This window comes from Nocardia sp. NPDC003693 (assembly GCF_053981095.1).
The window spans coordinates 1-94084 of record NZ_JBSFNO010000032.1 but is presented as its reverse complement, the minus strand read 5'-3'; the positions used below and the strand labels follow the sequence as shown (position 1 = coordinate 94084).

At 70.2% G+C, this 94084-nt stretch carries 87 protein-coding genes; 39 read left to right on the top strand and 48 right to left on the bottom strand.

Annotation, left to right across the window (positions count from 1 at the left end; genetic code table 11):
• The 3 genes from ACWDOP_RS29035 to ACWDOP_RS29025 all read right to left on the bottom strand — a co-directional run.
• Positions 1-77: 2-amino-4-hydroxy-6-hydroxymethyldihydropteridine diphosphokinase (locus tag ACWDOP_RS29035; protein ID WP_456347573.1), on the bottom strand; the 77-nt coding region annotated here is incomplete at its 3' end.
• Between the two features lie 85 nt (positions 78-162).
• Positions 163-588: a DUF3040 domain-containing protein gene (locus ACWDOP_RS29030; protein WP_454206805.1), complete on the bottom strand. Its 426-nt coding sequence runs from the start codon at positions 586-588 to the stop codon at positions 163-165.
• A gap of 124 nt (positions 589-712) precedes the next feature.
• Positions 713-1162: an SAV_6107 family HEPN domain-containing protein gene (locus ACWDOP_RS29025; RefSeq protein ID WP_454206803.1), complete on the bottom strand. Its 450-nt coding sequence runs from the start codon at positions 1160-1162 to the stop codon at positions 713-715.
• 260 nt (positions 1163-1422) lie between these two features.
• Here ACWDOP_RS29025 and ACWDOP_RS29020 point away from each other — a divergent pair, with 260 nt between their 5' ends.
• From ACWDOP_RS29020 to ACWDOP_RS29000, 5 genes are all read left to right on the top strand, one after another.
• Complete coding sequence (locus ACWDOP_RS29020) at positions 1423-2034, top strand: GNAT family N-acetyltransferase (protein WP_354987296.1); 612 nt, start codon at positions 1423-1425, stop codon at positions 2032-2034.
• Positions 2031-3599 carry a phytoene desaturase family protein gene (locus ACWDOP_RS29015; RefSeq protein ID WP_456347567.1) on the top strand — a complete coding sequence of 523 codons (1569 nt, stop codon included), beginning with the start codon at positions 2031-2033 and terminating at the stop codon, positions 3597-3599. The genes ACWDOP_RS29020 and ACWDOP_RS29015 overlap by 4 nt, the downstream gene beginning before the upstream one ends.
• Before the next feature lie 487 nt (positions 3600-4086).
• Positions 4087-4887: a carotenoid biosynthesis protein gene (locus tag ACWDOP_RS29010; protein ID WP_456347572.1), complete on the top strand. Its 801-nt coding sequence runs from the start codon at positions 4087-4089 to the stop codon at positions 4885-4887.
• Positions 4888-4989: 102 nt separating this feature from the next.
• Entirely contained in the window at positions 4990-5679 is a 690-nt protein-coding gene (locus ACWDOP_RS29005) for a DUF3153 domain-containing protein (protein ID WP_454206821.1), read from the top strand.
• Positions 5679-6836, top strand: coding sequence for a glycosyltransferase family 2 protein (locus ACWDOP_RS29000; RefSeq protein ID WP_456347571.1), 1158 nt, complete (start codon positions 5679-5681; stop codon positions 6834-6836). Before ACWDOP_RS29005 ends, ACWDOP_RS29000 begins: the two co-directional genes overlap by 1 nt.
• 39 nt (positions 6837-6875) lie before the next feature.
• Here ACWDOP_RS29000 and ACWDOP_RS28995 read toward each other — a convergent pair whose 3' ends face one another.
• Complete coding sequence (locus ACWDOP_RS28995) at positions 6876-7733, bottom strand: hypothetical protein (protein ID WP_456347566.1); 858 nt, start codon at positions 7731-7733, stop codon at positions 6876-6878.
• Positions 7734-7840: 107 nt separating this feature from the next.
• On the bottom strand, positions 7841-8839 hold the full coding sequence (locus tag ACWDOP_RS28990; protein WP_456347565.1) for a methylenetetrahydrofolate reductase: 999 nt from the start codon (positions 8837-8839) through the stop codon (positions 7841-7843).
• Positions 8840-9415: 576 nt separating this feature from the next.
• Between ACWDOP_RS28990 and ACWDOP_RS28985 the strand changes: the two genes are divergently transcribed.
• The 4 genes from ACWDOP_RS28985 to ACWDOP_RS28970 all read left to right on the top strand — a co-directional run bounded on the left by ACWDOP_RS28985 (position 9416) and on the right by ACWDOP_RS28970 (position 15084).
• On the top strand, positions 9416-10555 hold the full coding sequence (locus tag ACWDOP_RS28985; RefSeq protein ID WP_456347564.1) for a polyprenyl synthetase family protein: 1140 nt from the start codon (positions 9416-9418) through the stop codon (positions 10553-10555).
• Between the two features lie 251 nt (positions 10556-10806).
• Entirely contained in the window at positions 10807-12420 is a 1614-nt protein-coding gene (gene crtI, locus ACWDOP_RS28980) for a phytoene desaturase family protein (protein ID WP_456347563.1), read from the top strand.
• Between the two features lie 151 nt (positions 12421-12571).
• On the top strand, positions 12572-14113 hold the full coding sequence (locus ACWDOP_RS28975) for an alpha-(1->6)-mannopyranosyltransferase A (protein ID WP_454206817.1): 1542 nt from the start codon (positions 12572-12574) through the stop codon (positions 14111-14113).
• On the top strand, positions 14110-15084 hold the full coding sequence (locus ACWDOP_RS28970) for a phytoene/squalene synthase family protein (protein WP_456347562.1): 975 nt from the start codon (positions 14110-14112) through the stop codon (positions 15082-15084). Before ACWDOP_RS28975 ends, ACWDOP_RS28970 begins: the two co-directional genes overlap by 4 nt.
• A 61-nt stretch (positions 15085-15145) precedes the next feature.
• On the opposite strand, the gene ACWDOP_RS28965 is transcribed toward ACWDOP_RS28970, so the two are convergent.
• On the bottom strand, positions 15146-15514 hold the full coding sequence (locus ACWDOP_RS28965; RefSeq protein WP_456347561.1) for an Rv2175c family DNA-binding protein: 369 nt from the start codon (positions 15512-15514) through the stop codon (positions 15146-15148).
• A gap of 104 nt (positions 15515-15618) precedes the next feature.
• On the opposite strand from ACWDOP_RS28965, the gene pknB reads away from it, so the two are divergent.
• The gene (gene pknB, locus ACWDOP_RS28960; protein ID WP_456347560.1) at positions 15619-17622 is read left to right on the top strand and encodes a Stk1 family PASTA domain-containing Ser/Thr kinase; all 2004 of its coding nucleotides are present in this window, start codon (positions 15619-15621) and stop codon (positions 17620-17622) included.
• A gap of 108 nt (positions 17623-17730) precedes the next feature.
• Here the strand turns inward: pknB and ACWDOP_RS28955 are convergent, their stop codons facing one another.
• A complete protein-coding gene (locus ACWDOP_RS28955; RefSeq protein WP_456347559.1) occupies positions 17731-19119 on the bottom strand; it encodes a class II 3-deoxy-7-phosphoheptulonate synthase in 1389 nt (462 codons plus the stop codon).
• 238 nt (positions 19120-19357) lie between these two features.
• Between ACWDOP_RS28955 and ACWDOP_RS28950 the strand changes: the two genes are divergently transcribed.
• The gene (locus ACWDOP_RS28950) at positions 19358-19855 is read left to right on the top strand and encodes a polyadenylate-specific 3'-exoribonuclease AS (protein ID WP_454206785.1); all 498 of its coding nucleotides are present in this window, start codon (positions 19358-19360) and stop codon (positions 19853-19855) included.
• Positions 19856-19978: 123 nt separating this feature from the next.
• Here the strand turns inward: ACWDOP_RS28950 and ACWDOP_RS28945 are convergent, their stop codons facing one another.
• The 10 genes from ACWDOP_RS28945 to ACWDOP_RS28900 form a co-directional block, all read right to left on the bottom strand.
• Positions 19979-20704, bottom strand: a complete 726-nt coding sequence (locus ACWDOP_RS28945; protein WP_456347558.1) for a lysophospholipid acyltransferase family protein — start codon at positions 20702-20704, stop codon at positions 19979-19981.
• Positions 20705-20852: 148 nt separating this feature from the next.
• Positions 20853-21854 (bottom strand): ROK family glucokinase, encoded by a 1002-nt coding sequence (locus ACWDOP_RS28940; RefSeq protein WP_454206782.1) that lies wholly within the window; start codon positions 21852-21854, stop codon positions 20853-20855.
• On the bottom strand, positions 21851-22789 hold the full coding sequence (locus ACWDOP_RS28935) for a hypothetical protein (RefSeq protein ID WP_456347557.1): 939 nt from the start codon (positions 22787-22789) through the stop codon (positions 21851-21853). Before ACWDOP_RS28935 ends, ACWDOP_RS28940 begins: the two co-directional genes overlap by 4 nt.
• The gene (locus tag ACWDOP_RS28930) at positions 22786-24177 is read right to left on the bottom strand and encodes an ArsA family ATPase (protein ID WP_456347570.1); all 1392 of its coding nucleotides are present in this window, start codon (positions 24175-24177) and stop codon (positions 22786-22788) included. Before ACWDOP_RS28930 ends, ACWDOP_RS28935 begins: the two co-directional genes overlap by 4 nt.
• A gap of 44 nt (positions 24178-24221) precedes the next feature.
• Positions 24222-24659, bottom strand: coding sequence for an SRPBCC family protein (locus tag ACWDOP_RS28925; protein WP_454206778.1), 438 nt, complete (start codon positions 24657-24659; stop codon positions 24222-24224).
• 65 nt (positions 24660-24724) lie between these two features.
• Complete coding sequence (locus tag ACWDOP_RS28920) at positions 24725-25111, bottom strand: polyketide cyclase / dehydrase and lipid transport (RefSeq protein WP_456347556.1); 387 nt, start codon at positions 25109-25111, stop codon at positions 24725-24727.
• Between the two features lie 15 nt (positions 25112-25126).
• A complete protein-coding gene (locus tag ACWDOP_RS28915) occupies positions 25127-26272 on the bottom strand; it encodes a glycosyltransferase family 4 protein (protein ID WP_454206774.1) in 1146 nt (381 codons plus the stop codon).
• A gap of 187 nt (positions 26273-26459) precedes the next feature.
• Positions 26460-27470 (bottom strand): peptidase MA family metallohydrolase, encoded by a 1011-nt coding sequence (locus ACWDOP_RS28910; protein ID WP_456347555.1) that lies wholly within the window; start codon positions 27468-27470, stop codon positions 26460-26462.
• Positions 27471-27495: 25 nt separating this feature from the next.
• Positions 27496-28569: an NlpC/P60 family protein gene (locus tag ACWDOP_RS28905; RefSeq protein WP_456347554.1), complete on the bottom strand. Its 1074-nt coding sequence runs from the start codon at positions 28567-28569 to the stop codon at positions 27496-27498.
• Between the two features lie 133 nt (positions 28570-28702).
• Positions 28703-29299, bottom strand: a complete 597-nt coding sequence (locus ACWDOP_RS28900) for a C40 family peptidase (protein WP_454206768.1) — start codon at positions 29297-29299, stop codon at positions 28703-28705.
• Between the two features lie 631 nt (positions 29300-29930).
• Here ACWDOP_RS28900 and ACWDOP_RS28895 point away from each other — a divergent pair.
• On the top strand, positions 29931-31721 hold the full coding sequence (locus tag ACWDOP_RS28895; RefSeq protein ID WP_456347553.1) for a DEDD exonuclease domain-containing protein: 1791 nt from the start codon (positions 29931-29933) through the stop codon (positions 31719-31721).
• A 112-nt stretch (positions 31722-31833) separates the two neighbouring features.
• Here the strand turns inward: ACWDOP_RS28895 and qcrB are convergent, their stop codons facing one another.
• The 4 genes from qcrB to ctaE form a co-directional block, all read right to left on the bottom strand.
• Positions 31834-33459, bottom strand: coding sequence for a cytochrome bc1 complex cytochrome b subunit (gene qcrB, locus ACWDOP_RS28890; RefSeq protein WP_456347552.1), 1626 nt, complete (start codon positions 33457-33459; stop codon positions 31834-31836).
• Entirely contained in the window at positions 33456-34586 is a 1131-nt protein-coding gene (gene qcrA / locus ACWDOP_RS28885; RefSeq protein ID WP_456347569.1) for a cytochrome bc1 complex Rieske iron-sulfur subunit, read from the bottom strand. The genes qcrB and qcrA overlap by 4 nt, the downstream gene beginning before the upstream one ends.
• A gap of 20 nt (positions 34587-34606) precedes the next feature.
• A complete protein-coding gene (gene qcrC, locus ACWDOP_RS28880; RefSeq protein WP_354991687.1) occupies positions 34607-35485 on the bottom strand; it encodes a cytochrome bc1 complex diheme cytochrome c subunit in 879 nt (292 codons plus the stop codon).
• 82 nt (positions 35486-35567) lie between these two features.
• Positions 35568-36182, bottom strand: coding sequence for an aa3-type cytochrome oxidase subunit III (ctaE, locus tag ACWDOP_RS28875; RefSeq protein ID WP_454206759.1), 615 nt, complete (start codon positions 36180-36182; stop codon positions 35568-35570).
• A 188-nt stretch (positions 36183-36370) separates the two neighbouring features.
• Here ctaE and ACWDOP_RS28870 point away from each other — a divergent pair, with 188 nt between their 5' ends.
• Complete coding sequence (locus ACWDOP_RS28870) at positions 36371-36859, top strand: hypothetical protein (protein WP_456347551.1); 489 nt, start codon at positions 36371-36373, stop codon at positions 36857-36859.
• 69 nt (positions 36860-36928) lie between these two features.
• The gene (gene trpD / locus ACWDOP_RS28865) at positions 36929-37984 is read left to right on the top strand and encodes an anthranilate phosphoribosyltransferase (protein ID WP_454206755.1); all 1056 of its coding nucleotides are present in this window, start codon (positions 36929-36931) and stop codon (positions 37982-37984) included.
• Positions 37985-38072: 88 nt separating this feature from the next.
• Here trpD and ACWDOP_RS28860 read toward each other — a convergent pair whose 3' ends face one another.
• Entirely contained in the window at positions 38073-38348 is a 276-nt protein-coding gene (locus tag ACWDOP_RS28860; protein ID WP_456347550.1) for an Lrp/AsnC family transcriptional regulator, read from the bottom strand.
• 230 nt (positions 38349-38578) lie between these two features.
• Here ACWDOP_RS28860 and ACWDOP_RS28855 point away from each other — a divergent pair, with 230 nt between their 5' ends.
• Positions 38579-39262 carry a YdcF family protein gene (locus ACWDOP_RS28855; protein ID WP_456347549.1) on the top strand — a complete coding sequence of 228 codons (684 nt, stop codon included), beginning with the start codon at positions 38579-38581 and terminating at the stop codon, positions 39260-39262.
• Positions 39263-39496: 234 nt separating this feature from the next.
• Here ACWDOP_RS28855 and ACWDOP_RS28850 read toward each other — a convergent pair whose 3' ends face one another.
• From ACWDOP_RS28850 to ACWDOP_RS28840, 3 genes are read right to left on the bottom strand one after another with little or no spacing between them, the layout of a single operon-like run.
• Complete coding sequence (locus ACWDOP_RS28850) at positions 39497-39949, bottom strand: MaoC family dehydratase (protein WP_456347548.1); 453 nt, start codon at positions 39947-39949, stop codon at positions 39497-39499.
• A 14-nt stretch (positions 39950-39963) separates the two neighbouring features.
• Positions 39964-40716 (bottom strand): 3-oxoacyl-ACP reductase FabG, encoded by a 753-nt coding sequence (gene fabG / locus ACWDOP_RS28845; protein WP_456347547.1) that lies wholly within the window; start codon positions 40714-40716, stop codon positions 39964-39966.
• 26 nt (positions 40717-40742) lie between these two features.
• Entirely contained in the window at positions 40743-41894 is a 1152-nt protein-coding gene (locus ACWDOP_RS28840) for an acyl-CoA dehydrogenase family protein (RefSeq protein WP_456347546.1), read from the bottom strand.
• A gap of 122 nt (positions 41895-42016) precedes the next feature.
• On the opposite strand from ACWDOP_RS28840, the gene ACWDOP_RS28835 reads away from it, so the two are divergent.
• The 5 genes from ACWDOP_RS28835 (at position 42017) to ACWDOP_RS28815 (ending at position 47439) form a co-directional block, all read left to right on the top strand.
• The gene (locus ACWDOP_RS28835; RefSeq protein WP_456347545.1) at positions 42017-42664 is read left to right on the top strand and encodes a TetR/AcrR family transcriptional regulator; all 648 of its coding nucleotides are present in this window, start codon (positions 42017-42019) and stop codon (positions 42662-42664) included.
• 22 nt (positions 42665-42686) lie between these two features.
• The gene (locus ACWDOP_RS28830; protein ID WP_456347544.1) at positions 42687-42881 is read left to right on the top strand and encodes a hypothetical protein; all 195 of its coding nucleotides are present in this window, start codon (positions 42687-42689) and stop codon (positions 42879-42881) included.
• Positions 42882-43431: 550 nt separating this feature from the next.
• Positions 43432-44835: a glutamate decarboxylase gene (locus ACWDOP_RS28825; protein ID WP_456347543.1), complete on the top strand. Its 1404-nt coding sequence runs from the start codon at positions 43432-43434 to the stop codon at positions 44833-44835.
• An 82-nt stretch (positions 44836-44917) separates the two neighbouring features.
• A complete protein-coding gene (locus tag ACWDOP_RS28820) occupies positions 44918-46486 on the top strand; it encodes a peroxidase family protein (protein WP_456347542.1) in 1569 nt (522 codons plus the stop codon).
• Positions 46483-47439 carry an acyl-CoA desaturase gene (locus ACWDOP_RS28815; RefSeq protein WP_456347541.1) on the top strand — a complete coding sequence of 319 codons (957 nt, stop codon included), beginning with the start codon at positions 46483-46485 and terminating at the stop codon, positions 47437-47439. Before ACWDOP_RS28820 ends, ACWDOP_RS28815 begins: the two co-directional genes overlap by 4 nt.
• Positions 47440-47757: 318 nt before the next feature.
• Here the strand turns inward: ACWDOP_RS28815 and ACWDOP_RS28810 are convergent, their stop codons facing one another.
• The 5 genes from ACWDOP_RS28810 to cysD all read right to left on the bottom strand — a co-directional run bounded on the left by ACWDOP_RS28810 (position 47758) and on the right by cysD (position 53770).
• Positions 47758-48894 carry a sulfotransferase family protein gene (locus tag ACWDOP_RS28810; protein WP_456347540.1) on the bottom strand — a complete coding sequence of 379 codons (1137 nt, stop codon included), beginning with the start codon at positions 48892-48894 and terminating at the stop codon, positions 47758-47760.
• A 72-nt stretch (positions 48895-48966) separates the two neighbouring features.
• On the bottom strand, positions 48967-49761 hold the full coding sequence (locus ACWDOP_RS28805; protein ID WP_456347539.1) for an SDR family oxidoreductase: 795 nt from the start codon (positions 49759-49761) through the stop codon (positions 48967-48969).
• Positions 49758-50960 carry a hypothetical protein gene (locus ACWDOP_RS28800; protein ID WP_456347538.1) on the bottom strand — a complete coding sequence of 401 codons (1203 nt, stop codon included), beginning with the start codon at positions 50958-50960 and terminating at the stop codon, positions 49758-49760. The genes ACWDOP_RS28805 and ACWDOP_RS28800 overlap by 4 nt, the downstream gene beginning before the upstream one ends.
• Before the next feature lie 6 nt (positions 50961-50966).
• On the bottom strand, positions 50967-52865 hold the full coding sequence (gene cysC, locus ACWDOP_RS28795) for an adenylyl-sulfate kinase (protein WP_456347537.1): 1899 nt from the start codon (positions 52863-52865) through the stop codon (positions 50967-50969).
• Complete coding sequence (gene cysD, locus ACWDOP_RS28790) at positions 52865-53770, bottom strand: sulfate adenylyltransferase subunit CysD (protein WP_456347536.1); 906 nt, start codon at positions 53768-53770, stop codon at positions 52865-52867. Before cysD ends, cysC begins: the two co-directional genes overlap by 1 nt.
• Before the next feature lie 208 nt (positions 53771-53978).
• Between cysD and ACWDOP_RS28785 the strand changes: the two genes are divergently transcribed.
• The 3 genes from ACWDOP_RS28785 (at position 53979) to ACWDOP_RS28775 (ending at position 56199) form a co-directional block, all read left to right on the top strand.
• A complete protein-coding gene (locus ACWDOP_RS28785) occupies positions 53979-54890 on the top strand; it encodes a helix-turn-helix domain-containing protein (protein ID WP_456347535.1) in 912 nt (303 codons plus the stop codon).
• 45 nt (positions 54891-54935) lie between these two features.
• On the top strand, positions 54936-55469 hold the full coding sequence (locus ACWDOP_RS28780) for an NUDIX domain-containing protein (RefSeq protein ID WP_456347534.1): 534 nt from the start codon (positions 54936-54938) through the stop codon (positions 55467-55469).
• Positions 55470-55677: 208 nt separating this feature from the next.
• On the top strand, positions 55678-56199 hold the full coding sequence (locus ACWDOP_RS28775) for a L,D-transpeptidase (RefSeq protein WP_454206718.1): 522 nt from the start codon (positions 55678-55680) through the stop codon (positions 56197-56199).
• 105 nt (positions 56200-56304) lie between these two features.
• On the opposite strand, the gene ACWDOP_RS28770 is transcribed toward ACWDOP_RS28775, so the two are convergent.
• On the bottom strand, positions 56305-57729 hold the full coding sequence (locus ACWDOP_RS28770) for a flavin monoamine oxidase family protein (RefSeq protein ID WP_456347533.1): 1425 nt from the start codon (positions 57727-57729) through the stop codon (positions 56305-56307).
• A gap of 152 nt (positions 57730-57881) precedes the next feature.
• Positions 57882-58628: an SDR family oxidoreductase gene (locus ACWDOP_RS28765; protein ID WP_456347532.1), complete on the bottom strand. Its 747-nt coding sequence runs from the start codon at positions 58626-58628 to the stop codon at positions 57882-57884.
• A gap of 87 nt (positions 58629-58715) precedes the next feature.
• On the opposite strand from ACWDOP_RS28765, the gene ACWDOP_RS28760 reads away from it, so the two are divergent.
• Positions 58716-59546, top strand: a complete 831-nt coding sequence (locus tag ACWDOP_RS28760; protein WP_456347531.1) for a helix-turn-helix transcriptional regulator — start codon at positions 58716-58718, stop codon at positions 59544-59546.
• 49 nt (positions 59547-59595) lie between these two features.
• Here ACWDOP_RS28760 and ACWDOP_RS28755 read toward each other — a convergent pair whose 3' ends face one another.
• Entirely contained in the window at positions 59596-60144 is a 549-nt protein-coding gene (locus ACWDOP_RS28755; RefSeq protein ID WP_456347530.1) for an NADAR family protein, read from the bottom strand.
• Between the two features lie 143 nt (positions 60145-60287).
• Here ACWDOP_RS28755 and ACWDOP_RS28750 point away from each other — a divergent pair, with 143 nt between their 5' ends.
• From ACWDOP_RS28750 to ACWDOP_RS28740, 3 genes are all read left to right on the top strand, one after another.
• Positions 60288-61853 (top strand): alkaline phosphatase D family protein, encoded by a 1566-nt coding sequence (locus tag ACWDOP_RS28750; protein ID WP_456347529.1) that lies wholly within the window; start codon positions 60288-60290, stop codon positions 61851-61853.
• 54 nt (positions 61854-61907) lie between these two features.
• The gene (locus ACWDOP_RS28745) at positions 61908-63167 is read left to right on the top strand and encodes an FAD-binding oxidoreductase (RefSeq protein WP_454206707.1); all 1260 of its coding nucleotides are present in this window, start codon (positions 61908-61910) and stop codon (positions 63165-63167) included.
• A gap of 122 nt (positions 63168-63289) precedes the next feature.
• The gene (locus ACWDOP_RS28740) at positions 63290-64069 is read left to right on the top strand and encodes an SDR family NAD(P)-dependent oxidoreductase (protein ID WP_454206706.1); all 780 of its coding nucleotides are present in this window, start codon (positions 63290-63292) and stop codon (positions 64067-64069) included.
• Positions 64070-64150: 81 nt separating this feature from the next.
• On the opposite strand, the gene ACWDOP_RS28735 is transcribed toward ACWDOP_RS28740, so the two are convergent.
• Together ACWDOP_RS28735 and ctaC are read right to left on the bottom strand one after the other, a co-directional pair.
• On the bottom strand, positions 64151-64567 hold the full coding sequence (locus ACWDOP_RS28735; RefSeq protein WP_456347528.1) for a cytochrome c oxidase subunit 4: 417 nt from the start codon (positions 64565-64567) through the stop codon (positions 64151-64153).
• Between the two features lie 13 nt (positions 64568-64580).
• Positions 64581-65567 (bottom strand): aa3-type cytochrome oxidase subunit II, encoded by a 987-nt coding sequence (ctaC, locus tag ACWDOP_RS28730; protein WP_454206811.1) that lies wholly within the window; start codon positions 65565-65567, stop codon positions 64581-64583.
• Positions 65568-66007: 440 nt separating this feature from the next.
• Here ctaC and asnB point away from each other — a divergent pair, with 440 nt between their 5' ends.
• Complete coding sequence (asnB, locus tag ACWDOP_RS28725; RefSeq protein WP_456347527.1) at positions 66008-68029, top strand: asparagine synthase (glutamine-hydrolyzing); 2022 nt, start codon at positions 66008-66010, stop codon at positions 68027-68029.
• 61 nt (positions 68030-68090) lie between these two features.
• Here the strand turns inward: asnB and ACWDOP_RS28720 are convergent, their stop codons facing one another.
• Positions 68091-68468, bottom strand: a complete 378-nt coding sequence (locus tag ACWDOP_RS28720) for an ankyrin repeat domain-containing protein (protein WP_454206810.1) — start codon at positions 68466-68468, stop codon at positions 68091-68093.
• A 143-nt stretch (positions 68469-68611) separates the two neighbouring features.
• Here ACWDOP_RS28720 and ACWDOP_RS28715 point away from each other — a divergent pair, with 143 nt between their 5' ends.
• The 4 genes from ACWDOP_RS28715 to ACWDOP_RS28700 all read left to right on the top strand — a co-directional run bounded on the left by ACWDOP_RS28715 (position 68612) and on the right by ACWDOP_RS28700 (position 75821).
• Positions 68612-69985, top strand: a complete 1374-nt coding sequence (locus tag ACWDOP_RS28715) for an FAD-dependent oxidoreductase (RefSeq protein WP_456347526.1) — start codon at positions 68612-68614, stop codon at positions 69983-69985.
• A gap of 356 nt (positions 69986-70341) precedes the next feature.
• A complete protein-coding gene (locus ACWDOP_RS28710; RefSeq protein ID WP_456347525.1) occupies positions 70342-72804 on the top strand; it encodes a hypothetical protein in 2463 nt (820 codons plus the stop codon).
• Between the two features lie 21 nt (positions 72805-72825).
• On the top strand, positions 72826-73269 hold the full coding sequence (locus ACWDOP_RS28705; RefSeq protein ID WP_456347524.1) for a hypothetical protein: 444 nt from the start codon (positions 72826-72828) through the stop codon (positions 73267-73269).
• Positions 73266-75821, top strand: coding sequence for an Hsp70 family protein (locus ACWDOP_RS28700; RefSeq protein WP_456347523.1), 2556 nt, complete (start codon positions 73266-73268; stop codon positions 75819-75821). The genes ACWDOP_RS28705 and ACWDOP_RS28700 overlap by 4 nt, the downstream gene beginning before the upstream one ends.
• Positions 75822-75825: 4 nt before the next feature.
• Here the strand turns inward: ACWDOP_RS28700 and ACWDOP_RS28695 are convergent, their stop codons facing one another.
• From ACWDOP_RS28695 to ACWDOP_RS28685, 3 genes are read right to left on the bottom strand one after another with little or no spacing between them, the layout of a single operon-like run.
• Positions 75826-76503, bottom strand: coding sequence for a methionine ABC transporter permease (locus tag ACWDOP_RS28695; RefSeq protein WP_354989292.1), 678 nt, complete (start codon positions 76501-76503; stop codon positions 75826-75828).
• Complete coding sequence (locus ACWDOP_RS28690) at positions 76500-77552, bottom strand: methionine ABC transporter ATP-binding protein (protein ID WP_456347522.1); 1053 nt, start codon at positions 77550-77552, stop codon at positions 76500-76502. The genes ACWDOP_RS28695 and ACWDOP_RS28690 overlap by 4 nt, the downstream gene beginning before the upstream one ends.
• Complete coding sequence (locus ACWDOP_RS28685) at positions 77549-78460, bottom strand: MetQ/NlpA family ABC transporter substrate-binding protein (RefSeq protein WP_456347521.1); 912 nt, start codon at positions 78458-78460, stop codon at positions 77549-77551. Before ACWDOP_RS28685 ends, ACWDOP_RS28690 begins: the two co-directional genes overlap by 4 nt.
• 100 nt (positions 78461-78560) lie before the next feature.
• On the opposite strand from ACWDOP_RS28685, the gene ACWDOP_RS28680 reads away from it, so the two are divergent.
• Positions 78561-79415: a MetQ/NlpA family ABC transporter substrate-binding protein gene (locus tag ACWDOP_RS28680; protein WP_456347520.1), complete on the top strand. Its 855-nt coding sequence runs from the start codon at positions 78561-78563 to the stop codon at positions 79413-79415.
• Between the two features lie 19 nt (positions 79416-79434).
• Here the strand turns inward: ACWDOP_RS28680 and ACWDOP_RS28675 are convergent, their stop codons facing one another.
• The 8 genes from ACWDOP_RS28675 to ACWDOP_RS28640 form a co-directional block, all read right to left on the bottom strand.
• Entirely contained in the window at positions 79435-80631 is a 1197-nt protein-coding gene (locus tag ACWDOP_RS28675; protein ID WP_456347519.1) for a saccharopine dehydrogenase family protein, read from the bottom strand.
• A 168-nt stretch (positions 80632-80799) separates the two neighbouring features.
• Positions 80800-81621 (bottom strand): PaaX family transcriptional regulator C-terminal domain-containing protein, encoded by an 822-nt coding sequence (locus ACWDOP_RS28670; RefSeq protein ID WP_456347568.1) that lies wholly within the window; start codon positions 81619-81621, stop codon positions 80800-80802.
• Between the two features lie 191 nt (positions 81622-81812).
• Positions 81813-82700: a hypothetical protein gene (locus ACWDOP_RS28665; RefSeq protein WP_456347518.1), complete on the bottom strand. Its 888-nt coding sequence runs from the start codon at positions 82698-82700 to the stop codon at positions 81813-81815.
• Positions 82701-82785: 85 nt separating this feature from the next.
• Positions 82786-83586: a bestrophin-like domain gene (locus ACWDOP_RS28660; RefSeq protein WP_456347517.1), complete on the bottom strand. Its 801-nt coding sequence runs from the start codon at positions 83584-83586 to the stop codon at positions 82786-82788.
• 281 nt (positions 83587-83867) lie between these two features.
• Positions 83868-84704: an ErmE/ErmH/ErmO/ErmR family 23S rRNA (adenine(2058)-N(6))-methyltransferase gene (erm, locus tag ACWDOP_RS28655; protein ID WP_456347516.1), complete on the bottom strand. Its 837-nt coding sequence runs from the start codon at positions 84702-84704 to the stop codon at positions 83868-83870.
• Positions 84705-84947: 243 nt separating this feature from the next.
• Complete coding sequence (locus ACWDOP_RS28650; protein WP_456347515.1) at positions 84948-85691, bottom strand: adenosylcobinamide-GDP ribazoletransferase; 744 nt, start codon at positions 85689-85691, stop codon at positions 84948-84950.
• 417 nt (positions 85692-86108) lie between these two features.
• Positions 86109-88079, bottom strand: coding sequence for a nicotinate-nucleotide--dimethylbenzimidazole phosphoribosyltransferase (cobT, locus tag ACWDOP_RS28645; RefSeq protein ID WP_456347514.1), 1971 nt, complete (start codon positions 88077-88079; stop codon positions 86109-86111).
• Between the two features lie 116 nt (positions 88080-88195).
• Complete coding sequence (locus ACWDOP_RS28640; RefSeq protein ID WP_456347513.1) at positions 88196-89161, bottom strand: helix-turn-helix domain-containing protein; 966 nt, start codon at positions 89159-89161, stop codon at positions 88196-88198.
• 86 nt (positions 89162-89247) lie between these two features.
• Here ACWDOP_RS28640 and ACWDOP_RS28635 point away from each other — a divergent pair, with 86 nt between their 5' ends.
• Together ACWDOP_RS28635 and ACWDOP_RS28630 are read left to right on the top strand one after the other, a co-directional pair.
• A complete protein-coding gene (locus ACWDOP_RS28635; RefSeq protein ID WP_454206677.1) occupies positions 89248-89370 on the top strand; it encodes a hypothetical protein in 123 nt (40 codons plus the stop codon).
• Positions 89367-89603: a hypothetical protein gene (locus ACWDOP_RS28630; protein WP_456347512.1), complete on the top strand. Its 237-nt coding sequence runs from the start codon at positions 89367-89369 to the stop codon at positions 89601-89603. Before ACWDOP_RS28635 ends, ACWDOP_RS28630 begins: the two co-directional genes overlap by 4 nt.
• Before the next feature lie 112 nt (positions 89604-89715).
• Here ACWDOP_RS28630 and ACWDOP_RS28625 read toward each other — a convergent pair whose 3' ends face one another.
• Positions 89716-90372, bottom strand: a complete 657-nt coding sequence (locus ACWDOP_RS28625) for a DUF3043 domain-containing protein (protein ID WP_456347511.1) — start codon at positions 90370-90372, stop codon at positions 89716-89718.
• A 219-nt stretch (positions 90373-90591) separates the two neighbouring features.
• Here ACWDOP_RS28625 and ACWDOP_RS28620 point away from each other — a divergent pair, with 219 nt between their 5' ends.
• The 4 genes from ACWDOP_RS28620 (at position 90592) to ACWDOP_RS28605 (ending at position 93970) form a co-directional block, all read left to right on the top strand.
• Positions 90592-90945, top strand: a complete 354-nt coding sequence (locus ACWDOP_RS28620; RefSeq protein WP_354991175.1) for a HesB/IscA family protein — start codon at positions 90592-90594, stop codon at positions 90943-90945.
• Between the two features lie 176 nt (positions 90946-91121).
• Positions 91122-92093 (top strand): carbohydrate kinase family protein, encoded by a 972-nt coding sequence (locus ACWDOP_RS28615; protein WP_456347510.1) that lies wholly within the window; start codon positions 91122-91124, stop codon positions 92091-92093.
• A gap of 124 nt (positions 92094-92217) precedes the next feature.
• On the top strand, positions 92218-93186 hold the full coding sequence (locus tag ACWDOP_RS28610; protein WP_456347509.1) for a homoserine O-acetyltransferase/O-succinyltransferase family protein: 969 nt from the start codon (positions 92218-92220) through the stop codon (positions 93184-93186).
• Between the two features lie 70 nt (positions 93187-93256).
• Positions 93257-93970 (top strand): MBL fold metallo-hydrolase, encoded by a 714-nt coding sequence (locus ACWDOP_RS28605; protein WP_454206668.1) that lies wholly within the window; start codon positions 93257-93259, stop codon positions 93968-93970.
• Positions 93971-94084 lie beyond the last annotated feature (114 nt).

Here is a 94084-nt window from a genome sequence, read left to right as displayed (position 1 = left end):
GGCTCGACCTCCGCCCACGGCGTCAACACGAAAGCGCGGTTGTGCGCCTGCGGATGCGGCAGGGTCAGGGTGCACACCTCTAATCGGTGTGGCGCCACGGCGTGTCGCGCTTGCTTCAGTTACAGCGAATCGGTCCGCTCCGATGACAACGGAGCGGGCCGCTCAGTTGTCCTGCTCGAACCGGCGACGGAACCGATCCTCCATTCGCGCCGAGAACCCGCCCTGCTTGCGCGGCCGGCCACGGCCGCCGCCGGGACCGGGTCCGGCGGCGGGATGCTGCTCGTCGCCGCGGGTGCCCTGGGAGTTCATCCCGGGGCCACCGATCAGCAACAGCACTCCCGCGCCGAACATGACAATGAAGCCGATCAAGCTGATGATCGGGAAGTCGCCCAGCTTCACGGGCGCGGCTATGCCTGCCACGAGTAAGAACAGACCGAGGACGAACAGAGCCGCCGATTGGAGTCTGCGTCGGCCGGTAGCGGAACGTAGGCGTCCACCCCGAACCGTCGAGGCGAACTTGGGGTCCTCAGCATAGAGCGCGCTCTCGATTTGTTCGAGCATGCGCTGCTCGTGCTCGGAGAGTGGCACGGTACCTCCCCCGGCACTAGGTGGTGGCGGTCGCCTCCGGGTAAGCGACAGATAGCCGGCGTTGGCGGCTGTCTGCCCCAATAATACGAGTTCGATCAGCGAGCTACCACCTACTCGCCGGAACTCAGGCCAGCATTCCCGGAACCCATCCCGTACCGGGACGCAAACGAGACGTAGAAGCGAGCAGATCTTCCACGTCGTGCAGGAATGCCCCTACCCGCGAAGCGAACTCATCGGCGCGCCGATCGTCCACCTCCCGCGGCAGACCGGCCTCGAGCGCCGCGCGCGTCTCGGACTGCCCGGTGAAGTAGTCGGCCCACATGACGAACTCCGGCGCGGCCTTCTGCATGAGCACCCAGGCATTGCGGGAACGGGCCCGGGGCGCGCGGTCGGCGCCCGTCAGCGCGAGCACCGCGCCGGCGCCGCGCAGGGCGGCCAGGTAGGCGGCGCGGAAACGCTCGGTCGGATCGTGCTCGCCCGCGGCCTGCATGAGCAGGCCGTCGGCTCGGCGCAGCAGCTCACCGGCGCGGCCGGGGTAGCCGGAATGGCTCTGACGTTCAGTTGTACCGGACATCGGGCACCTCCCCACTCGCATACCCCACGTTCCCGGGTACCTCTTCCGAAGCAGATGAGCCACCACGAAGATCGAACAGGCATTCGAAGGTTTCAATTGTGTCTGAATATAGAGACGCCCACCGACAAGTTCCGGAAATCGACCCCGCTCGCGGGGACGGAATCGCGGACGGCGCGATGTCGGCACTATCGTCGACCCCGTCGAGTCACTGTCCGCTTCGCCGAACCCCCACCCTCGTCAACGAGAGCCGCGCCTGCCCGATGACCGCCGTCACACCCAACACCACGCCCGCACCCGTCGTCGTCGATCTGTCGGCGGCGACCCTGCGAGCCCGGCTGCACGACGCCCTCGCGGTGTACGTCGCGGCGATGGACTACCCGCGCGGCACCGAGCATCAGCGCGCACCCATGTGGACCGAGCACACCACCCGGCCCGGCTGGCAGTCCGTGGCCGCGGTGCTGCCCGACGACGACGGGCGGCTCGACCTGCGCACCGCGCCCATCGTGGCCATCGCGTACGGCTATCACGGCGCGCCGCACCAGTGGTGGCATCAGCAGGTGTACAGCGGCATGCGCCGCACCGGCTGGCCCGAGCACGCGGCGCGGGAACTGCTCGCGGACTACTTCGAACTCACCGAACTGCACGTGCATCCGGCCGCGCAGGGGCGCGGCATCGGGGAGATCCTGCTCACCCGGCTGCTGCAGAACCGGCCCGAGCGCAGCGTGCTGCTGTCCACGCCCGAGGTGGACCACGAGGCCAACCGGGCCTGGAAGCTGTACCGGCGGCAGGGTTTCGGCGATGTGGTGCGGCGCTTCATCTTCGCCGGGGACACCCGGCAGTTCGCCGTGCTCGGGCGGCAGCTGCCGCTGTGAGCGTGGTGATCATCGGCTCGGGCCACAACGCACTGGTCGCGGCCTGCTACCTGGCACGCGACGGGCACGCGGTGGAAGTGCTCGAACGCGACACGGTGCTCGGCGGGGCGGTGTCGACGGTCGAGCGGTTCCCCGGACATCTGGTCGATCGCGGGTCGTCGGCGCACATCATGATCCGGCACACCGGGATCGTCGAGGAGCTCGAGCTCGACCGCTTCGGACTGCGGTACATCGATTGCGACCCCTGGGCTTTCGCGCCCGCGCCGCCCGGCTCGGATGCCCCGCCGCTGGTGTTCCACCGCGACGTCGAGGCCACCTGCGCGTCCATCGCGGCCGCCTGCGGTGCGCGCGACGCGGCCGCGTACCGGGAATTCGTGCGGGTGTGGGCGCCGCGCACCGCGAGCGTCATGCGCTCGTTCGGCGGCGCGCCCACCCCGGGGCGACTGTTGCGCTCGTTCTGGGGGCTCGACGCACAGGGCGGCGGCAGCGCGCTCTCGCGCGAGTTCCTGCAGAGCGGAGACGCCCTGCTGGACAGCCTTTTCGACGACGAGCGGCTGAAAGCGGCCCTGGCCTGGTGGGGCGCGCAGTCCGGGCCGCCCATGTCCGAACCCGGGTCCGCGCCCATGGTCGGGTTCGCCGCGCTGATGCACACCCTGCCGCCCGGGCGGGCGGTCGGCGGCTCCGGCGCGCTCAGCGCCGCGCTGGTGGCGCGGCTGCGCGCCGACGGCGGCGTGGTCTCCCCCGGCGACGCGGCGGTGGCGCTGACGCGCGCGGGGCGCGGCTGGGTAGTGCGCACCGCGAGCGGGCGAGAAGTCCACGCGGACACCGTGATCGCGGGCAGCCACATCCTCACCACGCTGAATCTGCTGGAGCAGGGTGGTTTCGACACCGCGACGCTCGAGAGTTGGCGGCGGCGCATCCGCGTCGGCCCCGGAATCGGCATGGTGGTGCGGGCCGCCACCTCGGCGCTGCCCAAGTACGCCGGGGCCGAGACGGCCGAATCCGCCCGCGGGCTCCAACTGCTCGCCACCGATCGCCGCCACCTGCGGGCCGCGCACGGCGCGGCCCTGGCCGGGGACCTGCCACCGCGCCCGGTGGTGCTGGCCATGAGTTTCAGCGCGCTCGATCCGAGCATCGCGCCCCCGGGGCAGCACCAGCTCTCGCTGTGGGCGCAATGGCACCCGTACGCGCTGGCCGACGGCAGCTCCTGGAGCACGCGCGCCGACCGCGAGGGCGACCGCATCATCGCCGAGGTGGACACCTACGCACCGGGTTTCGCCGACACCGTGCTCGACCGCCACGTCCAGACCCCCGCCGACCTCGAACGCGAGATGGGCCTGCTCGGCGGCAACGTCATGCACGTGGAGATGTCCCTGGACCAGATGTTCCTGTGGCGCCCCCTCCCCGAACTGTCCGGCCACCGCGTCCCCGGCGCCCCCGGCCTGTACCTGACCGGCGCCTCGACCCATCCCGGCGGCGGCGTCTCCGGCGCCAGCGGCCGCAGCGCCGCGGCCCTGGTCCACCGCGACCTGCGCCGCCCCCGCCTCCGGCTTCCCCGCCGATGACAGACTCCGCCCTACCCGGCTTCCCGACAACTCCACACCCGACGTGTGCCCTGGTCGGACGGCGCCCGGCTCGCTCCGCGACCAACCCCCCGAAGCGTCGGCTCGACGACGGCATCGGTACCGCCGATGACTCGAGACGTGCTCGCCGCCGACCGAGCACGCACCCGCCTGCCTCCCACGCGCCGGGTGCGGTGTCCGCATCACGCCGCCACGGCCGTGCCCAGCCCTGGTTCGGGCACCCGGGTCACGCTCGACAGCACCTCGGCCGCTCGCCGGAGCCTTGCCGCCGCGCTCGACACCAGGGTCGAATCTGTCCCACCGGGAACCGGATTCGATCCGGCATCGCACCCGGTGATCCACGACGTGGCACCGACGTTCGGCCGCACGAGGAAGACTTGCAGCTGATCAGCATGACCGGGCCGTTTACGACCGCGTCGGTTGGGCGCCGGAGCACGGCGTGTTGAGCCGGAGCGCCGAGCCGACAGGGGTGTTCGCGGCGGGGCGGGGGACGTGGGTGGCGGTCGCGCCGGCTGTGTTGCTGGTGCTCGTGCAGATCTCGTACCCGCTGGTGGACGGTGTCGCTAGGGACCGGGTCACGGTCGCGGTCGTGCTGTTGTCGGCGGGGACGGCGCTGGTGCACGCGGGGCTCACGCGGGGAGTGCGGTGGGCGGCGGGACTGCTGGTCATCGTGTCGGGGGCCGGGCTGCTCGCGGAGATCGCGGGGATCGCGACGGGGGTGCCGTTCGGGTGCTACGAGTACGCGAGTGGCCGGCTCGGGCCCGAGGTGGCGGGGGTGCCGCTGGTCGTGCCGCTGGCCTGGACCGGCGGGGTGTATCCGGTGTGGGTGGTGGCCGGACTGCTGAATCCGGCCGGGCGCGTGCGGATTCCCCTGACGGCGCTCGGCGCGGTGGGCTGGGACCTGTTCCTGGACCCGCAGATGGTCGCCGACGGGCAGTGGACGTGGTGTTCGACTTATCCGGGACTGCCGGGGCTCGGGGCGATTCCGGTCACGAACTACCTGGGCTGGTTCGCGGTCGGGCTGGTGATGGCCGGGCTGCTGCAGCTCTGGGATCGGACCGCGGCGGACAGCCGGGCCGCGCTCGTCGTCCCGGTCGCGGTGTTCGGGTGGACGTGGCTGGGATCGGCGCTGGCCCACGCGGTATTCCTGGGGTTGCCGGTGTCCGCCGCGTACGGACTCCTCGGTATGGCGACGCTGGGGATTCCACTGGTTCGGGGGCTGCTGGCCCGTCGAATCACACTGCGGCCCCTGGACCATGGCACGATGTGAGCCGTGCCGAGTCCGATCATCTCCACAGCAGACGACACGCTCGAATCCGACCTCGCGACGGGTGCGCGAGCCTCGGCCCGGCGGCGGCGATCACGCCGGTGGGTGCGAATATCGGCCGCCCTGCTGCTGGCCGCACTGGCCTTCGCGCTGACCGGCTGCCTGCGCGTACAGGCGTCCATGGGCGTCTCGTCCAACGACCGGGTCTCCGGGCGCATCGTGGCCGCGGCCGTTCCGCAGAACGACAAGGACAAGGGACCGCAGCTGGTCGCCCCCGACGCGCTCTCGGGCAAGGTCCGGGTCGACCCGTACAGCCAGGACGGCTACGTCGGCTCGCAGGTGTACTTCGACGATCTCACCTTCGGTGAGGTGTCCCAGCTCGGCGCGCTCTCGGATCAGACCCAGGGCATGTTCACGCTGCAGTTCACCCGGGTCGGCGATCTGGTCACCCTGACCGGCCGCGTCGACCTCAAGAGTCTGCCCCCGCACGGCTCGGACGTGCAGTTCACCGTGGCCTTCCCGGCCCGCGTCGCCACCACCAACGGCACCCGCGAGGGTGATTCCAAGGTGGTCTGGAAGCTCAGCGCCGGTGAGGTGAACCAGCTGCGCGCCGAGGTCGGCTACGCCGATCCCAACACCCGGTCCTTCGCGGGCTGGGCGGGCATCGTCGGCGGCATCACCCTGGCGGTGGCGGCCATGGTCGCGGTACTCGCGTACATGAACCGCAATCCCGATCCGCCGGCGTTCGTGCGCGCCATGCGCTGGGTGCGCCCCGACCACGAACACCGGGTGTGATCGTGTCCCGCACCGGCGAGTTCGCGGTGCGGGCCGGGACTGCCCTCGCCCTGTTCGGGGCGGCGACCACGCTGCTCAATCGAATCACCGTGCGGCAGTTGCGCACCGCTCCGGCGACCGTGGACGAGGTGGTCACGGTCTGCGTCCCGGCCCGGGACGAGGCGGACCGGCTGCCCGCGCTCATCGCGGATCTGCGCGCCCAGCGCGGCGTCGCGGATCTGGGCGTGCTCATCCTGGACGACGCCTCCACCGACGGCACCGAGGCCGCCGCGCTGGCGGCCATCGGCGACGACGAACGATTCACCGTGGTGCGCACCGACATCGCGCCACCGCCCGGCTGGACCGGCAAGAACGCCGCCTGCGCGCGCCTGGCCGAACTGGCCGGCCAGGACTTCGGCGTCCTGATCTTCCTGGACGCCGACGTGCGACTACACCCCGGCGCGCTGGCGGCCGCGGTGGCCGAATTGCGGCGCGGCCGTGCGGGTCTGGTGTGCGCCTGGCCCCGGCAGGACGCCGGATCCGCGCTCGAACGGCTGGTACAGCCGCTGCTGGCGTGGTCGTGGGCCTCGACACTGCCGCTGCCGCTGGGCAATCGGAGCCTGCGCCCGAGTACGGCCGTGGCCTGCGGTCAGTTCCTGGTCTTCGACGCCGCGACCTACGCGCGGGTGGGCGGGCACACCGCGGTGGCCGACCGGGTCACCGAGGATCTGGCGCTCGCGCGGGTCCTGCGCCGGGCCGGGGCGCGCACCGAACTGGTGCCGGGCGGCCGGCTGGCGCGGACCCGGATGTACCGGGGCGCGGGCGAACTCGACGCCGGATACACGCGCTGGCTGTGGTCGGCCTACGGCGGGCCCGCGGGCAGCGCCGGGGTCGGCGTCTACGCCGGACTCGCCTATTGCGCGCCGCCGCTGGCCGCGCTGCTGGGCCGGGGCCGGATACGCCGCGCCGGCCTGATCGGCTACGCGGCCGGGGTCACCGGCCGCCTGCTCGCCAGATCCACCGAGACCGGCGGGCCGCCGACCCGCGCGGATGCCCTTGCGGCGCTGGCACATCCGATCTCGGTGGCGGCCTATCTGGGCCTGTCCGCACGCTCACACCTCGCGCACTCGCGCGGGCGACTGTCCTGGAAGGGACGCGCCCTCGGCGACGCGCGCTGAGCCTCGGCGACGTCTACCGACCCGCCCCGCCGCCCGGGATTACGGCACCGGGGTCAGGCCCACCGTCGGGAAGAAGAAGCAGGAGTTCTCGCCGTTGCGGACCACGCCGAACATGGCGGCGAGCACCGTGCCCGAGCCGGTGTCCACCGGGACCGCCCGCACCCCGCCGCGCGGCAGCGCGCCCGCGAAGAACTGCGCGACCGCCTGCTCGACCATGGGGCGCAGTTCGAGCGGAACCTGTTCGGGGATCATGCCGTTGACGACCTGCGCGAGCGTGCCCATGGGCGCGAAACCGCTGCGCCCGGTGTCGAGGTTGAGCCACACCACCTGCATGCCGGAGGTGTCGGCGCCGTCCGCGTTCACGCCGTACGGCACGAAGGCGTACATGGTCTGGCCGGCCTTGACGGCCGAGAGATCCAGTCCCGGAACGGCTATGGCCTGTTCGGGCCACGGGCCGGGGATCGCGCCCGCGACGGCCGGGGCCAGGCCGAGGGTGGTCCCGGTCAGGCAGTAGGGGGCGGCGGTCGGGTACAGGAAGGGCTGAATCCCCAACTGCTGCAGGCCCTTCACGGTCTCGCCGTAGGCGGCGAGCCAGTCGGTGGGCGCGGCGGTCGCGGTCGCGCCCGCCAGCGCGGTCACGGCGTCGGCCGTGTCCTGCGGGTCGATCCCGCCCGCCATCGCGGCGGCGACGCCCTGGGCCAGGACAGCGGCGACTCCGTTCCCCGCAGCGGTGCCGGAGTCGGCCGTCGCGCCCTGGCCCAAGCTGATTGCCGGAGAGTTGCCTATCTCCGGGGCGGCGGGGGTCACGGGGTCCGCGCCCGCCGGACCGGCGGCGGTGAGCAGCGCACAGGCGCTCAACGCGCCTGCGACACGTACGAGGTGCGGCAACACGGCCATGGTGGCTCCTCAACGTCGCGGTCGAGGTCGCACGCTACTCCGTGGATCAGAACATTCCAGACATTTCGCCCGGCACGCCCGCGTCGGATTCGGTGCGCGCGAAACGATCAGGCGTGCACGGCCGCCGGAGCGACGGTGTACCCCAGGTTCGCCAGGACTTCGCCGGTGGCCTTGGCGAAGTTCAGGGTGATGAAGTGCAGGCAGGGCGCGCCCTCGTCGATGAGGCGCTGAGCCATCTCGGTGGCGATCTCGATACCGGCCGCCCGGACCGCCGCCTTGTTCTCCTCCGGACCGTCGCCGGCGGCCTTGCGCAACCGCTCCATGACCCCGGAGGGCAGCTCGCGCCCGCACAGTTCCACCGCGCGCTGCACGGTCCGCAGCGAGGTGATGGGCATGAGTTCGGGGATGATCGGCTTGGCACCCTCGACCGGATCGAGTGCGAGCGCGCGCTCGCGCAGGCGGAAGTAGTGCTCGGGGTCGAAGAACATCTGGGTGATCGAATACTCCGCGCCCGCACGGAGTTTGGCGATCAGGTGCGCGGTGTCGGTCTCCAGGTCCGTCGAGCGCGGATGCCCCTGCGGGAACGAGGCCACACCCACGTGGAAGTCGCCGAGCTCGCGCACCATGCGCACCAGTTCCTCGGCATACTGCACCCCCTCGGGATGTGCGATCCACTCCCCCAGCGGATCTCCCGGCGGATCCCCGCGCAGCACCAGCAGATTGCGGATACCCGAGTCCGCGTAGGCGCCGACGATCGAACGCAGTTCCGCGACACTGTGATCCACGGCCGTCAGGTGCGCCACCGTGAGCAGGGTGGTCTCGCGCGCCAGCTGACCCGTCACCCGGATCGTGCGATCGCGGGTGGACCCGCCCGCCCCGTAGGTCATGGACACGAAGGCCGGATGCAGGCGTTCGAACTCCCGGGCCGCCCGCCACAACCGGGCCTCGGCCGCGGCGTCCCGCGGCGGATTGAACTCCACCGAGAACGGCACCGACCCGTCCGGGCGCGGCCCGAGCTGTTGAACGATCGAGCGAGTTCCGGACACGAGCGGCGTGCGGGAAACTCGGCCAGGGGTCGAATATCCCCGTACATTGTCGAAACTCACGGCCCCAGTTTAAGGGGCGCCCACCTCCGCCACGCCCGAACCCGCCCCCGCCCACCGCCTCTACCGGCATTTTCCGCTCCGCGCCGGAAAATATCCGCCCCCGGACCGGCCCCCGACGGGCCGAACCTCCCCGCCGCCCACACCCGTGTGGAACCCGACACTTTCCTGGCGTATCCGGCCTGAGCACCCCTGAACCCCATGGCTCATCCACCCTCGGCGCTCGCGGCGGGGTGTCACGCACCCCTCGCGCCGGGCGCCCTCACCCCGGCGCCTCGAGGCGAGCCGCGCGGATCCGCGCGGACCCACCGATCTGATCCGCGGGGCTCGCGACCGGGAACGGAATCGGCGACACACGGACACGCCTTCCATCCATCCCGCCGGTTCGGTAGGACGGCGGGGCGAGGTCGGCGGTGCGGGCGGATGTGCTTCGGGAACCTGCCGCTCGGTACAGTCGGTGCCGAACCCCGCCCGCGGCCGGTCGGCTCGCGGGGTGGCTGTTCGGCGAACCTTTCCGTGTCACCGCGTGGGCGGGTCGCCGAGCGCCGTCGGCCGGGGCCGCGAACGCGTCGCGCGCGAGTGCGCGGCGCTCACCCCCAGGAGGATCCGCTGTCCGCCGGACCCGGTACCCCGACCCGTCAGCCGGTCGGCGCGGAATCGCTCGTCGCCGCCGTGCAGGAACGCCTGACCGCCTTCTTCGAGACCCGGCGCGAGATCGTCGAGCCGCTGGGCCCGGTCGTGGTGGAGGCGGTGCGGGTGCTCGAGCAGTTCGTGCTGCGCGGCGGTAAGCGCACCCGGCCCGCGTTCGCCTGGACCGGCTGGCTCGGCGCGGGCCGCGACCCCGAGGACCCCGAGGCCGACGCGGTGCTCACGGCCTGTGCCGCACTGGAACTGGTGCAGGCGGCTGCCCTCATCCACGACGACATCATCGACTCCTCGCGCACCCGGCGCGGATTCCCGACCGTGCACGTGGAATACGAGCAGCGCCACATCCGCGAACAGTGGATCGGCGACGCCCTGCACTACGGCGAATCCATCTCCATCCTCATCGGCGATCTCGCCCTGGCCTGGGCCGACGACATGACCCGCGAGGCCGGGCTGCCCCCGGCCGCCCTGGCCCGCTTCGGCCCGGTCTGGGCGGCCATGCGCACCGAGGTGCTCGGCGGGCAGATGCTCGACATCCACGGCGAGGCGGGCGGTGACGAGTCGGTCGAGGCCGCGCTGCGCATCAATCGCTACAAGACCGCCGCGTACACCATCGAGAGACCGCTGCACCTGGGCGCGGCCCTGGCCGACGCCGACCCCGAACTCGTCGCCGCCTACCGCGAATTCGGCACCGACATCGGCATCGCCTTCCAGCTCCGCGACGATCTGCTCGGCGTCTTCGGCGATCCGGCCGTCACCGGCAAGCCGTCCGGCGACGATCTGCGCGAGGGCAAGCGCACGGTGCTCATCGCCGAGGCGCTACGCCGCGCCGACGCGACCGACCCGGCCGCGGCGGCCCTGATCCGCGACAACCTCGGCACCGACGTCTCCGCCGAACTGGTCACCGAACTGCGTGCCGTGCTCACCGATCTCGGCGCGGTCGACGCGGTCGAACAGCGCATCGCCGACCTCACCGAACAGGCCCTGACCGCGTTGGACGCCAGCACCGCCACCGCCGACGCCAAGCGCAGACTCCGCGCCATGGCCCTGGCCGCGACGGCGCGCTCCTACTGACGACGGTCCGCCGCACGGGCATTCGCGCGCGGGCTCGGCGCGAAGAACGACCCGCCGGATGAGAGGGTTGCGGTCGGGAACGCCGTGCGCGAACCACCGAGCGACCGGGCACCGCCGGGCGCGAAGCCCCGGAACGAACCGACGGCGGGCCGATCGTTCACGGCCGTCCCACCCGCGCGGTGGCGGGTGATCCGGGAAGCAGGGCGGCGCGGCCACACGAAAATTGAAGCGGGGAAGCACAGGTTATGGGCATGAAAACGGTTGCGGGACCCAGCGATCGGGTCGTGGTGGTCGGCGCGGGGCTGTCCGGGCTGGCGGCGGCGCTGCATCTGCTGGGCACCGGGCGGGCGGTGACCGTGCTCGAGCGCGCCGACCATCCGGGCGGACGTGTCGGGCTGTACCGCGGCGCGGACTACGAGATCGACTCCGGCGCAACGATTCTGACCGTGCCCGGCCTCATCGACGAGGCGCTGGCCGCCGTCGGCGCGACCCGGGAGTCGGCGGGCCTGCGGATTCTCGAACTCGCCCCCGCGTACCGGGCGCGCTTCGCCGACGGCACCGAGGTCGGGGTGTACTCCGATCCCGAGCGGATGGTCGCCGAGATCACCCGCGTGCGCGACGCCGCCGCCGGGCGGCGCTACCGGCGGCTGCGCGACTGGCTCCGGCGCGTCTACGACGCCGAGTTCGAGCACTTCATGGACACCAACTTCGACTCGCCCCTGGACATGGTGCGCTACCCGGACAAGCGCCGGGCGCTGCTGGAACTGGTGCGGCTCGGCGGTTTCGGCCGGCTCGGCCCGCGCGTGCGCCGGCTCGTGGGCGACGACCTGCTGGCCCGGTTGTACAGCTTCCAGGCACTGTTCGCGGGCACCGCGCCCAACCAGGCGCTGGCGGTCTACGGCGCCATCCCGTACATGGACACCTGCCTCGGCGTGTACTACCCCGAGGGCGGTATGCGCGCCATCGCCGCCGCCCTGGCCCGCGCGTTCACCGACGCCGGCGGCGTGCTCGAACTGAACGCCGAGGTCACCGGGATCGACTACCGGGGCCGCCGGGCCACCGCGGTGCGCGTCGCGGACGGGCGCGTGATCGACTGCGACGCCGTCGTCGTCACCGCCGACATCGGCGGCCTCGAACGTTTCGGCCTGCGCCGCCGCCGGGGCCTGCGCGCCTCGCCCTCGGCGGTGGTCGCGCACGGCACCGTCCCGGCCCATGTCGCCGAGACCTGGCCGGTGCGGGCGCATCACACCATCGACTTCGGTCACGAATGGGATCGCACCTTCACCGAGATCGCCGCCCGCCCCGGCCGCGGATCGCTCATGAGCGATCCGTCCCTGCTGCTGACCCGGCCCGCGCTCACCGATCCGGGCCTGTACATCGACCGCCCGGGCACGCACATCGACGCCGCGGGCAGGCTCTCGGACACCGTGCGCCACGAACCGCTCTCGCTCCTGGCCCCCTGCCCCAATCTGGACGCGGCGCCGCTGGATTGGGACCGGCTCGGCCCGTTCTACCTGCGGGAGTTGCTCGGCGTGCTGGAAGGTCGCGGCTACCACGGCATTTCGGAGCACTTCCGGATCGACATCGTCGACACGCCGCGCACGTGGCGCGGTCGGGGCATGCTGGCGGGCACCCCGTTCGCCGCCGCGCACCTGTTCCGCCAGACCGGTCCGTTCCGCACCCGGAACCTGGTTCCGGGCCGTGACAACGTGGTTCTGGCGGGATCGGGCACCGTGCCGGGCGTCGGCGTGCCCACCGTTCTGCTGTCCGGAAAACTCGCCGCGACCCGAATCGCGGGTGATCTACGACATGCCGAAGGCCGAACCGCCCCCGCCGAGGCGGTAGCACCGCCGCGCACACACTAGACTCGTCGGCGACCTGAACCACCGCGGCTGGCGCCGCCGTCCTTTCCGGGGGGAACGACCACCGATGCCGACCCCCGATACGGACGCCGCCATCCCACCGCGCGGCACCGACACCGACCGGATCACCGGCGGCCCGGCATCGCACCACCGGATGCGTTCCTACGCCGACTTCGCGCGCAGCCCCGAGGGCAAGGCCGCGCTGCTCGGTTTCTTCGGCGCCCTGATGATCACGTTCGGCGGTTTCGGCGCGGGCAGCGTGCGCCGCAACGACCCGCTGCTCGAGGCCGCGCACCTGTCGTGGCTGCGTTTCGGGCACGGCTACGCGCTCTCGACGGTGTTCGTGTGGATCGGCGTGCTGGCCATGATCACCGCGTGGGTCCGGCTCGGGCGGGCCACGATCGGCAACGTCCCGAACGTGACGGTCACCCTCAACGAACTGCGCGCGATCGTCGGCATCTGGATCTTCCCGCTGCTGTTCGCGGTGCCCATGTTCAGCCGCGACGCCTACTCGTACCTGGCCCAGGGCGCGCTGCTGCGCGACGGGTTCAATCCGTACGAGGTCGGGCCGGTCGTGAATCCCGGTGTGCTGCTGGACAATGTGAGCCCGGTGTGGACCACCACCACCGCGCCCTACGGCCCGATCTTCCTGCTGCTCGCGCGCGCCATCACCTCGCTCACGGGCGAGAACGTGGTGGCCGGGACGATCGCGCTGCGCCTGGTCATGCTGCCGGGCCTGGCGCTGATGGTCTGGGCCGTACCGCATCTGACCAAACATCTGGGTGGCAAGCCCACCACCGCGCTGTGGCTGTCCGTGCTCAACCCGCTGGTCCTGATCCATCTGATGGGCGGGGTCCACAACGAGATGCTCATGGTCGGGCTGATGGCGGCCGGTATCGCGCTGGTGCTCGAACGGCATCACGTGGCGGGCATCGTGGTGGTCGCCATCGGCGTCGGGGTGAAGGCGACCGCGGGCGTGGCGCTGCCGTTCCTGGTGTGGATCTGGATGATTCACGAACGTGAGCGCCGTGCCGCGCAGGGCGAGGGCGAGCTGCCGCATCCGACGCTCATGTTCGCCAAGATCGCCGGGCTCGGGGTGGCGGTGTTCGCCGCGGTCTTCGCGGTCGCCTCGGCGCTGGCCGGGGTCGGCATCGGCTGGCTCACCGCGCTGTCCGGATCGAAGAAGATCATCAACTGGCTGTCGCTGCCGACCGTGATGGCGCACATGACCACCTGGGTGACCCCGTTCCGCCTGGAACCGGTGCTGGACGTGACCCGCGCGCTGTGCGCGGCCGCCCTGATCGTGGTGCTGGTGTGGACCTGGTGGCGGTTCCGCAACAGCGAGCGCGCGGCGGTGTTCGGCATTCTCATCGCCTTCGTGGCGATCGTGATCCTGTCCCCCGCGGCGCTGCCCTGGTACTACTCGTGGCCGCTGGCGCTGGCCGCCGGCTTCGCGCTCTCCACCACGACACTGCAGTGGCTGGTGGGGGTGTGTACCTGGCTCATGCTGGTGTTCCAGCCCGACGGATCCATCGGGCTATACAACTTCCCGCACGTGGCGCTGGCGACGTTCGCGGCCGTGGTGGCTGCCCTGTCGTTGCGCACGGTGGATCCGCTGCGGTTGAGCGCGCACACCCATCCGAAGGTGCCCGAGCGCGTGCAGGTGCACGCGGGCTCCCCACCCAGCCCGGCATGACCCCGGCGGGGCTGGATCGCGCCTACCGGGACTGCCGGCGCATCGCCGCCGCGCACGGCCGCACCTACTTCCTGGCAACCCGGCTGCTCGAACCCGAGCGAAGACCGGCCGTGCACGCGCTGTACGCCTTCGCGCGGCTCGTGGACGACATCGTCGACACCGCCGAAGACGGTGCGGTGGCGGCGAACTCGGACAGCGCACACGCCGACGCGGCGGCCGCGCACTTGGATCGCCTGGAATACGAACTGCGCGGGCGACTATCGCGCCCGGCGGAGCTCGGCACCCCGGACCACACCGATCCGGGCGGCCTCGAGGATCGGGTGCTGCTCGCGGTCTCGGACACCATCCGCCGGTATTCCATTGCCCCCGAACACTTCTGGGTGTTCCTGGACTCCATGCGCATGGACATCCCCGGCGGGCCGCACTACCGCGACAGCTACCCCACGATGGCCGCCCTGCGCGAGTACATGCGCGGTTCCGCCGCCGCCATCGGCCTGCAATTGCTGCCGGTCCTGGGCACCGTCGTTCCGGTCGAGGAGGCCGAACCCGCCGCCGCGGCGCTCGGGGAAGCCTTCCAGCTCACCAATTTCCTGCGCGATGTCGCCGAGGACCTGGATCGCGGCCGCGTCTACCTGCCCGCCGACGACCTGGCCGCCTTCGGCGTCGACCACGACCTGCTCACCGCGTGCCGCCGCACCGGCGAGACCGACCCGCGCGTGCGCCGCGCGGTGGCCCACCTGATCGCCGTCAACCGCGACATCTACCGCCGCGCGCTGCCCGGCATCGACCTGCTGCTCCCGCGCGTGCGCCCGGCGATCCGCACCGCCGCCACCCTCTACGGCGGCATCCTCGAGGAGATCGAGCGTCGCGACCACGAGATCTTCGGCGGCCGCGCGACGGTCCCCGCCCACCGCCGATTACGGGTGGCGGCAAGGGAATTCACCACCAAGACCCTGCAACCCGCCCGGTGACCAGGCCCGCCCCGGCGCGGGCCGGTGCGGACGTCGGCTACGGAGCGTTCCCGGCGTGCGCCTAGAACGGGTCGGCGGCGGCGCGGCGGATGACCTCGCGGGCCAGATCACCGTGCAGCGCGTCGATCGGACGGCCCGGCAGCGACTCGTCCACCGTGTACACCCACTCGAGGATCTCCTCGTCGGTGTACTTCGCGTCGTGCATGACCGTGATGAGGCCGGTCAGATGCTTGGCGATGTTGCCGTGCGCGTCGAAGAACTCCTCCGGGATCCCGAGCACGCCGTCGCGGCGCACCGCGATGATCTGGCGATCGCGCAGCAGCTGATGCACCCGGGTCACGACCAGGCCCATGCGGTCCGCGACGTCGGGCAGCGGAATCAGGGTCACCGAGGCGGGCAGGACATCATCGCTGAAAGGGATGGCACTCACCCGGACAACGGTAGTCTGTCGCCTCGCATCCGCCGCATCACACCCCGACCCGACTACCATCGGGTCCAGCCGCAGAGAGCGGCTGTTCGTCGGAAGGGTTGCAGTTGATCGGCCAGATGCTGGAAGGGCGCTACCGCATCGACGCGCCGATCGCGCGCGGCGGTATGTCCATGGTGTTCCGAGGGGTGGACACCCGGCTCGACCGTCCGGTCGCCATCAAGGTGATGGATCCCAAGTTCGCCGCCGATCCGCAGTTCCTCACCCGCTTCGAACTCGAGGCCCGCGCGGTCGCCAAACTCAAGCATCCGTCCCTGGTCGCGGTGTACGACCAGGGCCTGGACGGCGATCACCCCTTCCTGGTCATGGAACTGGTCGAGGGCGGCACCCTGCGCGAGCTGCTGCGCGAACGCGGGCCCATGCCCCCGCACGCGGTGCGCGCGGTCGCCGAGCCCGTGCTGGCGGCCATCGGCGTCGCGCACGCGGCCGGGCTCGTGCACCGGGACATCAAACCGGAGAACGTCCTCATCTCCGACTCCGGCGAGGTCAAGATCGCCGACTTCGGCCTGGTGCGCGCGGTGGCCGCCGCGAACATCACCTCCGACAGCGTGATTCTGGGCACGGCCGCGTACCTGTCCCCCGAGCAGGTCACCAGCGGCAGCGCCGATTCGCGCAGCGACGTGTACTCCGCGGGCGTGCTCATCTTCGAAATGCTCACCGGGCGTACCCCGTTCACCGGTGACACCTCCATCTCGGTGGCCCTGCAGCGCGTCGAGAAGGATGTACCCAGCCCGAGCCGTTTCATCGCGGGCGTGCCCGCCGAGTTCGACGAACTGGTCGCGCACGCGACCGCCCGCGAACCCGGGCACCGCTACGCCGACGCCGCCGAGATGGCGGGTGAGCTGCGGCGCATCGCGCACGAGCTGCGCCTGCCCGAGTACCGGGTGCCCGCGCCGCAGGACTCGGCCGAGCACCTCAGCGCCCGGTACAAGGCCGTGACGCCCGCACCGGCGGCCGCGCCGGCCCCCGGGCGCCGCCGGAACACCCCGCCCCCGCCCGGCGCGACCGACCTCACCACCCGGCTGCCCGCCGAAACCCCGCCGCCGCCGCAGCGGCACACCCGGGTCATGACCGCGGCCCGCGAGATCCCCCCGGACTTCGCGCAGCCGCCGGCTCCCGCGGGCGCGCCGCCCGGCCGCGGGGACTACCACTCCGAGCTCATCGAGAACGGCAGCAGATCCCGGCGCACGGTGATGGTGTGGCTGGGCGTGGTGATCACCCTGGCGCTGCTGTTGGGCATCGGCGGCTGGTGGCTGGGCATGGGCCGGTACGAGGCGGTGCCCTCGATCGCCGGCCTCGACACCCAGCGCGCGGTCGCCGCCGTCGAGGCCGCGGGCTTCGAGGCCGAGACCAAGCAGAAGGCCTCGGACATCATCCCGGTGGGCAACGTGGTCGGCACCGATCCGCCCGCCGGATCCAAGCTCACCAAGGGTTCGACGGTGGCCGTGCTGGTCTCGAGCGGCAAGCCCCGGGTTCCGGAGGTCGCGCCGGGCGCGGACGTGAACACCGTCAATCAGGCCATCAAGGATGCCGGGCTGACCCCGGTGGACGCGGGCGAGGTCGGTAGCGCGGCCGCGAAAGGCACGGTCGCCAAGGTGGATCCGGTGCCCGGGACCATACTGCCCGCGGGCGCGAACGTGAAGGTGTTCCGCAGCAAGGGTTCCCTGCCGGTGAAACTCCCGGATCTGAGCGGCAAGACCGAGACCGAGGCCCGCGAGACCCTGGAGAAGGCCGGGCTCACCGTCGGCGGCACCCGGAACGAATTCCACCCCAAGATCAAATCCGGTGAGGTGGTCGGCACCGATCCCGCCGCGGGCTCCACCGTCGAATCCGGCAGCGCCGTCACCCTGATCCTGAACGACGGCATCGAAGTGCCGAATGTGCTGGGCAGCACCGTCGCCGCCGCCCGCGCGAAACTGGAGGCCCTGGGCCTGCAGGTCACCGTCCGCCAGCTGGCGTCCAACGACAATTCCCTGGTCATCTCCCAGAGCACCGGCGTCGGCAACAACGTGGAATCCGGCGCGACCATCACCCTGGTCGCCATTCCCTAGCGGCGCAACCGCATTCGCTTCGAACAGCGGCGCGGCCCGATCCGAGGGGATCGGGCCGCGCGCGTATCGCCTTGTCGCCGAGCGCCGTCGCGCGCCCGGCCGCCGGGCTCAGCGCAGCATTTCCGCCACGAGGAACGCCAGTTCGAGGGACTGCTGGGTGTTCAGGCGCGGATCACAGGCGGTCTCGTAGCGATCCGACAGATCCAGATCCGAGATGTCCTGCGCGCCGCCGAGGCACTCGGTGACGTTCTCGCCGGTCAGCTCGATGTGCAGGCCGCCCGGGTGGGTGCCCAGTGCGTGATGCACCTCGAAGAAGCCCTGCACCTCGTCGACGATGCGGTCGAAGTGCCGGGTCTTGTAGCCGTTCGAGGTCTCGTGCGTGTTGCCGTGCATGGGATCGCACTGCCAGATGACCTGGTGCCCGGTGGCCTGCACCTTCTCGATGATCGCGGGCAGCACGTCGCGGACCTTGCCGTTGCCCATGCGCGCGACCAGGGTCAGGCGGCCGGGCTCGTTGTTCGGGTCCAGGCGCTCGACGTATTCCACGGCCTGCTCGGGCGTGGTGGTCGGGCCGATCTTGAGACCGATCGGGTTGGCGAGCAGTTCGGCGAAGGCGATGTGCGCGCCGTCCAGGGCGCGGGTGCGCTCGCCGATCCACAGGAAGTGCGCCGACAGGTCGTACAGCAGCGGCTCACCGGTGACCGGGTGCTCGCTCAGGCGCAGCATCGCCCGCTCGTAGTCCAGGACCAGGGCCTCGTGCGAGGCGTACAGGCGCGCGGTGGACAGGTTCGGATCGTTGACCCGGCACGCCTTCATGAACGCCAGCGCGCGGTCGATCTCGATGCCCATGGCCTCGTAGCGGGCCCCCGCCGGGGACTGCGCCACGAACTCGCGGTTCCAGTTGTGGACCTGGTGCAGGTCGGCCATGCCGGCCGAGGTCATGGCCCGCACCAGGTTCATGGCGGCCGAGGCGTTGGCGTAGGCGCGCACCAGCCGCGACGGATCGTGTTCGCGCAGCGCCGGATCGGCGACGAGCGAGTTGACCATGTCACCGCGGTAGGAGATGAGGCCGAGGGAGTCGGTGTTGGACGAGCGGGGCTTGGCGTACTGGCCCGCGATGCGGGCCACCTTCACCACCGGCAGGCTCGCGCCGTAGGTCAGCACCACGGCCATCTGCAGCAGCGTGCGGATGTTGCCTCGAATATGCGGTTCGGTGTTGTCCGCGAAGGTCTCCGCGCAGTCACCGCCCTGCATGAGGAACGCTTCCCCGCGCGCGACCTCGGCCAGACGGAGCTTGAGCTCCTCGACCTCGGCGGGCACGCAGATGGGCGGCACGCTCTCGAGTACGGTCCGCATCTTGGCGGCCTGATCCGGGTCCCAGCTCGGCTGCTGCAGCGCCTCGCGGGATAGCGCGTCGTCCAGACGCCGGCGCAGCGCCGCGGGCAGCGGAGGGAGTTCCGGCAGGCGATCGATCGGTACGTCGACGGTCCAGTTCACGTGTCAAGAATACGGACCGCGACAAACCGCGCGGACCTCACCCAGGGCTGAGAAAAACCACACCGTCGCGGGTCTGTTTCGATGAACCGGCGCGGCCGCGAACCGGTACCGTCCGCCCACCCGGAAGCGCGCCGGACCCGGAACCTAGGCTGATCCCGGATGATCTTCCCGGATCATCCTCATCCCGCGCCGGTGGGTTGTCGACAGCGGCCGCCGACCGAGGAGTGGACCGTCTCTTTTGCGCTATTTCTATGATTGCGAATTCATCGAGGACGGCACGACCATCGACCTGGTCTCCATTGGCGTGGTGTGCGAGGACGGCCGCGAATACTATGCCGTCTCCACCGAATTCGACGCCGAGAAAGCCGGGCCGTTCGTCCGGCGCTACGTGCTGCCGCAGCTGCCGCCGCCCGCCTCGCCGCTGTGGCGCAGCCGGGAAAAGATCCGCGAGGACCTGTACCGGTTCCTGGTGCCGCGCACGGGAGTAGAGCCCGAGCTGTGGGCGTGGGCGAGCGCGTACGACCACGTGGCGCTGTGCCAGCTGTGGGGGTCGATGGTGGACCTGCCCAACGCGCTGCCGCGGTACACGAACGAGCTGCGCCAGCACTGGGAGCAGCACGGCAAGCCCGCACTACCCCCGGTACCCAAGGACGCGCACGACGCGCTCGCGGACGCCCGGCACAATCTGGCCAAGTTCGAGGCCATAGAGGCGCACCGGCGCCTGCGGACCTCCTGATCCGAGCCCGGGGGCGCGCCGCCGGACGCCGCACCCGGACGCCGGGATCACCGACAGCGAAAGGCCCCGGGAGACTTGGTCTCCCGGGGCCTTTCGTCCGGTCCGATCACCCGAATGCGGTGATCAGCCCGCCATGGTCTGCGGAATGCGATCCACATCGGGGCGGCTGCCCGAGGGCACGCCGTCCTTCAGGCTCGCCGCGTACACGTCGACGTACTCCTGCTCGCCCATCTGCATGAGCTCGTACATGATCTCGTCGGTCACCGCGCGCTCGACGAAGCGGTTGCCGCCCATGCCCTCGTACCGCGAGAAGTCGATGGGCTTGCCGAACTTGACGGTCACCTTGCGGGGCCGCCAGCGGAACGGCCCGGGCGGGCAGACCTCGTCGGTGCCGATGAGCGCCACCGGGATCACCGGGACGCCGGTCTCGAGCGCGAGCCGGGCGACGCCGGTCTTGCCCTTGTACAGCCGGCCGTCCGGCGAGCGAGTGCCCTCGGGGTACAGGCCGACGAGCCGGCCCTCACCGAGCAGCTTGCGCGCGGTGTTCAGCGCGCTCTCCGCGGCACTCGCACCGGTGCGGTCGATCGGGTACTGACCCGTGCCGCTGAAGAAGAACTTCTGCAAACGGCCCTTGAAGCCGGGCGTGGTGAAATATTCGGCCTTGGCCAGATACGTGATGCGTCGCGGGCTCGCCAGCGGGGTGAAGAGCCAGTCCGTGAACGACAGATGATTTCCGGCCAGAATCGCGGCGCCGTCGGCGGGGATATTCTCCACACCCTCGACCTTGGGCCGGTTGATCAGCTGGATGAGCGGTCCCACCAAAACGAATTTCAGCAGCCAGTAGAACATTGCGTCCTTTCCCCTGTTTCGATACCCGGGACCGGCCTCGTTGCGGGCACCACATTCAAATCCCGACTCTACCGCTGAGACCTGGCGGTGACCAACCGCCCACCGCCGGACGGCTGTGATTCACATCGAATTCACCGGGCGTCACAAATCAGCGCAGCGGACCCGCGGGCACCGCGTCCCGGCCGACCTCGAGCGCCGCCCGCGCCAGCTCGGCCGCGCCGATCATGCCCGCCGCCTCGCCCAGTTGCGCGGTGCGAATGCGGGCCAGCGGACGATGCCGCGCCCCGGTGATGGCCACCGAGTAGTGCTCGCGCGCCGCGTCGAGGAACAGCGGCGCCGAGGTGCTCACGCCACCGGCCACCACGATCAGGTCCGGGTCGAAGATGTCGCTCACCCCGGCGAGTCCGAGCCCGAGCCAGCGCGCGAAATCGGCCATCACATCCAGGGCGACCGGATCGCCGTCCTGCGCCGCGCCCGCCACCCGCCTGCCGGTCAGCGAATCGGGATCGCGATCGGCCTCGCGGCTCAGCAGCGCCGAGCGCTGCGGATCGGTGGCCAGCAATTCCAGTGCGGTGTCCACCAGCGCCGTTCCGCTGCAATACCTTTCCCAGCAGCCGCGTTTACCGCAGGCACAGGCCCGGCCGTTGGGGACCACGGTCAGATGGCCGAGTTCGGGCGCGACACCGTAGCTGCCGCGATAGAGCTGCCCGCCCACCAGCAACGCAGCGCCGATACCGGTGCCGATGGCCACCAGCACCACGTTGCGCCCGCCGGCCGCCGCGCCGAAGCGGTACTCGGCCCACATGGCGGCGTTGGCGTCGTGTTCGAGGATGACCGGCAGCCCGAGCCGATCGGTGAGCCGCTGCGCCACCGGCGCGTCCTCCCACGGCAAATGCGGGGCGAACCGCACCGTCGCCCGGTCCTCGTCCACGAAGCCCGCGACCGCCAGCCCGACCGCGCCGATGGCGTGCCGGGCGCACAGCTCGCGCACCGCGCGGGCCAGGCCGTCCTCCAGGGCGCGCGCCGACTGCGGGGTCGGCGCGGTGACGGTGTCGAGAACCTCGCCCGAGCCGTCGACGACCGAAGCTCGAATATTGGTGCCGCCCACGTCGATTCCCACCGTCAGGGGCACCTGCGTCCGGCCCCTCATGCCTTGATGGTCACATCTATCGGGACGTATCCGGACCGCGCCCCCCGTCGGTCACGGCCGGTCTGCGCCGCACCGTGTCCGGCCGGACGCTGGTCCGCGCCACGACCCGGCTGCGCGTCACCGGGCCGGCGCGCCGTACCCGGCCCGCGACCGAGGGGATCCTCGGCGGCCCGGTCGGCGGACGAATCATGGCCGCCCACAGCGCCTTCGGTCGCGGCGTCGGCGCTCGCGTCCGGGCGGGCCCCGGCGGCCGGATCGCCGGACCGCGCGGCCGCGGCCCCGGACCAGCTCGCGGCGGGCGAATCATGGCCGCGGGCACGGCGTTCGGCGGCGACCGCCTGCGCCCCCGCGGCGAACTTGGCCAGCAGGCCGCCCAATCCGGCAACCGCGCTGCCGTGCGCGGCACCGCGGGCACCTCCGGCGTCGGCGCCCCGCGCACCGGGCGAACCGGCGGAATCACCCTCGCGACCGGTGGAATCGTCGGCCGCGGAGCCGGACTCGGCCGCGGGACCACCCGCCCCGGCGAGATCCTCCGGATCGGTCATCCCGAAACGCTGCTCCGGCGCGCTGCGGTGCCCGTACGAATCATGGAGCCACGCATGATATTCCGGCGAGTCCGGATCCAGATCCGGCGGAATCAACGGCTCCACCGGAACCCCCGCGAGCGCCTCGCGCAGCACGGTGACGATGGCGGTGCCGTGATCGGCGATGGCCGCCACCACGTCGTGATGCTCACCGCGCACCACCGCGGCCGCCGCGCACACCGGGCACCAGCTGCAACTCGACCACTGGATACGCCCGTCGGCCGCGGTCCGGCGCAGCACCGGTTCGACGCGTTCGAGCACGGCCTCGGCGAGCAGTCGCAATTCTTCGGCGAACTCGCTGAAATTATCGTCCGGGTGCCCGGCGCGCGGATGATCCTGGGAGGTCGTCATTTCGGCCAGACCTCGGGGTCCGGGCGGAAGCGGATCACCAGGTGATCGCCGTCGAGTTCGGCGGCCTCGACCGTGCACCGCCGCAATACCGGCGCCAGCCGCAGCCGGCGCCTGACCCCGTCCGCTCCCACGATCAAATCGTCCTCCACTCGTCCCAGCTGCAGGGTCGACGGATCGACCACGGGCAGATGCATACGCATCGCGAACACCGAGTCCAGACCCGTCCCCGATTCGTGCCGCACCTGCGGCCCGCCGGAGCCGGACAGCACACCGTCCGCATCTGAGCCAAGCATAGGGATACCGCCCCCGCCTACCCAGTCACCACTCGCATCGATCCCCTGCGAGAGCGCCGTCAATGCCGCCAGCCCCACCGGTTCGGTCCCCGCGTGCCGTACCACCCGCACCGGTATCCCGCCCATCCGCTTGCGCAAATCCTCGACAACGGCGAGTTGTTCCGCCTGTCGATCGGAATACCACCGCACGGCCGGATGATGCGCGGCCGGCGCGGGCGTGCCGAACCAGGCGGCCGCGCCACTGCGGCGCGTGGTCCAGGCCGCGACGGTCGCGGTGTCGTCGTCGGGGCCCAGCAGCGCCGGTTCCCCGGACACGAACGCGGCCGAATTCGACTGCGCGGCGGGCGGTTCGGCCTCGGTCAGATCGGGCAGCACCTTGTTGACCAGCACACCGGTCAATTCCAGGCCCAGCAGCGCGGCCGCGGACCGCACCCGGGTGGATTCGGCCACCGCGACCTGTTCGGGCGCGGTGACCAGGCGGGCGGTGGTGCGCGAGCGGTCCGCGAGCAGATCGCGGGCCGCGGTGACCAGGGTGACGATCTGCTCCACCGACACCGCGATCATCGCCTGCCGGAAATCCCCGCCCACCGAGGTCAGGGCGCGCGCGTGCGCGGGCCACACCCGATCCAGATAACCCAGCAGGGTGTCCGGCGCGGTGACGATGCGGAGCATGTCGGCCGAGGGCGGGCAGTCCAGCACGATGACGTCCCACCGGCCGATACCCGCGAAATCGGTGATCTCGAGCAGCGCCAGCAGTTCCTGGATGCCGGGCAGGCCGGTCAGCTCCGCGGGATCCAGCGCCGAGACGTCTATCCCGTGCTCGTTCTTCGCCCCCGAGAGCAGCAGCAGTACCGTGCGGAAGCGATCCTCCAGCAGCGCAAGGGAATCCACCTCGATGACATCGAGGCCCGGCTGCACCGCGGCCACGCCCGGCACGCCGCCCGGCTGATGCCGGAACCGGAAACCCAGGGCGTCGCCGAGCGAATGCGCCTGATCGAGCGAGGCCAGCAGCACCCGCTCCCCCGCGCGCGCGTGGGCGAGCGCGGTCGCGCACGCCAGCGTCGTCTTCCCCACCCCGCCCTTGCCGACGAACAGCTCCACGCGGGTGGAGCGCGACGGGCGTCCAGTCGTACTCGCGGTCAGCCTTCGACCCGTTTCTTGAGTTCGGTCAGCGCGGTATCGGTGATGACCTTCTCGGCCTTGCGTTTGAACATGCCGATCATCGGGATGTTCAGGTCCACCGTGAGCTCGTACACCACTTCGGTACTACCGTCGGGCAGCTCGAAGAGTTCGTAGGTGCCGTCCTGCGCCTTCTGCAGTTCCCCGCCGATCAGCGTCCAGCTGACCGCGCGGCCGTCGGGCCGCCAGGTATAGGACAGGGTGTAGGTGTCCTTCACGACGCCCGCGTCCAGCACGAAACGCGCGGTCCGCGCGCGCCCGCGCGGGTCCTTGTCGAGCACCTCGACCGAACGGGCCGCGGCGACCCATTCCGGATACGACTCCAGATCCGCGATGACGGCCATCACTCGTTCCGAGGGGGCGTCGATCACGATCGACCGTTGGGTGCGATCGGCCATGGGAGGCAACGCTTCCTTTCCAGCTGCGGCGGCGGAATCTTCGAGCGGAGAGATCCGGGCGGAGTTCAGCGCGCGGCGGGGGCGACGCCGGCCTTGCGGCCGGCCTCCAGACGAGCCTTGATCTCAAAGGACATCGTCTTCCCGGCGACCCGGCGGGCGCGGTTGGCGGCCATGAGATCGCGCGCGGACATCGACTCCACGCCCTTGGGCTCGGCGTGCATGAAGTAGTGCAGGATGACCCCGTCGAGCATGGGCTCGAGCCAGACCTCCATGGTCCCGGTGGCGCCGCCGGCGATGGTCCAGCGAATCCCCTTGTCGGCGCGATCCTCTCGCACCTGCAGTTGCAGATCCGGCCACCAGCGACGCCAACGGGCCTTATCTGCCAGGACTTCGCCCACGGCGGCGCCCGGCGCGGCGACGAAGGTCTGGTCGGCAACCTGGATACTGCTCACTCGGCTGAGCCTAGCTCAGATCGCCGGCACGTTCGTATCCAGCAGTTCCCGCAGCCGCACGCCCATGCGATCCCAGCGCCATTGCCGCTGCACCCAGGCCCGACCGGCCGCGCCCATGCGGGCCGCGGCGTCGCGATCGGACAGCACTGCCACGATCGCGTCGGTGATGGCCGCGGTCGAGCGACCGTCCACCACGTGGCCCGTCTCGCCCTCGCGCACCGTTTCGGGCGCACCACCGGAATCGCCCGCCACCACCGGCACCCCGCTGGCCGAGGCTTCCAGGAACACGATGCCCAGACCCTCGACGTCCAGGCCGAAACCGCGGGTGCGGCACGGCATCGCGAAGACATCGGCGATGGTGTGGTGCGCGGCGAGTTCGGCCGACGGCACCCGGCCGGTGAACACCACGTCGTCGGCGACGCCCGCGGACCTGGCCAGCTGGCGCAGCTTCTCCTCGTACGGCCCGCCGCCCGCGATGACGAGCACCGCGCCGTCGATCCGGTCACGAATGTCCTTCATCGCCACGATGAGCGCGTCCTGCCCCTTGCGCGGGACCAGGCGCGACAGGCACAGCACGGTGGGCCGATCGCCCAGCCCGTAGCGTTCGCGCAGGACGGCGCGGGCGGCCGGATCGGGCTTGAACACCTCCGAATCCACCGCCGGGGGCAGGTATTCCAGGGCCGCGTCGACCCCGAAGGCCGCGGAGAACCGGCGGCGGGTGTACTTGCTGACGTAGGTGATGACATCGGTGTCGTCGCCGATCGCGCGCAGCGCCTGGCGTGCGCCCGGCAGCATCGACCAGCCGACCTCGTGCCCGTGCGTGGAGGCCACGATGCGCTCGGCCCCGGCCCGGCGCAGGTGCGGCGACATGAGCGCGAGGGGCGCGGCCGCGCCGAACCACACCTGTTCGCACTGCTCGTCACGAATCAGCTTGGCGGCGCGGCGCATGACCAGCGGCGTCGGCAACATCAGGGTCGTGGGGTGGCGGACCACCTGGAACGGCTGCTCGGCGTCGAACCTCCGGTGGCTGTCGCCCTTCCAGCGGGGCGCGTACACCACCAGATCATCGGGCGGCAGCTGCATCGCGAGCGCATGGACATAGGACTGAATACCTCCCGGTCGCGGCGGGAAATCATTGGTAACCAGCAAGGTTCGCCCCATGTGCCCAACCTACTGCACCGGCGCCGACCGCGATCCCCGCCCCGAAACCTCGCACCCCGACACGGCATCCGCGCGCGGGCGGCCGGGCGTGCCACGCGCGCCGGACCGGCGCGTCGCATTCGACCGAACCGGTTGGAATGCCCGGTTCGAGCCCTGGGCCGTGGAAACGAGCAGGCCGGAAGGCTTCTCACGCGCCTTCGGTGCTGCGCGAGGTGATCCAGGCGCGCCAGCCACTCAGGAAATCGTCGTAGGAGGTGGCGATGACCGTGCGGAACACCGCGTCCACCGCGGCGCGATCCTGCGGCCCCCGCGCCAATTGCCGGTAGAGCCCGGTCAATCGGTCCTCGCCGTAGCGATCGGCGAGGAACGCGCACGCCGACCAAGCCTGTTCGTAGGCGAGGGCGGCCTGCCCGCTCGCGGGCTCGAACACCGCGTCGGCGGGCAGATCCCCGGGCAGCGCCGCGGTCCGCGCCCGCGCGGTCAGCGTCGGCGCGATCTCGGCGACGGTCGCGGCCGAACCGCGATGCGCGGAGTATTCGGCGAAACCCTCGAGCAGCCACTGCGGGGCGTCCTCGGCGGTCACCGCGCGGGCGGCCACGTGGGTGAGCTCGTGCCGCAGCACCGTGCGCAGACCGTCGGGGCCGAGCCGCCGGCCGGCCTCGGGTCCGAAGACCACGCGCTGCCCGGTCGGCTGCGCCCCGGGATGGAACACGTCGGAGATGGTCGCCGCCGCGACTTCGGCCGGAACGTCGCCGGTGGCATTGGTCAGCGCGGCGAATTCGGTTGCGCTGGCGGCCACGACCACCACCGGGGCCTGCGACCACTGCGGACCCCACAGCGCGGTCACCGCGAGGGTGGCGGCGGCGAGTTCACCGGCCAGCACCTCCACGTCGGCGCTGCGCGACGCGTGCCCGAGCACGATCCCGCTGCGGCCGTCGCCGGTGCCGACCGTCTCCGCGATGACCTTGCCGTACCCCTCCATCAACCGTTTGACCTGTGGCACTTGCGGATCCGAGGCGGTGACCTGACCGCTCTCGGGACCGGGCACCACCGCGCGCAACTTCGGCAGCACCGAATTGGGCAGCATGAGCAGCGCGCCGCAGGCCGCGGTCAGCCCGGTCACCATGACGAGGACGAGGCAGAACTCGAATCGCCGCTTGGCCGAGAACCAGCCGCGAACCTGTCGCAGTGCGCTCATTGCCACCTCGTGTTCGGGCGCGGCGTCAGTATCGGCGCGCGGAATGGAACGGTGTCGAACCCATCGGCGCCACCTGCACCGGCACTCCGAACGTGGAGGCGTGCAGCATCAAACCATTGCCCGCGTAGATCCCGACATGTGAGACCTCAGAGTAGAAGAACACCACATCGCCGGGCTGCAGGTCCTGCTCGGCCACGGGCGTGCCGAAGTTGGACTGCTGCTGGCTGGTGCGCGGCACGCTCTTGCCGACCTGCTTGAACGCCCACTGCACCAGGCCGGAGCAGTCGAATTGATCGGGACCGACCGCGCCCCACACGTACGGCGCGCCGACGCGGGTGAGCCCGGCGGCCAGCGCGCTGGTGCCGCTGCCGGGGACGAGCCCGCGCAGCAGGGTGTCGCGGTCGAAGCCGGGCGGGAACATCGATCCGGCGAGGGCGGACTTGTCGCCCGCGGAGAGCTGACCCCACGCGGCGATCACGCCGGCGATGGAGCCCTGCAGTTCCGAGCGTTTGCGTTCGAGATCGGTGCGCAGCGCGTCGGCGGCGGCGAAGGCCGCGCGCGCGGTGTCGGCGGCGCCGCGGGCCGCGGACTCGGCGGCGGCGGCCGCGTCGCTGACCTTCTTGTACTGGCTCAGTTGATTGTTCGTGCGCGCGGCGGCCAGGTCGATGATGGACATCTGGTCCAGCAGCTGCTGCGGGGAATCGCTGACCAGCAGCGAGGTGAGCTGATTGGTGCGGCCGCCGACCAGGGCGGCGGTCGCGGCCCGGTCGATCGCGGGCCGGAAGCGGTCGATCTCGGCGCGGGCCGCGTCGAGCGCCCCGGCCGCGTCGGCGGCGGCGGTGTCGGCGGCCGTGGCGGCGACGATCTTGTTGTCCAGATCGGTTTGCGCGTTGAGCGCGGCCTGGTTGAGTTGCTCGGATTCCCGGGACAGATCGATCAGGCGCTGGACGGCGTCACCGGCCGTGGCGGGTGCGGCGACCGGATCCGCGACCGCGGGTCCGGTTGCGGCACTGCCGATCACGAGGACACCCACCGTGAGGGCCCCACCCACCAGTTGTCTGGTGCGTTGCTTCCGCTGCTGCGCTGCCACCGTCGGCATGTCCCGTTCTCTTACCCCAAGCCGGAAAAGAAGGTCTCGATAAGATTACGAAACAGCGGCCGCATATGTCCAGCAGGCCACGAAACCATTACGGCCGCCGCTTCGTCCGCAGGTCACAGACCTGCGGTTGGTACTAGATCCGGCGGGCGCCGTCGAACGGCATGGACGAGATCGGGGCGACCTTGACCGGCTGACCGGAGGTCGAGGCGTGCACGACATTGCCGTCGCCCACGTAGATTCCGGTGTGGCCACCGCCGTAGAACGACACCACGTCGCCGGGCTCGAGCGCGTCGGCCGACACCGGGTAACCGGCGTTGAGCTGCTCATAGCTGGTGCGCGGCAGGTCGATTCCGGCCTGCGCGTACGACCACTTGACCAGACCGGAGCAGTCGAAGGCGTTCGGGCCGGTGGCGCCGTAGACGTACGGCGAGCCGATGCGGCTCATGGCGGCGTTGACGGCCTCCTGGCGCGGGCTCACCTGGGGAGCGGCCGGGGCGGCGGGCGCGGGGACCTCGACGCCGGGGATGGCCGGGATGGTCACCGGGAGGGACTCGGGCACACCGGGAATGCCGGCGGGCAGCTGAATCGCGTCCGGCACATCGAAGGTGCCGACGCCCGGGATCGTGACCGGCTGCGCCGAGGCGGGCGTAGCGGGCAGCAGCAGCGCGCTCAGCGTGGCAGCGCCGACGGCGCCGGCCGAGAGGGCCCGCTTGACGGTGTTGGTCGCCATGGTGAGGTACTTCCAATCTGCCCCGCGACGCCGCACCGGTTTGGTGGGTCGGACTCCGCGAGGTCTCAGGAAGATTACGAGCGCATAACGGTGCTTTGTAAAGCCGCGACCAACGCCGGGTGGCCCGGAATTGTTACGCGCCGTCATTTCGCTGCGACAAACGTCACAGCAATCACGAAACGATAACAGCGCCCGAATTGCCAGGAGCGTCCGAACCGCTACCCGCCGGTAATTTACCCGGGCCAACAACCCCCTCTTCCAGGCACGATTCCCTATAACAGCAGGTCGGGCACACCGCGAATAATCAGGCCCTGACCGGGGGATGTGCCGAGCGGGTGATCACGACCCGACTGGGACAGCACTCGGCGCCCGCCACCGGGGCGGCCACGCCACACCCGGCGGTATTCATATCATTACCGAATCAGTGTGACCCTCGTCACAAACTGGCATACTTCCGCAATTCGGGGATTGCATCTCGAGAATCTCGAGCAGATAAACGGGCATTTCTCGGATTCGCGCCGGGCGGCCGTTCGGGACCCGAACCGCCGCCGTGACCGGCCGGGAAGCCATCATCGCAGGTCCCGGCGATACCGCCCCCGGGTGTCGTACCCCCGCCCTACGATTTCGGCTCGTGCCCGAACAGTTGGCCTTCGACGAGCTCGAAACCCCGCTCTACGCGACCACTTTCGTGGTCGTGGATCTCGAAACCACCGGGACCAGCCCCGATGGCGACGCCATCACCGAGATCGGCGCGGTCAAGGTGCGCGGGGGCGAAGTGCTCGGCGAGTTCGCGACACTGGTGAATCCGGGCCGGGACATCACCCCGCAGATCGTGCAGATCACCGGAATCACCACCGCCATGGTCATCGACGCGCCCCGGATCGAGTCCGTGCTGCCCGGATTCCTGGAGTTCGCGCACGGCTGCGTCCTGGTGGCGCACAACGCCCGTTTCGACACCGGGTTCCTGCGCGCCGCCGCGGCGCGGATGCAGGTGCCCTGGCCGCCTTTTCAGGTGCTGTGCACGGTGCAGCTGGCGCGGCGGGTGCTGGGCCGGGACGAGGCGCCCTCGGTGAAGCTGTCGGTCCTCGCGCAGCTGCTCGGCGCGCAGACCCAGCCGACGCACCGCGCGCTCGACGACGCGCGCGCCACGGTGGACGTGCTGCACGCGCTCATCGGGCGAGTGGGCAATCAGGGCGTGCACAGCCTCACCGAGCTCCTGGACTACCTGCCCGAGGTGACGCGGCGCCAGCGCGCCAAACGGGTGATCGCGGCGGATCTTCCGGCCACCCCCGGGGTGTATCTGTTCCGGGGGCCGTCCGACGAAGTCCTCTATATAGGGACGGCCGTGAATCTGCGCCGGCGCGTGCGCAGCTACTTCACCGGGTCGGACACTCGCCCGCGCATGCGCGAGATGGTGCAGCTGGCCACCCGGGTCGATCACGTCGAGTGCGCGCACGCCCTGGAAGCCGGTGTGCGCGAACTGCGTCTGCTGCTGGCGCACGCCCCGCCCTACAACCGCCGCTCGAAGTTCCCGCAGCGCGCCTGGTGGCTCACCCTCACCGAGGAGCCGTTCCCGCGCTTCGCCGTCTCGCGCACCCCCACCCGGGATGCCCTGGGCCCCTTTCATTCCCGGACCGAGGCAACCGAGACAGGAATCACCCTCGCCGAGAATTCCGGCCTGCGCACGTGCACCACCCGCCTGCCCCGCACCGGACGGCACGACTGCCCGCCCGCGGTGGTCGGCGGCTGCCCCGCGGCCGCCGAGAACACACCCCTATATATAGAGGAGTACGCGCACGCTCCGGACCGTGTCCGCGCCCTGTTCGCCGGCCGTTCCCCCGAGGTCCTCGAGACGATCCGGGACAAGCTCGAAACCCTGTCCCGCGCAGAACATTTCGAGGCCGCGGCCCGCCTGCGCGATCGCACCCTCCCGGTAATCCGCGCCCTGCGCCGCACCCAGCGCCTCGCCGCCCTGGCCCGCATCCCTGAGTTGATCGCCGCCCACCCCGACGGCGCGGGCGGCTGGCACTTCGCGGTGATCCGCTACGGCCGCCTCGCCTCCGCCGGCAACGCCGCCCGCGGCATCTCCCCGATGCCGACGGTCGACCGCCTGGTGGCCGCCGCCGAGACGGTGATCCCCGAACCCCTGTCGCCCCTCCCCGCCACCGATCCGGATGCGCCCGAACCCCTCTCACCGCCGTATCCCCCACTACACGGCGCCCTCCCCGAGGAGACGGCCCTGCTGGTCCGCTGGCTCGAACAACCCGGCACCCGCATCGTCCGCACCACCCACGCCTACCACGAGCCCCGCCACGGCGCGGGCCCCTGGCTAGCCTGGGCCGCCCGAGCAGAGGCCGCGGCAGAGCTGGAACGCGAATCGATCAGCCCAGCACCACAGCCGGGCACACCCCGATCAGAATGATCGCGTAGGCAGGCGGCTCACTCACTCGAGCGCCACCGCCGGTCCGCACACCCCCGAAACGGGCAAGGCCCCGAGTCGAATTCGACTCGGGGCCTTGCCTTAGCGATGTATCTCAGTGGCCGTGCTTGTCCACCGAGCCGACGCCGTCCTGGTAGTTCTCCAGGGCCGCGAGCATGTCGTGCTCTTCCTTGTGGGCCAGAGCGGCGTTCTGCTCGATCTCGGCGATCGGGTCGGCCTTCATGAACGAGCCGGAGCCGGGCTTGCCGGCGGAACCCAGCTTGGACATCTTCTTGGGCACCGGGGCGCCCTGGTACTCCAGCGGGATCGGGTGGCCGTGCGAGTCCACCGGGCCCAGCGGCTGGTGGATCTCGATGTACTCACCGTGCGGCAGGCGCTTGATGACACCGGTCTCGACGCCGTGCTCGAGCACCGCGCGGTCGCTGCGCTGCAGGCCGATGCAGAAGCGGTAGGCCACGAAGTACGCGAGCGGCGGCAGCACCAGCAGACCGATGCGGAAGATCCACGTGGTCGCGTTCAGCGAGATGCTGAACTTCAGCGCGATGATGTCGTTGACGCAGGCCAGGGTCAGCACCAGGTAGAAGGCGATGGCCATGGCGCCGATGGCGGTACGAACCGGCACGTCGCGCGGACGCTGGAGCAGGTTGTGCCGGGCGTCGTCGCCGGTCAGCTTCTTCTCGATCCAGGGGTACAGGATCAGGACGGTGAAGACCAGGCCCATGACGAGCGCGACCCAGAACACGGCCGGAACCGTGTAGCGGCCCAGGTAGAGCTCCCACGGCGGCATGAGGCGCGCCATGCCGTCGGTCCACATCATGTAGAAGTCGGGCTGCGAACCCGCCGAGACCTGAGACGGGTTGTAGGGACCCAGGTTCCAGATCGGGTTGATCTGCAGCACGCCGCCCATGAGGGCGATGATGCCGAGGGTGAAGGCGAAGAACGCGCCCTGGTCCGCGGCGAACACCGGCACGATGCGGGCGCCGACGACGTTGGTCTCCTTGCGGCCCGGTCCGGGGAACTGGGTGTGCTTCTGGTACCAGACCAGGGCGACGTGCGCCGCGATCAGCGCCAGCAGGATGCCCGGGATGAGGAGCACGTGCAGCACGTACAGACGCGGGATGATCAGGTTGCCCGGGAAGTCGCCGCCGAACAGCAGCCAGTGCAGCCAGGTGCCGATGACCGGAACACCGATGGTGATGCCCGAGAACGCCGCGCGCAGACCGGTACCCGAGAGCAGGTCGTCGGGCAGCGAGTAGCCGAAGAAGCCCTCGAACATGGCCAGGATGAGCAGCAGCGAGCCGATCACCCAGTTGGCCTCACGCGGCTTGCGGAAAGCGCCGGTGAAGAAGATGCGGAACAGGTGGATGATGATCGACGCCGCGAACAGCAGCGCCGCCCAGTGGTGCACCTGGCGCACGAACAGACCGCCGCGCACCTCGAAGGAGATGTTCAGCGAGGTCTCGTAGGCCCGCGACATGGTGACGCCGCGCAGCGGCTCGTAGGCGCCGTCGTAGACGACCTCACTCATGGACGGGTCGAAGAACAGCGTCAGGTACACACCCGACAGCAGCAGGATGATGAAGCAGTAGAGCGCGATCTCACCCAGCAGGAAGGACCAGTGGGTCGGGAAGACCTTGTTGATCGACCGCTTCACGAACGCCGCGGCGTGATACCGCTCGTCGATTTCGTTGGCCTGTGCGACCACTTTGCTAGGGCTCATGAACGACGCTCCCAGAAGGCCGGTCCGAGGGGCTCGATGAAGTCGTGTACGGCGACCAGGTAGCCCTCGGAGTTGACGGTGATCGGCAGCTGCGGCAGCGCACGAGCGGCGGGACCGAAGATCGGCTTACCCCATTCGGTCGCCAGGAACTGCGACTGGTGGCAGGGGCACAGAATTCGGTTGGTCTGCTGCTCGAACAGCGAGGTGGGGCAGCCCAGGTGGGTGCAGATCTTCGAGTAGGCGAAGTAGTCGCCGTAGTTGAAGCTCTCCTGGCCCTTGCGCTTGATGGCGGCCTCGGCGTCGGCGGTGCGCAGGCGAATGAGCATGACCGAGTTGCGGATTCCGCGCAGCGACTGGAAGGTCGCGTGGTGGTCACCGCGCCATTCTTCCTTCCAGGGGAAGACGGTTTCCATCGAGCCGGCGTCCAGATCCTCCGGGCGCACCAGGACGATGTCCTCGGGGCGGCCGGTGTCGCGGCGCAGGTAGATGGTCTGGCCTTCGTAGTCCGGGGTCCAGCCCGAGACCCACAGCGGCGACTTGTCGCCCTTGGCCCACGGGTTCTTGACGCAGCCGCCCAGGAACACCAGCAGTGCGCCGATGCCCAGGATGCCCGCGCCCGCGCCCGCACTGCGGGTGATCATCTTGCGGCGGCCCAGCGTGGAGGTCTCCCCCGCGTCGGCGAGCTGCGCGCCCAGGGTGCGGCGGTTGACCTCGGAGGACATGCCGTCGTGGCGTTCCTGGATCGAGATCTCGGCCGGGATGAACTTCTTGCGGATGAGCACGGCGGCGACGCCGATGCCGAGCACCGCGAGACCCATGGTGATGCCGTAGAGCGGGGTGGCCAGCGTGTACGCGGCGTTGCCCTCTTCTCCGCGGCCCTTGTACTCCCAGGGCCAGAACAGGAACACGCCGATGAGGGCGAGTCCGGCCAGCGCCGAGATGCCGAACCAGGTGGCGACCTGACGCTCGGCCCGCTTCTCGGCCTTGGTGCCGGGGACGGGCCAGCGCGGTGCGCGGTAAACGACGTCGACGCCGTCCAGCTTGGTGCCGAGGGCGACGAGCTCATCGCGCGACATGGCGTCGAGCTGCTCGTCGGTGTAGTCCGCACCGGTGGGGTTGTCCCCCATGCCTTTTTGCTCCTGTTCACTCATGACCGGGACCCGATCCACATCGCCGAGCCGACGAGCAGCACGATGCCGATGATCCACGCCGCGAGGCCCTCGGTCGCGGGGCCGAAGCCGCCGAGGCCGTAGCCGCTCTCGGAGGGGGTCTCCATCCGGTCCTTGATGTACGCGACGATGTCCTTCTTCTCTTCCGGCGTCAGCTGCCGGTCGGAGAACTTGGGCATGTTCTGCGGGCCGGTGAGCATGGCCAGGTAGATCTGCTGTTCGCTGGCCGGCGCGAGCGGCGGCGCGAACTTACCGGAGGACAGCGCGCCGCCCTTGCCGGTGAAGTTGTGGCAGGACGCGCAGTTCATGCGGAACAGCTCGCCACCGCGGCCCAGGTCGGCGCCCTCGATGAGGGATTCCTGGGCGATCTCGCCGTTGGCGTCGCGCACCACGGTCGGGCCGCCGCCGTTGGCCTGGATGAAGGCGCCGAGGGCGTCGGTCTGACGGGCGTCGAACTTCGGGGGCTTGCGCATGATCTGGGCTTCGTTGCGCACCGCGGGCATACGACCGGAGGAGACCTGGAAGTACACCGCGGCCTCGCCGACGCCGATCAGGCTCGGGCCGCGATCGGCGACACCCTGCAGGTTGGCACCGTGGCAGGTGATGCAGGAGGTGTCGTAGATCTGCTTGCCCTCGCGGATCAGCGCTGACTGGTCCTCGTGCGCCGTGGCGACCTGCGCGGTGGGCGTCAGGGCCGATGCCGCGAAGCCGGCTCCGACGAGGCCCATCAGGAGAACCAGACCGCCGGCGATACGCCGACGCAAGCGGCGCTGCTTACGCGTCTTGGTGGCCTCGCCGATCGCGGCGCCCGAGGATTCGGGGCGCGGATCTGGCGCTGACGGGGGAGATGAACTCATCTGTGTCCCTTTGGAGTAGACGGAACCGACTTGTACAGAAGCTTCTTGCCTACGGCGGGCTGTGCCGTGGATCTGTCCGAAATCAGCGGACGAAGTAGATCGTGGCGAAGAGCCCGATCCAGACGATGTCGACGAAGTGCCAGTAGTACGAGACGACGATCGCCGCGGTGGCCTGCGCGGGGGTGAACTTACTGACCTTGGTGCGGATCAGCAGGAACACGAACGCGATCAGACCGCCGATGACGTGCAGGCCGTGGAAGCCGGTCGTGATGTAGAAGACCGAGCCGTACACGGTGCTCGAGATCGTCGTGCCCTCTTCGACCAGGTGGTAGTACTCGTAGCCCTGGCCGGCGACGAAGAAGGCCCCCATGATCAGGGTGATGACGTACCAGCGGCGCAGGCCGAAGACGTCGCCCCGCTCCGCCGCGAAGACGCCCATCTGGCAGGTGAACGAGGAAGCCACCAGGACGGCGGTCACCGGGACGGCGAGGCCGAGGTTCAGCTCGGTCGGCTCCATCGGCCACTTATCGCCGCCGGCTTGCGCGCGGGCGACAAAGTACATAGCGAAAAGGCCGGCGAAGAACATCAGCTCGCTGGACAGCCAGATGATGGTACCGACGCTGACCATGTTGGGCCGGTTCAGCGAATGCACACGCTGAGTAATGGCCGATCCTGGGGTCCCTACTGCGGTCGTCACGCCGGTAAGTATGACTTGTCGTAGTACGACAGGCGTAGCCGGGTTGGAAAACTCGGTCAGCGTGTCGGAAACCGCAGGGCGAGCGAGCCTCTCGGGGGGCGCTCGGCGTGTCTCGGAGCAGCATAGATTGGCCGTTTAAGAGAAAGCTGAGCCACTTATAGGCCGGTTGGGAAGGGATGGTGGCGGGGATGTCGTGGGTGGGCAGAATGCTGCGGCGCGGCGGGACAACGGAACTGGATCCCGGGCGTGGCGACCTGGTGCCGGTGGCGTCGAGTTTCGATGACGCGGAGGCGTGTTCGGCGGCCCTGGGCCGCACCGGCGCCTGGACCGCCGACCAGCCCGTGGTGCTGCACCAGCACCTGCTGGTGCCCGCGGATCGGCTCGATGCGGTGCAGATCATCACCGCCGAGCTCGGCTATGACACCGTCGCGACCGGAGCCGCCGCGCGGACCCCGGAATCCGCGGCCGCCGCCGAGCGGGTCATCGCGACCGCGGGTCTCGCCCCCGACCCGGCGGAGACGGTCGCCCTGCTGGTGCGCCGGGTGCAGGTACTCGACGCGATGCACTGCGCGCAGGAGCGTTCCCGCCTGACCGCGGTGGCCCATCGGCACGGCGCGGTCCTGCTGGGCTGGGAGGCGCTGCAGCCCGCGGCCGGGCGTCCGGGAGAAAAGAAATAGCCCCCGCGCACTAGGCTGGCGTCGACAACACTGGTGTACGGACATCACCGGCGACGGAAGAGATGAGCAATGAGCGCGCGCAGCTGGCGAGAAATCCTCGGCATCCTCACCGATGGCAACGATCTGGCCGCGGACGAGGCCGCGTGGGCGATGAACGAGATCTTCACCGATAGCGCCACCTCCGCGCAGATCGCGGCGTTCGGCGTCGCCATGAAGATGAAGGGCCCGACCCCGGTCGAGTTGAGCGGTCTGGCCGCGGGCATGCTCGCGCACGCGCGCCGGGTCGAGGTCGACGGCGCCGCGGTCGACATCGTGGGCACCGGCGGTGATCGCTCCGGCACGGTGAACATCTCGACCATGTCCTCGATCGTGGTGGCGGCCACCGGCATTCCGGTGGTCAAGCACGGCAACCGCGCGGCCTCCTCCAAGAGCGGCGGCGCGGACGTGCTCGAGGCGCTCGGGGTGAAGATCGCCCTGGGCCCGGAGTCGGTTGCCACGAGTGTGCGCGAGGTCGGCATCGGCTTCTGTTTCGCCCCGGTGTTCCATCCGTCGCTGCGTTTCGCGGGTCCCGCGCGCGCGGAGATCGGCATCCCGACGGTCTTCAATATCCTGGGCCCGCTGACCAATCCGGCCCAGCCGGGCGCGGGTCTGATCGGCTGCGCGTTCGCGGATCTGCTGCCGGTGATCGCCGGAGCGTTCGCCGAGCGCGGCGCGTCCGCCCTGGTGGTCCGGGGTAACGACGGCCTGGACGAGATCACCACCGCCGACACCACCGACGCCTGGGTCGTCGCGGGCGGCCGGCGGGCCGAAACCACCATCGATCCCACGAAACTCGGTATCGAGCGGGTCGCCCCCGAGGCGCTCAAGGGCGGGGACGCCACCCTGAACGCGGAGATCGCCCGGAATTTCCTGGCCGGCGCGGCCGGTCCGGTGCGCGATGCGGTGCTGCTGAACTCGGCGGCCGCGGTGGTGGCCTTCGAGCTCACCGCCGATCAGGTCGGCGAGGATCTGCACGACCGGCTCGGCGCGGCCCTGGAACGGGTTGCGGCGACGGTCGATTCGGGCCGGGCCGGCGAACTGCTCGAGCGCTGGGCGGAGCTGACGAACAAGCTCGGCTCGGAGTAGCCGCGCCCGGTGCCGTCGCGGACGCAACGGCACCGGGCGGCGGGCGACCGGTGTCCGCCTCGCGCACCCGGTTTCGGGCGCGGCGGGATCACTCGCCGATCGAGAAGCCCGCCTCGACGTCGACGCTCGAGTAGGACTTGAACGCGATGTGCGTCGCGGTCCGCACCACGCCCGGGGTCTTGTTGATGTGCCCGGTCACGACCTCGGCGATCTGCTGGTGGTCGCGCACGCGCACGATGCCGATCAGGTCCACGTCGCCCGCGCAGGAGTAGACCTCGGCGACGCCGTCGATGTCGGCCAGCGCCTGGGCGGTCTCGGGGATGCGGTCGGATTCTGCGTGGATCAGCACGATCGCGGTAATCATGGGACCACTTTAGGCGATGGCGGTGTCGGCGCGGTTCCGGCGCGGTGCCGCACCGCGTGCGGTCCGGCCCGCTCCCCGCGTACGCCGAGCTATCTGTAACCCCCGGTGCACGCTGGGGAAACCTGGGGCTTGATTCCGCGAATCCGCGTCCGCTACGCCCGTTTTGGGTGATCATGGATCGAAATGTGAACCGACCAGTAGTCACCTTGGGGCTACGCAGGGGGTTTTCGATGCTAGATCTGATTCCGGCCGTTCCGGTCCTTCGAAACATCACTCGCCGCACCGCGCGCCTGGCCGCGCGGACCTTGCTCGCGGGTGCCACGGTCGCGGCCATCGCCGCGGCCGTACCGGCGCATGCCGCGCCCGACCCCGTCCCCGATCCGGTAGCGAGCATCAGCACCGATGTGATCAAGATGATCGACTCGGTGACCACGCTGCAGCTGCCCGGTCAGGATCTGCCGACCGCGCTGAGCCCGACCACCGCGATCGTGGTGCTGGGCTACGGTCTGCTGCCGGACGGTGAGATGCGGCCGGAACTGATCAACCGGCTGTACGCCGGATACGTCTCGGCGCTGCTCTCGCCCCATTCCCCGGTCATCGTGACCGGCGGGAATCCGCAGGCCGGCCGCACCGAGGCGCAGGCGATGGCGGACTGGCTGATCGGGCGCGGCATCGACCCGCTGCGCATTCACAGTGAGACCCAGGCGAATTCGACGGTGCAGAACGCGGCGTTCTCGGCCAAGGTCATGGAGGCGATCGGCGCGCACGCGGCCATCCTGATCACCTCCGGCGACCACATCGCCCGCGCGCTCACCAACTTCCGCGCCGCGGGCATCGCGGTGGTCGCGACCATGACCCCGGATCACACCCCGCTCTCGGCCCAGCCCTTCGGCCCCGGCGAGGCGCCGCGCTGAGGCGGATGTGCTCGATGTGCCGTTGAACGAAGGCCCGCCCACCGAAACGGTGTGCGGGCCTTCGTCTTCGACAGCGCCGAAGAACGTCGAACGGCGGCGCGGCGGACGCGCGTGAGCATCCGGGCCCGGGGTGAGCGCGGCGGGGTTCAGCCGACACGCGTTCGGCCACACGCGGCCTACGGGAACAGCGAGCGCCCCGCGGCGTACCCGGGCTCGTTCACCGCTGTGCCCCGCTCACTCCAGGAACCGGGCTATCGCCGCGGCCACACAGGCGGGCTTGGCCTCACCGTCGATCTCGACGGTGACGGTGCGCTCGATCTGCACCCCGACCGGAATGTCCTGCGCCGCCGTGAGATTCACGCGGCCCCGGATGCGGCTGCCGACCGGCACCGGGTTGATGAACCGGACCTTGTCGAGCCCGTAGTTGATCGCCATGCGCGCGGAGCTGACCCGCATCACCTGCGCGGTCATCGGCACGATGAGCGAGAGCGTCAGGAATCCGTGGGCGATGGTGCGCCCGTACGGGCCCGCGGCCGCGCGCTCGGCGTCGACGTGGATCCACTGGTGGTCGCCGGTGGCCTCGGCGAACCGGTCGATGCGGTCCTGGTCGATGGAAATCCATTCGCTCACACCGATTTCCGTGCCGACGGCGGCGCGCAGCTGGTCGAAGGACGTGAAGTCGATCATGGGGCGAGCCCTTCTCAGATGCGGCGGCCGCCGTCGACGTAGATGGTCTGGCCGGTGACGAAGGAGGCGTCCGCGGACACCAGGAAGGACACCACGTTCGCGATGTCCTCGGGCTTGCCGACGCGGCGCAGCGGGGTGATCTCGGCGGCTTGCGCCCGGAAGACCTCCGGGTCGACGCCGACGCGGGCGGCGGTGGCGTCGGTCATGTCGGTGACGATGAAGCCCGGCGCGACGGCGTTGACGTTGATGCCGTACGGCCCGAGTTCGATGGCGAGGGTGCGGGTGAAGCCCTGGATGCCCATCTTGGCCGCGGAGTAGTTGGCCTGGCCCCGGCTGCCGAGGGCGGACACGCTGGAGGTGTTCACGATCTTGCCGGACTTCTGCTTCACCATGTAGCGCTGGGCGGCCCGGCTGCACAGGAACGCGCCGCGCAGGTGCACGGACATGACGGTGTCCCAGTCGTCGACGGACATCTTGAACAGCAGGTTGTCGCGCAGCACGCCCGCGTTGTTGACCAGCGCGTCGACCGAACCCAGTTCGGCGACAACGCGTTCGAAGGCCGCGTCGACCGAGGCTTCGTCGGTGACGTTGCAGCCCACCGCGATCGCCGCGCCGCCCTGGGCCGCGATGGCGTCCACGGCGCCCTTGCAGGCGGCCTCGTCGAGGTCGGCGATGGCAACGGTGAAGCCGTCCGCGGCCAGGCGGGCGGCGGTGGCCGCGCCGATGCCGCGGGCCGCGCCGGTGACGAACGCTACCTTGGGACTCATGGGTATCTCCTTGTCGCGGAAGGGTTTCAGACGATGGCGTTGACGCCGGTCAGCGCGCGGCCGATGAGCAGTTTCTGAATCTGGCTGGTGCCCTCGTAGAGGGTCAGTACGCGGGCGTCGCGCAGGTACTTGGCGACCGGGTACTCGTCGATGTAGCCGTAGCCGCCGAACACCTGAATGGCGTTGTTGGCGGCCTTGACCGCGGCTTCGCTGGCGAAGAGTTTGGCGACCGAGGCCTCGGTGCCGAACGGTTTGCCGCGTTCGACGAGGTCGGCGACCCGCCAGGCCAGCAGCCGCGCCGCCTCGACCTCCACCGCGATGTCGGCCAGCAGTTCCTGGACCAGCTGGTAGGAGGCGATGGGTTTGCCGAACTGCTCGCGCTCGGTCGCGTACTTCACCGCGGCTTCCAGGCAGCCGCGCGCGACGCCGACGCAGCCGGCGGCCACGCCCATGCGGCCCTTGTCCAGCGCCGCCATGGCGATCTTGAAGCCCTGGCCCTCGGCGCCGAGGCGCGCGGAGTCCGGCACCCGGACGCCGTCCAGGACCAGCTCGGCCGTGGCCTGCCCGCGCAGCCCGAGTTTGCCCTTGATCTCGGTGCAGGTGAATCCCGGTGCGTCCGTCGGCACCAGGAAGGCGCTCACGCCCCGGGGCCCGGGTCCGCCGGTGCGCGCGAAGATCAGGGCGACGTCGGCCCAGGTGCCGTTGGTGATGAAGATCTTGGTGCCGGTGAGCAGCCAGTCGTCACCGTCGCGTTCGGCCCGGGTGATCAGGCTGCTCGCGTCCGAGCCGGTGCCGGGTTCGGTGAGCCCGAAGCAGCCCAGCGCGGTCCCGGAGCACAGGCGCGGCAACCACTCTCGCTTCTGCCCCTCGGTGCCGTAGGTCTTGACGGTCTTGGCCACCAGCCCGAGCGAGACCGACACGATCCCGCGCACCGAGCTGTCGCCGACGCCGAGTTCTTCGAGCAGCAGGCAGTAGTCCAGCGCGGTCCCGCCGGATCCGCCGTACTCCTCGGGGATCTCGATGCCGAGAAACCCCATCGCCCCGAGCTTTCCGACGATGGCGGTGTCCACCGATTCCGCCCGATCCCAGGCGGCGGCGTAGGGCACGACCTCCTTCTCCACCCAGGCGCGGGCCAGGTCGCGCAATTGCCGCTGCGCGTCGTCGAGCTCGAAATCCATCGGCGAGAAGCTCCTAACCGAACGTTGTTAGGTTTACGCCACGAAGCTATCCTAACGCTGTTCGGTTTTTCAAGGCTCCCGGCACAACCCGCCGTGCACCCGCGAAGAGGGAGGTGTCCCCCATGGCCAGACCGAGGGTCCCGCTGCTGAGCCGCGACCGCATCCGCGCCGCCGCGCTCACCCTGATCGACCGCGACGGCCTGCCCGAACTGTCGATGCGCCGCCTGGCCGCCGAACTGAATGTCCAGGCCGCCTCCCTCTACGGCCACTACCCCACCAAGGACGATCTCCTCGACGACATCGCCCGCGGCATCATGGCCCGGGTGGACACCTCGGCCTTCGCGACCGGCGATTGGCGGCACGGCCTGACCTCCTGGGCCCGCTCCTACCGCGCGGCCCTGGCGGCCCACCCCAATTTCGTCCCCTACCTGGCCACCGGCCCCGGCACCCGCGAGGAGAACCTGCGCGCCGCCGACGCGGTCCACGGCGGCCTGGTCACCGCCGGCTGGTCCCCGCGCGAGGCCACCCTGATCGGCGCCGCGACCCGCTACCTGGTGATGGGCGCGACCCTGGGCTCCTTCTCCCGCGGCTTCAGCGACGACGCCCACCTCTACCGCGACCGCTATCCCCACCTGGACCAGGCCCACCGCCTACGAGCCAAGGCCGACGAAATAGATTCCGACAGCTTCGAGTTGGCCCTGACCTCCTTCGTAGACGGCCTGGCCCTGCGCTATCCCCCGGAAACACCCACCGCCGAACGCCCTTCGTAACACCGCGCCCGTCTCGAGCACAATGGATGACGTCGCGCACCTGCTGCGCCCGGTGATCCGGCACGCGGGCTTCGGTGACACTGGAGCGGGCTTCGGCCCGCTTCATCGCGACGCAGCCGAAGCCCGTCCCGGGCCTGCACCACCGCGCTACCTCCTGCCGGACCACCCGGACGCCGCGACCATGGAGCGGCTGCGGCGGGTCGCGACGATGCACTGAGTCCGCCGGCGCGCTCACCCGATCTCGCGGGCCCGGCGGCGATTAGTCTCCGGGCCCGCGTGCGAGAAATTCCCGGCGCGCACCGGTCTTATCGGCGTGTTTGCGGCGGAACATGATTCGGGGCGTGGTCTCGGCCGTTCTATTGCCGCGCCGACTCGGCGACTGCTAACCTTGCTACAGGAACGATTGCTCCGATATAGCCATCGAAGATGTAGCCATCAAACCCCAATACTCCCCCGTCCCTGTGACTTTCAGGGATTCTCGCTCAGCTTGCCGCGCCGTCGCATCTCCCGCGCACTGCAGTCGATGAAAAGAAACTCCTGCGGATTCATGACGAGTGCGAGCGATGCGTTTCGCGGCTCGCGCGGCGGGGATTGCGCTCCGGCGCCGCCACCAATTGCCCAGCGGGGCAACGAATAATCGGTGACGCGGCCCCGTGGGTGAATTATCCGAATTCCGCCGAACGGCTCGACAATCTCGACAGCTCTTGTCCCCAAAGATCAGCGCTTCGCTTTCTTCGCCATGCCCGCGCTGAGAAGGTGCGTGAACGATGCTTACCCATGTGCAATCGGACCGCTGGAGTGAATCGGTCGAAATCAACCCCCTGTACAGCGGCCTGGTTCCGCCCGGCGGGGTACCGAAATTCACGCTTCCCGACCACCCGATGTCACCCGAAGCCGCCGCGGCGCTCATTCGCGACGAGCTCATTCTCGACGGCAACGCACGGCTCAACATGGCGACGTTCTGCACGACGTGGATGGAACCGCAGGCCCGCGAACTCATCGCGGAGACCCTGGACCGGAACATCGTCGATCACGACCAGTACCCGCAGACCGCCGACATGGAGGCGCGCTGCGTCAACATCCTCGACAACCTTTGGCGCGACCCCGACGGCATCAGCGTGGGCTGTTCGACCAGCGGTTCCAGCGAGGCCGCGATGCTGGGCGGGCTGGCCATGAAATTCACCTGGCGCGAACGCCGGCGGGCGCGGGGCCTGTCGATCGAGCGGCCGAATCTGGCGCTGTCCACGGCCGTGCACACCTGCTGGCCCAAGTTCTGCCGGTACTGGGATGTCGAACCGCGCTGGATACCGATCGAGGAGGGCACCTACACCCTGGACCCCGCGCGACTGCCGGAGTACTGCGACGAGAACACCATCGGTGTGATCGGCGTGCTCGGGTCGACGCAGGTCGGCAAGCTCGATCCGATCGCGCGGATGTCGGCGGAACTGGACGAGTTGCACCGGCGCACGGGCCTGGACATCCCGATCCACGTGGACGCCGCGATCGGCGGTTTCATCACGCCGTTCCTGGAACCGGATCTGGTGTGGGACTTCCGTTTACCGCGGGTGCAGTCGATCAACGCCTCCGGGCACAAGTTCGGCCTGGTGTTCCCCGGCGTGGGCTGGATCGTCTGGCAGGAACCGTCCGCGCTACCCGAGGATCTCGTGCTGGACTGTGATCTGCTGGGCGGCAACGTGGAAACGTACACGCTGAGCTTCTCCCGTTCGGGCGCGCCGGTCATCGCCCAGTACTACAACTTCCTGCGCCTGGGTTTCGGCGGCTATCGGGCGGTGCAGCAGACCTGCGTGGACGTCACGCGCCATCTCGCCGAGCAGGTGGCCGGCATCGAGGGTCTGCAGGTCGTCTCGGGCGGCGAGCACCTGCCCATCCTCACCGTGCGGGTGCACCCCGACCACGAGCGGACGTTCACCGTCGCCGAGCTGTCCGATCGGCTGCGGGTGCGCGGCTGGCAGGCGCCCACCTACACGTTGCCGCCCGCTCTGGAACACATCGCGGTGGCCCGGTTCGTCATCCGCAACGGTTTCAGCAGGGCCGTCGCCGACATGCTCCTGACGGACATCCGGCGCGAGGTCGAATTCCTGATCGGCGGCGGCCGCACGAGCCGCGCCGCCGTGATTCCGGACTCCGGCGGCGACTGTTCGGCCGCCTAGCCCGGCCCGTGCGGCCGGGTGAAACCCGTTGCCGGGCACCGTAGGTCCGGCTCCACACCCGTTACGTTTCGAGGGATGTCCCATGTGCAGTGCTATCACGTCCGGGCGTGACATGTCCCGCGACGGCCGGCCCGCGCGGCTCGCCGCGCACGTGCTGTCGCATTACGGCCCGGTCTGGAACGCGGTCAACCGCATCACCCCGGTGCAGCGTCGGTTGAACAGTCAGCTCACCCAGATCGCGATGCGGAACCTGCCGACCCGGCCCGAGCCGCTGAGCGCCCGCGATTCCTACACCAGCTGGCCGTCGCTGACCGATCGGACCTACATCGGACGGCAGTTGCCGCCGGTGGACACCGAGCGGCCGGGTCTGCCGACGGTCGCCGAGACCGTCGAGTTGTTCCGGCGCTCGGGCCCGACCATCACCGCCGAACGCTCGAGCGCCCTGCTCCCCGCGTGGTCGCAGTGGTTCACCGACGGATTCCTGCACCGCGGCAACGATCCCGATCCCCGGCGCATCGATTCGACGCACGTGGTGGACGCCCGCCCGCTCTACGGGCACACCGAGGAGATCAGCAACGCCCTGCGCGCCTTCGAGGGCGGGCGGCTGCTGAGCCGCTGGGTCGGCGACGCGGAGTTCCCGCCGCTGCTGTGCGAGGGCGGGCAGATCAAACCGGAATTCGCGTCGGTGGAACCGGTTCGCTTCGAGCGCATTCCGTTCGAGAAGCGCGATTCGCTGTACGCCCTCGGCGGCGACGGTTCCAATTCCACCATCGGGACGCAGATGTTCGCGACCCTGTTCGTACGCGAGCACAACCGCATCGCCGGAATCATCGCGGCGGCACACCGGGATTGGGACGACGAACGCGTCTTCCAAACCACCCGCAATGTCATCATCGTGCTGATGACCCGGGTCGCGCTGGAAGACTATGTCAACCATCTCACGCCGTTCCACTTCCGGTTCTCGCTCGATCCGAAGCGCACCTATCGCGGGCCGTGGATTCAACCGAATTGGGTCACCGTCGAATACAGCATGTCCTATCGCTGGCACAGCATGATTCCGTCCGAATACATCATCGACGGCACGACCGTGCCCGTGTCCGACACGCTGGCGAATTCGAAACTGGTCGAGTCCCGCGGGCTCGGGCCGTTGTTCCAGGACCTCTCGACGCAGCCGGCGGGCAGGCTGGGTTTGCTCAACACGCACGAGTCGCTGCTGCCGACCGAGGAATCGACGATCGCGATGGGACGGGCCCTGAAAATGGCGTCCTACAACGACTATCGCGAATTCGCCGGATTGCAGCGGGTGACGGACTGGCGGCAGATATCCAGCGACAGCGCCGTCATATCCGGTCTGCGGGAACGCTATCGCACGATCGACGACATCGACTACTACGTCGGTCAGGCGGCCGAGGAGCCCGCGACCGGCGCGCTGTGGGGCCGCCTGATGGGGCGGATGTTCGTGGTGGCGGCCTTCTCCGAGCTCCTGAACCACCCGCTGCTGTCGCCCCGGCTGTTCACCCCGGAGACGTTCTCGCCCGAGGGTATGGCCGTCATCGCCTCGACCCATTCGTTCTCCGAGATCCTCGCGCGGAACATCCCCGAGGACAGCGGCACGTACGTGGTCACGCTCGGCCGGAGCGCGCCGCGATGAGCCCGCGGTTCCGGCGCGCGCCCGCGCGGCAGGCCCGGCCGGCGGACACCGTGCCGATCGACGCGGGCCACCGGATCCTGGCCCTGATCACCCTGGTGATCGCGCCGCCGCTGGTGCTGCTCGCCGCGGTTCCGGTGGCCCTGCGCTACGGGTGGGGCCCGTCGTGGCTGGATCTCGCGCTCGGCGGAATCCTGTATGCCGTGGCCATTTTCGGTATCACCGCCGGCTATCACCGGTGCTTCACCCATCGGTCGTACACCGCGCGCGGGCCGCTGAAGGTGGCGCTCGCGCTGGCGGGCGGCATCGCCCTCGAGGGACCCGTCACGCTGTGGGCGGCCGAGCATCGCCGCCACCATCGCTATTCCGACGCGCCCGGCGATCCGCACTCGCCCTGGCGGTTCGGGACGAGCCGGAAGGCGTTGCTGCGCGGGCTGTTCCACGCCCAGGTCGGCTGGTTCGCGACCGCGCCGAGCCGGGCCGACCGCGAACGCTACGTCCCCGATCTGCTGGCCGACCCGATCCTGCGCCGGATCGACCGCTGCTACCCGCTGATCGCCGCGGCCTCGCTGCTGCTGCCCGCGGCGCTGGGCGCCCTGGCGACCGCGAGCTGGCACGGCGCGATCACCGCGTTCCTGTGGGCCGGGCTCGTGCGCTACGCCCTGGTGCATCACATCACCTGGTCCGTCAATTCGATCTGCCACGCGTTCGGCGACCGGCACTACCCGACCCGCGGCGCGGACCAGTCCAGGGACGTTCGCTGGATAGCGTTCCTGACCTTCGGCGAAGGCTGGCACAACCTGCACCACGCCAATCCGACCAGCGCCCGCCACGGCGGCCTGCCCGGCCAGCACGATCCGACGGCGGCCCTGATCCGGGTGTTCGAACGCCTGGGCTGGGCCTACGACGTCCACTGGCCGGCCGTCGCGCACCACGACGACCCCCGGCCCGCCTAGCCCGCCCCCGGAACCGCAGTGCGGCAACGCATACGGTGTCATCGGGCTGGATCCCGCGCAGTGCGTTCCGGCGGGCCGCCGGCAGCCGCGGACAGCGCTGCACGCTCAGCGCATCGCCGGGACGTCCTCCACGGCGCGCAGCTGTGACGAGCGACGGAGGGCCGCTGTCACCGGTGGTTCCTCCGAGCGCCCTCGCCGTCGGCGTCACCGCCGCACCGGGCTCCCGGCACGGGAGCCGGCGTCCCGACGCGGTGGGCGGCACGAACCGGGGCCCGGGTCGCGATCGACCCGGGCCCCGTCGCCCAACGGCGTTGTCCCTCAAGAGATCCCGAACTCCGCGCGTACCCGGTCCTCGGTCAGCCCGTAGTCGGCGAGCGAGTAGCGATGCGCGGGTTTGCGGTCGCCGCTCTTGCTCTCCTCGTCGAGGGCGGTCATGGCCGCCCGGGCGGGCTCGTCGAACTCCAGGCCGAACGCGGTGTAGATCCGGTCCACCGTCCCCATCGGGTCGGCGCGCAGGTCGTCGAACTCGATGTCGAGGAACTGGTCCGGGTTGTATCGCGCTCGGGCGGTGGTGAACTCGCGCAGGCCGCGGGACCACAGCTCGAGCTGGGTCTCGCCGATCGTGTCACCGGTGAAGGTTTCGGACCAGCCGCGGGCGGCGTGATCGGCCAGGCTGCACGCGGACCCGACGATGGTGACCGGGTCGCGGTGGGTCTGGATGATCAGCGCGTCGGGGTAGGCCGCCATCAGCGCGTCCAGGGCGAACAGGTGGCTGGGGTTCTTGAGCACCCAGCGGCGGTTGTCGCCGAGTCCGATGAGCTGCAGGTTCTTCCGGTGCCGGGCGTAGGCGTCGGTCCAGTCCTGCTTGCGCAGCCACTGCGAGTAGGTCGGCAGGTAGGCCAGCGTCTCGTACGAGATCGACTTCACCGTCTGGCGCAGCAGCTGCCAGCACTCTTCCACGTCGGAGGCGCTCATGTAGTGCAGCCCCATGAAGTCCGGGTTCTCCACCCGGTGCTGGGCGAACCCGGCGTCGATGCGCTGGTAGATCGGGTTGTCGGCCCACGTCTCGCGCGGCGGTCGCGGCTGCGGCAGTTCGGCGAGCCACATCTCCAGCGCCTGATGCCCCGGGTCGGCCGCGAGCAGCCGGTGCAGGGCGGTGGTGCCGGTGCGCGGCAGGCCGGTCACGAAAATCGGCCGCTGGACCGGGGTGTCGGCGTAGGCCGGGTTGGCTTTCCAGGACGCCTCGCTCAGCGCGCGGGCGACCAGGGCCCCGCGCAGGAAGTACCGGCTCATCTTGGAGCCGAGTTCGGTGAGCCCGGCATCGCGCTGGTAGGACTCCAGCAGGACGCCCAGACCCTCGAGGTGGTCGTCGCCGCCGAAATCCTCGAGGCCGCAGACCCGGGTGGCCGAGGCGTGCAGATCCTCGACGGTGCCGACGGTGGTGCGTGCGCTCATTCAGGTAACTCCTTTTCGGGCCGGGGGCCGCGACAGACTCGAGCATCTGCCGTAGCCCCCGGAAAAGCTTGGTCAGACGTGGTATTCGCCGCAGTTCACGTCGATGGTCTGGCCGGTGATGGCGTTGGCCCAGGGCGAGGCCAGGAACACGACGGTCTGCGCGATCTCGTCCGGCAGCGGCAGTCGCTTGAGATCGGATTTGGACGCGGTCTGCTGGTACACCTGTTCCTCGGTGATCCCGTACTTCTTGGCGATCTCCCCGAAGTACCACTTGAGCTGGTCGGTCCAAATGTATCCGGGCGCAACGCTGTTGACCCGGATTCCCTTCTCACCGAGCTCGGTGGCCAGGGTCTGCGAGAGCGCCAGCAGCGCCGACTTGGAGACCTTGTAGCTGCCGTAGCGCGGCTCGGAGTGCCGTAGCACCGCCGAGTTGATCATGACCACATTGCCCTGGGTCTCGGTCAGCGCCTCGGTGAAAGCCTGCGTCATCCGCAGGTTTCCGAGCACGGTGAGATCGAGGCTGGTGGTGATCTGCGCGTAGTCGGTGCGCGCGAGCGGCTTCATGGACGGCACCGAGAACGCGTTGTTCACCAGCACGTCCACCCGCCCGAACGCCTTGAGCGTGCGCGCCACCAGGTTCGCGACGGCGTCGGCGTCGGTGATATCGGTGACCACGCTGAGGGTTTCACCCCCGGCGGCCTCGACCTCGGCCGCGACCTCCTTCAACCGCGCCTCGGTCCGGGCGGCGAGCACGACCTTGGCCCCGGCCGCGGCGGCCTCGAGGCAGATGGACCGCCCGAGCCCCGGGCCCACGCCGCTGACCACGACGACCTTGCCCGCGAGCAGTCCTGTTTCGAGCCGGCTCATCCCAGCATCCTTTCCGCGAAACCACGCTGACGGGCGGCGATTCGGTCGCGCCAGCCCGCGTCGTCGATCCGATTGTGTGCGAAGTGCGGCAGCCGTTCGGCCACCTTGTCGAAGGGCACCAGTTCGAAGGTGGGGCCCTGGTCCGGCGTGACCGGGGAATCGACGCGCTGCCAGCGGAACTGGAGGATCCCGCGGCGGCGTCCGGTGGTCTCGACCCAGTTGGCGATGCCGGGGTTGCGCGCCGACACCACCAGCCGGACGAGCCCGTCCGGATCCACCTGCGCCTGTGCGTGATTGAGGCTGGTCTGGTGGTTCACGTAGTCCAGCGAGATGTACCAGCGGCTGCCGAGCTGGAAACCCAGGTACGGCGCCTGCGATTTCGGCACCGTGATGATCAGCGCCTGGTCGTCGGCGAGGTCGTAGTGCCCGACCGAGGAGTACTGGGTGCTCAATCCGCCCGGGGTGAGCCGGGGTTCGGTCAGGGTGTTGACCGGCAGATCCAGGTAGAACCACTTGGGGAAGTTGAACCAGGTGTGCACGCGGGTCAGCAGCATGCGCCCGGCGGCCCGGTAGCGCTTGCGCAGCTGGGTCACGTCGGGTTCGGCCGGCGCGGTGCCGACGGTGTCGACGCGTTCGATGCGAATGGTGCCCTTGCGCTCGGACAGCCAGTCCCCGTACACCTCGCGCACCGCGAGCATGGACGCGCCCTCGCCGAGCACGAAGTAGTTCGGCTCCGGATTCTCCTTGGGCGGCCCGAACCGCAACTGGTAGCTGCCGTCCGCGGCGATGTCGAGGCGGCGATCGTCGAACGCGTCCTGCCCGCCCGGCACGTCGGTGGCGGTGTAATCGCCCTTGAGCACCTGGAAACTCAGGTCGACGGTGCTGCCGCGCACGCCGGTGAGCAGGTACTCCGCGCCGGGTTCCACGTTGGCGTGGTAGTACAGCGTGTCCGGGTTGTCCAGGCCCATCTTGGCGTAGGGCCCGGTGGAGGACACGAAGTACGGGTGCGAGGTGCCGTGCGCGCGCGAGAGCTGCAGCACCGCGGCGATACTGCCCTGCAGGTAGTCGTAGCCCTCGGCGAGGTCGTGCTCGTCGCGGATGAATTCCGCTGCCGCGATGAGCTTCTCGGCTTCCGCGACCGCGGCCAGGAAGGGCTCGGTCAGCGGCAGTTCGGCCTGTTCGATATCGGGTTGTGGCATCTGGCCTCAGCCATTCCTCTCGGAGAGTCCGCCGAGTTCGCGGCGGATCAATTGGGCGATGTCGACGGGGGTCCCGGCCTGCGGGGTGATGGTGAGTTCGGCGTATTCGGGCCGCTCGTACGGTGAGTCGATCCCGGTGAACTCGCGCAGTTCGCCCGCGCGGGCGCGCTTGTACAGCCCCTTGGGATCGCGCAGCTCGCACTCGCTCAGCGGGGTGTCCACGAACACCTCGAAGAACGGCAATCGCTTGTCGTCGTGCAGCTTTCGCGCGTCGCGCCGCTGTTCGCGGAAGGGGCTGATGAGCGAGACGATGGCGACGGTGCCCGCGTCGGCGAACAGCGCCGCGACCTCGGCCACCCGCCGGATGTTCTCGCGCCGGTCCTCGTCGGTGAAGCCGAGGTTGCTGGTCAGCCCGTGCCGCAGGTTGTCGCCGTCGAGCAGGTACGCGGGCCGCCCGGACGCGATGAGCTGGCGCTCGAGTTCCACGGCGATGGTGGACTTGCCGGAGCCCGAGAGCCCGGTGAGCCAGATGGTCGCGCCCGCGCTCAGGCGCTGCCCGCGATCGACCTTGGAGTTGTGCCACACCAGGTTCGGGCGCGGGCGCCGTCCGCTGGTGCGATGCCCGCGATCGCTGCTGGTCTCGATCTTGCCCGGGGTGCGCCCGGTGATCATGCCCGCCGCCACCGTCTGGTTGGTGGCGTCGTCGACCAGGATGAAGCTGCCGGTGGCGCGGTTGTCGCGGTAGGCGTCGAACATGACCGGCTGGCGGCTGTGCAGCGTCAGGCGCCCGATGTCGTTGAGCCCCAGCTGTTCCGCGTCGGTCTGCCGGTGCAGGGTGTTCACGTCCAGGCGGTAGTCGAGGTCGGTGACCCGCACCTTGGTCGACTGGGTGGCGGTGCGCAGGCTGTAGTCGTTCCCGGCGCGCAGCTGCGTGGTGTCGGAGAACCAGCACACCATGGCGTCGAGCTCACGGTCCTGGTGCGGCTGGTTGCCGGGCCGGGCGAGCATGTCGCCGCGCCCGACGTCGATGTCGTCCTCGAGAGTGAGCGAGACCGCCATGCCGGCGTACGCCTCCTCGACCTTGCCGCCGCCCGGCGCCCAGATCTGCGCGACGTGACTGCTGCGCCCCGAGGGCAGCACCACGACCTCGTCACCGGGCTTGAAGATCCCGCCGGCGATGGTGCCGGCGTAGGAGCGTTCGCTCTCCCCGTGCGGGCGGATGACGTACTGCACGGGCAGCCGCGCGTCGATGAGGTTGCGGTCGGAGGCGATGTGCACCTCCTCCAGGTGCCGCAGCAGCGGCGGTCCGGCGTACCACGGTGTGTGCGTCGAGGATTCGACCACGTTGTCCCCGGTGAGCGCGGACACCGGCAGGAAGCTCAGGTCGCCGACGTCGAGTTTGGTGGCGAAATCGGCGAACTCGGAACGGATTTCCTCGAACCGCTCCTCGGACCAGTCGACCAGGTCCATCTTGTTCACGCACAGCACCAGGTGCCCCACCCCCAGCAGCGAGGACAGGAACGCGTGCCGCCGCGTCTGCTCGGAGACGCCCTTGCGCGCGTCGACCAGGATCAGCGCCAGATCCGCGGTGGACGCGCCGGTCACCATGTTGCGGGTGTACTGCACGTGCCCGGGGGTGTCCGCGATGACGAATTTCCTGCGCGGAGTGGTGAAGTAGCGGTAGGCGACATCGATGGTGATGCCCTGCTCGCGTTCGGCACGCAGCCCGTCGGTGACCAGCGCCAGGTCCGGCTGCCCGCTGCCGCGGCCCAGGCTGACCCGCTCGATGGCGTCGAGCTGATCGGTGAACAGCGCCTTGGAGTCGTACAGCAGGCGTCCGATGAGGGTGGACTTGCCGTCGTCGACGCTGCCCGCGGTGGCCAGGCGCAAAAGGTTGCGGCGCATCAGAAGTAGCCCTCTCGCTTGCGATCCTCCATGCCGGAGTCCGAGATGCGGTCGTCGGCGCGGGTGGCGCCGCGTTCGGTGAGCCGGGTGACGGCGGTTTCGGCGATCACCTCGGCGGGGGTGGCGGCGGTGGATTCCACGCAGCCGGTGCAGTCGGCGTCGCCGAGGGTGCGGAAGCGCACGGTGTTCTCGAACAGCGGTTCGTCGGCGGCGGGGGTGATGAATCTGTTGTCCGCCAACAGCATTCCGTCGCGTTCGAGCACGAGCCGCCGGTGCGCGTAGTACAGCGACGGCAGCGCCACCTCGGCGCGGTCGATGTACTCCCAGATGTCGAGTTCGGTCCAGTTCGAGAGCGGGAACACGCGAATGTGCTCGCCCCGGTTGTGCCTGCCGTTGTAGAGGTTCCACACCTCCGGGCGCTGCGCCCGCGGATCCCACGCGCCGTATTCGTCGCGGAAGCTGAAGACCCGTTCCTTGGCGCGGGCCTTCTCCTCGTCCCGGCGCGCGCCGCCGAAGACCGCGTCGAAGCGGTTCTCCCGGATGGCGCGCAGCAGGGTGGCGGTCTGCAGCCGATTGCGGGTCTCCCCCGCCTTCTCGGTGACCCGGCCGGCGTCGATGTCGTCCTGCACGCTGCCGACCAGCAGCTGTGCCCCGAGCCGGGCGACGGTGCGATCGCGGAAGTCGATCACCTCGTCGAAGTTGCGGCCGGTGTCGATGTGCATGAGCGGGAACGGCAGCGGCGCGGGCCAGAAGGCCCGCCGCGCCAGCTCCAGCATGACCGCCGAGTCCTTACCCCCCGAGAACAGCAGTACCGGCCGTTCGAAGGTGGCGGCCACCTCCCGGATGATGTGCACCGATTCCGCCTCCAGGGCGTCCAGGTGCGTCAGCTCGTATCCCGCGCGCATTCGCTTCACTCACTCGCCGCGCCGATCCGTCCCCGCTGTGTCCGAGAGCCGTTGCGCCCGGGACTTGCGGTGTCGAATATTCGACGCTATCGTTCGATAATGTGACACCGACGATAGGTCGGTTGACCGGTACTGGTCAATACCTCGCGCCGATTTACCCGGCGCGGGTTTCTCGCCGCCTGCCCGTAGCGCACCGAAGAGGGACACCGTGACCGACAGCCCCGCCACCGCCACGCTCGGTGACACCGCGCTCGCCGCGCCCGGTGACCAGAGCGCCGCCTCCCCGCCCACCCGCCGGGTCGTGCAGACCGTGGACCTGCTGTCCCGCCACGCGGCAGAACAGCTTTCGCTCGCCCGCATCGTCCGGGCCACCGGCATGTCCCGGGCCACCGCGCACGCGGTGCTGACCCAGCTGACCGCCGAGGGCTGGACGGTCCGCGACGCGGACGGCAACTACGCCCTCGGCCTGGGCCTGATGGCGGTCGCCCGGCGCGCCGAGGCGGCGTTCCCGCTGCGCCGCACGGCCGCCGACGCCCTGCGCGCGCTGGCCGCCGACCGCGGCGTCCCGGTCTTCCTCGCCGAACGCGAACGCGACACCATCGCCGTCACCGAGATCATCGGCACCCCGTCCGTGCCCTGGATCCGGCACGCCAGGCGCATACCCTTCGCCCCGCCCGTGTGCCGCGAATTCATCGCCTGGGCACCGGAATCCGAACGCCGCGCCTGGCTCGCCACCGCCGACCCGGCCCATCGCGAACGGCTGTCCGCGGTCCTGGACGCCATCGCCTCGCGCGGCTATTCGGTCGAGCGCCTGGCCGACGATTCCGCGCCGATGCTCGAGGCGCTGTCCGCGCTGCGGCACTCCCCCGTCACCGATCCGCTGCGGCACCGGCTCAGTGCCATGATCACCGAACTCATCACCATCGACTACCTGCCCGACGAACTGGGCGAGAACAACGCCGTGGTGTCGGTGGCCGCCCCGATCTTCGGCCCGGACGGCACGGTCATCGCCTCGGTCGTGAGCTGCCCCGACACCCACCTGCCCGCCGCGGCGCTGCGCGAACTGGCAGCGGCCACCGTCACCGCCGCGGAGTCGATCACCGCGAGCCTGCGGCCCTGACCTGCCACGCCGCGACGTGCGCGCCCGGTGCGGCAGGATTGCGCGATGGAACCCATCTCATCGCGGGAGATCTACTCCAATCCCTGGATCACGCTGCACGAGGACATCATTCGCCGCTCGGACGGCGACGGCCTGTACGCCTACATCGACAAGGCGCACTTCGCCATCGTCATTCCGCGCGACGGCGACCGATTCCACCTGGTGGAACAGTTCCGATACCCCCTGCGCCGGCGCAGCTGGGAGTTCCCCGGCGGCACGGTGCCCGGCACGCCCTTCGATCCCATCGCCGCCGCCCGGCAGGAGCTGCGTGAGGAAACCGGTTTGCGCGCAGCGCATCTCACCCTGCTGGGCAAGATCGCCCCCGCACCCGGCACCAGCAATCACTACGGCCACGTGGTGCTGGCCGGCGGACTGACCGCGGGCGAACCCGAACGCGAGCCCTCCGAACAGGACATGCGCGCCGCGTGGTTCTCCCGGGCGGACGTGGAAGCGATGATCGCGAATGGCGTCATCGTCGATTCCCAGACCATCGCGGCGTATCTGCTGCTGCTTTTACACGAGCGCGATAACCCCGCGTAGTGAGTTCCGATCACGGTTCGGCATAGTCACCGACCGCCCGGTCAGGGGCGGTATCCGGGCGGATTATCCAGGGTGTCGATTCCGCCCGAATCTTCGCAATTCCCGTTTAAGATGCGGTGATAGTTCCTTTGCATTGACCACCAGGTGACCCGATCACCAGGTCACCGCCGCGCACACGTGCGCCCGGGATGAGCGAGGTTCACACACTATGAGCGGCAATCCTTTTCATAGACCCATCGCCCGCACGGCGATCCTCGCCGGGATCGCCTCGGCCGCCGTCCTGATGGCGGCCCCGGCGCAGGCCGAACCGCTGTGGCCCGGCGGGCCGGATATTCCCGGCGTCCCCGCGATCATTCCGCCGCCGCCACCGGCTCCGGTCTTCGCGCCGTGCACCACGGCCGGCGCCCGGGTCTGCATGAGCCTGTCGCAGAACCAGGCCTGGCTCATGGAGGACGGCAAGGTCACCTACGGCCCGACCCCGATCTCGCACGGGCGGCCCGGCTACGAGACCCCGCCCGGCGTCTTCAGGGTGGCCTTCAAGAAGGAGTACCACTGGAGCACCATGCATCACGCCGACATGCTCTGGGCGGTCTTCTTCAACGGCGACATCGCCACCCACATCGGCCCGATCGAGGAGCAGTCGCACGGCTGTATCCGCATGGTGCCCGAGGGCGCCGAAAGGCTGTACCACCACGTGAATCCGGGCGACATCATCGAAGTGGTCAACTGACGCCGCTTCCCGGACGATGCACCCCGGCGGAATCCGTTCCGCCAGGGGCGCACTCGTGGATTCCGGGCCCTGCCGCTCACGATCGATCGGCCCGCCCGCGGGTGCTCACAACGCCAGGATCTCCCGCGCCGCGCGCTCGCCGCTGCGGATGGCCCCGTCCATGTACCCCTGCCAGTAGTCCGCGGTTTCGGTACCCGCCCAGTGGATGTCGCCGACCGGTTCGCGCAGCGCCGGGCCGACGCGGGTGAGGATGCCCGGTCGCGTGGTGGCCGTGGGCCCGCCCCAGGAGTAGGGATCGTTGTCCCACTTCTTGAATCCGTAGTCCACGACCTCGGACCGGGCCTTGGGCCCGAAGTACCGCACGAAGCTGTCCAGACCGGTCTCGACCAGGTCGCGATCGGGCCGGGCGTCCAGGTCCGCCATGGCGTCCGCGGAGATGAAGCCCATGAGCACGTGGTGCCCGCCGCCGTAGCTCTCGTAGGTCACGTCGATGGGCGTGCCGTCGCCGACGACCTGGCCGGTGAGCCCGTCCTCGCGCCAGAAAGGCCGCTCGTACACCGCGAGGAACTTGGCGATCCGGCCCATCGTGTAGCCCCCGATGAGCTCGATCCGCTCGGTCGGCAGTCCGGGGCGGTAGTCGATCCGCCCGCTGATGGCCGGCGACATGGCGACCACCACCTTGGCGGCGCGGAAGACGCCGCGATCGGTGAACACCGCGGCGCCGCCCGCGCCCTGCTCGATGGCCCACACCGGCGCGCCGTAAACGATGGCGTCCGAGAAGGATTCGGCCATGCGCAAGGGCACCAGTGCCGCGCCGCCGTCGAAGAACCGCTCCTGCGCACCGCCTTCCACACTGAGCAGCCGGGCGAAAGTGCCCGGGTTGCTTTCGTTTCCGGAGGCGGCGAAGTAGTTCATCATGAACAGGGCCGACAACTCGTGCGGCCGCACCGACAGCGGCGCGGTCTGCGCCAGCGCCAGAAACAGTCTGCCCTCGTAGGTTCGGGCGTTGGCGTCGATCCAGTCCTGCCAGGTGATCGAGTCCAGGTACGCGGCGTCGGGATGCCGCCACGGCTCCCCGACCGGGAATCCGATGGCCGTGGCGTCGATGCGGGCCATGGCCAGCGCGGTCTCGACGGTGCCGGGCAGGGCGGGCACCGGTATCGCGGCCGGAACCCGGTGCAGCGCACCGTTGATCGCGAACAGTGATTCGCCCTGGTTGTAGGTGGGCAGCGTGGCCACCCCGTATTCCGCGGCGAAGGCGGCGATGCGGTCCTGGGTGGGACCGAGGAACTCCGCACCGCCGTCGACGGGGATGCCGCCGCGCGTGGTGGCGTTGAAGACGCGCCCGCCCGCCCGATCGCGGGCCTCGAGGACCAGGACCCGCTGGCCGGCCGCGCGCAGCGCCTTGGCCGCCGCCAACCCGGACAGTCCGGCCCCGACCACGATCACCTCGGAGTCCCGGTTCGCCCCGGGGGCGCCGGGTGTCGCGCGTGCCGCCGCCGGCCCCGCCACCGCGGCCGCGGCGGCCATCGCCGCACCTCTGAGCACTGTTCTGCGGCCAATATTCACGGGCATCCTTCCGCCGATCCGAGCCGGGTCGCAAGGGTATGCCCGACCAGTACCCAATACTGGTCAATTGACCAACTATGTCCGTTTCCCGCCGATCACATTCTCGTTAACCGTCACCAGGGCAGCCGCCCGTACTCGGTGTCACCGCCCCACAGGTAGCCCCACAGCTCACCGGACGGCCCGTCGGCGGGCAGGGTCGCCAGATACACCGACGGTTCGGCGCCCTGGGCCGCGGACCGGAAACCGGTGTTGCCGTTGAACTCCGTGGCGCAGTAGCCCGGATTGGCCGCGTTCACCTTGATGGGGGTGTCCCAGAGTTCCTTGGCGTACTGCGCGGTCACCATGTTGAGCGCGGCCTTGGACATCGGGTAGTTGATGCCCACCATGGGCCACATCGGCCCGTTCGTATCGAGCGCGCCGGTGATGGACCCGACCTCGCTGGAGACGTTCACGATGCGCGCGGCCGGCGCCCGGCGCAGCAGCGGCAACAGCGCGTTGGTCACTCGGACCACGCCGAACACGTTCGTCTCCAGCGTCCGCACCAGTGTGGCCACCTGCGTGTTGGAGGGTTTGCCGTCCACGTCGAAGCCGCCGAGGATCCCGGCGTTGTTGATCAGTACGTCGAGCGAGCCGAACTCGGCCTCGATCCGGGCCGCGGCGCGCGCGACGGATTCGGCGTCGGTCACGTCGAGCTGCACGAAATACGCTTGCGCCCCTTCGGCTTTCAGTTTCTCGGTGGCGGTCCGGCCGCGTTCGTCGTCGCGGGCCCCCACCAGGACGGTCATGCCCCGCTCGGCGAGCAGGCGGGCGGTTTCGAAGCCGATGCCGCGGTTGGCCCCGGTGATGAGTGCTGTCGTCATGCGATTCACCGTGGCACCGCCCGCACGCGCTGGGGAGGACCAGTCAGTACCACCCACCGCGCCCGCCGATGCCGGAGACTTGGAACCATGGCCGACCGCACAGAACTCGCGTCCTTCCTGCGCTCCCGGCGGAACCGGCTGACCCCGGCCGATGTCGGACTGCCCGCCGGAATCAACCGGCGCGCACCGGGATTGCGCCGCCAGGAGGTCGCCCAGCTGGCCGGCATCTCGGTGGACTACTACATCCGCATGGAACAGGCCCGCGGCGCGAAGCCCTCGCGCCAGGTGCTGTCCGCGCTGGGCCGGGCCCTGCTGCTCACCGCCGACGAGCGCGAGTACCTGTTCCGCCTGGGCGGGGAGAACCCACCGGCGATCGCCGGACCGAATCGCACCGTCCCGCAATCGGTCCGGGTGATCCTCGACTCCCTGGCGACGCCCGCCTACGTGGTGGACGCCACCTACGAGATCCTGGCCTGGAACGCACGGGCCGTTCCGTTCATCGGCGATCTCGGCTCGGTCCCGGACCACGAACGCAACATGGTGCGCTGGATGTTCGCCGTCCAGGCCGATCACCCGCTGTGGGCGAACGACGCCATCGTCCGCTTCGCGCATTCCACGGTCGCCGATCTGCGCGCGGCCTGCGCCCGCTATCCGGGCAATCCGGCCCTGACCGCCCTGGTCACCGAATTACTGGGCACAGCACCCCGATTCGCGCGGATGTGGGACACCCACGACGTCGAGGTCCGGCGCGGTCACGCCAAGCACATCGACCATCCCGCCCTGGGCCCCCTCGACTTCGAGTGCCAGGTCCTGCACGTCGCCGACACCGACCAGCGCATCATCGTCTACTGCCCGGCCCCGGGTTCACCCACGGCCGCGGTCTTCGCCACTCTCACCGCTGACGCGTCCCGCCCCTGATGCCCGGCCCGGCGCGCTCGTTACCCGAATCACCCACCCGCGAACCGGATCAGGTCGCCGAGTTCAGCGATTCCCGGGCGTCCATCAGCGCGAACCCCAGCAGATTCTCCCCGCGCCACTGATCGGGATGCGCGGCGGCCGGATTTTCCGCCCCCAGCCCGATCCCCCAGATCGTGTCGCGCGGAGCCGCTTCCACCAGCACCTTGTCACCGGTCGCCAGCAGGAAGTCCCGCAGCTCCGGGTGCTGGCCGAACTTGGCGATACTGCCCCGCAGCACGATGTCGTACCGGTGCGCCACCCACGCGTCCTGATCGAATCCGCGCACCGCGCGCCCGATCCGTTTGGCATCGGCGGGCGTCTCGCTCGCGAGTACCCTGGCGCGCATCTCCTCGTCGCCGAACAGCCGGGCCTTCTCCCCCATCATGAAATGCTCGGCGCTGCCGTAGCGCTGCCCGTCCACGGTGAACTCCACCGGCCACCACTGGCTCAGCACCCACTTGCCCACCGAGTGCCCGGGAGTGCGCGTGTGCCCCCAGAAGAAAAGGAACTCCGGGGATTCTCCGGCCGCGATATCCGCCGTCAGCTGCGCTCTGTCCACGCCGCCGAGACTAGCCGACCCGAACCGCCGGGCGCCGCACGATATTCTGCCGCCCCGCGGGCACGCCGCGCCGTTGCCGAGCATTCGCCGGCCCGCACGGCAGAGTTCAACCGGTGTTGAGTTCACTGCGTAATGGTCGGCGCATGGCCTCGCTTCCCCCCGCACGCGAATTCGGTCTCTCCCGCCGCACCCTGTTGCGCGCCTCCGCCGCCGGCCTGCTGGTCGCGCCCGCTCTGGCAGCCTGTTCGGCGAACAGCGGCCCGGCCCTGGTGCGCGAGCGCCCGCGCCTGACGCACGGCGTCGCGGTCGGCGACCCGCGCAGCGACGGCGCGCTGATCTGGGCCCGCGCGGACCGGCCCGCCACCCTGATCGTCGAAACCGCCGCCACCGAATCCTTCAGGGACGCCGCGCGTTTCGAGGGCGGACTGCTGACCCCGGACACCGACGGCACCGGCCGCGTCCGGGTGAACGGCCTGCCCGCCGGACAGCAGGTGCACTACCGCGTCACCCTCCAAGGCGAGGACGGCGCGGTGTCCGAACCGGTCACCGGCGTCTTCCGCACCGCTCCCGCGGCGCCCGCCGACATCAGGCTGCTGTGGTCCGGGGACGTCGCCGGCCAGGGCTACGGCATCAATCCGGATCTGGGCGGCATGAAGATCTTCGCCGCCATGGCCGCCCGCGATCCGCACCTGTTCCTGCACTCCGGCGACTCCATCTACGCCGACGGCCCGCTCGCGGAATCGGTGACCCTGCCCGACGGCCGGATCTGGCGCAACACCGTCTCCGAGGCCAAGAGCGCGGTCGCCCAAACCCTGGACCAGTTCCGCGGCAACTACGCCTACAACCTCACCGACGCCAACTACCTCCGCTTCAACGCCGCCGTCGCCCAGCTCGTGCAGTGGGACGACCACGAGACCGTCAACAACTGGTCGCCCGGCGGGCAGATCGCCGAGGGCAAGGGATACACCGAGCGGAGCATGGACACCCTCGCCGCCCGGTCCTGGCGGGCATTCCACGAATGGATGCCGGTGGAGCCGAAGGAGGCCGCCGACGGCCGCCTCTACCGCAAGATCTCCTACGGCCCGCTGCTGGACGTCTTCGTGCTCGACATGCGCACCTACAAGGACCTCAACGGCGCGAACCGCGGTCCCGCAGGCACGATCCTCGGGGCGGCCCAGACCCGCTGGCTCACCGAGGGGTTGCGAGACTCCCGGGCCACCTGGAAGATCATCGCCAACGACCTGCCCCTGGGCCTGGCCGTCAAGGACGGGAACACCGCGTTCGAAGGTCCGGCCAACGGCGATCCGGGCGCACCCGCGGGCCGCGAGACCGAGATCGCCACGGTGCTGCGCGCCATCAAGTCCGACAAGGTGCGCAACGTCGTCTGGCTCACCGCGGACGTGCACTACACCGCCGCGCACCACTACTCGCCCGCCCGCGCCGCGTTCGGCGATTTCGACGAGTTCTGGGAGTTCGTCTCGGGCCCGCTCAACGCCGGCGCGTTCGGCCCCAACGATCTGGACGGGACCTTCGGCCCCGAGGCCGTTTTCGTGCACGCGCCGCCCGTCCAGAACACGTCCCCGCTCGACGGCGCCTATCAGCATTTCGGCGAAGTCACCATCGACGGCAGGTCCAGCGAACTCACAGTAAACCTGTGCGACGCAACCGGAAACGTGCTGTTCACACAGCGTCTGGCCCCCGCTCACTGAGACGCCGCGCCAACCGCGAGCACAATGCGCGTGACTATGGTTAGCTGTAGCGCCATGAGCACGCCCGTCTCCACCCTTCCGGAAGAATTCCTCCCCCGCGACACCGCGGATGTGGTTCGTACCGTTCGGGATTCGCGCAAGTCGACGAAACCGCTGATCATCCGCGGTGGCGAGCGCCCGGACGAGGAGCTCTCGCCACCGGATCAAGGCTCGGTGCTGTCCATGCGCAAGATGAATCGCGTCCAGGTCGTGGACGCGGACGCGCGAACGGTGCGGGTGCAGGCCGGGGCCCGCCTGTCCGATATCGACCGCACCCTGGGCGCGCACGGGCTCGGCCTGCCCATCGTGGGCGACCATCGGGACATCACCGCGGGCGGCTTCGCGGCGGTCGGTGGGCTCAGTGCCGCCTCGCACCGCTTCGGCATGTTCAGCGACAACGTGGTGGAGCTCGAATACGTCGATCAGGACGGGCGTTTCGGCACCTGTGGGCGCAATCACCACACCGAGCGCTTCCGGCGGATCCTGGGCGGCGGCGGGCGCACGGGCATCATCACCGCGCTGACCCTGGAGGTGACCGATGTGGACAAGGACCGCACCTGGCTCACCACCGACGCGCATCGCTTCCTCGATTTCGACACCTTCGTCGAGCAGGCGTTCAAGGAGATCCAGTCGCCCGGCGAATCCCTCCTGCAGGTGGGCCGCTGGGTCGACACCGCGCCGCTGAAGGTCTCCCGCCCGGTCGGCACCGGCAAGGTGCAGCTGGGCACGGTGCGCTTCGGCCAGTGGTCGAGCCTGCACCCCACCGCCCCCAATCTCTCGCTGCGCGCCAGACGCGAGGTCGGCTCGCGCGCCCGTAAGTCGCTGGGCGCCATCGCCGCGTCCGCCGGCGGCCGGGCGGGCATGCCGGTCCGCAACGCCGCCGCGGGCGCCCTCATGTTCGCTCCGAAGGTGCTGACCCTGCGGGACGCGGAGTATCTGGCCGACACCGTCATCAGCTCCTCCGAACGCGGTGCGGCCTACCGCATCTCGGTCTTCGCGCCGCTGTCGACCTATCCCCGGGTCTTCCACCGGCTGCACGATCTGTTCTCCGGGCACCGCGAGGCGACCGGCTGCTTCACCGTCATCTCCGCGCTCACCTACGGCGTGCGCTCGCGCTACCTGCAGGAACTCGACGGCGAGGAGCACGGCTTCATCACCTTCACCTGCCGCCTGCGCCCGGCCGCGCTGCCCTCGGAACTGTTGCGCGACATCGTTTCCTCGATCGACGAGATCTGCGTCGCCGAACGCGCCCGGCGGTACGACCCCACCGATTAGGATGTGTGCTGCCGCACCGCTGGCAACGCTCCAGCAGCCCGCGGGCGCGGTCCGCATCGGTAACGTCGGCGGGATGCCGGTGCACCATTCAGCTCTCGTATCGTGAGTGAAGGTTGCATCCCATGATCGAATTTCGCGCTGCCCGCCGCACGCACCCCGCCGGTTCCGTTGCGGGCAAACGCATCGTCATCACCGACGCGAGTTCCGACCTCGCCCGCGCGACTGCGCGATTACTGGCCTCCCGTGGCGCAGAGGTGCTCCTCGTCGCGCGCCGCGGGAGTCTGCTCATCGAAGACTGCGCCGCCATCATCGAATCCGGCGGGCAGGCGCACTGGCACCGCTGCGACATCTCCGCCCTGGGCGACGTCGACGAACTGGTGCGCTGGCTGCGCACCGAGTTCGACAGCATCGACGTCCTGATCAACAACGCGGGCCGGCCCGCGCGGCGCCCGGTGCTGCAGTCGCTGGACCGTTTCGCCGACTATCAGCGCATGATGGCCACGAACTACTTCGGCCCGCTGCGCCTGACCCTGGGCCTGCTGCCCGCGATGCTCGCCGGCGGCTCGGGCCACGTGATCAACGTGGGGCCCTGGAGCCCGGTCACCGGCGCGGCCCCCAATTTCGCCTCCTACGCCAGCTCCCAGGCCGCCTGGACCACGTTCGGGCAGTGCGCGGACGCGGAGCTGTCCCCGCGCGGCATCCACGTCACCACGGTGCACTATCCGGCCGCGCACATCGACGCCGGCGGGCAGCCCGCGCCCGACCCGTCCGAGGCCGCGCGCTGGATCGAGACCGCCGTGCGCACCCGCCCGGCGACCATGCAGCCGCGCTTCCCGCGCGCGCTGCTCACCCTGACCGGGCTGACCCCGCGCACCCGCCTCCGGCACGCCCTGGGAATCTGAGCGCATCGGCCGCGATCCCTGAAACAGCGAAGCGCCCCATCCGGATTCGGATGGGGCGCCTACACGTTCAGCGGGGTGAGCTCAGTGCTTCTCGGGTCCGAGGTGGTACTCGAAGACCAGACCGGCCGCGGCGATCAGGATCAGCACGACGCCGACGGCGATCAGCCAGTACTGGAAGAACGCGAAGCCCAGGGCACAGACCGAACCGGCGGCGGCGAGCAGGATGGGCCAGAACGAACCGGGCGAGAAGAAGCCCAGGTCGCCGGCGCCGTCCACGATCTCCGCCTCTTCGAAGTCCTCCGGACGCAGGTCCAGGCGGCGGGCGACGAAGCGGAAGTAGGTGGCCACGATCAGGGACAGGCCCGCCGAGAGCACGATGGCGGTGGTACCGGCCCACTCGACGCCGGTACGCGACTGGGCGGTGAAGTAGCCGTACACCACGGCCACGATCACGAAGAAGACCGTGATCAGTTCGAAGATGCGCGCTTCGACCTTCATGTCAGTTCAGTCCTCACTTGGCTTCCGTGAGACCCGCGCCGCGGGCCGTACGTTCGGTGTCGAAAGGCTTGGTGGTGACGGCCAGCGGCTCCTCGCCGATCTCCGACAGCGCCGCGGCATTGGTCTTGCCCGCCTCACGCGCCTTCAGGTACTGCTCGAACTTCTCCGGCGAGACCGCCCGGACCTCGAAGTTCATCATCGAGTGGAAGGTGCCGCACATCTCGGCACAGCGGCCGACGAACGCGCCTTCCTTCTCGATCTTCGTGATCTGGAAGATGTTGTCGGAGTTGTTCTCCTTCGGGTTCGGCATGACGTCCCGCTTGAACAGGAACTCCGGAACCCAGAAGGAGTGGATGACGTCGGCGGCGGCCAGCTGGAACTCGATGTTCTTGCCGGTCGGCAGCACCAGCACCGGGATCTCGTTCGAGGTGCCGATGGTCTCGACGCGGTCGTAGTTCAGGTACGAGATGTCGTTGGCGGGCAGGCCGTTGTTCGGGCCCGGCGACTTGTGGCCATGCTCGTTGACCTGATCCTCGTACTTCTCGCGGATCTCGGTGTTCATGCCCTGACGGGTCTTGTCGACACCGTCGAACTGGTAGCCGCCCTTGAAGTCGACCTTCTGGTAGCCGAACTTCCAGTTCCACTGGAACGCGGTCACGTCGACCACGACGTCCGGATTGTCGACCTTCTCGTGCACGTAGTTCTGCACGACCACGGTGAAGTAGAACAGCACCGCGATGATGAAGAACGGCACGACCGTGTAGCTCAGTTCGAGCGGCACGTTGTAACCGGTCTGCCGGGGGAACTCCGGGGAGTTCGGCTTCTTGCGGTGGAACGCGATCGTCCAGAAGGTCAGACCCCAGACCAGCACGCCCATCACCAGCGCGGCGATCACGGACCAGGTCCACAGTTCCCGCATCTTCGTGGCCTGCGGGGTGACACCCGAGGGCCAACCGAATCGCAGCCACGGGTTGTCGATCGAGCAGCCCGAGACGAGCATCGCGGTGATCCCGAGGGACACCACCAACCCGGCCCGCCGAAGGATGCGGCCCTGCCGACCCTGGGCGGATCGTGCCCCTATCGCTTCGCTCGCCTTGTGCGCCACGCTCAACGCCTTCCTGGTCGTCTATTCGACTGGCGTCGCCCGGGCTCCCTTCCGCCGGGCGACACAACTACAGCACGTTTGGGAGCTCCCGGCGAGGTTCGCGCACAACGCACGATCCGGGCCGGGAGTTCCCGAGTACTACGCAGCGTAGACCAAACCTGGCCGGTCATTGTGATGGGGTCCGCTTCGACACTCCGGAAAGCTCATAAGCCGTGGATACGGCCTCTCGCGGCGTGATCGGCACGCGTGCGGCATACTCGGACAGTACGTTTCGCGTGTCGACGCGCGAACATCCCCGCATTTCCCTTGACTCCGGAAACGAGGTTCTGCCCGCAGTGTGTGGACTGCTCGGATTTCTGACGGCTCAGACGGCGACTACCCCGGACGGGCGGACGGTCGAGACCACCGCGGCGCAGGTGTACGAGGCCCTGCACTGCCAGCGTCACCGGGGCCCGGATGAGAAGGGCACCTGGAACGACGATCGCATGATCTTCGGATTCAATCGCCTGTCCATCATCGACATCGAGCACTCGCACCAGCCGCTGCGCTGGGGCCCGCCGGAGAACCGGGAACGCTACGCCCTCACCTTCAACGGCGAGATCTACAACTACCTCGAACTGCGCGAGGAGCTGACCGCCGCGCACGGGGCCGAGTTCGGTGACTCCCCCATGTTCGCGACCGAGGGCGACTCCGAGACCATCGTGGCCGCCTTCCACTACTGGGGCGCCGAGGCCACCAAGCGCCTGCGCGGCATGTTCGCGTTCGCCATCTGGGATACCGAGCTGAACAAGCTCTTCATCGCCCGCGACCCGTTCGGCATCAAGCCGCTGTTCCTGGCGACCGGACCCGGCGGCACCGCGTTCGCCTCGGAGAAGAAGAGCATCCTCGAGCTGCTGCCCGAGCTCGAACTCTCCGAGGCCCTGGACCCGCGCGCGCTCGAGCACTACACGGTGCTGCAGTACGTGCCCGAGCCCGAGACCCTGCACCGGGACATCCGCCGGCTCGAGTCCGGCTGCTACGCCTGGGTGGAACCCGGTGCGGCCCCGCGCATCACGCGCTACTTCGATCCCCGGTTCCGCGTGGTGCCCTTCGGCAAGCCGGACGACGTGAACGCGCACGTGCCCACCACCCGCCCGACCGGCGTCCGGCCCAACACCCCGGCCAACCGGTACCGCGAGATCGCCGAGGCGCTCGAGGACTCGGTCGCCAAGCACATGCGCGCCGATGTCACCGTCGGCTCGTTCCTGTCCGGCGGCATCGACTCCACCGCCATTGCGGCGCTGGCCATTCGGCACAACCCGAACCTGCTGACCTTCACCTCGGCGTTCGAGCGCGAGGGCTACTCCGAGGCCGATGTGGCCGCCGAGACCGCCGCGGCCATCGGGGCCAAGCACTTCATCCGCACTGTCACCCCCGAGGATTTCGCGGGCGCGATCCCCGAGATCGTCTGGTACCTGGACGAACCCGTCGCCGACCCGGCGCTGGTGCCGCTCTACTTCGTCGCGAAGGAAGCCCGCAAGCATGTCAAGGTCGTCCTCTCGGGCGAGGGCGCGGACGAGCTGTTCGGCGGCTACACCATCTACCGGGAGCCGCTCTCGCTCAAGCCCTTCGAGTACCTGCCGAGCGGGTTGCGCCGGCTCGCGGGCAAGCTCTCGGACCGCATTCCCGAGGGCACCCGCGGCAAGAGCCTGCTGCACCGCGGCTCGCTGAAGCTCGAGGACCGCTACTACGGCAACGCCCGCAGCTTCAACGACGCCCAATTGCGTTCGGTGCTGCGCGATTTCCGTCCCGAGTGGACGCACCAGGACGTGACCGGCCCCATCTACGGCAGCCAGGATCGCGGCATGGACCCGGTGGCGCGCATGCAGCACCTGGACCTGTTCACCTGGCTGCGCGGCGACATCCTGGTCAAGGCCGACAAGATGACCATGGCCAACTCCCTGGAACTGCGGGTGCCGTTCCTGGATCACGAGGTCTTCAAGGTCGCGGAGAAGATTCCGTTCGAGCAGAAGATCACCAAGGAGACCACCAAGTACGCGCTGCGCCAGGCGCTGGGCGACATCGTGCCCGCGCACGTGCTCAACCGCGCCAAGCTGGGTTTCCCGGTCCCGCTGCGGCATTGGCTGCGCGGGCCCGAGCTGCACGACTGGGCCCGGGAGCAGATCGCCGACAGCCAGACCGATCATTTGCTGAACAAGGCCGCCATCGCGGACATGCTCGAGGCGCATCGCACCGGCCCGGTGGATCATTCGCGCCGGCTGTGGACGCTACTGGTCTTCATGATCTGGCACGGCATCTTCGTCGAGGACCGCATCAAGCCGGAGATCCAGGAGCCGGTCTACCCGGTCAACGTGTAGCCGCGTACCGGAACACGGGGAGCGTCCGCCGCGGCGGGCGCTCCTTCGCGTTCCGCCCCGGCTAGGGGAAGAGCTTCAGCAGATCGGTGCGCTCGAAGGTGATCGCCGTCTCGCGGGCCGAGGGCGCCCCGGCGTCGGGGTCCGCGCCCGCGGCCAGCAGCGCGCCGATGACTTCGGTGTCGCCCTTGAAGACCGCGCCGGACAGCGGGGTCTGACCGCTGTCGTTGAGGACGTTGGGGTCCGCGCCGTGGGCCAGCAGCGTGTCCACCGCCGCCGCGTGCCCGTAGTAGGCGGCGAGCATGAGCAGATTGTCGCCGCGCGCGTTCGTCAGCTGCACCGGCACCCCGGCCTCGAGGTAGGCCGCGAGCTGTGCGGCGTCGCCCTGGCGCGCGAAATCGAAGATGCGCGTTGCCAGCTCGAGGACCTTGTCGTCGTCCATGTCATCGATACTCACGAAGTCCAGTACTACCAGGTTCGCGGCGGCCCCGACGGGCGGTGCGCGAACCTCGCACCGGGGACGGCGACGGGACGGTTCGGCATGTGCGCGACCGCCCGCGCGCCCCGCGCCGTACCGTCGTACCCATGAGCGATCGCCTGGTGATCATCGGTGGGGACGCGACGGGTATGTCGGCGGCCTCGCAGGCCCGCCGCATGCGGCCGGCGGCGGAACTCGAGATCGTGGTCTTCGAGCGCGGAAACTTCAGTTCCTTCTCCGCCTGCGGCATTCCGTACTGGGTCGGCGGGGACGTGGAGCACCGCGATCACCTCATCGCCCGCACGCCCGAGGAGCACCGCGCGCGCGACATCGACCTGCGCATGCGCACCGAGGTCGTGGAGATCGACCCGCCGGGCCGCCGCGTGCGGGCCCGGGATCTGACCACCGGGGCCGAAAGCTGGCTGGACTACACCGATCTGGTCATCGCCACCGGCGCGACCCCGATCCGCCCGCCCATCCCCGGCATCGACGCGCCCGGGGTACACGGCGTGCAGACCCTGGACGACGGGCAGGCCCTGATCGACACCCTCGACGCCACCGACGGCCGCCGGGCGGTGGTGGTCGGCGCGGGCTACATCGGCGTGGAGATGGCCGAGGCCCTGATCAATCGCGGCTACCAGGTCACCATGATCAACCGCGGGTCCCAGCCGATGGCGACCCTCGATCCCGACATGGGCGTGCTCATTCGAAAGGCGATGGACGGCATGGGCATTCGCGTCCTGTGCGACGCCGAGCTCACCGCGGTCCACACCGACGAGACGGGCCGGGTCCGGGCCGTCGCCACCGCCGACGCGGAGTTCCCCGCCGACGTGGTGGTGCTGGGCATCGGCGTGCGCCCGGCCACCGATCTGGCCCGGGCCGCCGGGCTCCCGCTCGGCGCGTCCGGCGGTCTGCGCACCGACCTGGCCATGCGCGTGCGCGGGCACGAGCACATCTGGGCCGGCGGCGACTGCGTGGAGGTCCTGGACCTGGTGTCCGGCACCGAACGCCATATCGCGCTGGGCACCCACGCCAACAAGCACGGCCAGATCATCGGGGCCAATGTCGGCGGCGGCTACGCCACCTTCCCCGGCGTGGTCGGGACCGCGGTCAGCAAGGTCTGCGAACTCGAGGTGGCCCGAACCGGCCTGCGCGAGAAGGACGCCCACGCGGTGGGCCTGCAATTCGTCACCGTCACCATCGAATCCACGAGCCGCTCCGGCTATTTCCCCGGGACCGCGCCCATGACGGTGAAGATGCTCGCCGAACGCCGCACCGGCCGCGTCCTGGGCGTGCAGATCGTCGGCCGCGAGGGCGCGGCCAAACGCATCGACATCGCCGCGGTGGCCCTGACCGCCCGCATGACCGCCGAACAGATGATCGCCCTCGACCTGGGCTACGCGCCCCCGTTCTCCCCGGTCTGGGATCCGGTGCAGGTCGCGGCCCGCAAAGCGGCCGTCGCCGTGCAGAAACGCGGCTAGCGGGCGCGAGCCGGGCGACTCGGGGCCGCACGGTCCCACCGGTCGCCGGGTCGGCCCGCTCCACGACGAAGCGGTCTCCGCGATGTCCGGGGCGCGACAACGATTCCGAGCGAACCGGTTGACGAAAAGGGCCGGGCGAGGGATATTCTCGAACCGGGCAGGGGGCGGATCCGGGTGGCTATCCCCGGCACGTTTTCCCGATACCGCCCTCCGGCAGGAGTTTTCGCGTGAACTGGCCATGGTCGCGGGGCGGCGAGGAGCGACCGGACGAACCGGTGGGGCAGACGTCGGCCGAGCCACCGCGACCGGCGCGGCGACCGGAACCACCCCGGGGCCCCTCGGTTTTCGAGACCGAGGTGACACGGGCCGAGGCACAGGCCGACCCCGCCGACCGAATTCGCCTGGTACTGGCCGCTGTTCAGGCCCTGCTCGACCGCTACGACGACACCGAACTGGCTCGGGAGCGCGCGGGGGTGCAGGCCCGGCTGAGCACACTCGCCGGGGCCGCCCCGGACGCCGCCGTGCGCCTGCTGTGCGACGTGGCCGACCGCTGCGCGATCGACGAACCGTCCGCGCGCGAGGTACTCGGGGCCTGGCTGCGCGCACCCGCGGTACCGGAGTTCGCGCGCACCTGGTTCGGGGTGAGCGGGCTCCTGGCCGAACACGCCGAACTGGCGACCTGGCTGGCCAATTCGGTCCGCACCCCGGGCCCGGCGGTCTCGGACGACTTCCGCCGCGTGGCGCGCAGCCATCTGCTCGGGTTGCTGGACAAGGAATTCGAGCACTACCAGTTCACCGGCCCCACCTCACCGGTCTGGCTGCTGCTGTACGCCCTGGGCCCGGCGAGCAGACCCGACTGGTTCCTGCTCGTCGGCGATCTGGCCGCCGAACGCGGCGACGAGAACGAAGCCGCGCGCCGCTACGAACTCGCCCGCCGCTTCGGCGGCGGCGACCTGGCCGAGGAACGCATCCGGGCGCTGCACGACATCGGCGCGTATCACCGTCTGGCGCGCGGTATCACGGCCGGCGACCAGCTGAAGGGTCCCGGTACACCCAGCCCCTACCGGAACCTGGTGGTGAGCGCCGCCGCCGTCATGTCCGGAACCCCGTCCGGCGACCGGCTGACCGGCGTCCTGCGCGCCGGAGAGCCGCGCCTGCTGCCCGCCGCCCTCCTGCTGGCCGCCCTGGACCGGATCCGCGCGGACGACCGCGACGGCGCGCGCGAACACCTGCGCCGGCTGCTGGGCGCCACCGCCGCCGACGAAACCCTGCTGGCCAACGGGCAATTGACGCTGGGCGCGCTGGACGCGGACGCCGAACTCGTCGCCCGGGGCGCGCGCACCCTGCTCGCCCGGCACGGCAGCGCCTGGCCCACCCGCACCCTGCTCGATCCCACGACCCTGCTGACCGCGGTCGCGCACCACGCGCCGGAGCTGGTCTCCGAGCTCATCGGCGCGACCGGCGCCGGCACGCCGATCGGGACCGAAACCGGCGCTCCCGCAACGAGTTCGACCGGCACAGCCACCCCCGGCGCCGACGGTACGAGCACAGGCGCCCATGACGTGTTGCGCGAGCTGCGCGTCTCCGTGGCGAGCGCCGACCTGGCGCAGGCCGCCCGCGCGGAACTGTTCGACGCGCCGGCGGACGCCGACCGCGCGCTGGCCCGGGCCGCGCGGCTGCTGTCCGGCCTCGAGGGCGCGGACGCGGACCGATTGCGCGCGGCCGCGGCCAGAATCGCCGAGATCGCCGCCGGCCGTCGCGCCCGCGCCGCCGACCGCCCGCTCGAGCGCCTGGGCTACGCCGAACTGCGCGCCGACGGCGACGTCCACCCGTGGACGCCGTCCGCGCTGCGCCTGTGGCGCGAGTGCGACGCCGAACAGGCCGCCGACGGCCGGGGCCTGCACCACCTCGCCATCGCCGCCCACGCCCGGGCGTACGCCCTCGAAATCGCCGGCGACCCCGAGGCTTTCGAAGCCTGGCGGGAGGCCCTGGCGCTGTGGTCCCGGCTGCACGCCGCCGACGACTTCTGGGAGGAGCTGCGCGCCCGCACGCACGCGGTCACCGCCGACAGCACCCCCGAGGAGAGCGCGCTCATCGTCGACCGGGCGCGCGCGGAACTGCCCGGCCAGCTGCTGGAGCCGCACGTCACCCGCGTCCTGGAACTGCGCCGCGACCAACTCCCCCGGGCCCGTGCGCATCTCGAGCTGATCCGCACCGCGCCCTTCGCCGCGGACGAGCTGACCCGCGCCCGAACCCGGCTGGCCCGCGAGGCGGGCGCGCAGATCCGCCGCTCGACCCGCGAGGGCCATCTCGAACGCGCCCTCGACGAGGCCCAGATGTGGGTCGAGATCGACGCGGACAACGTCCCGCTCGCCGAACAGGCCCTGGACGTCGGCATCGAAGCCGCCGAGACCGCACAGCGCCGCGGCGACAAGTGGGCCGAGCAGGCGCGCACCGTCCTCGAACGCGTCGAGACCATGGTGCGCCCGCTGTGCACCGAACTCGGCCTCACCCCGGCGCAACTGCTGAGTTCGGCCCTGCGCCCGCGACTGGACGACGCGAATCGCACGGCCTTCGCCGCCAAACTGGCTCGGCACGAGTTCTGGCTGGGCCTGGCCATCGTGATCTCCACCATCGACCGGCTGCAGAGCAATCCCTTCGAGGATCGCGCCGGCTTCCGGATCGCGGCCAATCACCTCAATACCGCACTGACCCTGGGACTTCCCGACCACAGCCCCTACGACCAGGCCCGCAAGATCCTGGTCGGCGCGGGTCAGTGGGCGCGCTACTCCCAGGGCAGCGCCATCGGCTTCTTCTAGCGTGAACAGGACAACCACATCGTGAACCCCTGGGCTTGGCGCGATCGCAATCCCTACTACGAGACCGCCTTTCAGATCCTGGACCTCGATCCCGGCGCCGATCGGGCCACCACCCGCGCCCGGATCGCCGCGCGCCGCAAGCGGATCTCCTACGACGCCAAGCGCTTCCCGCTCTTCGGCGAGGCCCTGACGGTGGCGCAGATCAACGCGGCCGAAGAGGAACTCGCGACCCCGCTCGCCCGCCTGCGAGCCGACCTGCTCACCCACCGGCCCGAGGCCGCGGGCGAGGATCTGGCCGAGCTCGCCGAGCTCCTGGAGTTCAGCCGCACCCTGTCCGCCGCACCGCCACCCCCGCCCGGCTCCACCGAACTGCGCCTGCGGCTTTCGGTGCTGCCCGCGCTGCTGCCCCACCCCACCGGCGACGACACCGCCGCCCCGCGTACCGATGAGGAGCCCCTCGCATGAGCATCGTCGCCGGCATCGACCTCGGCACCACCAACTGCTGTCTCGCGATTCCCGCCGACGCCGATATCCCGAACAAGCAGGAGCTCATCGACTCCCGCCGGTTGCGCCCGCTCGGCGGCGCGCTCATCGTCGCCAACCCGGATCTGTCGCTGACCACCCCGTCCGCGGTCTGGATCGGCGCCGACGGCGTCCCGCTGGTCGGCGCGCTCGCCAAACGCAAAGCGCGCCTGCCCGGTTCGCCGCCGGCCATGTTCTTCAAGCGCAACATGGGCACCGACGCCCTGGTCACCGCGGGCCACGCGATCCTGACCCCGCTCGAAGCGTCGGTGCATCTGCTGCGCCACCTCAAGACCGTGGCCGAGCAGACCCTGGGCGTGCCGATCGACCGCGCGGTGGTCACCGTGCCCGCCTACTTCGAGACCAGCGCCAAGACCCAGACCACCCGGGCGGGCGCGGAGGCCGGGCTCGAGGTGGCCGAGACCCTCATGGAGCCGGTCGCCGCGGCCCTGGCCCACATGCACGAGACCGGTGAGACGAACGCCGAGCGCAGGCGATTCCTGGTGTACGACCTGGGCGGCGGCACGTTCGACACCTCGGTGGTGTCCTGGGACGCGCAGGAGGGCTTCGCCAGCCGCTCCTTCGACGGCGACCGCTACCTCGGCGGGTACGACTTCGACCAGGCCATCGTGGACTGGATGATCGAGCGGCTGCCCGCCTACGACCTGCGCACCGAGCCCGGGAACACCGCCGACGCCGAACGCCGGGCCCGGCTGCTGTCACTGGCCGAGACCGCCAAGCACGACCTCACCCGCGAGACCGAGACCGAGATCGTCAGCGGTGATCTCGAGGACCGCGCGGGCACGCCCATGAGCATCAATCTCCCGCTCGGACGGCACGAATTCGAGCGCATGATCGAGGATTTCGTGCGCGGCACCCTCGAGCACTGCGCGGACGCGGTCGAGCGGGCGCGCCTGAAGTCCGGCGACCTCGACGAGATCGTGCTCGTCGGGGGTTCCTCGCGGATTCCGCTGGTCGCCGAACTGCTGCGACAGCGTTTCGAGGTGACCCCGCGCCTGTTCCATCCCGAACTGGTGGTCGCGGTCGGCGCGGCGCTCAAGGCCGGGAGCCTGACCAGCCGCGGCGGCGTCCTCGAGCTCGAACCCCTGGTCGCCGACGGTGGCAGCGCCGACATCGCGGGCCGGGTGCTGCGCGGTGGCGTCGACGCCGCGGAACTCGTCGTCGAGGTGCATCCGGACGGCGGCGAGCCCGTTCGCGAGGTCGTCACCGACGCGGACGGCGCGTTCCTGTTCATCGACATCGCGCTGCCCACCGGCGAATGCGTCGTCCGGGTCCTGGCGGACGGCACGGAGATCGCCGCCGAGCGCCTGAGCGTGCGGGTCGAATCCGGCCCGGCCGTACCGGATCTGGCCGGTGACATCCTGGCCCACGATTTCTCGGTGGAGATGCTGGACCGCCAGCTGTGCCGGGTGGTCAAGGCGGGCACCAAGATTCCGCACCGCGTCTATCAGCGCCTCGAGACCGCCAATCGCGGCACCACCCTGGCGGTGCGCCTGTACGAGGGCTGGATTCCCATCGGCGAGGTGAAGATTCGCGACCTGCCCGACGACCTCGAGCCCGGCACCCCGGTCGAGCTCACCCTGGAATTCGCGGCGGGCTGGACCATCCACGCCGCGGTCCGCATCCCGCACCTGGATCGCTCTGCCACCGCGGCCATCGAGATCCCGGTGCGCGAGGTCGCCCCCTGGTCCGCGTTGCGCACACGCGCCGCGAGTGTGCGCACGGACTGGCAGCAGGTGCGCCGCGAGGTGCACCAGGCCGAGGCCGCCAAGGCCGAGCCGGAGATGACCCAGCGCCTGACCGCGCTCGAGCCGCTCATCGAGCGAACCCAGGATCAGGCCAAGGCCCACCACCTGCTGCTCGAGGCCGAGACCATCGTGCAGGGGCTGCTCAACAGCCACGGCCCCGACGACTACCTAGAACCCCCGCTGTCCGAGTTCGAGCGCGATCTGCGTCAGATCGACGAGATCATCCTGCTGCTGCAGCGCACCGAACCGGATTCGGCCCCGGCCTTCCGGCTGCGCCGCGACGACCTCGAGGCGCAGGGCCGGGCCGCCTACGCGGCAGGCGATTTCGTGGCCTGGCCGCGCGTCAACGAGAAGCTCGACGACCTGATTCGCGAAGGCATGCGCATTCCCGCCATCCGCGAGATCGTCATCATGCAGCAGACCCCCTCGGCGCTGCGCGGCTGGCTGCGCGAGCGCATGGACGAGACAGATATCGCCATCCGCGCCAAATACAGCGACCTGCAATCGAATCCGCGCCTCGAGGCCCAGGACCGCGCCCGGCTCCCCGGCCAGCGCGACGACTTCCTCGGCGAACTGGCGGCCATCTCCTTCGCCATCGACGAGGTGGATCCCGAACGCCCGTCGGCGCCCGAACAGCTCCGCAACATCTACTACGACCGGCTCCGGCCCCTCGACCTGCGCGTCAGCGGGTGGGGTCGAGAGGCCGGAATGCGGCAGTCGCAGTAGTCGATCAGCGGCGTAACACCTTGCGGGCCAGCCAGTTCCCGACGAACTGGATGGCCTGCACACCCGCGATGATGATGAGCGTGGCGACCAGGGTGACCTGCCAGTCGAAGCGCTGGTAGCCGTACACCAGGGCGAAGTCACCCAGGCCGCCGCCACCGACGGTGCCGGCCATGGCGGACATGTCCACGATGGCGATGATGATGAAGGTGTAGCCGAGGATCAACGGCCCCAGCGCTTCCGGGATCAGCAGCGTCGCGATGATGCGCAACGGCGTCGCGCCCATGGCCCGGGCCGCCTCGATCACGCCCGGGTCGACCGTGACCAGGTTCTGCTCGACGATGCGCGCGATGCCGAACGAGGCGGCGACGATCATGACGAACGCGGCGGCCTCGGTGCCGATCGTGGTGCCGACGACTTCGAGCGTCACCGGTCCCAGGGCCGCGAGCAGAATGATGAACGGAATCGGGCGCACCACGTTGACCAGGAAGTTCAGCACCAGATTGATGGGCGCGTTGGCCAGCAGACCGCCCTTGCGGGTGGTGTAGAGCGCGGTGCCCAGGGCCAGGCCGATGAGCCCGCCGACCACGAAGGTCAGCAGCACCAGGTAGATCGTGGTGCCGATGGCCTCGATCAGCACCGGCTGCAGTTTGTCCCAATCGGTGGGGACGGCGGCGTAGTTCACGCGCTCTTCCGATGCTCGGCGCCCCGCTCGAGCTCGGCCACGACCCGCGCGACGGCGTCCTCGGGGCCGTCCAGCGCGAGGGTGACGCTGCCGAAGGTCTTGTCCTGCAACGAACTCACCCCGCCGTACACCACCTCGAAGGCGACGCCGGACCGCGCGGCCACGGTCAGCGCCGCGCCGATGCCGCGCTCGTCGTCGACGTCCACGGTGACCAGGCGGCCCGCGTGCTTGTCGCCGAGTCGGCGCAACTCCTCGGCGGTGGGCCGGTTGTGCAGGACGGTCTCCACGAAGGAGCGGGTCGGCGCAGCCTGTGGATCGGCGAACACGTCGAAGGTCCTGGCCAGCTCCACGATTCGACCCTCGGCCAGCACCGCGACGCGATCGGCGACGGCCCGGATCACGTCCATCTCGTGGGTGATCACCACGATGGTGACGCCCAGCTCTCGGTTGATCTTCTTCAGCAGCCGCAGCACCTCCCCCGTGGTCTCCGGGTCCAGCGCCGAGGTGGATTCGTCGGCCAGCAGCAGCGTGGGCGAGGTGGCCAGCGCGCGGGCGATGCCCACGCGCTGCTTCTGCCCGCCCGACAGCTGATCGGGATAGCTGCGCGCCTTGTCCGTCAGCCCGACGAACTCCAGCAGTTCGGCGACCCGGGCCTTGCGTTTGTCGCGCGGCCAGCCCGCCACCTTGAGCGGGTACTCGACATTGCCCGCGGCGGTACGGGATCGGAACAGGTTGAACTGCTGGAACACCATGCCGATGTCGCGGCGCAGCCGCCGCACCCGCGATTCGGAGACCCCGGTGATCGGGTCCCCGGAGATCAGGATCTGCCCGCTGGTCGGCTTCTCGAGGGCGTTGATGAGCCGCACCAGCGTGCTCTTGCCTGCCCCGGAGTAGCCGATCACGCCGAAGATCTCGCCGCGTTCGATGCGCAGATCGATGTCTTCGAGCGCGGTGTGCCGCTGCTTACCGGCCTGGAAAACCTTGGTGACCGAACGGAATTCGACGGCGGGGTGGTCGTCCGCCCCGCCGCCGGCGACCGGGTCGCTCACTTCTGCTCGCGGATGGTCTGCTGCACGCGCGCCAGGATCTGCTCCAGCTCCGGGCCCGCGCGGTTCACCTCGACCGAGGTGCCCTTGGAGGTCTCCGACACCGCTTTCTGCACCTCGGGGTCGTGCCAGATCTGGACCAGCTTCAGGTAGGTGGCGTTGTCCTTGTCCGCGGCGCGCGTGACGAAGGTGTTGATGTACGGCTCCGCGCCCGGGCTCTTCGGATCATCCTTGTACAGCGCCGAACTCGGGTCGATGCCCGACTTCTGCAGGAAGGTGTTGTTGATGATCGAGCCGTCCACCGACGCCAGCGACAGCGCGGTCTGGGCGGCGTCGACCGGGGTCACCTTGACCTTGGACGCGCCCTTGTCCACGTCGGCCGGCGAGGGCTGGCGCACATCCCCCGAGAGCTTCAGCAGCCCGGCGGACTGCAGCACGAACAGCGCCCGCGCCTGATTGGTGGGGTCGTTGGGGATGGCGACCTCTCCGCCCTGCGGGATGTCGGCGAGGGTCTTGTGCTTCTTGGAGTACAGCCCCAGCGGCACGATCTGGGTGGCCCCGATCGGCGTCAGATCCTCGTTGTTGGCGACGTTGAACTGGCCGAGGAACTGCAGGTGCTGGAACAGGTTGACGTCGATCTGCTTCTGCGCCAACGCCGTATTGGGCTGCGAGTAGTCGGAGTACCGGGTGATCTTCAACGTGATCCCCTGCTCCTTGGCCTTGCTCTCGAACACGTCCCACTGCGGGTCGGACTCGGTGGTGCCGATCCGCACCACGTTGCCGGATTCCTCGTCGCTGCCGCAGGCGGTGAGCCCCAGCGTCGCGACGGCCGCTACCAGTACCGGGATCGCCAGTACCCGATGGAATTTCACTCGCGCTCCCGCATGATCGTCGAAACTGAACCCGACCATGCAAGCCCACCGGCAACCGCCCGGCAATGGTTGCGATCCCCGGGATCCAAACACTGCCGCCGGGTGCCGCCGCGCGGCTACTTTGCCTGAAATGCGACAAATGCGCCGTCTTCTGGTGATTCCACTCCTGTTCGCGCTGGCCCTGACCGCCGCCTGTGGCAGGGACCACCCCTCGGACGTGGTGCGCATCGGTGTGAACGATCTCGCGCTGCCGCACTGGGAGGTCTTCAAGAGCAAGGCCGCCGCCGCGGGCATCACCGTCGAGTACGTCAGTTTCAGCGATTACAACCAGCCGAATCCCGCGCTGTCCCAGCGACAGGTGGACCTCAACAAGTTCCAGCACGTGCGCTATCTGGCCAACTACAACGCCCGCAACAACGACACCCTGGTACCCATCGGCGCGACCGAGGTCTTCCCGCTCGCGCTGTATTCGAAGAAGTACAGGTCCGTGACGGATATCCCGCGGGGCGGCGAGATCACCCTGAGCAACAATCCCGCGAACCAGGTGCGGCCGCTGCTGAGCCTGGCCGCGGCGGGGCTGGTCGTACTGAAGAACGGCGCGAGCTGGGATTCCAAGATCGAGGACGTGGACCGGGACGCCTCCAAGGTGCGTCTGACCCCCATCGACCCGACCCTGACCGCGCAGTCGCTGGACAGCGTGGCCGCCGCCTTCGTGGACGACACCTTCGCGCGCCCGGCGGGCCTGACCGCGAACGAGATCATCTACACCGACGACCCGGAGCGCCCGGATCTCAAGCAGTACATCAACGTCTTCGCCGCCCGCGCCGCGGACAAGGACAATCCGACCTATCTGAAGCTGACCGAGATCTATCACGATCCCGAGGTCGAGCAGGCCATCAAGGAGGAGTCCGGCTACCGGGGCATCTTCAAGTACAACACCCCGGCCGATCTGCAGGCGACCGCGACCGAACTCGAGGCGAAGTTCCGCCGGTAGTCCCGAATTCCCCTGCCGGTCAAGCTCTTCGCAGCACCACCTCGGCGGTCTCGGTGATCCCGAGGTGGCGGGCCAGGTCGGCGAGGAGACGTTCGGGGTCCACGACCGCCTCGGGCGGATGCACCCCGGGACGGCGCGCGGTGCCGTCGACGACCTGGGACAGCCCCAGCGCCAAGGGAACCCCGGTGACCGTGGCCATGTCGGCGGTCAGCGCGAACCGCTCCAGCCGCTCGGGCAGGCGAGCCAGCACCGTCTCCTCGCGGCCTTCCCGCGTGCCGGTCGCCACCGCGAAGAACGGCGGGAGCGTGCGGGGCGCGGCGAACCACAGCGACGCGATCGCCGCCTTCAGCCCGCGCAGCACCCCGGGTTGGAGGACCAGCGCGGCGGCCTCGGCATTGGTGAGCTTCCCGGCGTCGATGTCGCGGCGCAGCGAGTCGAGGTAGGCGGCCGTCGCGGGCTTGACGATCATGAGGTTGGCCGACTCCCCGGTCGGGCGCAGCGTGCGATGCAGCGTCACCGGCTCCGGGTGGCCGCAGGTGTACGCCGTTCCGCCCAGCCCGCCCGGCAAGTCCAGCCGCACCGCGCGCAGCGGCCGCCGCCGGCTCACCCGCCCGTCCCGCACCTGTGCGACGGTCCCGCTCACCTGCTGCATCCAATGCACCACGGCGGCAGACGGTTTCCCGCCCGGCCCGGACAGCTCCGACCGGTCCGGATCCATGCCCCCGGCATCCACCGGCCACGCGGTGTAGACGTCCCGCAGCACCTCGAACCGCCGCGCCGCCGACAGCGCCAGCAGGTTACTGACCCCCGGACTGGCTCCCATCCCCACGATCGCGCACACTCCCGCCTCTCGCGCCCGCTCGTCGAGCCCGAGCATGTCCAGCGTCGGCTCCCAGTCGTCACAGATGTCGAGGTAGTGCACCCCCGCCTCGATGGCCGCCCCCAACACGGTCAACCCGAACTCGTAGTACGGCCCCACGGTGTTGAGCACGACGTCGACGTCCCCGAGCGCCTCCCGTAATTCCACCGCGTCGGTGATGTCCACCCGCACCGCCCGCACCCGAACCCCCGCCGCTCCCAACCCCGCCGCGACCCGCTGCGCCCCACCGAGATCCCGGTCCGCGACAACGACTTCCGTCACCCCCGCCACCCCGGCAACGGCCCCCGCCGCCGCGGCCCCCATGGCCCCCGCCCCGCCCAGAGCCAGTACCCGCATAACGCCCTCCCAAGATCAAAACGTTCATATCGCCCACGATCGACGGTAGCACGAACGTTTACTCGGATACGAGGATATGACGGGCGCTCGGTTCTCCGGCGACCCGCACGACAGGCCACGAACCGCCGATGCCCGCCGGCCACCACACGGTGGCCGCGAACGGACTCGTCACCGTCCGACGGCGACCTCGTCCAGCACGTCGGCGTACACGTCGAACAGCTGAATCGACTCGCCCGCACGGGCTTCGATCAACTCCGCCCAGCACCGCGCCACCGCGGCGCGCGCCGCCGCGCCCGGCCACGGCGCGGGCAGCAACTCGGGCGGGAGGAGGGGGTCGGGATCGGTCGCGCGGGAGAACTCGGCGGCGAGCTCGATCGCGATGGTCAGGTAGTCGGTCCGGGTGAGCGGCTCGGCACCGCACAGGCGGTCGAGGTGCCGTTCGGCGGCGGACAGTAGCCGGCGCTGGCCCGCCGCCAGGCGCTCCAGCGGCCACAGGCGCGCGGCGAGTTCGCGAGGCGCGTGAATCTCCCCGACGCGCAGATCCGTCGAGGTCATGGTGCTGAGGTAGCCCTCGACCTCGAATTCCCGTGCGGCGGCGTGTATCCGCGACTCCCACGGGTTCGCACACACGTACAGCCCGCCCTGAATCGCGGCGCCGCCGAGGTGAACGATCGTGTCCCGCATGGCATCACGGGCCTGGCGGGCGGTCTCAGGCACCGCGAACGCCACCAGGCGCCACACCCCGTCCCAGGGCGCGTCCCCGCGATCCTGCGCGTACATGTACCGCAGGTAGTCCGCGTTCGGCGCGACCGACCGTCGCAGCGCGTCGGTCGCCCGCAGCACCGCCTTGCGCCCGCGCCCCTCCTGCACGACCTGCCCGTCGCCGATCAGCCGGCGCACACACAGCCGCACCTGCTGATCACTCATCCCGAGCGCGTTGCCGACCGCGTACAACTCCCCGGCGTCGATGGTGGAATCGGCCCGCAGCATGCTCTCGACCAGCGTGCGGGTGGGTATGCCGACGCTCTCGCCGTCCTCGCTGCCCACCGCACACCCTTTCCGATCCCTCGGTCGCCGGCCCCCATCCTACGATCGCGCGCGTCCCACCCGGCCCGCCGGGCACACGCCCGTCACGTCACCGCCGCGCCGGATATCACCTAACGGGCCGGGCGCCCGTCGACTCACTCACCGCGGCCGCGCGCGATCTTGGCACGCGTCGCGGCGATGATCGTGAGCACGATGACGGTCATCATCTGCAACGCCGACCACGGCTCGGGTTCGGGCAGCGGTTCGCTCGCCGGGAACGCGCGCGGCGGCGGGGGCACGACCCGCGGCGGGGGCGGCAGGAACGGCACGAGCTGCGGGACAACCGGAATCACCTCCGGCGCGGGCGCGGGAGCCGCCGCCGGCGAGGCCGGGAAACCGAGCGGGATACCGGGCGAGGCCAGCGGCATGGGCAACAGCAGCAGACAGGTCAGCCCCGCGCTGCCGAGGACCGCGCTGCCGACCACCACGCTGCCCAGCCCGCTCGAGCCCGGCCCGACCAAACCGCTGGAGCCGGGCACGAATCCGGGCCCGATGAGCCCGGAACCGAATCCACTGCCGGTGACAATGCCCAGCGCCAGGATCGCGCTGCCCGCGACCGCGCTGCCGGTGCACGCGGTCAGCACGCTGCCGTTCTCGAAGCCCAGGGATTCCCCGAGCGTGCCCGGCGCGGCCGCCGCCGCGTGCCCGCTGGTCAGCGCGAGCGCCTCGACCGCGTCGAGCACCGGCTCGATGATCCCCGCCGCACTGCCGGTCTCCAGTGGAATGCCCACGGCGGCAGCGGCATCGGGCAACCCCAGCGCACTGCCCGAAGGCGCCCCGCCGCCGGATCCGCTGCCCGCCGACCCGCCGGTGCCGAGTCCCAGCGCACTACCGGACGGCGCGTCGATCGCACCGCCGGCGGATCCCTCCGAACCGGCGCTGCCGCTGAGGATCTCACCCGGCGACGGCAGATCCGGCTGTGCGAGCGCCGTTCCCGGCTGTACCGCGAGTAGTAGTGCGGCCGCGGGCACCGCCGTCGCCATCGCGAGCCCCCGTGTGGCTCGCCGTTGTCGCCCCATCGTCTGTCTCCGAATGCCTTGTGCGAGTGACTCGTCCGCCCCGGCCCGATCAGCGCGGGGTCACGCTGATCGCGGGGTCGACCTGGACCGCGGGTTCGGGCGCCGGAATCTGCTCGAACCGCGAGATCGCGAGCTCGTAGGCCTCCTTGGAGATGACGTTGCCGCCGCCGAAAGGCCGATCGAGCTGGTACACCGCCAGAATCACCGCGCCGACCACGAAGCCGAACAGCGCGGTCATGAGAATGCTGCGCTTGGTGACCGCCATCCCGGACAGCACCGTGCCGACCAGCAGCATGCCGGTGCCGAACCACAGCGCCACGTACATGAAGGTGGGCAGCCGATATTCGGCGTCCAGCGCCCGGTCGTACCTGGCCTCGGCGATGACATCCAGTGCGCCGTCGGCCTTCTCGACCAGATCCTTGACGTCCGGATCGGTCGAGCTCACCGCGCCCACCGCCGCGCGCAGATCGTCGAAGCTCGCCTGCGTGGTCTCGCTCAGCGCCGCGTCCACGTCCATGGATTTCCACTCGTCGGTGATGACGCCTTCGGTGTATTCCTTGACCAGGGACTGAATCTGCGCGCGATCGGCCGCGGGCATATCGTTGGCCGCTTCGTACGTGACGACCAGCGCTTTGCCCTCGGCCACGGTGTGCGCGTGCGCATTGTCGTATTGCTGCCAGAGAATGACGACCACGAAGGCCACAATGGCCGCGAAGAACATATTCACCAGGTCCAGCACCATGGTGCTGGAAGCCTCGTCGTCATCGTGCCGCCACCGCTTGGGCCGCATCCGATCGCCGAGTACGAATACGGCGACCGCCACCGCCGCGAACAGTATGAGAGCACCCATTTGCAACGCCATACTCGACTCCGCCTCCCAGGCCACGGGGGAACTCATTCATGAACATATTCGGGGCTGCGGGCGGAGCGGATTGCGTACAGCAACTAAACTGTTATAGCGCAATCGAATTCATATAAACGACCGTCCGGTCGGTCTCCATTTCCGGATCGATAACCCATCGACTCATTCTTCCGATTCGGCGCATATCGACGGACCGCGAATCGAACGACAGCGGCGGTATCACGGGTCCGGGGCCGAGTCGACTTCGAAATCGGCTCGGCCCCGGCGCTTTACGCGGACAGCCTGTCGTACACCGTGATCCACTGCTCGGGATGCACGTACCCCACCACGGTGTCCGGTGCGATACCGGCCGCGGCCAGCGCCGCGTCCACGCCCCGGTACCGGGTGCGCAGCGACGCCCGCACCGATCCGCCGACCCCGGTGAAGCCCAGCTCCACCAGCGCGGTGAACCCCGCGCGGTCGCGCACCAGCGGTTCGGCCCGGCGCTGGATCCGCAGGATCGCCGCGTCGACGGCGGGCACGGGCCGGAAGCTCTCCCGGCCGACGCCCGCGCGCAGTTCCCAGCCGAACCACGGCCAGGTCGCCGCGGTGACCAGGCTCCAGCGACCGTAGTCGCCGGTGCGCTTGCGCGCGTACTCACGCTGGGTGAGCAGCGTCGCGGAGGTGAGCGCAGGTGCGTTCAGGCACCAGTCCACGATCGCGGCCGTGCGCGAGAACGGGATGTTGCCCACCACCGCGAACGGCTCGCGCGGCGGTCGCGCCCGGATGAAATCGCCTCGGACGACGCGGATTCCACCGTCCGCCCGGGTCCGCGCGGACAGCTTCGCCGCCAGCAACGGGTCGATCTCGTACGCGGTCACCCGCGCGCCGCGCGCGGCCAGCGCGCGGGTCACCGCACCGTCGCCGGCGCCGGGTTCGAGTACGACCCCGCTCGGTTCGGCGGCCCGCACGATCGATTCGACGGCGCGCGGGTCGACGAGGAAGTTCTGCGACAGTTCGCGCCGGGCTCGGTCGCGGGGTGTGTGCCCGCCGCTCGCGCCGACCTTGCCCTGGGCATGGGAGTAGTTCCGGTATCCGGAGGTATGGGATGAGAATTTTTGCGCCACAGCGAGTGCCCTTCCGGGTCTTCGAGAGGAAAGAGGTCTCGAAGGGCCCTGGGCGCGCCTGCGGACGCGCGAATGACGTCTGCGTCCGCTAGCGGGCCAGAGCCCGGTCGGAACGCAAACGCACGAAGAAGTGACATGCCATGGCGCTCACCCTAGGAACCCGTCGCGGCCCCCGCAATCGAATTACCGCACCGCCGGCCTGCGGCTCGTGCATCGCCGACCCTCGGCGGCGCCGCTCCGGTCTCAGCCCAGGGTGAATATCACGGCCGCGACGGTGACCGCGAGTTCCAGTGCGGCCCCGAGCACATCGCCGTTCAGCCCGCCGAACCGCCGCACGCAGTGCCGCACCAGCACCCACACCAGCCCCAGCGCGAGCGCGACCCCGGTCGGCCCGATCCACACCTCGCCGGTGACGAACACCGATGCTGCCACGGCGATCCCACTCCACCCGAGCACCGCGCCCGGCCCCTGCGTACCGGCGACCAGCGCCCCGAATCCGGCCCCCGGCGCGGCCTCGATCCCCCGCCGGCAGGCCACGACCACCGCGACCCGCCCGACCGCGACGGCGAGCACCACCGCCGCCCACCGCCCCGCCTCCACCAGCCCCGCGAACGAAACCGCCTGCAACGCAATGATAAAAACGAGCGCCGCCACCCCGAATGGCCCCGCCCCACCACTTTTCATGATCTCCCGCGCCCGCTCCGGCGGCCCATAACTCCCGAGCCCGTCGAAGGTGTCCGCCAGCCCGTCGAGATGCATCCCCCGCGTAATAATCCCCAGCCCCGCCACCGCGACAAACCCCGCCAGCAAGGCTGCCCCACCGAGCACGTCGAGCCCCCACATAACCCCCGCGGCCCCGAGCCCGAGCAAAACCCCCACGAGCGGCGCGAGCCCGATAGCCCGCCCCGCCCCCGCCCGGTCGACGTCGTCCGGCCCCCGCACCGGGATGACGGTCAACCACGAAACCACCAGCCGCACCGGGTTCACCGGAGCCCCCGGACACCACCGGGACGAATTGCGGCGATCGGGCCGGTCGCCACACCAGCGCACGACCGGTCACCACCGCACTCGAGCGGCAGACGCCCATCGCCGACCGGGGCTCGACGAGCAGGGGCACTGACGACAGGGCACTTCGAAGCCCCCACCGTTTCTCGCGCCGAGCCTTCGCCTCGCGTGCATGGCGACTCAGCGGCGGTACGCGAGAAGTTCGAATCACTGGAAGCCGGGCGAGCCCGCGCGGACCCGGACATGACGTACCGCCCCGTCGGCGCAGACCGGTTGGGGCACAAGCTCACCAATGTGCTTCCGCGTAAGCGCCGTGGGCTACCACTTGTGACACGAGCAGCGACCGACCGCGCCGCGTCTCCCACCGGGCCACTCGGCCCGGCGTTCGGCGCCGGAGCACTAGGCACCGGCGGGTTCGACCGTCTCGTCGGCCGTGCTAACGCCCGCTTCGGCGAAGGTCGCCATCTCGCCGAGGGTCGCGACCGCGGCGCGCAGGACCGGCAGGGCGGTCAGCGCGCCCGAGCCCTCGCCGAGGCGCATGTCCAGATCCAGGAGCGGTTCCATGCCGAGGCGGTCGAGCGCGATCTTGTGCGACGGCTCGCTCGAGCGGTGCCCGGCGACCCACCATTCGCTCGCACCCGACGCCAGCTGATTGGCCACCAGCGCGGCCGCGGTCACGACGACACCGTCCAGGATCACCGGGGTCCGGCGCTCGGCGGCCCGCGCGAGGAAGCCCGCCATCGCGGCGAAGTCGGCCCCGGACGCGGTGCGCAGCAGGTCGATCGGCTCCTTCGCGAAGGGCCGCGCCCGCCACATGGCGTCGCGGATCGCGGCGGTCTTGCGAATCCAGCCGGCGTCGTCGACCCCGGTGCCGCGACCGACCGCCACCACCGGCTCGGTATCGGTGATGGTCGCGATCAGCACGGTCGCGGGCGTCGTGTTGCCGATACCCATGTCACCGGCGATCAGCAGATCCGCGCCCGAGTCGATCTCCTCGTCGGCGATCGCGGCGCCCGCAGCGAGCGCGGCCCGCACCTCCTCGGCGCTGAGCGCGTCCTCCCGGTCGATGGACCCGCTGGACCGCCGCACCTTGTGCCGCGAGATCTCCGGCGCGGTATCCCCCTGCACCGCAATGTCTTCCACCCGCACGGTGGCGTCGGCGACCCGCGCGAGCACGTTCACCGCGGCCCCGCCGGCCAGGAAGTTCGCCACCATCTGCCCGGTCACCGCGCTCGGATACGCCGACACCCCGTGCTCGGCGACCCCGTGGTCACCCGCGAACACCACGACCCGCGCCCGCTCGAACTGCCGCGGCGGGCACACCCCCTGGCACGCGGCGACCCAGTTGGCCAGCCGCTCCAGCCGCCCCAGCGCCCCGCCCGGCTTGGTCAGCGACCCCTGCCGCGCCACGGCCTCGAGCCGCACCGCCGCGTCCGGTCCCGGCACGGCCCCGAACGAGACCTCGGCGACCGCCTTCTTCGAGAAGTCCGGTCCCCCACCGGAGACCCCGGCGACACCCACACTTGCATCGACCGCCACCGCGCCCGCCGCGGCAGCGCCGTTACCCGCCGCACCGGAAGCCTCGGCCTGAACACCGGTCGCGCCCGAGAAGTCTTGCGCCACAGCGCCCCGCGCATCCTCGACCGCCGCGACATCGAAGTCCGCGGCCCCGGCCACCGGGGCCTCCGAGGTCGAGAACGCCTGCGCGGCAGCCACACCCGCGGTCGCACCGGCCACGACGACGGCCGCCCCACCCGCTGCGTCGGCCGTCTTCGACGGCACCGCCGCCACCCCGCCCGCATCGGGCTTCACGCGCAGCGCCTGCCCCGCGACCACGAGATACACCTCGTCGCACACCTGCGCCAGCATCTGATTCAGCGTGCCGAGCTCGTCCCGGAACAGCCGCCCCGACGGCGACGACGGCACCACGCTCAACCCGACCTCGGGGCTCACGATCACCAGCCGGTGCTCGTACCCCGACACGGCGGCGACCAGCGCCTCGAAGTCCGGCGCGACCGTCCCGCGCGGGGCGCCCCACGCGGCCCGCGCGTCCACGCGCGCGGTCAGCCAGGTCCCGAGGTCGTCGATCAGCGTGGCGGTGGCCGGCGCCTTCAGCGCGGCAACGGGATCGCCCTCGACCACGGTCCAGTTCCCCGGCCGCCGGGCGCGGTGCGCCGCAATGCGTTCGAGGAAATCGCGATCACCCGGGTCCGGCACCGCGGTGGCGATGTAGCGCACCGCCCCGTCCTGCCCGGCCGCGCCCGCGGCGGATTCGGCCAGTTGTTCCGCGAAGGCCGACTTCCCGGACCGGGCTCCACCGAGCACCAGCGTCCGCAGCGGTCGATCGGTTGTCTGAGCAGTGTGCGACACGACAGCACGTTATCAACCGCACGGCCGTCCGGACCGACTGGCACGACTCGCCACGCGCCGCATCACCGGAGCGGACGCGCCCCGCGCCCCGAACCACCCGAATCCGACCCGGCGCGCTAGGACACCCGCGCCCCGAACCGCCGCCGGTATTCCACCGGCGCGATCCCCACCTGCCGCTGGAAGTGATGCCGCAGCAGCGCCCCGGATCCGAACCCGCAGCGGTGCGCGAGCGACTCGAGATCCAGGTCGGTGTCCTCCAGCAATTGCTTGGCGAGCAGAATCCGCTGTCCGGTCAGCCATTTCACCGGCGTGGTCCCGGTCTCGGCCGCGAATCGCCGCGCGAAGGTCCGGGTCGACATGGCGGTGCGCTCGGCCAGCGATTCCACGGTGTGCGGCAGCTCGAGGTGCTCGCCCATCCAGTGCAGGGTGTCGCTGAGGCTGTCCGAACTGCAATCCACCACGGGCCGTTCGATGAACTGCCGCTGCCCGCCGTCCCGCTGCGGCGGCACCACCATGCGCCGGGCGACGGCGTTGGCCACCGAACTGCCCAGTTCCCGCCGCACCAGGTGCAGGCAGGCGTCGATCCCGGCCGCGGTCCCGGCGCTGGTGATCAGGTTCCCCTCGTCCACGAACAGCACGTCGGGATCGACGGTGGCCTGCGGAAACTGTTGCGCCAGTTGTTCGACGTACCGCCAGTGCGTGGTGCACTTGCGCCCGTCGAGCAGCCCGGCCAGCCCCGCCAGGAACGCCCCCGAACACACGGTGAGCACCGTCGCCCCGTTGTCCGCGGCCGCGCGCACCGCCGCCACGACCCGGTCGTCCACGTTCTGCAGCGCCGCGAACGGAAAGGCCGGAATCGCCACCAGATCCGCGTCGAGCAGCTGATCGAGCCCGTATTCCGGCGTCACCTGGATCCCGGGGGTGGAGGTGCTCAGCGGCTTCCCGGCCTCGGCCCCGCACACCCGGAAGTCGAACCCGGGCAGCCCGTCCATCGTGCGATCGAGCCCGAAAACCTCACAGACCACGCCGAATTCGAACATGGCGAGACGGTCGTTGAGCACGACCGAGACCTTCGAGAGCATGGGCCCACCCTACCTGGCCGGATCTTTGCGAACAATGTCAGAACTGCCACTGTTGGCAGGAACTGCACTAAAGAAAACTTACTGCCATGCACCCGCTCGTCGCAATAACCACCGCCGGAACCGCCATGAGCGCGCTCGGCTACCTCACCTTCGCCGCCATGGCCCACGGCGCCACCGACACCCTCCGGAACAGCGAGGACCACGCATGACCACCATCGCCCCGCGCTACCGCGCCACGTCCCGTCCCGCCGCGACCACAGAATCCCGAGCAGCCGCCATGTTCACCCGCCTCGCCGCCCTGTTCGCCGCCGCCGGCCGCGCGGTGCCCTTCCACGCCGAATCCACCTGGCAGCGCATCGGATCCAGCGGCATCCACGATCGAGATCTCGAACGCGCTTCCCTGGAGCTGCGCGCCATCGCGTCCGTGCGCGAACACGGGTGAGCCGCACCCGCACCCGCCCGCCGACGATGCCCGAGCACCACGCACCATGTCCCGAAAAACAGCGAGGCCGCCGGAATACCCGGCGGCCTCGCTGCTTTCGACGACTCTGCGACTAGACGCTGTCCCCGGCGCCGACCCGCGGCTTCGGCGCGCGCATGCGGCGAATCTGCGAGGCGCGCACGAACGCGTACCAGCCGAGCGAGAAGCTGGATTCCTTGGCATCGGGGAACCGTTCGCGCACACGGTTGTTCACGATCCGGCCGAGCACGATGCCCTCGATGATCATGAACAGCATCATGATCAGCATGCCGAGCGTGACGATCGCCTGCAACGCCGGCGACAGGATCATGCTCAGGATCAACACCAGCGCAAGGGGCATGAACAACCCGAGCAGGTTCCGGCGGGCGTCGACGATATCGCGCACGTACCCCTTCACCGGCCCCTTGTCGCGCGGCAGCAGGAACTGCTCCTCACCGGCGAGCATCCGCGCCCGGCGATCCTGCACCTGCGCCCGGCGCTCGGCCGAGGACGCCTTGCGCTCGGCCTTGGTCTGGGACCCCTTGATCTCCTTGCGCCGGGCCCGCGCCTCCTTCGAGGTCTTGGGCGCGGGCGCGACGGGCCCGCGCTTACGGGCCTCGGCCTCGCGCCGCTTGGGCGTGGGACGGCCCTTACCGGCGGTCGACGGACGATCCGCGACCGTCGCCGTGCCACCGGCCTCGGCCGCTGTGGTCTCGGAGGGGCTGGTCTCGCCACGGCGCAGGAACTTCACGCCGACCAGGCTATTCGATGGCGTGTCCGGGAGAAAACTCCGGTCGGTCCGTTCTGTGTGTCATGCCGCCGACCGGCTACTCTGTAGCGACCACAACCCGTGGCCAGCCGCCGCCATAGCCGCCGCGTACGATTGGGAATAGCCGCCCGCGAAGGTGCGTTGACAGCGGACGAGCCGTGCGCTTCTCACGGGTTGAAAACAGGTCCTTTAGGAGAGTTCATGACTGTGCAGAACGAGACCACCACCGCTCATGGTGCGACTCTGACGGACGCCGCTGCCGCCAAGGCGAAGGCGCTGCTCGACCAGGAGGGCCGCGACGACCTGGCGCTCCGCATCGCCGTGCAGCCCGGTGGCTGTGCCGGCCTGCGCTACCAGCTCTTCTTCGACGATCGCAGCCTGGACGGCGACCTGGTCGTCGAGTTCGGCGGCGTCAAGCTCGCGGTCGACCGCATGAGCGCCCCCTACATCCAGGGCGCCTCGATCGACTTCGTCGACACCATCGAGAAGCAGGGTTTCACCATCGACAACCCCAACGCCACCGGCTCCTGCGCGTGCGGCGACAGCTTCAACTGATCTGAACGAACCGGCGCGGAACATCTCCACGGAGATGTTCCGCGCTGTCGTGTGCTCGACCCAGTGTATTTTCGAAGTGCGGCCGTGACGTACAGCACGTTCCGCACCCTCCCACCGCCGGCTCGCGTCCCGCACCCAGGTGTGCGCAGCGCATGTCACCTGAAGGATTGACGCCCGTGACCATCGCCGTGTCCGCCTCGATCGCCACCGATCACCTCATGCGCTTCCCGGGGAAGTTCTCCGATGTGCTGCTCGCCGATCAGCTCCAGCACGTGTCGCTCAGCTTCCTCGTCGATGATCTGGTGATCCGCCGCGGCGGCGTCGCCGGCAACATCGCCTACGCCATGGGCCTGCTCGGCCGGACCCCGCTGCTGGTCGGCGCGGTCGGCCCCGACTTCGCCGAGTACCGGCAGTGGCTCGAGTCCAACGGCGTCGACTGCTCGGCCGTGCGCATCTCGACCGAGGCGCACACCGCCCGATTCGTCTGCACCACCGACGAATCCATGGCGCAGATCGCCTCCTTCTACCCGGGCGCCATGAGCGAGGCCCGCGAGATCGCGATCGGCGACCTGGCCGCGGGCCGCGAGCTCGAGCTGGTTCTGGTCGGCGCGAACGATCCCGACGCCATGGTCCGGCACACCGAGCAGAGCCGCGCGGCCGGAATCCCGTTCGCCGCCGACCCCTCCCAGCAGCTGGCCCGCCTGGACGGCGAGCAGGCGCTCTCGCTCATCGACGGCGCGGCGTACCTGTTCACCAACGAGTACGAGTGGGGCCTGCTGCTGTCCAAGACCGGCCTGTCCGAGGCCGAAGTCGGTGAGCGCGTGGGCATTCGGGTCACCACCCTGGGCTCGAAGGGCGCCAAGATCGTCGACCGCGACGGCACCGAGCTGCACGTGGACGTGGTCCCGGACAACGCGAAGGTCGATCCGACCGGCGTCGGCGACGGCTTCCGCGCGGGCTTCCTCACCGGCCACTCCGCGGGTCTGTCCCTGGAGCGCTCGGCCCAGCTCGGCTCGCTCATCGCGGTGCTGATCCTGGAAACCGTCGGCACCCAGGAGTGGACCCTGGACACCGATGTCGCCCTGAAGCGCCTGCGTGAGGCGTACGGCGCCGAGGCCGCTTCCGACATCGAAGCGATTCTTCGCTGACACCTGCCGGACTTTTTCATACCGCACGCTGATCATGTGATCGGCGTGCGGTTCTTCTTGCGCCGGACCCGCACCCCGGTCACATAGCTCTTTCCCCATTCAGCACTCATCGAAGGACCTGATGATGGTGGTACGGATCGGCGTCGTCGATCTGCTCTCGATGTCGCCCGACAGCATGACGCGACGGGTGTTCCTCGACGCGGTCGCGGGAGCGACCGCCCAGCTCGACCCCACCGGGGTGCCGAACGAGAACCGTTTCGAAACAACGGTTTTCGGCATAGACCCGCGGGAGTCCGCCGACCTCGCCGACTGGGCCGGGATGGCCGAGATGGACGCCCTCATCATCAGCGGCAGTGAACCGAGCGCCGCCCCCATCGCCGCCGAACCGTGCACCGCCGTCGTCGCCCGCCTGCTCGCCGAGTGCGCGGAGGCGACCTCGCTGCTGTTCTCCTGCCAATCCGCCCACGCCGCACTGCATCTGCTGCACGGGGTGGACAGACACCGCCTGCCCCGCAGACAGCACGGGGTCTTCGCGCACACCGTCTACCCCGACCTGGGTTCGGACGCCGACGACATCACCCCGATCGGCCTGGCCGGCAACGGCATCGAGCGCCTGACCGCGGGCCTGACCGGCTCGGTGCCCGTCCCGCACTCCCGCTGGAACGTCATGACCTCCGCGGATCTGCGCGCGGCCGCGGTGCCGATCCTGCTCGATTCCGAGGCGGCCCAGTGGCAGCTGGCCTGCTCCCCCGACGGCCTGCGCCACGTCTTCCTCCAGGGTCACCCCGAGTACTTCCACGACACCATGGCCCGCGAGTACCGCCGCGATCTGCGCCGCTGGCTCGCGAACCCGGCCCTGCCGTTCCCGGACGTCCCGCTCGGCTACTTCCCCGGCGAGGTCTACGCGGAGCTGCTGGACCACGCCGAACTCGTTCGCGCCCAGCGTGATCCGGCCCTGCTGGAGAACTTCCCGCTGCCGCTGGACGGGACCGGGGTCGCCCGGGACTGGTCCGCCCATTCCCGCCTGTTCTTCGCCAACTGGCTCCGCTCGATCGAGGAAGCCCGCGCCGAACGGGAACTGCTGTCGGCGTAGCGCGACCCGCCCGAACCGCGTCGCCGGTCCGAATGCGCCATCGCCGATCCGGGGCAATAGGCTGTCGGGCATGGGTTCCGACCGTTTGTACTTTCGTCAGCTGCTGGCCGGACGCGACTGGGCGGTCGGTGATCCCATCGCCACCCAGATGCGCAATTTCGCGTACCTGATCGGCGACCGCGACACCGGCGAGTGCGTGGTGGTCGACCCGGCCTACGCCGCGGCCGACCTGGTCGCCATCGCCGAAGAAGACGGGATGCGCCTGAGCGGCGTGCTCGCCACCCACCACCATCCCGACCACGTAGGCGGCACGATGATGGGCTTCACCCTCAACGGCGTGAAGGAACTCCTCGAGAACGTCGACGTCCCCGTGCACGTCAACGCCGAGGAACTCCCCTGGGTCGCGAACGTGACCGGCATCGCCCCCAGCGCCCTGACCGGCCACGCCCACGGCGACAAGGTCTCGGTCGGCGCCTTCGACATCGAGCTCCTGCACACCCCCGGCCACACCCCCGGCAGCCAGTGCTTCCTGTTCGAGGACCGCCTGATCGCCGGCGACACCCTGTTCGTGGACGGCTGCGGCCGCACCGACTTCCCCGGCGGCGATTCCGAGGCGATGTTCCACAGCCTCCGCAACCTCGCCGACCTCCCCGGCAACCCGGTGGTGTACCCCGGCCACTGGTACTCCGAGGAGCCCAGCGCGAGCCTGTCCCACATCCGCGAGAAGAACTACGTGATGCGCCCCCAGACCCTGGAACAGTGGCAGATGTTCATGCCCAGCTGACGCACCGACCGAAACGCGCTCGCGCCGAATGTCTTCGGGAACGGCGCCCTCTACTGGCAGGCCGCCGGGCCGATCGCGCAGTGGGCCTTCGACCCCGGCACGGGTCCCGCGCGC

What these genes read in the sequence shown, in the direction of transcription:
- ACWDOP_RS28630 (WP_456347512.1), top strand. Translation starts at nt 89,367, where the DNA reads ATGACCACCATCGCCCCGCGCTACCGCGCCACGTCCCGTCCCGCCGCG.
- ACWDOP_RS28665 (WP_456347518.1), bottom strand. Translation starts at nt 82,700, where the DNA reads ATGGCGACGGCGGTGCCCGCGGCCGCACTACTACTCGCGGTACAGCCG.
- ACWDOP_RS28805 (WP_456347539.1), bottom strand. Translation starts at nt 49,761, where the DNA reads ATGAGCCGGCTCGAAACAGGACTGCTCGCGGGCAAGGTCGTCGTGGTC.
- ACWDOP_RS28815 (WP_456347541.1), top strand. Translation starts at nt 46,483, where the DNA reads ATGAGCCCGCGGTTCCGGCGCGCGCCCGCGCGGCAGGCCCGGCCGGCG.
- ACWDOP_RS28870 (WP_456347551.1), top strand. Translation starts at nt 36,371, where the DNA reads ATGTCGTGGGTGGGCAGAATGCTGCGGCGCGGCGGGACAACGGAACTG.
- ACWDOP_RS28780 (WP_456347534.1), top strand. Translation starts at nt 54,936, where the DNA reads ATGGAACCCATCTCATCGCGGGAGATCTACTCCAATCCCTGGATCACG.
- ACWDOP_RS28760 (WP_456347531.1), top strand. Translation starts at nt 58,716, where the DNA reads ATGGCCGACCGCACAGAACTCGCGTCCTTCCTGCGCTCCCGGCGGAAC.
- cysD (WP_456347536.1), bottom strand. Translation starts at nt 53,770, where the DNA reads ATGCGCGCGGGATACGAGCTGACGCACCTGGACGCCCTGGAGGCGGAA.
- crtI (WP_456347563.1), top strand. Translation starts at nt 10,807, where the DNA reads ATGAAAACGGTTGCGGGACCCAGCGATCGGGTCGTGGTGGTCGGCGCG.
- qcrB (WP_456347552.1), bottom strand. Translation starts at nt 33,459, where the DNA reads ATGAGCCCTAGCAAAGTGGTCGCACAGGCCAACGAAATCGACGAGCGG.
- ACWDOP_RS28910 (WP_456347555.1), bottom strand. Translation starts at nt 27,470, where the DNA reads ATGAGCGCACTGCGACAGGTTCGCGGCTGGTTCTCGGCCAAGCGGCGA.
- ACWDOP_RS28675 (WP_456347519.1), bottom strand. Translation starts at nt 80,631, where the DNA reads ATGCGGGTACTGGCTCTGGGCGGGGCGGGGGCCATGGGGGCCGCGGCG.
- ACWDOP_RS28905 (WP_456347554.1), bottom strand. Translation starts at nt 28,569, where the DNA reads ATGCCGACGGTGGCAGCGCAGCAGCGGAAGCAACGCACCAGACAACTG.
- ACWDOP_RS28680 (WP_456347520.1), top strand. Translation starts at nt 78,561, where the DNA reads ATGCGCCGTCTTCTGGTGATTCCACTCCTGTTCGCGCTGGCCCTGACC.
- ACWDOP_RS28940 (WP_454206782.1), bottom strand. Translation starts at nt 21,854, where the DNA reads ATGAGGGGCCGGACGCAGGTGCCCCTGACGGTGGGAATCGACGTGGGC.
- ACWDOP_RS28770 (WP_456347533.1), bottom strand. Translation starts at nt 57,729, where the DNA reads ATGGCCGCCGCGGCCGCGGTGGCGGGGCCGGCGGCGGCACGCGCGACA.
- ACWDOP_RS28860 (WP_456347550.1), bottom strand. Translation starts at nt 38,348, where the DNA reads ATGATTACCGCGATCGTGCTGATCCACGCAGAATCCGACCGCATCCCC.
- qcrA (WP_456347569.1), bottom strand. Translation starts at nt 34,586, where the DNA reads ATGGGGGACAACCCCACCGGTGCGGACTACACCGACGAGCAGCTCGAC.
- ACWDOP_RS28610 (WP_456347509.1), top strand. Translation starts at nt 92,218, where the DNA reads ATGGTGGTACGGATCGGCGTCGTCGATCTGCTCTCGATGTCGCCCGAC.
- ACWDOP_RS28715 (WP_456347526.1), top strand. Translation starts at nt 68,612, where the DNA reads ATGAGCGATCGCCTGGTGATCATCGGTGGGGACGCGACGGGTATGTCG.
- fabG (WP_456347547.1), bottom strand. Translation starts at nt 40,716, where the DNA reads ATGAGTCCCAAGGTAGCGTTCGTCACCGGCGCGGCCCGCGGCATCGGC.
- ACWDOP_RS28825 (WP_456347543.1), top strand. Translation starts at nt 43,432, where the DNA reads ATGCTTACCCATGTGCAATCGGACCGCTGGAGTGAATCGGTCGAAATC.
- ACWDOP_RS28605 (WP_454206668.1), top strand. Translation starts at nt 93,257, where the DNA reads ATGGGTTCCGACCGTTTGTACTTTCGTCAGCTGCTGGCCGGACGCGAC.
- ACWDOP_RS28975 (WP_454206817.1), top strand. Translation starts at nt 12,572, where the DNA reads ATGCGTTCCTACGCCGACTTCGCGCGCAGCCCCGAGGGCAAGGCCGCG.
- ACWDOP_RS28835 (WP_456347545.1), top strand. Translation starts at nt 42,017, where the DNA reads ATGGCCAGACCGAGGGTCCCGCTGCTGAGCCGCGACCGCATCCGCGCC.
- ctaC (WP_454206811.1), bottom strand. Translation starts at nt 65,567, where the DNA reads ATGCTCGTCTCGGGCTGCTCGATCGACAACCCGTGGCTGCGATTCGGT.
- ACWDOP_RS28935 (WP_456347557.1), bottom strand. Translation starts at nt 22,789, where the DNA reads ATGACGACCTCCCAGGATCATCCGCGCGCCGGGCACCCGGACGATAAT.
- ACWDOP_RS28670 (WP_456347568.1), bottom strand. Translation starts at nt 81,621, where the DNA reads ATGCTGCGGGCCGATTCCACCATCGACGCCGGGGAGTTGTACGCGGTC.
- ACWDOP_RS28735 (WP_456347528.1), bottom strand. Translation starts at nt 64,567, where the DNA reads ATGAAGGTCGAAGCGCGCATCTTCGAACTGATCACGGTCTTCTTCGTG.
- ACWDOP_RS28820 (WP_456347542.1), top strand. Translation starts at nt 44,918, where the DNA reads ATGTGCAGTGCTATCACGTCCGGGCGTGACATGTCCCGCGACGGCCGG.
- ACWDOP_RS28620 (WP_354991175.1), top strand. Translation starts at nt 90,592, where the DNA reads ATGACTGTGCAGAACGAGACCACCACCGCTCATGGTGCGACTCTGACG.
- ACWDOP_RS28830 (WP_456347544.1), top strand. Translation starts at nt 42,687, where the DNA reads ATGGATGACGTCGCGCACCTGCTGCGCCCGGTGATCCGGCACGCGGGC.
- ACWDOP_RS29025 (WP_454206803.1), bottom strand. Translation starts at nt 1,162, where the DNA reads ATGTCCGGTACAACTGAACGTCAGAGCCATTCCGGCTACCCCGGCCGC.
- cysC (WP_456347537.1), bottom strand. Translation starts at nt 52,865, where the DNA reads ATGCGCCGCAACCTTTTGCGCCTGGCCACCGCGGGCAGCGTCGACGAC.
- ACWDOP_RS28635 (WP_454206677.1), top strand. Translation starts at nt 89,248, where the DNA reads ATGCACCCGCTCGTCGCAATAACCACCGCCGGAACCGCCATGAGCGCG.
- ACWDOP_RS28750 (WP_456347529.1), top strand. Translation starts at nt 60,288, where the DNA reads ATGGCCTCGCTTCCCCCCGCACGCGAATTCGGTCTCTCCCGCCGCACC.
- ACWDOP_RS28700 (WP_456347523.1), top strand. Translation starts at nt 73,266, where the DNA reads ATGAGCATCGTCGCCGGCATCGACCTCGGCACCACCAACTGCTGTCTC.
- ACWDOP_RS28775 (WP_454206718.1), top strand. Translation starts at nt 55,678, where the DNA reads ATGAGCGGCAATCCTTTTCATAGACCCATCGCCCGCACGGCGATCCTC.
- ACWDOP_RS28900 (WP_454206768.1), bottom strand. Translation starts at nt 29,299, where the DNA reads ATGGCGACCAACACCGTCAAGCGGGCCCTCTCGGCCGGCGCCGTCGGC.
- ACWDOP_RS28915 (WP_454206774.1), bottom strand. Translation starts at nt 26,272, where the DNA reads ATGGGGCGAACCTTGCTGGTTACCAATGATTTCCCGCCGCGACCGGGA.
- ACWDOP_RS28685 (WP_456347521.1), bottom strand. Translation starts at nt 78,460, where the DNA reads ATGGTCGGGTTCAGTTTCGACGATCATGCGGGAGCGCGAGTGAAATTC.
- trpD (WP_454206755.1), top strand. Translation starts at nt 36,929, where the DNA reads ATGAGCGCGCGCAGCTGGCGAGAAATCCTCGGCATCCTCACCGATGGC.
- ACWDOP_RS28740 (WP_454206706.1), top strand. Translation starts at nt 63,290, where the DNA reads ATGATCGAATTTCGCGCTGCCCGCCGCACGCACCCCGCCGGTTCCGTT.
- ACWDOP_RS28970 (WP_456347562.1), top strand. Translation starts at nt 14,110, where the DNA reads ATGACCCCGGCGGGGCTGGATCGCGCCTACCGGGACTGCCGGCGCATC.
- ACWDOP_RS28840 (WP_456347546.1), bottom strand. Translation starts at nt 41,894, where the DNA reads ATGGATTTCGAGCTCGACGACGCGCAGCGGCAATTGCGCGACCTGGCC.
- ACWDOP_RS28945 (WP_456347558.1), bottom strand. Translation starts at nt 20,704, where the DNA reads ATGTTCTACTGGCTGCTGAAATTCGTTTTGGTGGGACCGCTCATCCAG.
- qcrC (WP_354991687.1), bottom strand. Translation starts at nt 35,485, where the DNA reads ATGAGTTCATCTCCCCCGTCAGCGCCAGATCCGCGCCCCGAATCCTCG.
- ACWDOP_RS28855 (WP_456347549.1), top strand. Translation starts at nt 38,579, where the DNA reads ATGCTAGATCTGATTCCGGCCGTTCCGGTCCTTCGAAACATCACTCGC.
- ACWDOP_RS28925 (WP_454206778.1), bottom strand. Translation starts at nt 24,659, where the DNA reads ATGGCCGATCGCACCCAACGGTCGATCGTGATCGACGCCCCCTCGGAA.
- ACWDOP_RS28720 (WP_454206810.1), bottom strand. Translation starts at nt 68,468, where the DNA reads ATGGACGACGACAAGGTCCTCGAGCTGGCAACGCGCATCTTCGATTTC.
- ACWDOP_RS28810 (WP_456347540.1), bottom strand. Translation starts at nt 48,894, where the DNA reads ATGAGCGCACGCACCACCGTCGGCACCGTCGAGGATCTGCACGCCTCG.
- ACWDOP_RS28765 (WP_456347532.1), bottom strand. Translation starts at nt 58,628, where the DNA reads ATGACGACAGCACTCATCACCGGGGCCAACCGCGGCATCGGCTTCGAA.
- ACWDOP_RS28745 (WP_454206707.1), top strand. Translation starts at nt 61,908, where the DNA reads ATGAGCACGCCCGTCTCCACCCTTCCGGAAGAATTCCTCCCCCGCGAC.
- ACWDOP_RS29020 (WP_354987296.1), top strand. Translation starts at nt 1,423, where the DNA reads ATGACCGCCGTCACACCCAACACCACGCCCGCACCCGTCGTCGTCGAT.
- ACWDOP_RS28660 (WP_456347517.1), bottom strand. Translation starts at nt 83,586, where the DNA reads ATGGGTGCTCTCATACTGTTCGCGGCGGTGGCGGTCGCCGTATTCGTA.
- ACWDOP_RS28800 (WP_456347538.1), bottom strand. Translation starts at nt 50,960, where the DNA reads ATGCCACAACCCGATATCGAACAGGCCGAACTGCCGCTGACCGAGCCC.
- ACWDOP_RS28995 (WP_456347566.1), bottom strand. Translation starts at nt 7,733, where the DNA reads ATGGCCGTGTTGCCGCACCTCGTACGTGTCGCAGGCGCGTTGAGCGCC.
- ACWDOP_RS28850 (WP_456347548.1), bottom strand. Translation starts at nt 39,949, where the DNA reads ATGATCGACTTCACGTCCTTCGACCAGCTGCGCGCCGCCGTCGGCACG.
- ACWDOP_RS28640 (WP_456347513.1), bottom strand. Translation starts at nt 89,161, where the DNA reads ATGCTCTCGAAGGTCTCGGTCGTGCTCAACGACCGTCTCGCCATGTTC.